At 70.7% G+C, this 113682-nt stretch carries 104 protein-coding genes and 1 rRNA gene (1 of these 105 only partly in view); 50 read left to right on the top strand and 55 right to left on the bottom strand.

Features of this window, described 5'->3' with window-relative positions:
* Nucleotides 1–5 precede the first annotated feature (5 nt).
* Nucleotides 6–122, top strand: a 5S ribosomal RNA gene (rrf, locus tag BM085_RS17770).
* Nucleotides 123–253: 131 nt separating this feature from the next.
* Here the strand turns inward: rrf and BM085_RS17775 are convergent.
* On the bottom strand, nucleotides 254–721 hold the full coding sequence (locus BM085_RS17775; RefSeq protein WP_093888090.1) for an Lrp/AsnC family transcriptional regulator: 468 nt from the start codon (nucleotides 719–721) through the stop codon (nucleotides 254–256).
* Nucleotides 722–841: 120 nt separating this feature from the next.
* Here BM085_RS17775 and BM085_RS17780 point away from each other — a divergent pair, with 120 nt between their 5' ends.
* A complete protein-coding gene (locus BM085_RS17780; protein WP_093888091.1) occupies nucleotides 842–1735 on the top strand; it encodes a phenylalanine 4-monooxygenase in 894 nt (297 codons plus the stop codon).
* 106 nt (nucleotides 1736–1841) lie between these two features.
* On the opposite strand, the gene BM085_RS45960 is transcribed toward BM085_RS17780, so the two are convergent.
* The gene (locus BM085_RS45960; RefSeq protein WP_245789376.1) at nucleotides 1842–2183 is read right to left on the bottom strand and encodes a hypothetical protein; all 342 of its coding nucleotides are present in this window, start codon (nucleotides 2181–2183) and stop codon (nucleotides 1842–1844) included.
* 52 nt (nucleotides 2184–2235) lie between these two features.
* Here BM085_RS45960 and BM085_RS17785 point away from each other — a divergent pair, with 52 nt between their 5' ends.
* Nucleotides 2236–2961: a serine hydrolase gene (locus BM085_RS17785; RefSeq protein WP_245789377.1), complete on the top strand. Its 726-nt coding sequence runs from the start codon at nucleotides 2236–2238 to the stop codon at nucleotides 2959–2961.
* Here the strand turns inward: BM085_RS17785 and BM085_RS17790 are convergent.
* The 6 genes from BM085_RS17790 to hisN all read right to left on the bottom strand — a co-directional run bounded on the left by BM085_RS17790 (nucleotide 2934) and on the right by hisN (nucleotide 8880).
* The gene (locus tag BM085_RS17790; protein WP_093888092.1) at nucleotides 2934–3653 is read right to left on the bottom strand and encodes a response regulator transcription factor; all 720 of its coding nucleotides are present in this window, start codon (nucleotides 3651–3653) and stop codon (nucleotides 2934–2936) included. The genes BM085_RS17785 and BM085_RS17790 overlap by 28 nt on opposite strands.
* A 23-nt stretch (nucleotides 3654–3676) precedes the next feature.
* Nucleotides 3677–4453, bottom strand: a complete 777-nt coding sequence (gene pstB, locus BM085_RS17795) for a phosphate ABC transporter ATP-binding protein PstB (RefSeq protein WP_086567776.1) — start codon at nucleotides 4451–4453, stop codon at nucleotides 3677–3679.
* A 13-nt stretch (nucleotides 4454–4466) separates the two neighbouring features.
* A complete protein-coding gene (gene pstA / locus BM085_RS17800) occupies nucleotides 4467–5342 on the bottom strand; it encodes a phosphate ABC transporter permease PstA (protein WP_093888093.1) in 876 nt (291 codons plus the stop codon).
* Entirely contained in the window at nucleotides 5339–6316 is a 978-nt protein-coding gene (pstC, locus tag BM085_RS17805; RefSeq protein ID WP_093888094.1) for a phosphate ABC transporter permease subunit PstC, read from the bottom strand. The genes pstA and pstC overlap by 4 nt, the downstream gene beginning before the upstream one ends.
* Nucleotides 6317–6319: 3 nt before the next feature.
* A complete protein-coding gene (gene pstS / locus BM085_RS17810) occupies nucleotides 6320–7435 on the bottom strand; it encodes a phosphate ABC transporter substrate-binding protein PstS (protein ID WP_093888095.1) in 1116 nt (371 codons plus the stop codon).
* Nucleotides 7436–8076: 641 nt separating this feature from the next.
* A complete protein-coding gene (gene hisN, locus BM085_RS17815; RefSeq protein WP_093888096.1) occupies nucleotides 8077–8880 on the bottom strand; it encodes a histidinol-phosphatase in 804 nt (267 codons plus the stop codon).
* A 133-nt stretch (nucleotides 8881–9013) separates the two neighbouring features.
* Between hisN and BM085_RS17820 the strand changes: the two genes are divergently transcribed.
* Nucleotides 9014–9466 (top strand): DUF4442 domain-containing protein, encoded by a 453-nt coding sequence (locus tag BM085_RS17820; RefSeq protein WP_031160781.1) that lies wholly within the window; start codon nucleotides 9014–9016, stop codon nucleotides 9464–9466.
* Between the two features lie 149 nt (nucleotides 9467–9615).
* On the opposite strand, the gene rsgA is transcribed toward BM085_RS17820, so the two are convergent.
* Entirely contained in the window at nucleotides 9616–10668 is a 1053-nt protein-coding gene (rsgA, locus tag BM085_RS17825) for a ribosome small subunit-dependent GTPase A (protein WP_093888097.1), read from the bottom strand.
* A gap of 85 nt (nucleotides 10669–10753) precedes the next feature.
* Nucleotides 10754–12031, bottom strand: a complete 1278-nt coding sequence (gene aroA, locus BM085_RS17830; protein WP_177245150.1) for a 3-phosphoshikimate 1-carboxyvinyltransferase — start codon at nucleotides 12029–12031, stop codon at nucleotides 10754–10756.
* A 59-nt stretch (nucleotides 12032–12090) separates the two neighbouring features.
* Here aroA and BM085_RS17835 point away from each other — a divergent pair, with 59 nt between their 5' ends.
* Both BM085_RS17835 and BM085_RS17840 read left to right on the top strand, forming a co-directional pair.
* Nucleotides 12091–12852, top strand: a complete 762-nt coding sequence (locus tag BM085_RS17835; protein ID WP_093888099.1) for an SOS response-associated peptidase — start codon at nucleotides 12091–12093, stop codon at nucleotides 12850–12852.
* A gap of 181 nt (nucleotides 12853–13033) precedes the next feature.
* Nucleotides 13034–13366, top strand: a complete 333-nt coding sequence (locus tag BM085_RS17840; protein ID WP_093888100.1) for a TraR/DksA family transcriptional regulator — start codon at nucleotides 13034–13036, stop codon at nucleotides 13364–13366.
* Between the two features lie 63 nt (nucleotides 13367–13429).
* Here BM085_RS17840 and BM085_RS17845 read toward each other — a convergent pair whose 3' ends face one another.
* Nucleotides 13430–14170: a class I SAM-dependent methyltransferase gene (locus BM085_RS17845; RefSeq protein ID WP_093888101.1), complete on the bottom strand. Its 741-nt coding sequence runs from the start codon at nucleotides 14168–14170 to the stop codon at nucleotides 13430–13432.
* 352 nt (nucleotides 14171–14522) lie between these two features.
* Between BM085_RS17845 and BM085_RS17850 the strand changes: the two genes are divergently transcribed.
* The 7 genes from BM085_RS17850 to BM085_RS17880 all read left to right on the top strand — a co-directional run bounded on the left by BM085_RS17850 (nucleotide 14523) and on the right by BM085_RS17880 (nucleotide 21204).
* Nucleotides 14523–15059, top strand: a complete 537-nt coding sequence (locus BM085_RS17850; protein ID WP_231509598.1) for a sigma-70 family RNA polymerase sigma factor — start codon at nucleotides 14523–14525, stop codon at nucleotides 15057–15059.
* A 67-nt stretch (nucleotides 15060–15126) separates the two neighbouring features.
* On the top strand, nucleotides 15127–15393 hold the full coding sequence (gene rsrA / locus BM085_RS17855) for a mycothiol system anti-sigma-R factor (RefSeq protein WP_012894700.1): 267 nt from the start codon (nucleotides 15127–15129) through the stop codon (nucleotides 15391–15393).
* Nucleotides 15394–15442: 49 nt separating this feature from the next.
* Nucleotides 15443–16387, top strand: coding sequence for an NAD-dependent epimerase/dehydratase family protein (locus BM085_RS17860; protein WP_093888102.1), 945 nt, complete (start codon nucleotides 15443–15445; stop codon nucleotides 16385–16387).
* A gap of 199 nt (nucleotides 16388–16586) precedes the next feature.
* Nucleotides 16587–17942, top strand: coding sequence for an HD-GYP domain-containing protein (locus tag BM085_RS17865; RefSeq protein ID WP_093888103.1), 1356 nt, complete (start codon nucleotides 16587–16589; stop codon nucleotides 17940–17942).
* Between the two features lie 211 nt (nucleotides 17943–18153).
* On the top strand, nucleotides 18154–19437 hold the full coding sequence (locus BM085_RS17870) for an HD-GYP domain-containing protein (RefSeq protein WP_093888104.1): 1284 nt from the start codon (nucleotides 18154–18156) through the stop codon (nucleotides 19435–19437).
* A gap of 157 nt (nucleotides 19438–19594) precedes the next feature.
* Entirely contained in the window at nucleotides 19595–20926 is a 1332-nt protein-coding gene (locus BM085_RS17875; RefSeq protein ID WP_093888105.1) for an acetyl-CoA carboxylase biotin carboxylase subunit, read from the top strand.
* Between the two features lie 65 nt (nucleotides 20927–20991).
* On the top strand, nucleotides 20992–21204 hold the full coding sequence (locus BM085_RS17880) for a biotin/lipoyl-binding carrier protein (RefSeq protein WP_218158743.1): 213 nt from the start codon (nucleotides 20992–20994) through the stop codon (nucleotides 21202–21204).
* Nucleotides 21205–21256: 52 nt separating this feature from the next.
* Here the strand turns inward: BM085_RS17880 and BM085_RS17885 are convergent, their stop codons facing one another.
* Nucleotides 21257–21637 carry a thioesterase family protein gene (locus tag BM085_RS17885; protein ID WP_245789378.1) on the bottom strand — a complete coding sequence of 127 codons (381 nt, stop codon included), beginning with the start codon at nucleotides 21635–21637 and terminating at the stop codon, nucleotides 21257–21259.
* Between the two features lie 23 nt (nucleotides 21638–21660).
* Between BM085_RS17885 and bsaP the strand changes: the two genes are divergently transcribed.
* Both bsaP and BM085_RS17895 read left to right on the top strand, forming a co-directional pair.
* Nucleotides 21661–21852: a biotin synthase auxiliary protein BsaP gene (gene bsaP / locus BM085_RS47690; RefSeq protein WP_093888108.1), complete on the top strand. Its 192-nt coding sequence runs from the start codon at nucleotides 21661–21663 to the stop codon at nucleotides 21850–21852.
* Nucleotides 21853–22208: 356 nt separating this feature from the next.
* Entirely contained in the window at nucleotides 22209–23882 is a 1674-nt protein-coding gene (locus BM085_RS17895; RefSeq protein ID WP_093888109.1) for a serine/threonine-protein kinase, read from the top strand.
* Here the strand turns inward: BM085_RS17895 and BM085_RS17900 are convergent.
* The 5 genes from BM085_RS17900 to BM085_RS17920 form a co-directional block, all read right to left on the bottom strand.
* Nucleotides 23879–25531 carry an acetolactate synthase gene (locus BM085_RS17900; RefSeq protein ID WP_093888110.1) on the bottom strand — a complete coding sequence of 551 codons (1653 nt, stop codon included), beginning with the start codon at nucleotides 25529–25531 and terminating at the stop codon, nucleotides 23879–23881. The genes BM085_RS17895 and BM085_RS17900 overlap by 4 nt on opposite strands.
* A 232-nt stretch (nucleotides 25532–25763) precedes the next feature.
* Nucleotides 25764–26732, bottom strand: a complete 969-nt coding sequence (locus tag BM085_RS17905; protein ID WP_093888111.1) for a thermonuclease family protein — start codon at nucleotides 26730–26732, stop codon at nucleotides 25764–25766.
* Nucleotides 26733–26820: 88 nt separating this feature from the next.
* The gene (bioD, locus tag BM085_RS17910) at nucleotides 26821–27543 is read right to left on the bottom strand and encodes a dethiobiotin synthase (protein ID WP_093888112.1); all 723 of its coding nucleotides are present in this window, start codon (nucleotides 27541–27543) and stop codon (nucleotides 26821–26823) included.
* 65 nt (nucleotides 27544–27608) lie between these two features.
* Complete coding sequence (locus BM085_RS17915; RefSeq protein WP_012894686.1) at nucleotides 27609–28328, bottom strand: GntR family transcriptional regulator; 720 nt, start codon at nucleotides 28326–28328, stop codon at nucleotides 27609–27611.
* A gap of 76 nt (nucleotides 28329–28404) precedes the next feature.
* On the bottom strand, nucleotides 28405–28971 hold the full coding sequence (locus BM085_RS17920; protein ID WP_342742888.1) for an aminotransferase class I/II-fold pyridoxal phosphate-dependent enzyme: 567 nt from the start codon (nucleotides 28969–28971) through the stop codon (nucleotides 28405–28407).
* A gap of 59 nt (nucleotides 28972–29030) precedes the next feature.
* Between BM085_RS17920 and BM085_RS17925 the strand changes: the two genes are divergently transcribed.
* Nucleotides 29031–30494, top strand: coding sequence for a sensor histidine kinase (locus tag BM085_RS17925; protein WP_093888113.1), 1464 nt, complete (start codon nucleotides 29031–29033; stop codon nucleotides 30492–30494).
* Between the two features lie 58 nt (nucleotides 30495–30552).
* Here BM085_RS17925 and BM085_RS17930 read toward each other — a convergent pair whose 3' ends face one another.
* Together BM085_RS17930 and BM085_RS17935 are read right to left on the bottom strand one after the other, a co-directional pair.
* Complete coding sequence (locus BM085_RS17930; protein ID WP_012894683.1) at nucleotides 30553–30807, bottom strand: WhiB family transcriptional regulator; 255 nt, start codon at nucleotides 30805–30807, stop codon at nucleotides 30553–30555.
* Between the two features lie 282 nt (nucleotides 30808–31089).
* The gene (locus tag BM085_RS17935) at nucleotides 31090–32049 is read right to left on the bottom strand and encodes a diacylglycerol/lipid kinase family protein (RefSeq protein ID WP_093888114.1); all 960 of its coding nucleotides are present in this window, start codon (nucleotides 32047–32049) and stop codon (nucleotides 31090–31092) included.
* Nucleotides 32050–32141: 92 nt separating this feature from the next.
* Here BM085_RS17935 and BM085_RS17940 point away from each other — a divergent pair, with 92 nt between their 5' ends.
* The gene (locus BM085_RS17940) at nucleotides 32142–32510 is read left to right on the top strand and encodes a hypothetical protein (RefSeq protein ID WP_093888115.1); all 369 of its coding nucleotides are present in this window, start codon (nucleotides 32142–32144) and stop codon (nucleotides 32508–32510) included.
* Here BM085_RS17940 and BM085_RS17945 read toward each other — a convergent pair.
* From BM085_RS17945 to sodN, 3 genes are all read right to left on the bottom strand, one after another.
* A complete protein-coding gene (locus BM085_RS17945) occupies nucleotides 32507–33286 on the bottom strand; it encodes an RNA polymerase sigma factor SigF (RefSeq protein ID WP_197048491.1) in 780 nt (259 codons plus the stop codon). The genes BM085_RS17940 and BM085_RS17945 overlap by 4 nt on opposite strands.
* A 17-nt stretch (nucleotides 33287–33303) precedes the next feature.
* Nucleotides 33304–33729, bottom strand: coding sequence for an ATP-binding protein (locus tag BM085_RS17950; protein ID WP_012894679.1), 426 nt, complete (start codon nucleotides 33727–33729; stop codon nucleotides 33304–33306).
* A 295-nt stretch (nucleotides 33730–34024) separates the two neighbouring features.
* On the bottom strand, nucleotides 34025–34426 hold the full coding sequence (sodN, locus tag BM085_RS17955; protein WP_012894678.1) for a superoxide dismutase, Ni: 402 nt from the start codon (nucleotides 34424–34426) through the stop codon (nucleotides 34025–34027).
* A 31-nt stretch (nucleotides 34427–34457) separates the two neighbouring features.
* Between sodN and BM085_RS17960 the strand changes: the two genes are divergently transcribed.
* A complete protein-coding gene (locus tag BM085_RS17960; RefSeq protein ID WP_281249852.1) occupies nucleotides 34458–34823 on the top strand; it encodes a S24 family peptidase in 366 nt (121 codons plus the stop codon).
* Here the strand turns inward: BM085_RS17960 and BM085_RS17965 are convergent.
* The gene (locus BM085_RS17965) at nucleotides 34790–35323 is read right to left on the bottom strand and encodes a CGNR zinc finger domain-containing protein (RefSeq protein ID WP_093888117.1); all 534 of its coding nucleotides are present in this window, start codon (nucleotides 35321–35323) and stop codon (nucleotides 34790–34792) included. The two genes, BM085_RS17960 and BM085_RS17965, sit on opposite strands and share 34 nt — an antisense overlap.
* A 267-nt stretch (nucleotides 35324–35590) precedes the next feature.
* Between BM085_RS17965 and BM085_RS17970 the strand changes: the two genes are divergently transcribed.
* Nucleotides 35591–36793 carry an NAD(P)-dependent malic enzyme gene (locus BM085_RS17970; protein ID WP_093888118.1) on the top strand — a complete coding sequence of 401 codons (1203 nt, stop codon included), beginning with the start codon at nucleotides 35591–35593 and terminating at the stop codon, nucleotides 36791–36793.
* A 289-nt stretch (nucleotides 36794–37082) separates the two neighbouring features.
* Entirely contained in the window at nucleotides 37083–38441 is a 1359-nt protein-coding gene (locus BM085_RS17975) for an NsdA family TPR-like regulatory protein (RefSeq protein ID WP_093888119.1), read from the top strand.
* A gap of 227 nt (nucleotides 38442–38668) precedes the next feature.
* Here BM085_RS17975 and BM085_RS17980 read toward each other — a convergent pair whose 3' ends face one another.
* The 4 genes from BM085_RS17980 to BM085_RS17995 all read right to left on the bottom strand — a co-directional run bounded on the left by BM085_RS17980 (nucleotide 38669) and on the right by BM085_RS17995 (nucleotide 45232).
* A complete protein-coding gene (locus tag BM085_RS17980) occupies nucleotides 38669–40276 on the bottom strand; it encodes a trypsin-like serine peptidase (protein WP_093888120.1) in 1608 nt (535 codons plus the stop codon).
* Nucleotides 40277–41025: 749 nt separating this feature from the next.
* Nucleotides 41026–42090: a trypsin-like serine peptidase gene (locus BM085_RS17985; RefSeq protein ID WP_093888121.1), complete on the bottom strand. Its 1065-nt coding sequence runs from the start codon at nucleotides 42088–42090 to the stop codon at nucleotides 41026–41028.
* A 147-nt stretch (nucleotides 42091–42237) separates the two neighbouring features.
* Nucleotides 42238–43434 (bottom strand): trypsin-like serine peptidase, encoded by a 1197-nt coding sequence (locus BM085_RS17990; protein WP_093888122.1) that lies wholly within the window; start codon nucleotides 43432–43434, stop codon nucleotides 42238–42240.
* Between the two features lie 214 nt (nucleotides 43435–43648).
* Nucleotides 43649–45232, bottom strand: a complete 1584-nt coding sequence (locus BM085_RS17995; RefSeq protein WP_245789379.1) for a trypsin-like serine peptidase — start codon at nucleotides 45230–45232, stop codon at nucleotides 43649–43651.
* 314 nt (nucleotides 45233–45546) lie between these two features.
* On the opposite strand from BM085_RS17995, the gene BM085_RS18000 reads away from it, so the two are divergent.
* Nucleotides 45547–46071, top strand: a complete 525-nt coding sequence (locus BM085_RS18000) for an SSI family serine proteinase inhibitor (protein WP_093888124.1) — start codon at nucleotides 45547–45549, stop codon at nucleotides 46069–46071.
* A gap of 188 nt (nucleotides 46072–46259) precedes the next feature.
* Here BM085_RS18000 and BM085_RS18005 read toward each other — a convergent pair whose 3' ends face one another.
* Nucleotides 46260–47375, bottom strand: a complete 1116-nt coding sequence (locus BM085_RS18005; RefSeq protein ID WP_093888125.1) for a trypsin-like serine peptidase — start codon at nucleotides 47373–47375, stop codon at nucleotides 46260–46262.
* Nucleotides 47376–47692: 317 nt separating this feature from the next.
* On the opposite strand from BM085_RS18005, the gene BM085_RS18010 reads away from it, so the two are divergent.
* The 3 genes from BM085_RS18010 (at nucleotide 47693) to BM085_RS18020 (ending at nucleotide 51382) form a co-directional block, all read left to right on the top strand.
* Nucleotides 47693–49153 (top strand): acetyl-CoA synthetase, encoded by a 1461-nt coding sequence (locus BM085_RS18010; protein ID WP_093888126.1) that lies wholly within the window; start codon nucleotides 47693–47695, stop codon nucleotides 49151–49153.
* A gap of 203 nt (nucleotides 49154–49356) precedes the next feature.
* On the top strand, nucleotides 49357–50319 hold the full coding sequence (locus BM085_RS18015; protein ID WP_093888127.1) for a zinc-binding dehydrogenase: 963 nt from the start codon (nucleotides 49357–49359) through the stop codon (nucleotides 50317–50319).
* Nucleotides 50320–50503: 184 nt separating this feature from the next.
* The gene (locus tag BM085_RS18020; RefSeq protein WP_093888128.1) at nucleotides 50504–51382 is read left to right on the top strand and encodes an oxygenase MpaB family protein; all 879 of its coding nucleotides are present in this window, start codon (nucleotides 50504–50506) and stop codon (nucleotides 51380–51382) included.
* A gap of 80 nt (nucleotides 51383–51462) precedes the next feature.
* Here BM085_RS18020 and BM085_RS18025 read toward each other — a convergent pair whose 3' ends face one another.
* The 6 genes from BM085_RS18025 to BM085_RS18050 all read right to left on the bottom strand — a co-directional run bounded on the left by BM085_RS18025 (nucleotide 51463) and on the right by BM085_RS18050 (nucleotide 58823).
* Nucleotides 51463–52194: a PadR family transcriptional regulator gene (locus tag BM085_RS18025; RefSeq protein WP_093888129.1), complete on the bottom strand. Its 732-nt coding sequence runs from the start codon at nucleotides 52192–52194 to the stop codon at nucleotides 51463–51465.
* Nucleotides 52191–52988: a DUF4097 family beta strand repeat-containing protein gene (locus BM085_RS18030; RefSeq protein ID WP_093888130.1), complete on the bottom strand. Its 798-nt coding sequence runs from the start codon at nucleotides 52986–52988 to the stop codon at nucleotides 52191–52193. Before BM085_RS18030 ends, BM085_RS18025 begins: the two co-directional genes overlap by 4 nt.
* A gap of 71 nt (nucleotides 52989–53059) precedes the next feature.
* Nucleotides 53060–53236, bottom strand: a complete 177-nt coding sequence (locus tag BM085_RS44485) for a DUF6104 family protein (protein ID WP_086567678.1) — start codon at nucleotides 53234–53236, stop codon at nucleotides 53060–53062.
* 67 nt (nucleotides 53237–53303) lie between these two features.
* Complete coding sequence (locus tag BM085_RS18040; RefSeq protein WP_093888275.1) at nucleotides 53304–56975, bottom strand: multifunctional oxoglutarate decarboxylase/oxoglutarate dehydrogenase thiamine pyrophosphate-binding subunit/dihydrolipoyllysine-residue succinyltransferase subunit; 3672 nt, start codon at nucleotides 56973–56975, stop codon at nucleotides 53304–53306.
* A 170-nt stretch (nucleotides 56976–57145) separates the two neighbouring features.
* Complete coding sequence (locus BM085_RS18045; protein ID WP_093888131.1) at nucleotides 57146–57811, bottom strand: B3/B4 domain-containing protein; 666 nt, start codon at nucleotides 57809–57811, stop codon at nucleotides 57146–57148.
* A gap of 118 nt (nucleotides 57812–57929) precedes the next feature.
* Entirely contained in the window at nucleotides 57930–58823 is an 894-nt protein-coding gene (locus BM085_RS18050) for a glutathione S-transferase family protein (RefSeq protein ID WP_093888132.1), read from the bottom strand.
* A gap of 80 nt (nucleotides 58824–58903) precedes the next feature.
* Here BM085_RS18050 and BM085_RS18055 point away from each other — a divergent pair, with 80 nt between their 5' ends.
* From BM085_RS18055 to BM085_RS18085, 7 genes are all read left to right on the top strand, one after another.
* Complete coding sequence (locus tag BM085_RS18055; RefSeq protein WP_093888133.1) at nucleotides 58904–59950, top strand: MBL fold metallo-hydrolase; 1047 nt, start codon at nucleotides 58904–58906, stop codon at nucleotides 59948–59950.
* A gap of 212 nt (nucleotides 59951–60162) precedes the next feature.
* Nucleotides 60163–61173 carry an ABC transporter substrate-binding protein gene (locus tag BM085_RS18060; protein WP_093888134.1) on the top strand — a complete coding sequence of 337 codons (1011 nt, stop codon included), beginning with the start codon at nucleotides 60163–60165 and terminating at the stop codon, nucleotides 61171–61173.
* Entirely contained in the window at nucleotides 61170–61964 is a 795-nt protein-coding gene (locus BM085_RS18065; protein WP_093888135.1) for an ABC transporter ATP-binding protein, read from the top strand. Before BM085_RS18060 ends, BM085_RS18065 begins: the two co-directional genes overlap by 4 nt.
* Complete coding sequence (locus BM085_RS18070; protein WP_093888136.1) at nucleotides 61957–62775, top strand: ABC transporter permease; 819 nt, start codon at nucleotides 61957–61959, stop codon at nucleotides 62773–62775. The genes BM085_RS18065 and BM085_RS18070 overlap by 8 nt, the downstream gene beginning before the upstream one ends.
* Nucleotides 62775–64103: an LLM class flavin-dependent oxidoreductase gene (locus BM085_RS18075; RefSeq protein ID WP_093888276.1), complete on the top strand. Its 1329-nt coding sequence runs from the start codon at nucleotides 62775–62777 to the stop codon at nucleotides 64101–64103. The genes BM085_RS18070 and BM085_RS18075 overlap by 1 nt, the downstream gene beginning before the upstream one ends.
* Nucleotides 64100–64621, top strand: coding sequence for an NADPH-dependent FMN reductase (locus BM085_RS18080; RefSeq protein WP_093888137.1), 522 nt, complete (start codon nucleotides 64100–64102; stop codon nucleotides 64619–64621). Before BM085_RS18075 ends, BM085_RS18080 begins: the two co-directional genes overlap by 4 nt.
* Nucleotides 64622–64801: 180 nt before the next feature.
* Nucleotides 64802–65308, top strand: a complete 507-nt coding sequence (locus BM085_RS18085) for a flavin reductase family protein (RefSeq protein WP_093888138.1) — start codon at nucleotides 64802–64804, stop codon at nucleotides 65306–65308.
* Between the two features lie 148 nt (nucleotides 65309–65456).
* Here the strand turns inward: BM085_RS18085 and BM085_RS18090 are convergent, their stop codons facing one another.
* Nucleotides 65457–66515: an NAD(P)H-dependent amine dehydrogenase family protein gene (locus tag BM085_RS18090; protein WP_093888139.1), complete on the bottom strand. Its 1059-nt coding sequence runs from the start codon at nucleotides 66513–66515 to the stop codon at nucleotides 65457–65459.
* A gap of 217 nt (nucleotides 66516–66732) precedes the next feature.
* On the opposite strand from BM085_RS18090, the gene BM085_RS18095 reads away from it, so the two are divergent.
* Nucleotides 66733–67629, top strand: coding sequence for an SDR family oxidoreductase (locus tag BM085_RS18095; protein ID WP_093888140.1), 897 nt, complete (start codon nucleotides 66733–66735; stop codon nucleotides 67627–67629).
* A 96-nt stretch (nucleotides 67630–67725) separates the two neighbouring features.
* Here the strand turns inward: BM085_RS18095 and BM085_RS46830 are convergent, their stop codons facing one another.
* Nucleotides 67726–67860 (bottom strand): hypothetical protein, encoded by a 135-nt coding sequence (locus tag BM085_RS46830; RefSeq protein WP_281249853.1) that lies wholly within the window; start codon nucleotides 67858–67860, stop codon nucleotides 67726–67728.
* A gap of 282 nt (nucleotides 67861–68142) precedes the next feature.
* Between BM085_RS46830 and BM085_RS18100 the strand changes: the two genes are divergently transcribed.
* Nucleotides 68143–68505 carry a nuclear transport factor 2 family protein gene (locus BM085_RS18100; RefSeq protein ID WP_245789380.1) on the top strand — a complete coding sequence of 121 codons (363 nt, stop codon included), beginning with the start codon at nucleotides 68143–68145 and terminating at the stop codon, nucleotides 68503–68505.
* A 474-nt stretch (nucleotides 68506–68979) separates the two neighbouring features.
* On the opposite strand, the gene BM085_RS18110 is transcribed toward BM085_RS18100, so the two are convergent.
* From BM085_RS18110 to BM085_RS45260, 4 genes are all read right to left on the bottom strand, one after another.
* A complete protein-coding gene (locus tag BM085_RS18110; RefSeq protein ID WP_093888141.1) occupies nucleotides 68980–69975 on the bottom strand; it encodes a CU044_5270 family protein in 996 nt (331 codons plus the stop codon).
* Nucleotides 69972–70538, bottom strand: a complete 567-nt coding sequence (locus BM085_RS18115) for an RNA polymerase sigma factor (protein WP_093888278.1) — start codon at nucleotides 70536–70538, stop codon at nucleotides 69972–69974. The genes BM085_RS18110 and BM085_RS18115 overlap by 4 nt, the downstream gene beginning before the upstream one ends.
* Before the next feature lie 542 nt (nucleotides 70539–71080).
* Nucleotides 71081–71812: a class I SAM-dependent methyltransferase gene (locus BM085_RS18120; protein ID WP_093888142.1), complete on the bottom strand. Its 732-nt coding sequence runs from the start codon at nucleotides 71810–71812 to the stop codon at nucleotides 71081–71083.
* A gap of 300 nt (nucleotides 71813–72112) precedes the next feature.
* Nucleotides 72113–73174, bottom strand: a complete 1062-nt coding sequence (locus tag BM085_RS45260) for a tyrosine-type recombinase/integrase (protein WP_245789381.1) — start codon at nucleotides 73172–73174, stop codon at nucleotides 72113–72115.
* A gap of 8 nt (nucleotides 73175–73182) precedes the next feature.
* Between BM085_RS45260 and BM085_RS18130 the strand changes: the two genes are divergently transcribed.
* The gene (locus tag BM085_RS18130) at nucleotides 73183–73485 is read left to right on the top strand and encodes a hypothetical protein (RefSeq protein WP_218158744.1); all 303 of its coding nucleotides are present in this window, start codon (nucleotides 73183–73185) and stop codon (nucleotides 73483–73485) included.
* A 386-nt stretch (nucleotides 73486–73871) separates the two neighbouring features.
* On the opposite strand, the gene BM085_RS18135 is transcribed toward BM085_RS18130, so the two are convergent.
* Both BM085_RS18135 and BM085_RS43125 read right to left on the bottom strand, forming a co-directional pair.
* The gene (locus BM085_RS18135; protein WP_245789382.1) at nucleotides 73872–74975 is read right to left on the bottom strand and encodes an aminoglycoside phosphotransferase family protein; all 1104 of its coding nucleotides are present in this window, start codon (nucleotides 74973–74975) and stop codon (nucleotides 73872–73874) included.
* A gap of 456 nt (nucleotides 74976–75431) precedes the next feature.
* On the bottom strand, nucleotides 75432–75719 hold the full coding sequence (locus BM085_RS43125) for a hypothetical protein (RefSeq protein ID WP_012887531.1): 288 nt from the start codon (nucleotides 75717–75719) through the stop codon (nucleotides 75432–75434).
* Between the two features lie 370 nt (nucleotides 75720–76089).
* Between BM085_RS43125 and BM085_RS18140 the strand changes: the two genes are divergently transcribed.
* From BM085_RS18140 to BM085_RS18170, 7 genes are all read left to right on the top strand, one after another.
* The gene (locus tag BM085_RS18140) at nucleotides 76090–76302 is read left to right on the top strand and encodes a hypothetical protein (RefSeq protein WP_093888144.1); all 213 of its coding nucleotides are present in this window, start codon (nucleotides 76090–76092) and stop codon (nucleotides 76300–76302) included.
* 539 nt (nucleotides 76303–76841) lie between these two features.
* Entirely contained in the window at nucleotides 76842–78023 is a 1182-nt protein-coding gene (locus tag BM085_RS18145) for an ROK family protein (protein ID WP_093888145.1), read from the top strand.
* Complete coding sequence (locus BM085_RS18150) at nucleotides 78020–79549, top strand: sugar ABC transporter ATP-binding protein (RefSeq protein ID WP_218158745.1); 1530 nt, start codon at nucleotides 78020–78022, stop codon at nucleotides 79547–79549. The genes BM085_RS18145 and BM085_RS18150 overlap by 4 nt, the downstream gene beginning before the upstream one ends.
* A gap of 53 nt (nucleotides 79550–79602) precedes the next feature.
* Nucleotides 79603–80691, top strand: coding sequence for an ABC transporter permease (locus tag BM085_RS18155; RefSeq protein WP_245789383.1), 1089 nt, complete (start codon nucleotides 79603–79605; stop codon nucleotides 80689–80691).
* Nucleotides 80692–80915: 224 nt separating this feature from the next.
* Entirely contained in the window at nucleotides 80916–81971 is a 1056-nt protein-coding gene (locus BM085_RS18160) for a substrate-binding domain-containing protein (RefSeq protein ID WP_093888148.1), read from the top strand.
* On the top strand, nucleotides 81971–83236 hold the full coding sequence (locus BM085_RS18165) for a Gfo/Idh/MocA family protein (protein ID WP_093888149.1): 1266 nt from the start codon (nucleotides 81971–81973) through the stop codon (nucleotides 83234–83236). The genes BM085_RS18160 and BM085_RS18165 overlap by 1 nt, the downstream gene beginning before the upstream one ends.
* Nucleotides 83233–84240 carry a sugar phosphate isomerase/epimerase family protein gene (locus BM085_RS18170; protein WP_093888150.1) on the top strand — a complete coding sequence of 336 codons (1008 nt, stop codon included), beginning with the start codon at nucleotides 83233–83235 and terminating at the stop codon, nucleotides 84238–84240. Before BM085_RS18165 ends, BM085_RS18170 begins: the two co-directional genes overlap by 4 nt.
* Nucleotides 84241–84311: 71 nt before the next feature.
* Here BM085_RS18170 and BM085_RS18175 read toward each other — a convergent pair whose 3' ends face one another.
* Genes BM085_RS18175 through BM085_RS18185 form a run of 3 tightly spaced genes read right to left on the bottom strand, consistent with a single transcriptional unit; the run spans nucleotide 84312 to nucleotide 86077 of the window.
* Nucleotides 84312–85397: an alcohol dehydrogenase catalytic domain-containing protein gene (locus tag BM085_RS18175; RefSeq protein WP_093888151.1), complete on the bottom strand. Its 1086-nt coding sequence runs from the start codon at nucleotides 85395–85397 to the stop codon at nucleotides 84312–84314.
* An 11-nt stretch (nucleotides 85398–85408) separates the two neighbouring features.
* The gene (locus BM085_RS18180) at nucleotides 85409–85603 is read right to left on the bottom strand and encodes a ferredoxin (RefSeq protein ID WP_012894631.1); all 195 of its coding nucleotides are present in this window, start codon (nucleotides 85601–85603) and stop codon (nucleotides 85409–85411) included.
* 9 nt (nucleotides 85604–85612) lie between these two features.
* A complete protein-coding gene (locus BM085_RS18185; RefSeq protein ID WP_093888152.1) occupies nucleotides 85613–86077 on the bottom strand; it encodes a pyridoxamine 5'-phosphate oxidase family protein in 465 nt (154 codons plus the stop codon).
* A gap of 77 nt (nucleotides 86078–86154) precedes the next feature.
* On the opposite strand from BM085_RS18185, the gene BM085_RS18190 reads away from it, so the two are divergent.
* Entirely contained in the window at nucleotides 86155–86802 is a 648-nt protein-coding gene (locus tag BM085_RS18190) for a class I SAM-dependent methyltransferase (RefSeq protein ID WP_245789385.1), read from the top strand.
* A gap of 2 nt (nucleotides 86803–86804) precedes the next feature.
* Here BM085_RS18190 and BM085_RS18195 read toward each other — a convergent pair whose 3' ends face one another.
* Genes BM085_RS18195 through BM085_RS18210 form a run of 4 tightly spaced genes read right to left on the bottom strand, consistent with a single transcriptional unit; the run spans nucleotide 86805 to nucleotide 95730 of the window.
* Complete coding sequence (locus BM085_RS18195; protein ID WP_093888153.1) at nucleotides 86805–91253, bottom strand: SDR family NAD(P)-dependent oxidoreductase; 4449 nt, start codon at nucleotides 91251–91253, stop codon at nucleotides 86805–86807.
* Nucleotides 91254–91282: 29 nt separating this feature from the next.
* Entirely contained in the window at nucleotides 91283–92233 is a 951-nt protein-coding gene (locus BM085_RS18200; RefSeq protein WP_177245153.1) for an enediyne biosynthesis protein UnbU, read from the bottom strand.
* A gap of 2 nt (nucleotides 92234–92235) precedes the next feature.
* Nucleotides 92236–94380 carry an FG-GAP repeat domain-containing protein gene (locus BM085_RS18205; protein WP_093888154.1) on the bottom strand — a complete coding sequence of 715 codons (2145 nt, stop codon included), beginning with the start codon at nucleotides 94378–94380 and terminating at the stop codon, nucleotides 92236–92238.
* Between the two features lie 18 nt (nucleotides 94381–94398).
* Nucleotides 94399–95730 (bottom strand): DUF1702 family protein, encoded by a 1332-nt coding sequence (locus BM085_RS18210; protein WP_177245154.1) that lies wholly within the window; start codon nucleotides 95728–95730, stop codon nucleotides 94399–94401.
* A gap of 323 nt (nucleotides 95731–96053) precedes the next feature.
* Here BM085_RS18210 and BM085_RS18215 point away from each other — a divergent pair, with 323 nt between their 5' ends.
* Genes BM085_RS18215 through BM085_RS18225 form a run of 3 tightly spaced genes read left to right on the top strand, consistent with a single transcriptional unit; the run spans nucleotide 96054 to nucleotide 98355 of the window.
* A complete protein-coding gene (locus BM085_RS18215) occupies nucleotides 96054–96635 on the top strand; it encodes a DUF998 domain-containing protein (RefSeq protein ID WP_093888156.1) in 582 nt (193 codons plus the stop codon).
* The gene (locus tag BM085_RS18220; RefSeq protein ID WP_093888157.1) at nucleotides 96632–97705 is read left to right on the top strand and encodes a sensor histidine kinase; all 1074 of its coding nucleotides are present in this window, start codon (nucleotides 96632–96634) and stop codon (nucleotides 97703–97705) included. Before BM085_RS18215 ends, BM085_RS18220 begins: the two co-directional genes overlap by 4 nt.
* Nucleotides 97702–98355: a response regulator transcription factor gene (locus BM085_RS18225; protein WP_093888158.1), complete on the top strand. Its 654-nt coding sequence runs from the start codon at nucleotides 97702–97704 to the stop codon at nucleotides 98353–98355. Before BM085_RS18220 ends, BM085_RS18225 begins: the two co-directional genes overlap by 4 nt.
* A gap of 170 nt (nucleotides 98356–98525) precedes the next feature.
* Here the strand turns inward: BM085_RS18225 and BM085_RS18230 are convergent, their stop codons facing one another.
* The 6 genes from BM085_RS18230 to BM085_RS18255 form a co-directional block, all read right to left on the bottom strand.
* Nucleotides 98526–98900 (bottom strand): VOC family protein, encoded by a 375-nt coding sequence (locus tag BM085_RS18230; protein ID WP_093888282.1) that lies wholly within the window; start codon nucleotides 98898–98900, stop codon nucleotides 98526–98528.
* A 179-nt stretch (nucleotides 98901–99079) separates the two neighbouring features.
* Complete coding sequence (locus BM085_RS18235; RefSeq protein ID WP_093888159.1) at nucleotides 99080–100486, bottom strand: FGGY-family carbohydrate kinase; 1407 nt, start codon at nucleotides 100484–100486, stop codon at nucleotides 99080–99082.
* A 118-nt stretch (nucleotides 100487–100604) separates the two neighbouring features.
* Nucleotides 100605–101645, bottom strand: a complete 1041-nt coding sequence (locus BM085_RS18240; RefSeq protein WP_093888160.1) for a 2-hydroxyacid dehydrogenase — start codon at nucleotides 101643–101645, stop codon at nucleotides 100605–100607.
* A 236-nt stretch (nucleotides 101646–101881) separates the two neighbouring features.
* Nucleotides 101882–102700, bottom strand: a complete 819-nt coding sequence (locus BM085_RS18245; protein WP_281249854.1) for a DeoR/GlpR family DNA-binding transcription regulator — start codon at nucleotides 102698–102700, stop codon at nucleotides 101882–101884.
* 7 nt (nucleotides 102701–102707) lie between these two features.
* The gene (locus tag BM085_RS18250; protein WP_093888162.1) at nucleotides 102708–103292 is read right to left on the bottom strand and encodes a histidine phosphatase family protein; all 585 of its coding nucleotides are present in this window, start codon (nucleotides 103290–103292) and stop codon (nucleotides 102708–102710) included.
* On the bottom strand, nucleotides 103289–104767 hold the full coding sequence (locus BM085_RS18255) for an FGGY-family carbohydrate kinase (protein WP_093888163.1): 1479 nt from the start codon (nucleotides 104765–104767) through the stop codon (nucleotides 103289–103291). Before BM085_RS18255 ends, BM085_RS18250 begins: the two co-directional genes overlap by 4 nt.
* A gap of 145 nt (nucleotides 104768–104912) precedes the next feature.
* Here BM085_RS18255 and BM085_RS18260 point away from each other — a divergent pair, with 145 nt between their 5' ends.
* The 5 genes from BM085_RS18260 to BM085_RS18280 all read left to right on the top strand — a co-directional run.
* Nucleotides 104913–107531: an alpha-L-rhamnosidase gene (locus BM085_RS18260; protein ID WP_093888164.1), complete on the top strand. Its 2619-nt coding sequence runs from the start codon at nucleotides 104913–104915 to the stop codon at nucleotides 107529–107531.
* The gene (locus tag BM085_RS18265) at nucleotides 107528–108832 is read left to right on the top strand and encodes an extracellular solute-binding protein (RefSeq protein WP_093888165.1); all 1305 of its coding nucleotides are present in this window, start codon (nucleotides 107528–107530) and stop codon (nucleotides 108830–108832) included. The genes BM085_RS18260 and BM085_RS18265 overlap by 4 nt, the downstream gene beginning before the upstream one ends.
* A gap of 70 nt (nucleotides 108833–108902) precedes the next feature.
* Entirely contained in the window at nucleotides 108903–109823 is a 921-nt protein-coding gene (locus BM085_RS18270) for a carbohydrate ABC transporter permease (protein WP_093888166.1), read from the top strand.
* The gene (locus BM085_RS18275) at nucleotides 109820–110635 is read left to right on the top strand and encodes a carbohydrate ABC transporter permease (RefSeq protein ID WP_218158746.1); all 816 of its coding nucleotides are present in this window, start codon (nucleotides 109820–109822) and stop codon (nucleotides 110633–110635) included. Before BM085_RS18270 ends, BM085_RS18275 begins: the two co-directional genes overlap by 4 nt.
* Before the next feature lie 45 nt (nucleotides 110636–110680).
* Nucleotides 110681–113682, top strand: partial view of a hypothetical protein gene (locus tag BM085_RS18280; RefSeq protein WP_093888167.1) — the 5' portion only. The gene runs 754 nt beyond the window's last position; 3002 of the gene's 3756 nt are visible here — the first part of the coding sequence; the start codon lies at nucleotides 110681–110683; its stop codon lies beyond the right edge, outside the window.

A 113682-nucleotide genomic window follows, 5' to 3' on the forward strand; every position in this document is an offset into this window, starting at 1 on the left:
AGTGTTACGGCGGTTATGGCGAAGGGGAAACACCCGGTTACATTCCGAACCCGGAAGTTAAGCTCTTCAGCGCCGATGGTACTGCACCGGGGACGGTGTGGGAGAGTAGGTCGCCGCCGGACAATCTTTTTAGGAAAGGCCACCCTTCGGGGTGGCCTTTTCTGCTTTCCGGACCCTTTTGGGAAGAACCGGCTTTCATGGGATCCAGCTTTCGTCTGTTCTGGCTGCCCGTCCGCGTCGGGGGAACTCCCGGTCAGGCGTCCGGAGCGGCGTGGAGCAGGGGCTCGATCCGGTAGGGGACCTGGACTGACAGGGCGATCGTGGTGTCGGTGCGCTGGACCGCGGGCGAGGTCAGGATGCGGGCGATGATCTCCTGAAGGTCCGGCGTGCTCCGGGCGACCACGCGGCAGAGCAGATCCGCCTGGCCGCTGGTGCCGTACACCTCAAGGATCTCGGGCAGGGACTGCAGCGCCTGCACGGCCTCGGCCAGCCGGCCCTGAGCGATCTGCAGGGATACGAAGGCGAGGATCGGGTAGCCGATGCCCTCCGGCGTGACGGTCGGGCCGAAGTCGGCGATGACGCCGCGGGCGGTGAGCTTCTCGACGCGGGCCTGTACGGTGCCCCGGGCCACGCCGAGCAGCCGGGCGAGCTCGGTGAGACCGATGCGGGGATGAGCGCGCATGGTCACCAGGAGGCGGCTGTCCAGGTCGTCGATGGTCACCGCCTCAGATTAGGCGATACGACCAGTCAGAGACAGCTATGACGGTACGAAAATGCATGGATCGCACAGTAAAACTGCTCACTCTTGTCAACGATTCGAAGAATTGCTGTCATTTCATACATGTTCGAAGAAGCACAGTACTTCGCGCCGGTGGCGACCCGTGACGACGGTACGGTCGAGGTCGAGCTCGCCGCGAGTCACCCCGGCTTCGCCGACCCGGTCTACCGGCTCCGGCGCAACGCCATCGCCGCGCTCGCAGGGGGACACGTGCCCGGCACGCCGATCCTCGTGGCCGAGTACACCGGCCAGGAGCATGAGGTCTGGGCCCTGGTCAGCCGTGAGCTGGCGATCAAGCACCGCAAATACGCGACTGTGGAATACCTGGATGCGGCCGAGCGGCTGAGGTTGCCCGACGAGCGGATCCCGCAGCTCCAGGAGGTCAGCGAGCTGCTGGAGCCGCTGACCGGGTTCCGCTACCTCCCGGCCGCGGGGCTGGTGCCTCTGCGGGACTTCTACGGCGTGCTGGCCGACGGCTTCTTCCATTCGACCCAGTACATCCGCCACCACTCCACTCCGCTCTACACGCCGGAACCGGACGTGATCCACGAGGTGATCGGGCACGCCAACGCGCTCGCCTCCGATCGGTACTCGCGGCTCTACCGGCTGGCCGGCGGCGCGGCGCGGCGGGTCGAGAGCGAGCGGGCGCTGGAGTTCATCTCGAAGATCTTCTGGTTCACGCTGGAGTTCGGCGTGATGACCGACCAGGACGAGCTGCGGGCGTACGGCGCGGGCATCCTGTCCTCCTACGGGGAGATCGAGGAGTTCCGGAACATGGACATCCGGCCCCTGGACCTCGTCGCCATGGGTACGACCCACTACGACATCACCAAATACCAGGATGTGCTGTTCCGGGCGGAGTCGCTGGAGCATCTCGAAGACGTGGTCGGGGAGTTCTGGGCCACCTGTGACGACGAGAGCATCGCCCGGCTAATCGTCGATGGGCGTCAAGGTTAGGTAGCCCGCCGCCCGGATCTCCAAGAATTCAGCCCCCATCCGGGCGAGGTTCCGTCGCGCACTCTTCCGGACACGCCTCCGGGGATAAATCCCGATCATGGTGTGATCAGAGAGAGTGTTCGGGGCTGATGGTGAAGTCGGCGCATTGGGCGGTTGTGGCGGCGGCCGTACTGATTGCCGCGTTCGCAGGCGGGTGCGCGGCCGAAGGGGTGATGACGGCGGGCGCCCCCTCGCCGTCCGCCCCGCCGGTGGTGACGCCGAGCGCCGTCTCGCTGTCCATTCCGGGAGCGACGGCGGCGGGTGCCCTCTCGCCGTCGGCCCCGCCGGTGGTGACGCCGAGCGCGGTCCCCTTCGGCGGGCTCCGGCCACCTGCCCCAAGGCCGTCGGCACCACCGAGGGCCTCCGCTCCGAGGGCCCGCGCTCCGAGGGTCTCCACTCCGAGGCTCACCGGCACCCTCGACCGGTTCCTCGCGCGTTACGGCGGCCGGACCACCGTCGCGGTGCGGGACCTGGCCACCACTCGGACATACCACTACCACCGCGACCTGCAGTTACCCACGGCCAGCGCCTCGAAGATCAATATTCTGATGGCGCTGCTGCTCACGTCACCGTGGCACCGGCTGGCCCGGCGGACCAGGGACGACGCGGAACGGATGATCCGCTTCAGCGACAACGCGGCGGCCGACCGGCTGTACGAGCGCATCGGCCTGGAGGCCGGCCTGGCCAGGGCGGTCCACGAGTTCGGCCTCAGACGCACCTATGCGCCGGCGGGGCGGTGTGTGGACCTGTACTGCTGGGGCATCACGCAGACCACCGCGAGTGACCAGGTCCGGCTGATCGGCGCGCTGGCCGGGAAGAGGAGTCCGCTGCCGGAGCAGGACCGGGAGCGGGTGCTGCGGCTGATGGCGAACGTGACCCCGGAACAGCGGTGGGGGATCAGCGCGGCGGCGTGCGTGGGCGGCCGGGGGCCGTCGGAGAGCCAGGTGTCGCTGAAGAACGGCTGGCTGCGGCATGTGGCCAACGGACGCTGGGTGGTCGTCAGCGTCGGGCTGATCAGGGAGCCCGGGCACGACTACGCCGTGGCGGTCCTCACCGAGGACAGTCCGAGCATGGGCGCGGGTGTCGCCAGGGTCGAGGGCGTGGTCAAGCGCATCCTGGCCGCCTTCCGGGGCAGGCGAGGATGCGCGACGGCAGGCGGTCAGGCCGTCCTGTCGACCAGCCGGTAACCCACTCCGCGCACGGTCTGGATCAGCTGGTCGTCGGTGTCGCCGAGGCGGGCACGCAGACGCTTGACGTGGACCGCGATCGTGTTGGTCGAGGTGGCGTCGGTGGAGTTCCAGACATGCCGCATGATCTGCTCACGGGTGACCGTGCGGTGAGCGTTGCGCATCAGGTAGTGCAGCAGCTCGAACTCGCGCAGCGGCAGGTGGACGGTGTGGCCGTCGACCCTCACCTGGTAGGCGTTCACGTCGAGCTCGACCCTGCCGACCACGAGGGGCCGGCGGCTCGCCGACTCGCCGGAGAAGGCCGCCTGCACCAGGGGCAGCAGCTCGGGCACCCGGTACGGCCGGGCCACACACGCGGTGGCCCCGGCCGCGAGCGCCTGGACGGCCTGCTCCGCATGGCCCTCACCGACGCCCAGCAGCACGGGAATCGGTCGCGACAGCCGTACGGCGCGGATGAACTCGACTGCCCCGATGACCGGTAGCGAGGCGCTGACGAGCACGACGTCGGGCCGGAGGGCGCCGGCCTGCAACAGGGCCTGTGCGCCGTCGGTGACGCCCGTGACCACGACGCCCTCGCGTTCGAGGGCGTCGGCCAGACCGTGGGCCAAGGTCGATTCCGGATCGGCCACCAGCAGCAGGGGCGCCGTCCGGGTGTCCTCGTTCACCTCGGGTGCCGTCTGCGGCTGGATCACCCGGGTCCTCCAATGTGGTCGATTTATCCGAAGCGACCGGTGATGTAGTCCTCGGTCGCCTGCTGGGCGGGGTTGGTGAAGATGCGTGAGGTGTCGTCCATCTCGATGACGCGGCCCGGCTGGCCCTGTCCCGCCAGGTTGAAGAAGGCGGTGCGGTCGCTCACCCGCGCGGCCTGCTGCATGTTGTGCGTCACGATGATGATCGTGAACCGGCTCTTCAGCTCGGCCATCAGGTCTTCGATGGCCAGCGTGGAGATCGGGTCCAGGGCGGAGCACGGCTCGTCCATCAGGAGGACCTCGGGCTTGACCGCGATGGCCCTGGCGATGCACAGGCGCTGCTGCTGGCCGCCGGAGAGGCCCGCGCCCGGCCTGTTGAGGCGGTCCTTGACCTCGTTCCAGAGGTTGGCGCCCTTCAGTGACTCCTCGACGATGCCGTCGACCGTCGACTTGGGGTGCCTGCCGTTCAGCCGGAGGCCGGCCGCCACGTTCTCGTAGATCGACATGGTGGGGAACGGGTTGGGACGCTGGAAGACCATGCCGATCATCCGGCGGACCGACACCGGCTCCACGTCGGCGGCGTAGAGGTCCTCCCCGTCGAGCATGACCTTGCCCTCCACGCGTGCGCCGGGGATGACCTCGTGCATACGGTTGAGGGTCCGCAGGAAGGTCGACTTGCCGCATCCCGAGGGGCCGATGAAGGCGGTGATCGACTGCGGCTCGATCGTCATCGAGATGTCCTCGATGGCCTTGTGCTTTCCGTAGTACGCGTCGAGGCCGGAGACCTGGATCTGCTGGCTCATTTCGACATCCCTCCTATCGGCCTCTGGCCGGCGAGCGCCACCAGCCGATGAGGCGTGCCACCAGGTTGAGCAGCATGACGATGAGAATCAGCGTGAGCGCTCCGGCCCACGCGCGGTCGATGGCGGTGTCGGTGGGACGGGCCGCCTGGTCGAAGACGTAGAGAGGCAACCCCATCTGCGGCCCGTTGAAGGGGTCGCTGTTGATGGAGTCGGTGAAGAAGACCGTGAGCAGGAGCGGAGCCGTCTCCCCGGCGACGCGCGCGATGGCGAGCATGACGCCGGTCACGATGCCGGTGAAGGAGGTGGGCAGGACGATTCTGGTGATCGTCCGCCATTTCGGCACGCCCAGCGCGTAGGAGGCCTCGCGCAGGTCGTTGGGGACCAGCCGGAGCATCTCCTCGGCGGAGCGGACCACCGTCGGCATCATCAGGATCGACAGGGCCAGCGCGCCGGCGAGACCGGAGAACGGCAGCCCCAGCGCCAGGATCCAGAACGCCAGGATGAACAGGCCGGAGACCACCGACGGGATGCCGGTCATGACGTCCACGAAGAAGCTGATCGCCCGGCTCAGCCGGGTGCCCTCGCCGTACTCCACGAGGTAGATCGCGGTGAGCAGGCCGATGGGGATCGAGATGAGCGAGGCCAGCAGGACCTGCTCCAAGGTGCCGAGGATGGCGTGGTAGGCGCCGCCTCCGGCGTCCTTGGCGCCGATGTTGCGCATGGAGTGGGTCAGGAACTCCATGTCGAAGCGGGCGAGGCCGTTCTTGATCACCATCCACAGGACCGCGACCAGCGGCACCACGGCGATGGCGAACGACAGGTAGACCAGTGACTGGACGAACCGGTCCTTGAACCGCCTGCCGGCTGAGATTCGCTGGATCGCGGTCATGCGGCGGCTCCGGAGTACTCCTTGCGGCGGGCGATGATCATGCGGGCGCCCATGTTCACGAGCAGCGTGATGACGAACAGCACGAGGCCCGACGCGATCAGCGCGCCGCGCCCGACCGGTGTGGCCTCGCCGAACCCATTGGCGATGTTGGCGGCGATGCTGTTGCCCTGGGGGGTGAGGATCTCCAGGCTGATGCCGAACGTCGCCGGGAAGATGAGCGCGACGGCGATGGTCTCCCCCATGGCCCGGCCGAGGCCCAGCATGGACGCGCTGATGACGCCGGGACGGCCGAACGGCAGCACCGCGGTCTTGATCACTTCCCAGCGGGTCGCGCCGAGGGCCAGTGCCGCCTCCTCGTGCATCCGGGGCACCTGGAGGAACACCTCCCGGGAGATCGCCGCGATGATCGGCAGGATCATGACCGCGAGCACGATCGACGCCGTCAGCATTGAGCGGCCCGCGACGACGTCGCCGCCGAACAGCGGGATGAACCCCAGGTACTCGTTGAGGAACTCGGAGGGCCCCTGCATGAACGGGACGAGGAAGATGACGCCCCACAGACCGTAGACGACGCTGGGCACGGCGGCCAGCAGATCGATGACGTACCCCAGGATCCCGGCCATGCGCCGGGGCGCGTAGTGGGAGATGAACAGTGCCACGCCGACGGCGACCGGCACCGCCATGATCAGTGCGAGGGTGGCGCTGATCAGCGTGCCGAACGCCAGGGCCGCGATGCCGAAGGACTGGCTGCTGTTCGGCTCCCACGTGAGGGTGGTGAAGAAGTTCCCCTCGTTGGCCTGCAGGGCGGGGATCGCTTCGACGACGAGGAAGACGGCGATGGCCGCCATGATCGCCAGCAGGAGGATCCCGGCGCCCGTGGAGGCGTAGCGGAAGGGGACTTCACCTCGGCTGCGCCGCGAGGCGGACCGGCTCAGGGCCGATCCGCCGTCACGGGTACGGACTGGAGTCGCCATCGGCTAGGAGATCGCCTCGACGGCGGTCCGGACCTTGGCGAGCACCGTCGCCGGCAGCGGGGCGTAGCCCAGGCCGGTCAGCGCCTGCTGGCCCTCGTCGCTGGCGGTGTAGCCGAGGAAGGACTTCACCAGCTTGGCCTCCTCGGGAGTCAGGCCCTTCTCGCAGGTGATCTCGTAGGTCACCAGGACGATGGGGTAGGCGCCGGCGGCCTTGGTGGCGTAGTCGATGCTCAGCTTGAGGTCGTTGCCCTGGCCGGTGACCTCGGCGGCCTCGACCGTCTTGGCCGCGCTCTCCGGGGTCAGCTCGACGAACTCGCCGGAGCCGTTGGCGACCTTGGCCTTGGCCAGGCTGGAGTTCTCGGCGTAGGAGAGCTCGACGTAGCTGATCGCGCCGGCGGTGCTCTTGACGGACTGCGCGATGTTGTCGGAGCCCTTGGCGCCCTGGCCCTTGGCCTCGGCGGGCCACGCCTTGGCGGGCTCGTACGGCCAGTCGGCGGTCTTGGCCAGGAACTTGGTGAAGTTGTCGCTGGTGCCCGACTCGTCCGAGCGGTGGAACGCCTGGATCGGGGTCGAGGGGAGCTTGGCGTCCGGGTTGTCCGCCTTGATCGCCGCGTCGTCCCACTTGGTGATCTTGCTGTTGAAGATGCCGCCGATGGTCTTGGGGGAGAGCTGCAGCCCCTCGACGCCGGGGAGGTTGTAGACGACGGCCACCGGGCCGGTCACCATCGGGATGTTGATGGCCTTGCCGGTCTTGCAACGGGCGTCCGCCTGGGCGGGCTCGCCCTTGTCGTCCTTCAGCGCCGAGTCGGAGCCCGCGAAGGCGACCGTGCCCTGGATGAAGGCCTGGACACCCGCACCGGAGCCGCTGGGCTGGTAGTTGACGCTCACACCCGAGTTGGCCTGCTGGAAGTTCTTCTTCCACTCGTCAATGGCGTTCGCCTGCGCAGAGGAGCCCGCAGCGTTGATGGTGCCGCTGAGGCCCGCATCCGAACCGGCCGAGGAGGCCGAGGCGGGGGCCTTGGCGGTGTCGGTGCCGGCGGTGTTGTTATCGGTGCCGCACGCAGCGAGCGAAAGCGCGCCGACGAGGGTGACCGCGGCGAGCCGGCCTGCATACTTCACGGTTGGGTTCCTCCCACTAAGTCCTTCAACGTGCAAAACAGTAGGGAGGCGAGATGACGCAAAACCGGAAGGAAGGTGAACGCAAAATGAATGCCTTCGGTCGGAGTCGTGGCGACCGCTTGGGCGATCCTTGACCTTCCGGCCAGGTCCGGAGCTCTTCCGGGGGACTGGGCAGGCCCGGACGAGAGCCGTGGACGGGGTTGGGCAGAGCTTCCGTTCAGGTCGGAGGAGCGGGCCGGAAGGGTTCCGGACGGGGCCGCGGCCCCGCGGTCCTGCGGACCGGGGGTGCGGGAAGCTCCGGAGGGTGCTGGGCGGCCCCGAGATGCGTGGACGGAGCCGGGCGGCTCGGGGCCGGAAGCTCAGGGGCCAGGTGAGACGCCCTACATGGGAGCTTCAGGGGGTTTTCGGCTGGTCCGGGCAGAAGGGGACCCGGCCGACGTGGTGCGCTCTGTGCGGGAGTCTGAGGGGCTCCGGAGGGCCCGCATCACCGCGGGGCGAGCCACGTGATGCGGGCGCTGTACGGGAGCGGGACGGGCGCTCTGCGGCCCGTGCCGTGTGGGACGGGCGTTCTACGGGAGTGGGACGGGCGCTCTGCGGCCCGTGCCGTGTGGGACGGGCGCTCTACGGGATGGGACGGGGCGCTATACGGGAAGGGTGAGCGGGCCGCCGCCGAGGCGCTTGAGGACCTCGCTGTGCAGCGAGCCGTTGGTGCACACCAGGCTGCCCCCGTCGAGGCCGGGGACCCCGGACAGGTCGGTCCAGATCCCGCCCGCCTCCTCGACGATCACGGTCAGCGCCGCGATGTCCCACGGGGAGAGCTCGGGCTCGGCCGACAGGTCGACCGCGCCTTCGGCGACCAGCATGTGCGACCAGAAGTCGCCGTAGGCGCGGCTGCGCCAGACCGACCTGTTCAGGTCGAGGAACTCGTCGAGCTTGCCGGCCTCCTCCCAGCCGCCGAAGCTGGAGTAGGAGAACGAGGCGTCCTCCAGCCGGGTGACGGAGGAGACCTGGCAGCGGGTGGCCTTGGTGAGGCTCTTGCCGGTCCACGCGCCGCTGTCGCGGGCGGCCCACCAGCGGCGGCCGAGCGCCGGGGCGGAGACCAGGCCCACGACGACCCGGCCCTGGTCCATCAGCGCGATGAGCGTGGCCCAGACGGGGACGCCCCGCACGTAGTTCTTGGTGCCGTCGATCGGGTCGATCACCCACGAGCGCGCGCCGTACCCGGTCTTGCCGAACTCCTCGCCGATCACCGCGTCACGGGGCCGGGCCCGGCTGAGCGTGCCCCGGATCGTCTCCTCGACCGCCCGGTCGGCGTCGCTCACCGGGGTGAGGTCCGGTTTGGTGTCGATCCGGAGGTCTGCGGCCTTGAATCGGCGCATGGTCAGATCGTCGGCGGCGTCGGCCATGACGTGCGCGAGGCGCAGGTCGTCGTTGTAACCCGTCACGGGAGGTAACGCTATCGCCTCAGTGGTGGGTTATAGGAGAGCGGGGAACAAGCCGGGGAATTGTGTCGCGTCACGTCAGTCAACCGGATACTGGGTAAATCCTCCATTGGCGCTGGTGTTACCGGCGAGTAGCATGCGGGCCATGACCTTTGACGTGGGTGCCTTCATGCTGCAGAGCGTCCCCTTCGCGCGGACACTGGACATCTCCTTCGACAAGGTGGAGCCGGGGTTCGCGGTGGCCCGCATGCCCGACCGCGCCGACCTCCACAACCACGTGGGCGGCCCGCACGCCGGAGCCCTGTTCAGCCTCGCCGAGTCCGCCTCCGGCGCCGCGATGCTCTCCGCCTTCGGCGACCAGCTGGCGCGGGCGACCCCGCTGGCCGCGAACGCGGCGATCCGCTACGTGAAGCTCGCGATGGGCGAGGTCGTCGCCGAGGCGCGCCTGCGGGCTTCCCGGGAGGAGGTCGTGGCCAAGCTGGACGCCGGGGAACGTCCCGAGTTCGAGGTCGCCGTCGAGATCAGGACCACCGACGGCACGCTGGTCTCCGAGATGACCGTCGCCTGGACCCTGCGTCCCAACCGTTAGCCACCCCGGCCGTCAGCCGTCCCAACCGTTAGCCACCCGGCCGTCAGCCGTCCCAACCGTTAGCCATCCGGCCGTCAGCCGTCCCAACCGTTATTGGCCACCCCGGCCGTCAGCCGTCCCGCGTCCCGGCCGCCCCGGGATCCACGCCGCTAATCCTCGTCGGGTGCGCCCTCGCGGCTGGCGAGCAGGCGGCGCAGGGAGACGAGTCTGGTCGGGTCCGCGTGGCCGGCGGCCACCCAGGCGTCCAGGGCGCACTCCTCGCTGAGATGGGTGCAGCCCTTGGGGCAGGCGATCGTGCCCTCCACGAGGTCGGGGAAGCCGGCGAGGACGGTCTCCACCGAGACGTGGGCCAGGCCGAAGCTGCGCACGCCCGGGGTGTCGATGATCCAGCCGCCCTCGGGGAGCTCCAGAGCCACGGCCGAGGTGGAGGTGTGGCGACCCCGGCCGGTCACCGCGTTGACATGGGAGACAGCCCGGTTGGCGTCCGGGACCAGGGCGTTGACCAGGGTGGACTTGCCCACGCCCGAGTGGCCGACCAGCACGCTGATCCGGCCGCTCAGGCACTCCCGGACCTCGTCGAGGGTGCCGCCCTTCTGGAGCACCACGTACGGCACGCCGAGGGGGGAGTAGAGGGAGACCAGCTCGTCGGGCGAGGCGAGGTCGGACTTGGTGAGACAGAGCATCGGCTCGATGTCGGCGTCGAAGGCCGCCACCAGCATCCGATCGATCATGCGCGGGCGGGGCGGCGGGTCGGCCAGGGCCGTCACGATCACGAGCTGGTCGGCGTTGGCGACCACGGGACGCTCGATGCCGTCGGTGTTGTCGGTGTCGTCCGCGGACCGGCGGAGCATCGAGGTGCGGGGCTCCACGCGGACGACACGGGCCAGCGTGTCGGAGGCGCCGGAGACGTCGCCGACCAGAGCCACCCGGTCGCCCACCACGATCCCCTTGCGGCCGAGCTCGCGGGCCTTCATGGCCACCACGATCCGGCCGCTCATCGCGGCGCCCTCCGGCCGGTCCTTCTTACGGCGGCGGCCCTTCTCGCCCACCGACTCCACCAGGCACGTGTAGCGCCCCCGGTCGACGGCCACCACGAAACCCTGGACCGCGTCGTCGTGCGCGGGACGGATCCGGGTCCGGGGCCGGGAACCCTTTCCCGGCCTGACCCTGACGTCGTCCTCGTCGTATTCGCGCTTTCTCAGTTTCGCCGCCTCGATCCGACCTCGTGCGAACGGTCGTCCGCCGCCGCCGGGCGTCGCCTCCGGGGCGTGCCGCCCGGGTTACCCGTCACCGCGCGCCCGCCAGCATGTCCGCCCACATGGAGGCGAACTCCGGAAGAGTCTTACCCGTGGTGGCGATGTTCTCCACCCGCACTCCGGGCACGGCCAGGCCGATCACCGCGCCGGCGGTCGCCATCCGGTGGTCGTCGTAGGTGTGGAACACCCCGCCGGTGAGGGGACGCGGCCGGATCTCCAGGCCGTCGGCGGTCTCGCTCACGTCGCCGCCGAGGCCGTTGATCTCGGCGGCCAGCGCGGCCAGCCGGTCGGTCTCGTGCCCGCGGATGTGGGCGACGCCGCTGATCCGGCTGGGGGAGTCGGCCAGGGCTGCGAGGGCGGCGATCGTCGGGGTCAGCTCGGCCACGTCGCGCAGGTCGGCCTCGATGCCGCCGACGCGCCCGGTGCCGGTGACCCTCAGCCCGCCGGGCACGTGCGCGACGGAGGCGCCCATGTCCGCCAGCAGCCGCCGGAGCTGGTCACCCGGCTGGGTCGTCTCCGAGGGCCAGCCGGGGACGGTGACCGTGCCGCCGGTGACCATCGCGGCGCAGAGGAACGGCGCCGCGTTGGACAGGTCGGGCTCCACGGTGAAGTCCCTGGCGCGGATCGGGCCGGGCTCGACCCGCCAGACGTCGGGCTCGGAGTCGTCGACCAGGACGCCGAACTCGCGCAGCATCTGAACGGTCATCCGGATGTGCGGCTGGGACGGGATCGGCGGGCCGGAGTGCCGTACCGTCAGGCCCTTCTCGAACCGGGCCGCGGTCAGCAGCAGGCCGGAGAGGAACTGGGAGGACCCCGACGCGTCGAGCGTCACCTCCCCGCCGGTCAGCGGGCCCCGGACGGTGAACGGCAGGGCGTCGTTGTCCACTTCGGCGCCGAGGGCGCGCAGCGCGGCCAGGATCGTGCCCATCGGCCGCTTGCGCGCGTGCGGGTCGCCGTCGAAGAAAACCTCGCCGTCGCTCAGCGCCGCCATCGGCGGTACGAACCGCATCACGGTGCCCGCGAGCCCCACGTCGATCCGCGCCCCGCCGGTGACCGGGCCGGGCGTGATCGCCCAGTCGACGCTGGAGGCGCCCTCGTTGGAGGGGGTCATCGTGGCGCCGAGGGCCCGGAGCGCGTCCGCCATCAGGTCGGCGTCCCGGCTGCGCAGTGCCAGCCGTACCGTGCCCGGTCCGTCGGCCAGCGCGGCGAGCAGCAGCGCGCGGTTGGTCACGGACTTGGAGCCGGGCAGGGGAACGGACGCACGGACGGGTTCGGTCGCGGTCGGTGCGGGCCACAGCGGAGCGGACATGGTCAAAAGCCTACCGGGGTGGTGACGCTGCGCCCTCGGACCCGTGGCAAGGTGGTGATATGTGCGGGAGATACGCGTCTGCGCGCGACAAGCAGGAGTTGCTTGAGGAGTTCCAGGTCGAGGTCGACGGGGCAGCCGAGGAGGAGCTCCGGCCCGACTACAACGTCGCGCCGACCAAACCGGTCTACGCGGTGATGAGCCGGGTGCCGAAGGCCAACCCGGAGGGTCGGGCGGTCCGGCAGCTGCAGGTGCTCCGCTGGGGCCTGGTCCCGGCCTGGGCGAAGGATCCGTCCATCGGCTCAAGGATGATCAACGCGCGGGTGGAGACGGTCACCGAGAAGCCGTCGTTCCGCAGGGCGTTCGCCCAGCGCCGGTGCCTGCTCCCCGCCGACGGCTACTTCGAGTGGGCCGTGCCGGACGGGGACGGGACGGCCAAGAAGCCGAAGAAGCAGCCCTACTTCATCCAGCCGGCCGACGGCGGGATCATGGCCATGGCGGGGCTGTACGAGTTCTGGCGGGACCGGGGCAGGCCCGACGACGACCCGCTCGCGTGGCTGGCGACCTGCGCGATCATCACCACCTCCGCCCTGGACGAGGCCGGTCGGGTCCACGACCGGATGCCGATGCTGATCGAGCGGGACCGCTGGTCGGAGTGGCTCGACCCCGGGGTGCCCGACGCGCAGGGGTTCCTGGTCCCCGCCGGCTCCACCGGGCTGAAGGTGTATCCGGTCTCCACCGCGGTGAACTCGGTGCGCAACAACGGCCCGGAGCTGATCGAGCCGCTGCGGGACGAGGAAGGTGACGGTCAAGCACTCTTCTGAGCGCGCTCCGTATCCGAAAACGCTCCGTGACCGGTGTAAAACCCGCGGCGAGTGGGCATCCGCTGATGAAGGCGATAGCTCCTGAGGGGGTGATCGCCGCATAAATTCATCCCCTTCGCGCCTGACGGGAGAATCGGGGATCCCTTCACAGGCCGTCCCCACCCTGCGGAGGTGCGGATACGTGAACGACGCGACCGCGCGTATGCGTCTGGAGAGCATGCTCGCCGAGCTCGACCGGTCCATCGGGGTCCTGCGGGGAGATCCTCTGGCCGTGTGGGACCGGTCCCCGGCGGACGGCGGGTCGGTCCTGACCGACGCGGACCGCAACCGGGCCATGCTGGAGGCGGCCACCCGGCAGCGCCGGTCGGTGCTTGAGGCGCTCAAACGGCTGGACGAGGGGCTCTACGGCCTCTGCGCCGACTGCGGCGGCCCCGTGCCGGAGGGCAGGCTCGAAGCGCGACCCGAGGCCACCCGCTGCGTGCAGTGCCAGTCCAGGCGCGAGCGCAGGCGCTGACCCGCCGCCGCCCGGCTCCGCGGGGCTGAGCGGCCCCGCGGAGCCCTGGCCGGGCGCGGCCCCCTACCTGCGGCGGGCGCTCGCGACCAGGTGGATGCCCACCGTGTCGTCGTCGTCCGTGTGGGCCTCCAGTTCGGTGTTCACCAGCCAGGTGAGCGCGCGGGAGTCGGAGGCCAGCACGTGGTCGACCGTCGAGGGGGACAGCACGGTGCGGGGCCGTACCCACTCGACCTCCAGGCCCGCCTCGGTGAGCAGGTCGCGGAGCTGGCCGCTGCTGAAGCACCGGGTGATGCTCCCGTCCGGCCATGGCACGAGCATGACCTCGCCGGTCTGGCGCAGATGGGCCCAGTAGTTCTGCTCGGCGAGGATCGCCATGCCCAGCACCAGGGAGTCGACGCAGATCAGCGCCCGCCCGCCCGGACGCAGCACCCGGGCGACGTCGCCGATCGCGGACTCGGCCATGAGTTCCACCGACATCGCCCGCTCCTCGGCGAGCACGGCGTCCACGCTGCAGTCGGGGAGGAAACGGAGATCGTCGGCGCGGACCTGGCGGACCTTGGAGGCGTCGTGCAGCAGTGGCTGGCCCTCCACGGTGCGGCGGAAGTCGACCACCTCCAGCACCCGGTGCCCGGCCCTGGCGGCCTGGGCGGACCAGCGGCCCCTGCCGCCGGACATGTCGAGGACGGTGGAAGGGCTCTCCGGCAGCCATCGGCTCAGCTGCTCGGCGGCGACCGCGCGATAAAAGGTCCAGTACGGCCCGAGCGTTCCTGAGCCGTTCAGCTCTTCGGCCGGGATGGGCAGCACAAGCGGCTCCTGGCGTCGGGTATCCGGTGGTCTACAGCTACCTGCCGGTACGTATGTTTTTCCCCGTACCGGGTCCTTCGTCACCTTCTATCTTGTGGGAACAGATGACCGGACGGGCGTGTTGCAAGCGGACAACGCACGATCCTTTCGGGAGGTTGGCAAGCCGATGCTCGCGTTGATCGAACCCATCACCCGCCCCGGTGATCGGTCCCTCCCTGATGAGCGGGTATTCTCCGCTCAGTACGGAGTCCCGCGTCAGCAGGGCTCCGGCGATCTTAAGGGGGTGGGTCCGGTCCCTGCGACAGACGAGGAGACTCTGGAGCAGCGGAGCACACGGTTCGAGCGGGATGTGATGCCCTATCTCGACCAGCTCTACTCCGCCGCGCTTCGGATGACCCGGAACCCAGCGGATGCCGAAGACCTCCTTCAGGAGACCTTCGCCAAGGCCTTCGCCTCCTTCCACCAGTTCCAGGAAGGCACGAACCTCAAGGCCTGGCTGTACCGCATCCTGACCAACACCTTCATCAACAGCTACCGCAAGAAGCAGCGGGAGCCCAAGCAGTCGGGCGCCGAGGAGATCGAGGACTGGCAGCTCGCCAGGGCCGAGTCGCACACCTCGGCCGGGCTGAAGTCCGCGGAGATCGAGGCGCTCGAGCATCTCCCCGACAGCGACGTGAAGCAGGCACTGGCCGCGCTCCCCGAGGAGTTCCGGATCGCGGTCTACCTCGCCGACGTCGAGGGTTTCCCCTACAAGGAGATCGCCGACATCATGGGCACCCCCATCGGGACCGTGATGTCGAGGCTCCACCGTGGCCGCCGTCAGTTGCGGACGCAGCTTGAGGACTACGCCCGCGAGCGTGGCCTGGTTCCCGCGGAGGGTGCGAAGTGAGCGAGCGATCCGACGGCGACCACGGGCTCGGGCGCACCGGCCCGGCGACCTCGGGCGAGGTGATCGCATGAGCTGCGGGAAGCCGCACGCCACCGACTGCCGGGAAGTCCTGGACAAGGTCTACACCTACCTCGACGGTGAGCTCGACGAGAACAACTGCGTCGACATCCGTGAGCACCTGGACGAGTGCGGGCCCTGCCTGGAGGAGTACGGCCTGGAGCAGGTCGTCAAGCAGCTCATCGCCAAGCACTGTGGGTGTGACCGGGTTTCGGAGGATCTGCGGGCCAAGGTGCTCACCAGGATCGAGCAGGTCCGCTCCGAACTGACCGGCTGACCTCCTAGGATCTCTCGTACGGCCATGGCCATACGAGCTGGGGGGCAGCATGCGGATACTCGTCACCGGTGGAGCGGGATTCATCGGATCCAATCTGGTGGACCGGCTGCTGGCGGACGGCCACGAGGTCATGGCCGTGGACGACCTGTCCAGCGGGGATCGCGACAACCTCGTCGCCGCCGCGCAGAGCCCGCTCTTCATGCTGCACCAGATGGATGTCCGCGACCCGGCGCTGATCGGCCTGGTCGCCGAGTGGAAGCCCGAGGTCGTCTGTCACCTCGCCGCGCAGATCAGCGTGCGCAAGAGCGTGGCCGACCCCGTCCACGACGCCCGGCTCAACGTCGAGGGCACCGCCTCCGTCCTCACCGCCGCCCACCACGGCGGCACCCGCAAGGTCGTCTTCGCCTCCTCGGTCGCCGTGTACGGCAGGCCCGCGGTCATCCCGGTCCCCGCAGACGCGGCGGTCGACCCGCGCTCGCCGTACGCGGCCTCCAAGCTCAGCGCGGAGACCTACCTGGCCGCTTTCAAGGCCCTGCACGGCATCGACTACACCACGCTGGTGCTCGCCAACGTCTACGGCCCGCGCCAGTCGCCCGAGGGTGAGGCCGGGGTGGTCGCCATCTTCACCGACGCCCTGCTCAACGGCACGCCCACGGTGCTGTACGGCGACGGCACCCAGACCCGCGACTACGTCTTCGTCGACGACGTGGTGGACGGCTTCGCCCGTGCCTGCGGAAACGCCGGCAACGGCCGCCGGTTCAACCTGGGCACCGGGGTGGAGACCACCGACCGCGCGCTGCACACCCTGGTGGCCGAGGCCGCGGGCGCCGCCGACGGGCCGGGCCGCGCCGAGGCGCGCCTGGGCGACCTGCCGGCGATGGCCGTCGATCCGGCGCCCGCGATCGAGGGGCTGGGCTGGCGCCCCCAGACGGACCTGGCCACCGGGCTGAAGGCCACGGTCGACTGGGCGAGGGCTCGTCTGGAGGTCCGTTAGTCCCGGCACCCCGCGATGGCGTGCGGTGATGGCATGGTTACGCTTTGCTTGCGATTCTCGATCAGTCCCTCCCGTTCGGGCTTGCTTCTGTAGCCTGAGTTGCGAAAACGACATGGAGGCAGCGCATGTTGAAGGAAACGGTCAACCCCGCACGTCCGGGGATCTCCTGGACTTGAGCACGCGCTCATAGGACCCAAGGGTGGCCGCTTTGCGTGGACTGCCATGGTTTGCCAAGGTCTACCTGGTTGCTGTGATCGGAGCGGCATTCGCGCTGCTCGGATACAGCGTGGCGGTGAGCGGTCGTCTCGAGCAGCTTGACTGGTCGAACCTGCTGGTGCTGGCCTTGCTGTTCCTGGTGTGCGAGTCGGTGCCGACTCTGCTCAACGTCAAGCAGGCCGCGGTGTCGGTCAGCTTCTCGGCCGCGCTCGCCGCGGTGGTGCTCGTCGGCCCCGAGGGGGCGGCGCTGGTCGGCATGACGGCCGTCTTCAGCGTGCGGCCCGGCCTGCCGCTGGTGAAGCGGCTGTTCAACGGCGCCCAGTTCGCCGTCTGCGGCTACGTCGCGGGAAAGATCTACGAGTGGCTGGGGGGCGGGGTCGGCCTGCCGACCATCGCCGGGTTCGACGACCTGATCGTGCCGTTCGCCGGCGCGGCGGCGGTCTTCGTCCCGCTCAACTTCATCCTGATCGCGCTCGTGCTCGTGCTCACCGGGCAGGCGGACCAGGTGCCGCTGCGGGGGGTGGCCCAGTTCATGGTCTCCTACCTGGGTTACGCCACCTTCGGGCTGCTGATCGCCGGGCTCTGGGCGACGGTCAGCTCGATCTCCGCGGTCCTCGTGCTGCTCCCGCTGTTCGTCGCCCGCTGGGCCTTCGGCCAGTACAACGCCCAGCAGCGCTCCTACGACGCCACGATCGCCGCGCTCTGCCAGGCCGTGGAGACCAAGGACTACTACACCCGTGGCCACTGCACCCGCGTCTCGCTGGCCTCCGGCATGATCGCCCATGAGATCGGCATGGGGTCCGAGCGGCTCCGGGCGATCCGCTACGCGGGGATGCTGCACGACGTGGGCAAGCTGGGCGTGCCGACCAAGGTGCTGCAGAAGGACGGCCCGCTCACCGAGGAGGAGTTCGCCGCCATCCAGCTCCACCCGATGCGGGGGCTGGAGATCGTGCGCGGCATCGACTTCCTGGACGAGGCGTTCGCCGGGATCATGCACCACCATGAGCGGCAGGACGGCAAGGGGTACCCCATGGGGCTGGCCGGGGACGAGATCCCGGAGTTCGCCCGGATCATCGCGGTGGCCGACGCCTTCGACTCGATGACCTCCGACCGCTCCTACCGGGGCGCCCGTCCCGTGGAGGTGGCCATGGCCGAGCTCCGCAAGGGGGCCGGCACCCAGTTCGACCCGGTGATGGTCGTCGCGTTCATCAAGGCCGTCGACCGCGACGGCTGGGAGCCTCCGCGCAAGGTCATCACGCCTCCGGCCGGTGCGGCGGAGACCACCACCAAGGACCACGACGACCCGACCATGCCCATCCAGGTGGTGTCGGAGCGGTGAGCCGCCGGGCTGGTGGGGCGGGTGCGAGCTTGGGTGTCGGAGCGGTGAGCCGCCGGACGGGCGGGGCGAGTGGGAAGGCGGGCGCGAGCTTGGGTGTCGGAGCGGTGAGCCGCCGGGCTGGTGGGGCGGGTGCGAGCTTGGGTGTCGGAGCGGTGAGCCGCCGGACGGGCGGGGCGAGTGGGAAGACGGGCGCGACCATGGGCGCAGAACGATGACCGGCACCGGTGTCGCCACGCGGGCGTTCCAGCGGCTCGACTCGGGCCAGCTCCTGCTGATCTGCGCGGCCGGTCTGCTGGCGGTGGCGGGGGTGGCGCACACCGCCGCCACCGGGCTGCTCGACCCTGAGGTCGCCATCGGCTTCGGCACGCTGATCGCGGCGGGGGAGCTGGCCAGGCTCACGATGCCGGGCAACCGGGAGGTGGCGCCGATCGGCGCGGCCGCCGCGCTCGGCTACACGTTGCTGCTGGACATGGGCGACGTCCCGGCACGGCACTCGGCGCTCCAGGTCGTCGCGGTGCTGGCGGTCGGCATGGCCGCCGGAGCGCTGCCGCACCTGGCCGTGGGCCGACCGCCCCGGCCGGACGCGATGGCACGCAGGCTGCTGACCGGCGCGCTGCTGGCCCTGGCCTACCGGCCGCTGGCGGGACCGCTGTTCGGCCTGACGAAAGGCCCGGAGGGCGGCTGGTGGCCCGCGCTCGGGGTGATGGCCCTGCTCATCCTGGTGATGGCGATGGTCGACGTGTTGCTGGCCGCCGTGCTCCGGGCCGAGCAGGTGCGTGCGGCCTTCGGCGTGGCCCTCCACGACGAGGCGCGGATGGCCGCGCCGCTGTGGGCCGCCGTCGCGGCCTCCGGCATCCTGCTCGCGCTCGCCTCGCACAGCATGGACATGGCGGCGCTGCTGGTCTTCGCCGCGCCGCTGCTGGTCACCCAGGTCGCCTTCCGGAAATACGCCGGGATCCGGGCCACCTATCTCCAGACGGTCCGGGCGCTGTCCCGGGTCACCGAGGTCGGGGGCTACGTCGAGCCGGGGCACTCGCGCCGGGTGAGCCGCCTGGCGGTCGCGGTCGGGCGGGAGCTCGGCCTGGCCGAGCCCGAGCTGCTGGAGCTGGAATACGCCGCGCTCATGCACGACATCGGCCAGCTCTCACTGCGCGACCCGATCCCCGGCGGCGCCACGGTGCTCACCGAGCCCGAGCAGGCCCGGCGCATAGCCGAGCTCGGCGCCGAGGTGATCCGGCAGACCGGGGTGCTGGACCGGGTGGCCGAGATCGTCCGGCGCCAGTGCGACTCCTGCGCCGAGACACCGCCGCAGGCCAGCCGCATCATCAAGGTGGCCAACGCCTATGACGACCTGGTGGGCGGCTCCACCGACCGGGACCGGGCCGGTGCCGCCCTCGAACGGCTCCGCCTGGGCGCCGGTGGGGAGTATGACCCGCCGGTCGTCGAAGCCATGGCCCGCGTCATCGACAGGCTGACTCCGGTATACCGGCTCTGAGGGATCCGCCTGCTCCGGGCAGCGTCCTCCGGGTGGCTCCGGCCGTGTGCGGTTGTGGGTTTCCTACAGATCGTGTCGCCGCGATCGGTGGTTTCGGGCGAACAGTTGCGCCGAGACCCCGGTCATAGGGTGGAGCGGTCGAAAGGGGCCCACCAACGTGTTCGAGTCTGTTCTGGTAGCCAACCGTGGAGAAATCGCACGGCGAATCATCTACACGGTCCGGCGCATGGGACTGCGAGCCATCGCGGTGTATTCCGAGGCCGATGCGGATCTGCCGTTCGTGCGGGAGGCCGACGAGGCGATCCTGCTGGGGCCGGCCAACCCGGCGCAGAGCTATCTCGACGCCGCCAAGGTGCTCGAGGCCGCCCGCGTGTCGGGCGCCCAGGCCGTCCACCCGGGCTACGGGTTCCTCTCGGAGAACGCCGGGTTCGCCCGGGCCGTCATCGACGCGGGCCTGACCTGGATCGGCCCCTCGCCCGAGGCGATCGAGCAGATGGGCGACAAGATCAACGCGCGGAACCTGATGGAGGCCGCGGGCGTGCCCGTCGCCGCCGGGACCCGCGAGCCGGTCGCCGACCTGGAGGAGGCCGTGGCGGCCGCCGCCGGGATCGGCTACCCGGTCATGGTCAAGACGGCGGGCGGGGGCGGCGGCATCGGCATGGGCGTCGCCCACGACGAAGCAGGGCTGGCCAAGGCGTTCGAACAGGCCGCCAGGGCCGCTTCGCGCTTCGGCGGGACGTCCGCGATCCTGCTTGAGCGCTACATCGAGCGTGCCCGCCACGTCGAGGTGCAGATCCTCGGCCTCGCGGACGGCACGGTCGTCGCGCTGGGGGAGCGTGACTGCTCGGTGCAGCGCCGCCACCAGAAGGTCGTGGAGGAGACACCGTCCCCCGGCATCACCCAGGAGCTGCGCGAGCGCATGCTGGCGGCGGCCGTACGGGCGGGCGAGGCCGTCGGGTATCTCGGCGCAGGCACCGTGGAGTGCCTGGTCGACGCCGACAAGCAGGACTTCGTGTTCCTGGAGATGAACACCCGCCTCCAGGTGGAGCATCCGGTGACCGAGCTCGTGACCGGGGTGGACCTGGTCGAGCAGCAGCTGCTGATCGCCGCGGGCGAGAAGACCGTGCCGTCGGTGGCCGCGCGGGGGCACGCGATCGAGTTCCGCGTCTACGCCGAGGACCCCAAGCGGTTCTTCCCGGGACCCGGCAAGATCGACGTGTGGGCGGAGCCGTCGGGCGAGGGTGTCCGGGTGGACTCCGGTTACGCCGAGGGGAACACGGTCACCCCGTTCTACGACCCGCTCATGGCCAAGCTGTGCGTGTTCGGGCAGACGCGGGCCGAGGCCCTGGAGCGCGCCCGGGCGGCCGTGGCGGACTTCAAGGTCGTGGGGCCCAAGAACAACCTGCCGTTCTGCGCGGAGCTGCTGGAGCACCCCGAGTTCGTCGGTGGTGACTACGACACCGGACTGGTGGCCCGCATGCGGGCCTGAGCGGGTGAGGGCCCGAGCGGGCCGGTCTGGCACAGTTGAACCACAGTGATTGATGGGAGTGTCTGGTGGCTGAAGTACGCGCCGAGATGGTGGCGAATGTCTGGAAAGTCCTCGTTGCCCAGGGAGACACCGTCGAGGACGGCGACACCTTGGTCATCCTTGAGTCGATGAAGATGGAGATCCCGGTCATCTCCGAGGGCGACGGTGTGATCACCGAGCTCAAGGTCGCCGAGGGCGACGTCATCCAGGAGGGCGACCTCATCGCCGTCATCGACTAGCCCGGCCGTGCGCCCCGCCGCCGTCCCGGCTCCCGCGAGAGAGCCTGAACGGTCAGCGAGAGAGCCTGGAGAGGAAGCGTTCGCGGTCGACCACCACGCGCTCGACCGTGCCCGTCGCGACGGCGGTGTGCCGGTCGTGGGCGGTGAAGGCGAAGACCAGACGGCGGCCGTCGACCTTGGTGAGCTCGGCGGCGATCTCGACGTGGGTGCCCACCGGGCTGGCCACCAGGTGCTCCAGGGCGACCTTGGTGCCCACGGAGGTCTGGCCGGGCTCCAGGGCGCCCGCGACCGCCTGGACGGTGGCCTGTTCGGCGAGGGCCAGCACGCGGGGGGTGGCCAGGACGGGGACGTCTCCGCTGCCGATCTCCGGCGCGGTGTCCTCCTTCTCGACCATGATGAGAAGCCGTGCGCGCAGGCCGGGAGTCAGCGTCATGGGCGTCAGCATAAGGCGACCGCGTGACCTCCTCTTGCGATCACTGCGATCACTGCGGCCGGGCGGCCGAAGCGGGCGATCACGCGGGCTGCCTGGCCGCATGTGCGATGGAGCCGTCGCGTCACCGCGCCCGCCGCCGGCGCCGGATGGCGGTCCAGGTGCCCCCCGACGGCTGGTCCGCGCGCTGCGCGGAGCACGGCCTGCCGGGCGGCTGAGCCCGGTCCGGGGAAGATCGAATTCCGCCGTGGATCGAGCACTGCTCTCCGGCGGCTAGGTTGATGTTCGTTTTGCGTACTCTTGTGGAGGATTTCGAGGGCCGGAGTTCTGCCGCGGCACGTGGCAGCCGTCGACCTTCATGGTCGGTGACTTCCCGGCAGTCCTTGCTCTAAAGGCACGCAAGCTGTACGAGTACGCTCAAAAGCTCTGAGATTTGTGCGATGCTACGGCACGCGTCTTGTTTGTGAGGCATACGGCTTGCAGGGTTTCGTTACGTCGCCGTGACGTTGGCGCGATACAAATCCGCTTTGTTGGAGAACCCTGGGGTGGGAGCGGAGAGGGTTACGGGGGAGTCATGGTGGCCCAAGGCACGACGCTGGCGGGGCGGTACCGTCTGGATACCCGCATCGGCGCCGGCGGTATGGGCGAGGTGTGGCGTGGTGAAGACATCGTCTTGGCCCGCACCGTCGCCGTCAAGGTGCTGCTCCCGGGCCGTACCGACGACCCGGGCTTCCTGGTGCGTTTCCAGGGTGAGGCCCGGGCGATGGCGACGGTCAATCATCCCGGGGTCGTAGACGTCTACGACTACGGAGTTCACGAGGTGCCCGGCGCGGGGGCGACGGCATACCTGGTGATGAAGTTCGTGGACGGCGAGCCGCTGGACCGGCTGCTCGGACGGCTGGGGAGCATCGCCCCCGGGGCCGCGATGGAGCTCATCGCCCAGGCGGCCTCGGCCCTGCAGGCCGTACACGATCAGGGCATCGTCCACCGGGACGTCAAGCCCGGCAACCTGCTGGTGCGCTCCGACGGCACGCTCGTGCTCACCGACTTCGGCATCGCCAGGTCCGACGCGGCCAGCAGGCTGACCGACGCGGGCATGGTGCTCGGCACCGCCGCCTACTGCGCGCCCGAGCAGGCCGAGGGGGCGCCGGTCACCCCGGCGGTGGACATCTACGCGCTGGGCGTGGTGGCCTACGAGTGCCTGGCCGGGCAGCGGCCCTTCGACGGCGACACCCCGGTCACGATCGCGCTCAAGCACATCCGCGAGACGCCGCCGCCGCTGCCGCCGCACGTCCCGCCCGCGATCCGCGCCCTGGTGGAGCGGGCCCTGTCCAAGGACCCGGCCCGGCGTTTCCCCAGCGCCACCGCGATGAGCACCGCCGCGAGGCAGGCGGCGCACCTCGGGCCGGAGACCGGTGCGACGGCGATGCCGCCGGTCTCCTACGCCCCGTCGGCCGACCCCGCGCGGGAGAGCGGCTGGGAGGGCCCCTCGTCGCCGCAGACGGGCCGGCACGGAGCCGCGCTGCCGGAGACCGGCTGGCACGCTCCGCCGTCCCAAACGGGCATGCAGGGGGCCGTGCCGCCCGCGACGGCGCCCTCCCCCGGCCAGGCCACCGAGGCGGTCCCGCAGGGGCGTGGCCGCCGTGCCGCGAAGAGGCCGCGCCGCAAGGGCGGGATGCTGGCCGTGTCCGCGGCGGCGGGCGTGATCTGCGTCGGTCTCGTCGCGGTGGCGATCAACGGGATGGCGGCCTCCTCCTCGGTGGGGACCGATCCCCACAGGAGGGCCGACCCGGCGCCCAGCGTGAGCGAGTCGCCGGAGCCGACGAAGACCAGACCACCCGGCCGGAAAACGTCGAGGCCGACCCCGACCCTCCCTCAACCGGGCGATCGTCCCACGCAGGCCACCCGGACCCCGACCCCCACCCCGACGCCCACGCCCACGGTCACCCCGACCCCCACGCCGACGCCGACCCCCACACCGACACCGCTGCCGAAGCGGCGGGTGCCGAGCGTCACGAACATGACGCCGGAGGCGGCCAAGGAGGTGCTGAGGAAGGCCGGCCTCAAGGTGGCGGTCAGCGAGAGCGCCGACCTCGACACCTCGCAGTGCGTGGAGGTGGTCGAGCAGCGCCCCGGCGCGGGGACCATGTGGGACCCCCGGAAGGCGGTGGAGATCGTCGTGGCCAACAACGGCTGCCCGCCGACGCCGACGCCGACCCCCACGCCGACCGCGACCCCGGGGCCCTAGATCCCGGTGGTGTTGCGGGGGTAGGCGACGGACGGGTCGGTGGCGATGTTGACCATGTACGGCACGCCGGAGTCGAACGCGCGCAGCAGCGCCGGGCCGATCTGCGACGGGTCGGTGACCAGCTCGCCGCCGCCGCCGAGCGCGGTCACCACCTGGTCGTAGCGGCATTGCGGCTGGAGCTCGGCGGCCACGTCGTAGCCGTAGAGCATCTGCATGGGGTGCTTCTCCAGCCCCCACATGCCGTTGTTGCCGCAGATCATCACGACCGGCAGGCGGTGCCGGACCAGCGTGTCCACGTCCATCAGCGAGAAACCGGCCGCGCCGTCGCCGAGCAGCAGCACCACCTGCGAGGAGGGGCGGGCCAGCCGGGCGGCGATGGCGTAGCCCAGGCCGGTGCCCAGGCAGCCGTAGGGGCCCGGGTCGAGCCAGTTGCCGGGCTGCTTGGGCTCGACGTACTTGCCCGCGTAGGAGACGAAGTCGCCGCCGTCGCCGATCACCACGGCGTCGTCGGCGAGGAGCTTGGCCAGCTCGCCGTAGATCCGCATCGGGTGGATCGGGTCGGAGTCGGAGGCCAGCAGGCCGGCGTCCGCGGCGGCGGCGGCCGCCGCGGCCTCCGACAGCCTCGACAGCCACGGCGCGTAGGACTTGGGAGACACGCCGGCCTGGTTGCAGGCCGTACCGAGACCCCAGAAGACCAGCGACAGGTCGCCGGCGGCGACGCCGGAGGGCTCCATGTGCGTGGTGAGCTGCGACGGCGCGTCGGCCAGGTGCACGACCCTGGCGAGCGGGGCGCCGTCCTTGCCGCCGAACCAGCCGTAGCCGAGACGGAAGTCCATCGGGGCGCCCGCCACGATCACCAGGTCGGCCTGGGTGAGCGCCAGCCCCCGCGCCCGGGTGACCAGCAGCTCGTGCCCGGCGGGCAGGATGCCGCGGCCCTGGCCGTTGGGGATGACCGGCAGGCGGAACTCCTCGGCGAAGCTCCGGGCGACCTCCTCGGCGCGGTCCATCCACACGTCCGAGCCCAGCACCAGCACCGGGCGCTCGGCCTCGGCGAGCAGCCGGGCGATCCCGGCGAGGGCGTCGGGGTCGGGCTCCAGGGGCGAGGGGGGCAGCGTCTCGGTGACGTGGTCCGTCGGGGGCGCGGCGGCGAACAGGTGGTCCATGTGGAAGTCGAGGAAGACGGGGCCGCGGTGCGGGGCGAGGGCCGTGCGGAAGGCCATCTCCACGTCCTCGGCGACGGAGTCGGGGCCGGAGCCGGTGAAGGCCAGCTTGGTGATCGGCGCGAACAGCGGCGGATGGTCGATCTCCTGCAGCGCGCCCGATCCCCAGCGCGACTGCGGCGCCCGGCCTCCCATGACCACGACCGGCGAGCCGTTGAAGTGCGCGGTGGCCACGCCGCTGACGCCGTTGGTGACCCCGGGACCGGCGGTGAGCACGGCCAGGCCGGGTCTGCGGGTCAGCCGGGCGGTGGCCTCGGCGGCGAAGACGGCGCTCTGCTCGTGCCGCACGTCCAAGATGGGCATGCCCTCGTGGACCGCCCCGTCATACAGCGGGAAGACATGCCCGCCGGACAGGGTGAACATGGTCTCGATGCCATAGGCCTTGGAGACGGCGACCGCGATGTCGCCTGCGTGCTTTGGGGACTCCATACCGCGCAACCTACCAGTCAGTCACTTAGCCGGACAGGGATTCCTCACCCTGCCCAGATTCCTCCCGCCTAACGCCGCCGGCGCGTATTCGCGGTCGCCGAGCCGCAGGCGGGCCCGGCCGCGGCCGCCACGCGGATGCCGGAACCGGCGGGCACGAGGGCTGTCTCGTCATGGTCGCGCACGACGACCGCCGCTTCCGGATCGAGGCCGCCGCCGGCCTGTGGCGGTACGCCTACAGCGGCGGGACCGACCAGCCCCGCTCCGCCCACAGGGGCGCGTGCTCGGAGTTGACGAACAACCGGTCCTCCGGATCCGGGACGCGGTGGTAGCTCTGCGGGTGGAGCAGCTCCGAGGAACTGTCGGACAGGTCGAGGACATACCGGTCGGGTGCCCGGCGGCCGGCCAGGTAGCGCAGCTCGAAGGCGTGCAGCTTCAGCGGGTCCGCCGGGTTCCACAGCCCCAGGCCCGCCTGGCGTGCCTGCCGTACCGACTCGCGGGCCCGGCCCAGCGCGCCCGTCTCGGCCACCGTGCGGGCCGATCCGGGAGCGGGCACGGCCTGCGCCACCCGGTTCTCCTGCCGGACGAAGGGGTCGACGTTGGGCCAGATGAAGTAGGGCATGACGTGCCCGCCGGCGAGCAGCCGCTCGTTGTACGGCGCCGGCCTGGGCTTGAGCTTCTGGTCCCGGTTGACGTAGCAGAGCAGCCTGCCGTACCGGTCGAGGATCTCGTGCGCGAAGGCCAGCCGGAGCTTGAAGGTCTCGCCGGTCAGACCCTGCTCGGCGATGTCAGAGCTGATCATGTCCTTGAGGGCCTGGGTGGGCGGCCCGCCGAGCTCGGCGTGGTTGCGCGCGGTGGTCGCGTCGAGCCTGCCCAGCAGGTGGTCGTGGAGCGCGGCGCGCAGCGGCAGCGGCTCGAAGCCCGGCGCGAACGGGTCGGCCAGGAAGTCGGTCCAGGCCGGGTGCGAGATCTTGACGAACCCCTTGGGCAGGTCGGGGACGATGGAACTGCGGGGCAGTTCGAAGCTGACCTCGGGGGCGTCCACGCCGAGCAGGCGCACGCCGAAGTTGCCGTCGGCGGCGATGTTGATGGTGTCGCCGTCGTGCACGAGCTTGTCGACGGGCTGCGGGACTCCTGCGGATCGCGCGAGAAGCGCGTGTCCGACGGTGATGCCGGGAACGGGCTGTTCGATCGCCTTGGCCATGTCTCACATATTGACATCCTCCCCAGGGCCTCAGCCATGGGGAGGATGTCACGGTGCTCCGCTCTTCCGCCCGCGCGCCGGCCGTCGCCTACGGCGAGAGCCTGAAGCTCCGCCGGAACGCCGAGGGGTCGAATCCGCCGCCCAGTGCGGGCCCCAGGCCGGCGCGGGCCGTACGGGCGAAAGCCTCCCGGCCGAGGGTCCCCGCGCCCTCCGGGAGCACGCCCGCCAGCGGACGGGCGGCCAGCATCTCCAGGTCCGCCACGTTGCACCGCTCGGCCAGGCCGGGTTCGGCCGGCCAGGACCCGATCACCACCCCCACCGGCTCCAGCCCGCGATGGGCCATCGCCTCCAACGTCAGCGCGGTGTGGTTGAGCGTGCCCGGCGCCGCCCGGGTCACCAGGAGCACCGGCGCGGAGAGCGTCCGGGCCAGGTCGGCCAGGGTCGCCCCCTCCTCGTCGAAGCGGACGAGCAGCCCGCCCGCCCCTTCGACGATCACCAGCCGGTGCGACTCGGCCAGCTCCCCGATCCGGGCCGCCGCCCGGGGAAGGGAGAGCGGCGGCAGGCCCGCCTCACGGGCCGCCGCCGCCGGGGACAGCGGGTCGGGGAACCTGGCGAACTCGAACGTCGAGGTGGCTCCGGAGAGCCGGATGACCTCGTCGAGGTCGCCGGGTTCCGTGCCGGCCACCCCGGTCTGGGCGGGTTTCACCACCGCGACCGAGGCGCCCCGCTCCCTGGCGAGCGAGGCCACCGCGGCGGCGACGACCGTCTTGCCCACACCGGTGTCGGTCCCGGTGACCACGAGAATGCTCACGCACCTCACCCTAGGCGGCGCTCACCTGTCACGATCCGGGCCGCCGGCCGGTCCGGCCCGGGACGTCAGGGCCGGCGCAGGCGGGTGACGAACTTGTACCTGTCGCCGCGGTAGAGGGACTGGGCCCACTCCACCGGGTTGCCGTCGGCGTCGAAGGCGTGCCGGGTGAGCAGCAGCATCGGCAGGCCGACGTCGACGCTCAGCACCTGCGCGTCGTACGGCGTGGCCAGCACGGTCTCGATGATCTCCTCGGCGTCGGTCAGCCGCACGTTGTAGGCGTTGTGCAGCGTCTCGTACAGCGAGGAGTGCACCTCCAGCTCGCGCCGGAGCCGGGGGAAGCGCCGGGCCGACAGGTGGGTGGTGTCGATCGACATCGGCTCGCCGTTGGCCAGGCGCAGCCGGTGGATGCGCAGCACCCGGCCGCCGGGGTTGATCGCCAGCCGGCGGGCCAGGGGCTCGTCGGCGGTGATGTAGCTGATGTCGAGGATCTTGGTGTCGGGTTCGAGGCCGACGGTCCGCAGATCGCCGGTGTAGGACGTCAGCTGGAGGACCTGGGCGACCTTGGGGTGCGCGACGAACGTTCCCTTGCCCTGGATGCGGACCAGGCGGCCCTCGACCACCAGCTCCGACAGCGCCTGCCGCACGGTGGTGCGCGACGTCTCGAAGCGCACCGCCAGGGTCCGCTCGGGAGGCAGCGCACTGCCCGCCGACAGGGACTTGGTCAGCGCGAGCAGACTACGTTTGACGTCGTAGTACTTAGGAATCCTGGGGGAGTCGTCCGTCACGCCGGCACCTCGCCTGACGGCTCGGAAACGGCGTGGCCGGAGGTACCGTGCCTACCGGCTCGCCCGCTTCGCTCACTCACATGGTCACCTTCATCTCGGCCACGGCGGTGAGTGCACCCCGGATCACCGCTAGATCATCGGAACTCAGATTGGCCCGCGCGGTCAACCGCAGGCAAGAGCGGCCGGCCGGCACTGAGGGCGGCCGGAAACATCCGGCGCGCACTCCGCGTTCCGCACGGATGAGGGCGGCCCGCAGTGCGGTCTCGGATGGGCCGAGCACGATCGGGACGACCGCACCCGCCGGATCGTCGGTCTCCAGGCCGAGTCGACGGGCCATTGAGGCCAGCTCTTTCGCTCTGGTTCGCACGCATCCGGGCAGTTCGGGCTGATTGTGAAGGATATCCACAGCGGCGAGTGCCGCCGCCACGCTGCCCGGGGCCAGGCCGGTGTCGAAGATGAACGACCGGCCCGTGTCCATCAGAGTTTCGATCACCTCCGGGGTCCCGAGCACGGCCCCGCCCCGCGATCCCGGGGACGTGGAGAGTGTGATCGTTCTCACAACACCCGGCTCGGCCGCCTCCCGCATGCCCGCGGCCGCGCGCGACCGTGCCGGCGGGTCTGGGGTCTGCTCCATAGCGGGCATCTTGCCAGCCAGACCCGCCCGATTCGCGTTTGGGCCCGCAAAGAACGCATGATGCACGGGTGCCGACTCTAAGCGACCTGGTGGTTCGTCATACCGCGCTCGACGATGCCGACCTCGAATGGATGCACTCGCTGGTCTCCGACTGGCAGCTCCTGGCCGACCTGTCGTTCGCCGATCTCATCCTGTGGATCCCGCTCAGGGAGGCTCCGGGGTGGATCGCCATCGCGCAGATGCGGCCCACCACGGGCCCCACCGTCTATCACGACGACATCGTGGGGACGACTGTGGCCAAGGGGGAGCGGGTGCTCATCGACACCGCCTGGGACGAGCGGCGGATCTGCCGGGAGGGCGACCCCGACTGGTCCAGCGGGGTCCCGGTGCGCGAGGAGACCATCCCGGTACGGCGGGCCGACCATTTCCTGGGCGTGATCCAGCGCTCGACGAACCTGTCGTCCGCGCGCACCCCCTCGCGGCTCGAACTCACCTATCTGCAGAGCGCCTCGGACCTGGCCCAGATGGTGGCCGAGGGGCGGTTCCCGTTCTCCGGCGCCGAGCCGATCCTGGTCCGCTCGCCGCGCGTGGGCGACGGCCTGCTCCGGCTGGACCGCGCGGGCCGGGTCACCTACGCCTCGCCGAACGCGCTGTCGGCCTACCGGAGGCTGGGCCTCAACGCCGACCTGGTCGGCGCCGAGCTGGGCCGTACCACCGCCGCCCTCTGCTACTCCGACGAGCCCATCAACGAGAACCTGATGATCGTGGCGAGCGGCCGGGAACCCCGGGAGACCGAGGTCGAGTCGGGCGGCACGGTGGTGCAGCTGCGGGCGATCCCGCTGGTCGTCGGCGGCGGGCGGATCGGCGCGCTGGTGCTCATCCGCGACGTGACCGAGCTGCGGCGGCGCGAGCGGGAGCTGATGACCAAGGACGCCACCATCAGGGAGATCCACCACCGGGTGAAGAACAACCTGCAGACGGTGGCCGCGCTGCTGCGGCTGCAGGCCCGGCGGCTGCAACTGCCGGAGGGACGCGAGGCGCTGGAGGAGGCGGTGCGCAGGGTCGGGTCGATCGCGATCGTGCACGAGACGCTGTCCCACACGCCCGACGAGCAGGTGGACTTCGACGACATCGCCGACCGGGTGATCGCCATGACGGGCGAGGTGGCGGCGCCGGAGGCACAGGTCGTGCCGCGCCGTGTCGGGTCGTTCGGGGTGCTGCGTTCGGAGATCGCCACGCCGCTGGCGATGGTCCTCACCGAGCTGCTGCAGAACGCGGTCCAGCACGGGCTGGCCCACCGGCCGGGCCGGCTTCAGGTGATCGTTTCGCGGGGGGCCGACCGGCTGGACGTGATCGTCTCCGATGACGGGACCGGTCTGCCCGAGGGCTTCGACCTGGAGTCGTCCACCAGTCTCGGCCTGCAGATCGTGCGGACGCTGGTCGTCGGGGAGCTGTCCGGGCGGCTGGCCATCGAGCCCCGGCAGGGCGGCGGCACGGAGGTCACCCTCGGCATTCCCCTCCCCGCGGTCTGAGCCGGGCCGGGGAGGGGGACGCGCTCTCGGGGGCGGGCGTCCGTGCTGTGCTGCGGGATCAGGCGTTCGCGCGGGTGCGGGCGCGGGCCGTGCGGCGCTTGAATGCGCGGCGCTCGTCCTCGCTCAGGCCGCCCCAGACGCCGGCGTCCTGCCCGGATTCCAGTGCCCACTTCAGGCATGCTTCACTTACGGTGCACGTACGGCAGACCTGCTTGGCCTCTTCGATCTGCATCAGGGCGGGGCCGGTGTTGCCGATCGGGAAGAACAGCTCGGGGTCCACGTCACGGCAGGCAGCGCGGTGGCGCCAGTCCATGCGTCCACTCCTTCGTAAGAGGAGCCCTTGCTGCGGCTCCGTCGGCTCACTTTGTGAAGACTTTCACTAACCAGCGCGAACGATTACCCGAGCCTGGGTCGGTCCCGGGGGCAGGTCCACTTGATCGTCGGTGGCCTGGGAGCGAGGTGGCCGCTCAAAGGTCCTACGTTCCGACGTCAATGTTGAGATTGTCAGCCACGCTCAGTACACGCAAGAGGTTTGGGAGAACGTTTTGCCTGATATGCATGTCGGATGCGTCACACAATGACCGCTTGTAACGAGCTAGACCAAGACTTGTAACGCGTTCGGGATAGACCGGAACGTTACGCTCTCGACTTCTCCCAGGTAGTCCCCGTCGAGCTGGAACGCCACGGGACGCTCGGCGGTCAGGGTGAACTCCCTCTCGTCGTGGAGCTGCACCAGATGGCGGCCGGCGGGCAGGGTGTCGCGGCCCCCCATGATCTGGGGGAGGAGCCGGAGCATCGACGGCAGCCCCAGGCGCTGGAGTCCCAGCAGGTCGAGGCCCGTCTCGAAACTCGCCCACGGGGTCGGGCAGACCGGCCGGGAGCCCACGTAGGTCCAGGGCGAGGTGTTGGAGATGACCGCCATGAAGATGTTTCCGGCCGCGGGCACGTCCGGGCCCGCGACGGTCATGGCGGCGTGGCGTTTGTCGGTCGAGAGGTAGTGGTTCAGCGCGGTGTTCACATAGCGCGTGGGGGTGGCCTTGCGGCCGGTGCCGCGCATGCCCTCGACCGCCCGGATCACCTCGGCGTCGTACCCCAAGCCACTGCAGAAGGTGAAATATCGGCTTTCGTCGCCCCAGAGGGCCTGTCCCAGCCCGACGATCCGCCGCCGGCCGTCACGGATCGCCTCAAGCACCGCGCCGGCCGCCTCCACCGGGCTGTTCGGCAGCCCGAGCGCGCGTGCGAAGACGTTCGCGCTGCCGCCGGGGATCACCAGCAGCGCCGGCCGGTCCGCCGCGCTCCCGTCGCTCCCGCGCTTGCCGTCCTCCGCGTCGAGCAGGCCGTTCGCGGCCTCGTTGATCGTGCCGTCGCCGCCGAGCACGGCCACCACGTCGTATCCCGAGGCGTGGGCCTTGCGGGACAGCAGGGTCGCGTGTCCCCGGTACGCGGTCTCCTCGACCTTGATGTTCATCGTGGCGCTCAGCGCCCCGATGAGCACATCCCGCGTCCGCTGATTGGTCGACGTCGCTTTGGGGTTCACCAGGAGCATCGCGCGCATAATGCCAGCGTATCCGCCGAAAACGGCATCGTGGCTGCGGAAAACGGATCGAGGTGTCCCGGCGATAGGGTTGGGATGTGTCGAATCGCCCGATGACCCTCACCGTCGCCGCCGCCGTCCTGGGGCTGGAAGGCCTCACCACCCTGCTGCTCGGCGGCTACGTCGGGGTCGAGACGGTGATCGGCCGGCCGTCCGATGTGCTGAGCTCGCTCTTCGTCGCCGGATTCGGGATCCTCGTCGGCGCGGTCCTGCTCTGGGTGGGGTGGGGCATGCTGCGGACCGAGCGGTGGACGCGGAGCCTGGGCGTGCTGGCGCAGATCTTCGCCACCGTGATCGGTATCACGCTGATCCAGTCCGACCAGCAGACCATCGGCGTTCCGCTGATAGCCGTGGCAGTGATCGGACTGGTCGCGCTGCTGTCCCCGCCGACGACGCACGCCCTCTACGGGGACCAGGACTAGTCTTCCGCGGTCAGGCCCTCACGGAGCTGGGCGAGGGTCCTGGCCAGCAGCCGGGACACGTGCATCTGCGAGATGCCGAGCTCGGTGGCGATCTGGGACTGGGTCATGTTGCCGAAGAAGCGCAGCAGCAGGATCCGCTTCTCGCGCGGAGGCAGCCGTTCGAGCAGGGGCTTGAGCGACTCGCGGTATTCGACGCCCTCCAGGGAGTCGTCCACGATGCCGAGGGAGTCGGCCACCGCGGGCGCGTCGTCGTCACCGGAGTCGGGCGCGTCGAGGGAGACCGTGGAGTAGGCGTTGGCCGACTCAAGCCCCTCGAGCACCTCCTCCTCGCTCATCTTCAGGAACGCGGCCAGCTCGCCGACAGTGGGCGCACGGCCCTCGCGCTGCGAGAGCTCGCTGATCGCCTTGGTGAGCGAGAGCTTGAGCTCCTGCAGGCGGCGGGGCACGCGGACCGCCCAGCCCTTGTCGCGGAAGTGCCGTTTGATCTCGCCCACGATCGTCGGGGTGGCGTAGGTGGAGAACTCCACCCCCCGGCCGAGGTCGAAGCGGTCGATCGACTTGATCAGGCCGATGGTGGCGACCTGGGTGAGGTCGTCCAGCCACTCACCCCGGTTGCGGAAGCGGCGGGCGAGATACTCCACCAGGGGAAGGTGGAGCTCGACGAGCTCGTCACGGATACGCTGGCGCCGCGAGTCGTCGGGGGTCAACTCCGCCAGTTCCGCGAAGAGCAGGCGCGCGCGCACCCGGTCGGGCACCGCGTGGTCGCTGGCGGCCATGGCACGAGTCCTTTCCGTCACGCCGGCCTCGCTGCGCCTCGGCGCTTGCGTAGCACGATCGCCATGCGGTCGGGGGAGTCGGTTACGGCATCCACGTCGTCGGCCAGGGCGGTGAGCACCATCCACGCGAAGTCGTCGCGCTTGGGCGCGGAGCTGCCGACCGTGCTGACCTCGACCCGGACCTGCATGAGCTGCCCGGTGAGCTCGAACTCGGCGATCAGATCGGTGCCGGGGACGGCCTGGGTCAACAACATCGCGCACGCCTCGTCGACCGCGATCCGCAGATCCTCGATCTCGTCGAGCGTGAAGTCCAGCCGTGCGGCCAGTCCGGCGGTCGCCGTACGTAGCACGGACAGATAGGCACTCGCAGCCGGTAGCCGGACGCTCACCACGTCACGGATCCCACCCATACCGACCGCGGGCGTCTCGGTGTGTTCGGTCACGTTCCTCCTCGCAGAGTCGCTGACTGCAACCTACAGCCCCGAGAGGGTGGTTGGCCCAATTGGACTCGCGATCGGGGCGATTTGAACACCTCAAGAACACCCTAAGGCGCTTGAATGGGACGTCTCAACAGGTCAGGCCCCGTGTGGTCGCACTCCCCACGGGGCCTGTCGTACTGGTCGCGACGCCGCGCGTCACGGCTCGGACGGCGGCAGTCGGCGCCCCGCCTCGTCACCCGTCCGCCGGGCCGCCCCGCTCCTCGGCCGAGCGCACCGGCACGCCTGTTCGGTGATCCGCTCAGGCCGCCTTGGTCGCCCAGAAGATCTTGGAGATCTCGTCGATCTTGCCCAGGAGCTCGTCGGCCTTCGCGACGTCGACGGTGCCCTTGCCGCCCGCGGCGCCGGCCAGCTTCGTCGCGTCCCAGAAGAGCTGGTGGAGCTGCGGGTAGGTCTCCAGGTGCGGAGGCTTGAAGTAGTCGGTCCACAGCACCCACAGGTGGTGCTTGACCAGCTCCGACCGCTCCTCCTTGATGGTGAGCGCGCGGGAACGGAAGACCGGGTCCTCGTTCGCCGCGTACTTCTCCATGATGGCCTTCACGGACTCGGCCTCGATGCGAGCCTGGGCGGGGTCGTACACGCCACACGGCAGGTCGCAGTGCGCGGACGCGACGTGCTTGGGTCGCAGAAGTCGTGCGAGCATCGGAAAATCCTTCCTTGATGCTGAGATCAGCATGGTCCGATACCGACCTTACTCGTCTCCGGAAAACCCGTGTGTGAGGGGGTTGTGCTCGATGAGAGTCCGTGTCGAGGGAGACTCGATGCTGCCCGCGCTGCGGTCGGGGGACTGGCTCTGGGTACGGCGCGGCGCTCCGATCCGCCCCGGCGACCTGGTCGTCGCCCGGCTCCCGTCCGACCCGTCGCGGCTGATCGTCAAACGGGTAGCGTGGGAGGCGGACGGGGGATGGTGGCTGGAGAGCGACAATCAGCGGGCCTCCGGCCGCCGCGACAGCTGGGACTTCGGCGCCCTGCCGCCGTCGGCGCTGGTCGGCCGGGTGGTGCTGCGCTACTGGCCGTTGACCTTCTGGCGGGCCCGGTAGGCGGCCACGTTCGCCCGGCTGGCACACCGCTCCGAGCAGTAGCGCCGGGACCGGTTGGAGGAGGTGTCGAGGTAGGCCCTGCGGCAGGGCGGCGCCTGGCAGAGGCCGAGCCGGTCCACCCCGAGGTCGGTGACCATGGTGGCCAGGCCCATCACGGCGCCCACGGCGTACTGGTCGGCCATCCGGCCGCCCTCGGTCAGGTGCAGGTGCCAGCGCTCGTTGTCGTGGCCGGAGATCTGCGGCTGGACCGGATGCTGGATCAGCAGCGAGTTGAGCCGGTCGACCACGTCCTGCTCGCCGCCGCCGGCCGCGGCCTCGAACACGGTCACGAGCTCCTCGCGCAGGTCACGCAGGGCGTCGAGGTCACCCCGGGTGATGCGGCAGCCGGGGCGGTAGCGGCCGCCCTCCTCCAGGAGGGCGCGGAGCCCCTCCAGGCCGGTCAGTCGTTCGGGGCTGTTGATGAGCAGCACAGCCAGCTCGGCATAAGAGGTCAGGTCCACCGGATGATCCATCGATGTAAGTGATGAACGGGGCTCTGAGTATTACACGTGCGGCGAGGCCCGCACCATGACAACGAAAGTAAGCGGCCTCTGTCACCTGCGGCAGTCTCAACATGTGGCACAATCGAGCAACGGGTGACCCCCGTACCCCCTCCAGACGACCGTTCCCAGCGAGCAGGCCCCGAGCGGCTACCGAAGCCGGGCCACGCCCGCGACGGCGTCTCCGAAGGAACCATCCGTCTGTCTGACTGAACTACAGGGGTCGCTGTGGCTGTTACGCCGTCCTCCATCTCCCCCGAAGCCCTCGAAGCCTTCGATCTCGATCCGGCCTTCGCCCTGCACCGCGGCGGCAAGCTGGAGACCCGCTCCACCGTCCCGGTCGACGACGCCGACGACCTGGCGCTCGCCTACACCCCCGGGGTGGCCAGGGTCTGCACCGCGATCGCCGAGCGGCCCGAGCTCGTCAACGACTACACCTGGGTGTCCAACGTGGTCGCCGTCGTCTCCGACGGCACCGCCGTGCTCGGCCTCGGCGACATCGGGCCCGCCGCCGCCATGCCGGTCATGGAGGGCAAGGCACTGCTGTTCAAGCAGTTCGCCGGCGTCGACGCGGTGCCGATCTGCCTCGACTGCACCGACGTGGACGCGCTGGTCGAGACGGTGGTACGGCTCGCGCCCTCCTTCGGCGGCATCAACCTGGAGGACATCGGCGCGCCCCGCTGCTTCGAGGTCGAGGACCGCCTGCGCGAGCTCCTGGACATCCCCGTCTTCCACGACGACCAGCACGGCACCGCGATCGTCGTGCTGGCGGCGCTGCGCAACGCGGCCCGGCTGACCGGCCGCTCGCTGGGCGACCTGCGGGCCGTGGTGGCCGGCGCCGGCGCCTCCGGCGTCGCGGTCAGCCGCATCCTGCTCAACGCCGGCATCGGCGACATCGCGGTCTCCGACTCCAAGGGCCTGATCCACCAGGGCCGCGACGGGCTCAACCCGGTGAAGGAGGCGCTGGCCCGCGACACCAACAGGGCCGGTCTCCGCGGTTCCACGGAGCAGGCGCTGGCCGGCGCCGACGTGTTCGTCGGCCTGTCGGGGTCGACGGTCTCGGAGGGGGCCATCGCGTCGATGGCGCCCGGCGCGATCGTCTTCGCGCTGTCCAACCCGACCCCCGAGGTCCACCCGGAGGTCGCCAGGAGGCACGCCCTGGTGGTGGCGACCGGCCGCTCGGACTTCCCCAACCAGATCAACAACGTGCTCGCCTTCCCGGGTGTCTTCCGGGGGGCGCTCGACGTCCGTGCCACCACCGTCACCGAGAACATGAAGGTGGCCGCGGCCGAGGCGCTGGCCGCCGTCGTCGGTGACGACGACCTGTCGGCCGACTACGTGATCCCGAGCCCGTTCGACGAGCGCGTCGCCCCCGCGGTCACCGCCGCGGTCGCCGCGCAGGCCCGCGCCGACGGAGTCGCCCGCCGCTGAGCCGATCGCGCCGGCTCCGAGCCGATCGCGTGCCTCTTCCGAGGCCCCGCGAAGACCTCCGGACGCATCCGCGAAGACCTCCAGGCCCGTCTGAGAAGACGCCCCTCGCCCGATCGGGCGAGGGGCGTCTTCTTGGTTTTGGGAAACTCAAAAAACAGTCACGGATCGTGCTATAAAAAAAGCGCTCCGTCACCTATCTGGGCAAGAGTGTGCACGAGGGACGGATACGGGCGCAGGGGGCGCGAGCTGGTTTCCAGCGCCCCCGCGGCTTCTCACGGTGAGGAGAGCGATGGAACGCGAGCCCAACCGACTGCTTCAGCGACTCATCGCTGAAGCGGGTTTCACGCACAAGGGGCTGTCCCGCAGGCTCAACGATCTCGGTGTGGCCCGGGGCCTGCCGGGTCTGAAGTATGACCACAGTTCCGTTCTGCGCTGGATCGGCGGCCAGCGGCCGAGAAATCCGGTGCCGGGACTGCTCGCAGAGATTTTCGCATTCCGGCTCGGCAGGACGGTCAGCTCGGAAGACCTCGGTCTGCCGGTCGCCGCGACACCTCTCGACCTCGGACAGGAGTTCACACACACGTGGCAGGAGGGGATCGCGACCGTGACGGCACTGTGGCGGGGAGATGTTGAGAGACGCAGGTTCCTGCTCGACTCGACCTTCGCGATCGGGGCCGGGTCCGCCGGCGCCCTACGCTGGCTGACCCTTCCCCTGGAGGGCCGTCCCGTCGCGGGCGGCGCCCGGCGGGTGGGCATGGCCGACATCGCCGCGATCCGGGAGGTCACCCGGTCCTTCGGCGAGCTGGACAACAGGTTCGGCGGCGGCAGGGTCCGCTCGGCGGTCGTGAAATATCTGGACACGGCGGTCGCGCCGCTGCTCAGCGAGGGCTCCTACGGCGAGGGCACCGGCAGGGCGCTGGCGTCCGCCGCGGCCGAGCTGACCCGGCTGGCCGGGTGGATGGCCTACGACCTGGAGCAGCACGGCCTGGCCCAGCGCTACCTGATCCAGGCGCTGCGCCTGGCCCGGGGGGCGGGGGACCACGGGCTCGGCGGGGAGATCCTCGCCGGGATGAGCCATCAGGCCCTGTATATAGGACAGCCGGCCCACGCTCTCGACCTGGCGCGGGCCGCCCAGCTGTCGGCCCGCCGCGCGGGTGTCTACGCCCTGCTGGCCGAGTCGCACGTGCTGGAGGCCCACGGCCACGCCCTGATGGACGACCGGGGGGCGTGCGGCAACTCCCTGCACGCGGCCGAGCTGGCCTTCGACCAGCGCGGGGCCGGTGAGGAGCCCGACTGGATCGCCTACTTCGACGAGGCGTACCTGTCGGCCAAGTTCGCCCACTGCTTCCGCGACCTGGGCGACGGGCCGGGCACCGTACGGCACGCGACGCGGTCGCTGGACATGGACGGGCGCTACGTCCGCGGCCGCATGTTCAACCTCTCGCTGCTGTCGGCCGGGCTGCTCGGGTGCGGCGAGCTGGAGCAGGCCTGCGTGGCGGCCGGCCAGGCGCTGGAGCTGGCCGGGGGGCTGCAGTCGGCCCGGACCCAGTCCTACGCGTCCGACCTGCGGCGGCGGCTGGACCCCTTCGCGGGCGAGCCCGCGGTGCGGGAGCTGAACGAGCGGACCAGGGAGCTGAGCCCCGCCTGAGGCGATACGGCGTCCGCGGGGATCGGCGGAGGGACGATGCTCCGCGGGGGGCGGCTCCGGCGGGACGGGGATTCCGGCGGAGAACGCTCGTGAGAGAACGCTCGGGGGAGAACCCGTCCCCGGCGAACACCGGACAAAAGGCCGAGGGGCCCGGCAGATGCCGGGCCCCTCGGGTGAAGCAGGGTGAGTACGAGGTTTGGACCCCCGGACTCAGGTGATCGTCAGAACTACTTCTTGACGATCGAGCCGGACCACACAGCCGCAGCCTTGTTGTAGATCGCGGCGGTCTCACCGTCGAAGTACGGCGAGGTGATGAGGTCGTAGCGGTTGTTCTTGTCCTGGTCGCCGAAGAGGCTGGTCACGCCGTTGACGTAGCCGAGACGCTTGGCGTTGCTGTACTTGACGAGCCACGGGCCACCGTCGGCGCCGGGGGTGAAGGAGGACTTGAGGCCAACGTGCTCCTCAACCTTGTCCGCGGCGGAGACGTACACCTTGCCCGAGGTCTTGCCGTAGGTCCACTTCGGCGTAACGCCGGTGTAGGCCTTGTTGCCGTCGGGGTGAGCGTCGGCCGGGTAGCCGAACGCGAACACCGTCTGGCCGGTCTTCTGGTTCCAGGTGAAGCCCTGGCCACCGACGTTGTCGCCCAGGGCGCCGGTGTCCTTGATGAAGCCGTCGACGATGTAGTAGACCTCGACCCAGTACTTCATGGGGGTCGTGGTCTTGACCCACTTCTTCAGGTAGAAGGACTGCTTGGTCCAGCCGGTGACCGTGTTGCCGTCCTTGACCTCGAGCAGCTCACCGAAGAACTTGCCGTTGGACTTGTCAACCAGGAGCTGCTTGTACTCCTCCTGGCTGATCGGGATGACCTTGCTCTCACGCGTGAACTGCGCGCCGTTGGCAAGGTCGTCCTTGACGGACGCGGCAGCGAGGTACTCCGACTTGGTGACCTCGACGCCGACCAGCTTGATGCCGTCCTTGCCGTCCTTGATGTACTGCTCGATGTTGGCCTTGGCGTCGTCGGGCTTGGCGACAGTCTCGACCTTGGAGTCAAGGGCGGCCTTCTTGTACGGGCCGTCCTCGCCGAACTTCTTGACGCCCTCGTCGTAGGCGGCCTTGTCGATGTCCTTCTCGGTGACGATCTTGGTGCCGGTGCCGGTGTACTCGGAGAACTCCTTGCGGGTCACCTCGCGACCGTTGCCACCACCGATCTGCACGCCGTTGTAGACAGTGACGAAGGCGTAGTCCTTGTCCTTGTCCTCGAAGACGCTGAAGTCGTAGTGGGTGTAGGCGGTCTTACCGACGAAGATGCCGTAAGGCGTCTTGCCCTGGTAGTAGGCCGGGACGAAGACCCAGTTGTCGGCGACGCTGGCGTTCTTGCCCTCGTCGTAGACGCAGTGACCGGCGGTGGAGACCAGGTTGCGGTACTTCGACTGGATCGAGGTACCCGAGCACCACTTCAGGTTCTTGTCGGCGTCGACGAAGAACACCTTGCCGATGGTCTTCGGCAGGTTGATGTTCTTGATCTTCGCCGCGGTCTTCTTCTCCTCGCCGATGGGGGCGACGGTGCCGGGCTTCCCGTCAGGGGTGTACCCGCCGCCGACGCTCATGGTCGGAGTCGCCTTGGTCTCCCAGGTGTAAGGCGTGGCCTGGGCGAGGCGGTTGGTCTTGTCGTTCACTTCGAGCCAGAAGTTCGCGACGTCCACGGCGGCCGGAGCGTCCTTGGCCATCGTGTCGAAGGCCCAGTCCGGGTTGGCGTTGGCGGTACCGGCCAGACCAGCGGCCAGCATGCCGGTGGCGAGGATGGCGCCGCCGGCGGGGAGGAGGATGCGCTTCAAGGGGTAACTCCTTGGTCTGATGTGGAACGCTTCTTGCGTCCCATGCGTCAGTAAAGGGATAGCCAGAACATACAGGGCTGATCTTGAGGATCGGAAGCCGCTTTGAGGGGTAAGAGCCCCATGCGCCGGGCCGAGATCATTCTGTGATGTTTGAACGGCTGCAAGGCGGTTGTTGCGGCCGAGGGCGATGTGCTGCGTTTCCGCAGATAGGCATGATCCTGTTGCGAATGTGACCGATGTGGCGTGAGTGCCCCGATACGTTCAGTCACGATGCTGATGTGACGCAGATCACATGAGTTCGATGGCACCGATTTGCCGATAGTCACGTCTAACGCGAACGATCCGGGGCCTCCGGAGCCCTCGGAAGGCTGAAAATCAGGCCCGGAAGCCCCTGAAAATCCCCGAATCGGGGGCCGGCAAGCCCTCGGAGACCGGAATCGGGGCGCGCGAGGGCCTGGGAACCCGGATTCGGGGACGTGCGAGGGCCCCGGAACCTTGAATCGGGGGCTGGCAAGCACTCAGGGAACCGGATTCAGGGACGTGCGAGGCCCCCGGAGTCTTGAACCGGGGTGGCGAGAGCCCCGGGAGTCCGCCGGGCGAGGCCGTACCGGACGTGAAGGCCCGGGAGATGCCGTACGGGCCTGGAGAAGCCGTACAGGCCGGGAAACGGGTGCGGGACCCGGCGCATGATGCACCGGGTCCCGCGGGTGGAGCTGAGCGTCCTGAACCCTTGTGAGGGTCCGGAGGGCTTACTTGCGGACGATCGAGCCGGACCACACGTTGGCGGCCTTCTTGTAGATGTCCGCGGTCTCACCGTCGAAGTACGGCGAGGTGATGAGGTCGTAGCGGTTGTTCTGGTCCTGGTCGCCGAAGAGGCTGGTCACGCCGTTGACGTAGCCCAGGCGCCTGCTGCTGCTGTACTGCGTCAGCCACGGGCCGCCGTCGGCGCCCGGGGTGAACGCGCCCTTGAGCCCGACGTGCTCCTCGACCTTCTCGGCCGCGGAGACGTAGACCTTGCCGGACGGCTTGCCGTACAGGTACTTGGGCGTCACGCCGCTGTAGGGCTTGTTGCCGTCGGGGTGCGGGGCCTGCGGGTAGCCGAAGGCGTAGACCGGCTTGCCGGTCGACTGGTTCCAGGTGAAGCCCTGGCCGCCGACGTTGTCGCCGAGCCGGCCGACGTCCTTGAGGCCGCGGTCGAAACCGATGCCGTTGTAGACCGTGACGAAGGCGTAGTCCTTGTCGTAGTCCTCGTAGACGTCGAAGTCGTAGTGCGTCCACGCCTGCTTGCCGACGTAGATGCCCCACGGCGTCTTGCCCTGGTAGTAACCCGGGACGAAGACCCACTTGTCGAGGGTCTGGCCGTTGCTGGCGGTGTCATAGACGCAGTGGGCGGCCGTGGCGACCAGGTTGCGGTACCTCGACTGGATCGAGGTGGCCGAGCACCACTTGAACCGGCCGTTGGCGACGAAGAACACCTTGCCGATGGTCTTGGGCAGGTTGACGTTCTTGGCCAGGGACGGGGTGGGCCGCTCCGAGCCGGTGGGGGCGATGGTGCCGGGGCGCCCGTCGGGGGAGTAGCCGCCGCCGGAGCTCAGCCGGGGGGCCGCCGCTTCGGGCGCGTAGGCGGTGGCCTTCTTCAGGGCCACGTAGTTGGAGGCGGCCCAGAACCTGGCCACGGACAGCGCCGACGCGTTGCTGTCGGCCAGCTTGTCGGTTGCCCAGTCCGGGTTGGCCTGGGCGGTGCCGCTCAGGCCGGCGGCCAGCAGGCTGGTGGCGAGTGCGGCGCCACCGAGGGAAAGAAGAGAGTGCTTCAAAGACTTGCTCCTTGCGCTGCAACGTCTCCAGAAACCCTGGAAACTGCGGGACGACAAACAAATAACCTACGTATCGGCCCATCGGGTAAATGCCGATCTAAGGCTCCCTTAAGGTGCATTTAAGGTGCCCATAAGGTGTGGGTAAGGTCAGCTCGCGTGCTGGCTGTCCGCCCACCGGTAGACGTTGTAGGTCGAGGTGATGAAGTACGGCGAGGAGATGAGGTCGTACTTGCGGTCGGTGTCGACGTCCCAGGCGAAGCTGTTGACGCCGTTGAGGTAGCCGAGACCGGTGGCGCTGTTGTAGTCGACCAGCCAGGGGCCGCCGCTCGCTCCGCCGGTGAATCCGCACTTGAGCGCGATGCCCAGCTCCATCAGGTAAGTGGGCGCGGGCCTCCTGGTGGTGCGGCCGCTGCACCACCTCAGCTTCTGGCCGTCGTACGGCCTGCTGCCGTCGATCTGGGGGGCGGCGGGGTAGCCGAAGGCGAGGGCGGCCTGGCCGATGCCGCGCTTGACCACCAGTCCCTGCCCGCCGACGTTGTCCTCCAGCTTTCCCACGGGTTCCATCTCGTAGGTGTTCGGGCTCTTGCCCGGCTTCCAGATGAACCCGTCGTGCACGTTGACGAAGGCGTAGTCGTAGTCGTAGTCACCGAGGCCGACGAAACTCTCGTGCAGGTTGAGAGAGTGGCCGACGTAGACCCCGTAGGGGGTCTCGCCCTTGTCGTAGCCCGGGATGAAGATCCAGTAGTCGGCGTGCCTGCCCTGCTTGGCGTCGTAGGCGCAGTGCCCGGCCGTGGCGACCAGGCTGCGGCTCTTGGAGGCCACCGACGAGGCGGAGCACCAGAAATCCCTGTCCCCGATCCGGAAGAACACCTTGCCCACGGTCACGGGGGACTTTGCGGCGACCGAGGAGGGCTTCTTCGGGAGGGTGGGCCTGACGACCGGCGCGGTCGAGCCACTGCTACTACTGCTGCTGTAGTAGGACGTCGCGTTCGCTGTCTTGGACTCACCGCTCGCCGCGGCGGTGGTCGCCGTGGCGGTGGCCGCGGTGCCGGTCCCGCCGGAAGGAGCGGGCGTCGCGGTGGTGGCGCTGCCGCTGGGCTTGATCTCGGGCGTCGCCGGCGTGCCGTCCTGCGCCTGCTTGATCCTGGCCGGACTCCAGTACTCCGCGATCCGCTTCATGTCCGCGCTCGTCTTGGTGAGCGTGATGGAGGTGATGCTGCCCGGGACCGTCGTGTTGTAGGTGTTGTCGGCGCTGGCGCCCCCGGCGAACGCGGACATGGCGAGCACACCACTGGCGACGAGGGCGCCGAGTGTGGTCGCGAACCGCCGTGCGCGGGGGGACATGAAGGCCGTTTCCTTCGGGGGTCAGGGGATCAGCGGCTGAATGAGGACTGCAAGGAGTGATTTTTCCAGATCAACTTGGTTTTAGGCAGTCGGGGGGCTTGATCTGCTTTAACACCGTTACCTGGTGAAGTTTGTCCTGGGGGGCATAAGCACCCCGTCAAAGCGTGGAAGAGCCCTGTGGTAGCGGCCCTTCCACGCTCACGACGTCCGCGCCTTAGCCGGGGAGCTTCCCGGTCCAGAGGTTGGCGGCGTGCTTGTAGATGCCGTAGGTCTCACCGTTGAAGTACGGGGTGGTGACCCGGTCGTAGCGGTTGTTCTTGTCGCTGTCGATCGTCAGGCTCACGACACCGTTGAGGTAGCCGGTCCGCTTGCTGCTCTTGTACTGCAGCAGGAACGGGCCGCCGCTGGCGCCCGGGGTGAAGGCGCACTTGATCGCCTGCTGCTCCTCGGCCTTGTAGGCCGGGACCACGGGGGCGGCGGCGGTGGTGCCGTAGCACCACTTCATGGTGTGCCCGGAGTAGGGCTTGTTGCCGTCGGGGTGGGCGGCGGTCGGGTAGCCGAAGGTGAAGACCTTCTTGCCCAGCTTCTGGTTCCAGGTGAAGCCCTGGCCGCCGACGTTGTCGCCGAGCCGGCCGGAGTCCGCCATGAGCACCACGAAGTACTTCGTGTGGAAGTAGAGCTCCTTGACGGTGGTCTTCACCCACTTCTTGATGAAGTACTGGGTCTTGAACCAGGCGATCTCGGTGCCGTTGGCGTCCTTGGTGACCTCGAGCTTGCCGAGGAAGTCGCCGTTGCCCTTCTCCTTGACCAGGCGGGCGTACTCCTCCTGGCTGATCGGGGTCTTGACGGTCTTCCGCTCGAACTTGTTGCCGTTCTCGAAGCCGGAGGGAGCGTTCTTGTAGACGCTCTCGACGACCTCGGCGGCGGTCAGCTTGACGCCGTTCTTGCCGGTGGCGATGTACTCGTCGACGTTCTTGGAGGTGACGTCGGCGGGCTTGGCGACGGTCTCGACGGTCGGGTCGGCCGCCTTCTTCCAGTACGGGCCGAGCTCGCCGTACTTCTCGTAGCCCGCCTCGAACTCGGACTTGGAGATCTCCTTGTCCTCGGTGTACTTGAAGCCCTTGGCGGCTTCGTACTCGGACCGCTTGACCTCCTTGACACCCGTCTGCTTGAAGCCGTTGTAGACGTTGACGAAGGCGTAGTCGTAGTCGTAGTCCTCGAAGACGGTGAAGTCGTCGTGGGTGTTGACCTTGGCGCCGACGTAGATGCCCCAGGGAGCCTTGCCCTGGTAGTAGCCGGGGATGAACACGAAGTTGCTGAACGGCTTGTTCGTGTCGGTGTCGTACACGCAGTGGCCCGCCGTGGCGACCAGGTTGCGGTACTTCGACTGCACCGAGGTGCCGGAGCACCAGCGCTCCTGGCCCTTGCCGTCGACGAAGAAGACCTTGCCCACGGTGATCGGCAGGTTCAGGTTCTTCGACTTGCCCGCGGACTTGCCGCCCTCACCGGTGGGGGCGATGGTGCCGGGCTTGCCGTCGGCGGCGGCCTTGGCGGCGCCGGTCTTCGTCAGCTTGGCGGAGACGGTGGAGTCGGAGATGTAGCTCTTCGCCGACTTGAGCTTGGAGGAGGTCCAGTAGCCCGCGATGGCCTTCGCGTTGCCGGACGAGGTGAGCGACGACGACTTGACGTCGGGCGCGGGCGCGGCCTGGGCAGCGCTTGCGAGGGGGGCGCCGATCATGGTGGTGGCCACGAGGGCACCGCCGAGGGGGAGGACCAGGCGCTTGGCTCGGGTGTTCAATCTAGCTCCTTCTTTGTCATGGGCCACTCGGGACGGCCCACGCATGCGTAAAGAGACAAGAGGAGACCGTACTAGGCAAAGAACGGTTAAAGCGCTACAAATCGGGCAACAGGCCGGACCGATATGAGTTCGTTACCAAAACCGTGGAACCGAACTTTCAAGATCCGCGTCTGATCTACCCTCGCTTGACCGGCCGTGCGGGCGGGTGCCGCACAAGACCATGACCTGCGAAAACACGGGAGTCGGTCGTTGCCGGGGCGGGGCGGGTGCGCAAGGCTGAGCGGGCACTCGGCGTCACGCGAATCGGGGGTTCCATGCGACGTCTTCTCTGCCTGGTGGCTTCGGGGCTCTTCCTGCTCTCCGGTACGGCCGCCGCCGCGCCGCCGCCACCGCTGCCGCTGGGCGGGTCGGGCCCGTCCGTCGCGGAGCCGGGTCCGCCGTGGTCCTACCGGGACTGGCTCTCCCCGGACGAGTCCGCCCCGGGCCGGCCGGTTCCGGTCAGGCCGATCGCGCGCAGGCCGGCCGTCGGGGCGAAAGCGTTCACGCTGAGCATCGCGCGAGGGGAGAGGCCGTCGCCGGTGGCGGGCCGCGCCCTGCTCGTGTGCGATCCACCGCAGGGCACCCACCCCGTGGCGGGCGAGGCGTGCGAGGCGTTGAACAGGGTGGGAGGTGACCCCGCCGGGCTCAGGCCGCCGCCGGACCTGATGTGCACGATGCAGTACGACCCGGTCACCGTGACCGCGACCGGCACCTGGAACAACCGCTACATCCGGTACGAGCGGACCTTCGGCAACCCCTGCTCGCTGCGCGGCACGACCGGCCCGCTCTTCTCCTTCTAGAGCCTTCCGCCGGTTCCCCGGGTCTTGCGAAGCTTCCGGAAGGCACGGGGAACCCGGTGGAACATCCGGGATCCCGTATCGGGGGAAGGGACCCCGTATCGGGGAAGCTGGAGGGGCCCGGTCCGAGGACCGGGCCCCTCGTCGCGCGGGGCCGGCCGAATGGCCTCACGGCCGGCCGTGAGGTGCGGCTACTTGGTCCAGCGGTTGGCCGCGACCTTGTAGACCTGGTAGGTGTCCCCGTTGAAGTACGGCGAGGAGATCCTGTCGTAGCGGTCGTTCTTGTCGGTGTCCCAGGCGACGCTGTTGACGCCGTTCAGGTAGCCGGTCCGCGTGGAGTTCTTGTACTTCAGCAGCCACGGGCCGCCACTGGCGCCCGCGGTGAAGGCGCACTTGAAGCCGACGTGCTCCTGGAGGTTGTACTTCGGCGCGGCGGGCATGGCGCCGGTCGTGCCGAAGCACCACTTCATCGTGCGGCCGGTGAAGGGCCTGTCCCCGTCGGGGTGCAGGCCGGCCGGATAGCCGAAGGAGAAGACCTTGTTCTTGACCTTCTGGTTCCAGGCGAAGCCCTGGCCGCCGACGTTGTCGCCGAGCCGGCCGACGTCCTTGACGATCGGCTTCCACGTGCCGTCGGCGCCCTTCTCCCAGTTCACCTTGAACCCGGAGTGGACGTTGACGAAGGCGTAGTCGAAGTCGTAGTCCTCCTTCACCACGAAGTCGTCGTGGGCGTTGAACCACTTGGCCGCGTAGATGCCGTAGGGGTTCTTGCCGTCCCACGCCTGGTTGCCGTCCCAGTAGGACGGGATGAAGATCCAGTTGTCGTAGAACCGGTTGGTCTTCACGTCGTAGACGCAGTGGGCCGAGGTGGCGACCAGGTTGCGGTACTTGCTCTGGATGGAGGTGCCGGAGCAGTACTTCCAGCTCCCCGGGTCCAGCGGGTTGGCGCCGGGCAGGGTGAAGAAGACGCGGCCGACGGTGTTGGGCAGGTTGACCTGCTTGCTCTTGATCGACCGGGTGCCCTCCTGGCCGATCGGCGGGACCGATCCCGCCCGCCCGTCGGGGCCGGCGGCGCTGGAGGCCTTGCCGCCCTTGACGCTGAGGTCGAGGTCGTCGGAGGCGTCGGTGGCCTTGCGCATCCGCTCCGGCGACCAGAAGGCGGTGGCCTCGCCGGCCGTCTCCGAGGCGGCCGAACTGACCACGTCGCTGGGGGCCGTACCGGCGTGGGCACCGGTGGTGGCGCCGATCACTCCGGCGATCATGAGAACGCCGGTGAGGGGGATCGTGAGGCGCCGTGCTCGGGAATTCAATGGAGCTCCTTCCGTTCTCGGCGGGGGACGGGACATCCCCTGCCAGGAAAACGATCGGAACGTTACTGAATGGATCAAGAGGTCGGCGAGGAATTGACGGGAAAAAGTCTGAAATGGTTCCCTTCGATGCGATGCTGTTATTTAAATAGCTATTAGTTATAATTTAACTAGCGGGTATTTTCGCAGGTGGGAGGGGTTGTGAGCCCACGTGTCTGGCACCCCGGACATCATCGACAACAATGCTCGCCGCCGGTTTCTCCGGTAACTCGGAGACCTCCGGACTATTAAACCGAACATCGTTCTGGTTGGATGTCCGCATGAGCGTAGATCCCCGAACTCCCTGCCTCATCGGCGTCGCCCAGCACACGGTCCGCGCGCAGCCGGGCCCGGAGCCGCTGGATCTGTGGGAGCTGGTCGCCCGTGAAGCCGCCGCCGACGCGGGGGCGCCCGGTGTGCTGGAGCGCCTCGACTCGATCCAGGTCGTCTACACCGACTCCTGGCAGTACGACGACCCGGCGGCCAGGCTCGCCGAGCGCCTGGCCGCCGAACCCCGGCACCGGGCCTACTCCAGGGTGAGCGGCACGGCCCCGCAGATGCTGCTCGGTGCGGCGGCCCGCCGGATCGCCGCAGGGGAGATGGACGCCGCGCTGGTCGCCGGGGCGGAGGCGCTGGCCACGCGCAGGGCCCTGCGCAAGGCGGGGGAGCGGGTGGCGTGGAGCCACCCGGCCGTTCCCAAGCCGCCCTACGGATGGGAGCGCCCCCCGCATCCGGCCGAGCTGGCCCACGAGCTGTTCCTGCCGGTCCACACCTACGCGATCATGGAAACCGCCCGGCGGGCGGCGAACCACGAGTCCCTTGAGGAGGAGCGGGCCCATCGGGGCCGGATGATGGCCCCGATGACGCGGGTCGCCGCGGCCAACCCCCATGCCTGGCACCGGGAGGTCCGGACGGCTCGGGAACTGGTCGTCCCGTCGGAGGACAACCGCCTCGTCGGCTGGCCGTACACCAGGCGCACCGTCGCGGTGCTGGAGGTGGACCAGGCCGCCGCCGCGATCCTGGTCGCCACCGGGTTCGCCGACCGGCTCGGCGTCCCCCTGGACAGGCGCGTCTACCTGCGGGGCTGGGCGTACGCCGAGGACACCTGGGAGGTCGCGGCCCGGCCGGAGCCGGGCTCCTCCCCGGCCATGGCGGCCGCGGCCCGGCGGGCCTTCGCGCGGGCGGGTGTCGGCCTCGACGACCTCGGCGCGCTGGACGTCTACAGCTGCTTCGCGGTCGCGCTGCGCTCGGCCTGCGCCGCGATGGGACTCGACCCGCTCGACGGCCGGGGGCTGACGGTCACCGGCGGCCTGCCGTACGCCGGAGGGCCGGCCAGCGACTACGTCCTGCACTCCACCGCGGCGATGGCCGGCCGCCTGCGCGCGGAGCCGGGCCACGGCCTGGTCACCGGGGTCGGCATGCATCTGACCAAGCACACCTACGCGATCTGGTCCACCGAGCCGGGGGGCGTGCTCGGCGACGGCGAGCCGGTGTACACCGCCGAGCCGGTGCCGATCGTGGCCGGATACGAGGGGCCCGCCACCGTCGCCGGATACACCGTCGCGCACGGCAGGGACGGCGCGGCCGAGCGCGGCGTCGTCGTCGCCGATCTGCCGGGCGGAGGCCGGGCGCACGCCCATCTCCGCGACCCCGGCCTGATCGCCGAGGCCGAGTCACGGGAGCTCGTCGGCAGGAAGATCCGCCTGCGCGCCGACGGGCCGGTGAACGTCGCGACCTGGTGACAGCGGTGCCCCCGGTCCGCGACACGGCCGGCGTGGGCGCTGAGGCCGGCGGACTCGAAGACGGGTGACGGCCGCGCCTTCCCGCGGAGGGCCTGTCCGGGACGCGGCCGGTTCCCACGTGGAGGGCCTGCTCGGGACATGGCCAGCGGGTGGTACGGCCGAGGCGACGCCGGGCGGGAGGCGTGGAGGCGTAGGGTGCGGCCATGTTCGCCGTAACCGCCACCAAGATCGATCCCGACAACCCGCTCGCCGGGCTCACGCTCGGAGAGCACCCCGAACCCGAAGTCCCCGACGGCTGGACCACCGTCGCGGTGCGGGCCGCCTCGCTCAACCACCACGACCTGTGGACCCTCAAGGGTGTGGGCATCCGCCAGGACCGGCTGCCGATCGTGCTCGGCGGCGACGCCGCCGGAGTCGACGAGGACGGCAACGAGGTCATCGTGCACTCGGTGATCGGCAGCGGAGCCGACGAGACGCTCGATCCGAAGCGGTCCCTGCTGTCGGAGAAGTACGACGGCACCTTCGCCGAGCGGGTGGCCGTGCCCCGGCGCAACCTGGTGCCCAAGCCCGCCGCGCTCAGTTTCGAGGAGGCGGCCTGCCTGCCCACCGCGTGGTTGACCGCCTACCGGATGCTGTTCGACAAGGCGGACCTGGAGCCGGGCTCGACCGTGCTGGTCCAGGGCGCCGGGGGTGGTGTGGCCACCGCGCTGATCACGCTGGGCCGGGCGGGCGGCTACCGGGTCTGGGCCACCAGCCGGTCGGAGGAGAAGCGGGCACGGGCGCTCGGCCTCGGCGCCGACCAGGTCTTCGAGAGCGGCGCCCGGCTGCCCGAGCGGGTCGACGCGGTGATGGAGACCGTCGGCCAGGCGACCTGGGACCACTCGCTGAAGGCGCTGCGCCCCGGCGGCCGGATCGTGGTCTCCGGGGCGACCAGCGGAGCCGTCCCCCCGGCGGACCTGAACCGGGTCTTCTTCCTGCAGCTCTCGGTGGTCGGCTCGACCATGGGCACCCGCGACCAGCTGGCCCGGCTCGCCCGGTTCCTGGAGCAGACCGGCGCCCGGCCGGCGATCGACCGGACGCTCCCGCTGTCCGGGGCCCGCGAGGGGTTCGCGGCCATGCACGAGGGCGACGTGTTCGGGAAGATCGTCTTCACCGGCGCGGGCTGAGCCGGGCGCGTGCGTGACCGGTGTCCGGACGGGCGTGATCGGTGCTCGGACGGCCGTGATCGGTGGCCGGACGGGCGTGACCGCGTGCCGATGTGATCTGGGTCACGTATGTAAGTGATGAGTTACTTCGCTGCCTTCCGGGGGATGAACACCTGTGAGCGACACATCCTCCGGGAGGCCCGCCATGACCGACGCGACCGCGCGCCCCGACCCCGAACCCTTCGGCCCCGGCAGTCTGCTCTGGGAGGGCATGGGGGACCAGCGGCTGATGCTCCTGCTCGGCGGCGCTCTCGTCATGCAGGTCATGCACCCGGCCATCGGCGCCGCGATCGGTGATCACTCGGTCTACCGGACCGACCCCTGGGGGCGGCTGACCCGCTCGCTCACCTCGCTGCAGACCTGGGTGTACGGCGGGCCGGAGGCGATCCGGGAGGGCAGGCGCCTGCGGGAGATGCACAAGGACATCCAGGGGGTCGACGCCCAGGGGCGGAGCTATCACGCGCTGAGCGCCGAGCCGTACGCCTGGGTGCATCTGACCGCCTTCGAGCGGGCCGTCACCATGGCGAAGTACTTCGGGCAGCCCTACTCCCCGGGGGAGGAGCGGCGCCTGTATGAGGAGATCATCCATCTCGGCCGGATCCTGCGGGTCCCCGAGCGGATGTTCCCCGCCACCGTCGACGACTACTGGCGCTACTTCCACGACATGGTCGACACCACCCTGGAGAGCCATCCGACGGCCCACGACGTGCTGCGCACCGCGCTCACCGTGGGACCCCCGCCGATCATGCCCGTGCCGCTGCGCCGGCTGTGGGGTCCGCTCGGACTCACCTCAGGCCGGGTCAACCACTTCGTCACGGTCGGCACGCTGCCGCCCGCCGTGCGCCGGAAGCTGGGGCTGCCGTGGACCGCACGCGACGAGGTGCGGCTGCGCCGGCTCGGCCGGGCGGTCGCGGCGACCGTGCCGCACCTGCCCGAGCGGGCCAGATACATGCCGATCGCCTACCGCGCCAGGCAGGTCGCACGGGCCCGGGAGCGTCTCGTCCGCGCCATGCGCGTCGCCTGACCGCCGGGGTACGGCCGACCCGGGCGCACGGGGCGGGAGCCCCGAAAGCAGGAGGGGCGGGCGCGGGCCGTACAGCAGGATCACCGGAGCGCGTCTCGGATGCGCCGGGCGGCGTCGTAGAGCGCGTCCTGCGCGGTGGCGAGGGTCTCCTCGGTCACCTGGGCGCCGGCCGCGTCCCCGCGGAGCTCCTCGACGAATTCGGCCAGCATCTGGCCGAGCCGGGCGTCCCTGTCACGCGACCCGTGGCCGGTGAAGCTGTCGGCCCAGACGCGCTTCCAGTCGTGTTTCCACTCGTGGCTCTGGCGCTGCCATTCCTGCTTCTGCCGCTGCCATTCCTGCTTCTGGCGTTGCCACTCGGCCTTCTGCTCCCGCCAGGCCTCGCGCTGCTCGTTCCTGGACCGGCTCTGCTCCTGCCCGGAGCCCTGGCGCACGTCCCGCGCCATCTGGGTGAGCTCCTCGCGCAGCGACTTGACCGTGTCGCGCACGTCCTCCTTGACCTCGCGGGCGATGTCGCGGACGGAGTCGGAGATCTCCTGCTCCAGGTCGGCGAGCTCGTCGAGCCGGGTGTTCAGCTCGTCGCGGCCCCGGTCGGTGATGGTGAAGACCTTCTTGCCCTCCAGGACCTCGTGGGTGACCAGGCCCTCCTCCTCCAGCCGGGCCAGGCGCGGATAGATCGTGCCGGGGGAGGGCGAGTAGACGCCGAGGAAGCGGTCCTGGAGCAGCCGGATCACCTCGTAACCGTGGCGCGGGCTCTCCTCCAGCAGTTTGAGGAGATAGAGCCGGAGCCGTCCGTGACCGAAGACCGGACTCATGCCTGCTCTCCCTTCAGAAGAGTGACGGCCGCCGAGACGGTGGTCGCCGACAGGGACGCCATGCCGCCGCCGATCCGGCCGGTCAGCGTCCTGGCGCCGGGCTGGTTGGAGCGGCGGAGCTCGGCGAAGGCGGTGTCGAGCCTGCCGGAGGTGGAGCGGATCGTGACATCGGTCTCGACTCCGCGCGGCAGCCGGAGCATGATCTCGCCCGAGACGCTGTTCAACGTCACGTGACCGGTCGGCGGGAGCTCCAGGTCGGCGGTGATCCGGCCGGAGACGGTGGTGGCGCGGAGCCGGCGGGGCGTGCCCTGGGCCACGGTCAGCTCGCCCGAGACGCTCTTGAAGGACAGGTCGCCGACCAGGCCGCGGCTCTCCACGTCGCCGGAGACGGTGTCGGCGTGGATCTCGCCGCTCACCCCGTCGAGCACGATCTCACCGGAGACACTCTTGACCGAGGTGCGGCTCTCGAAACCGGCCACGACGGCCGAGGCGGAGACCACTCCCGCGTTGACCGGGCAGTCCTTCGGCACGGTCAGCGTCAGCGTGGTCTCGCGGCGTCCGGGGCGCAGCCAGCCGAGCAGGCCGTCCCAGGTCAGGTCCTTGTAGGCGACGGTGAGTGTGCCGTCGTCCTCGTGGGTGACGATCAGTGGCGGGTTGCCGATGTCGGCGACCTCAAGGGTGGGCGGGCCGTCGCTGGCCAGCACCGCCAGCCTGCCCGCCACGATCCGGACGTTGAGCTTTCTCACGGTGTCGAAGGTGAGCTGCTCGGGTTTCTCGATGGTCCACTGCCGCATGTTCGTGACCTCCTTCTACAAGACACGATATGTCGCGTCGTAAGCGGAGGTCAAGATATATCGCGACTGCTTCAGTCGTCCTCGTCGTCCAGCCGGGCCAGCCAGGTGGCCAGCCGTTCCACCGGGGTCTCGAACTCCGGGTTCAGGTCGACGAACTCGCGCAGCCGCTCGGCCAGCCACACGATGTTGACCTCCTCCTCGCCGCGGCGCTCGACAAGCTCCTCGATGCCCCGATCGGTGAAGTACATCGTTCTCCTCGCAGTAACGGGGAAGTCCCCCACAGGGGCTCCTGTGGGGGACTTCCGAAGGTGGTGCCTAGCTGAAGATCTCTCCCAGCATCTGCTGCAACTCCGCCTCGTGCGCGGAGTGCGAGCCCGTCGCGGGGGAGGAGTTCGCCTTGCGGGAGACCCGCTTGATCGGACGCCCGCCGAAGGTGTCGGGGTTCTCCGCCAGCTTCAGCGTCAGGAACGGCCACGGGCCCATGTTGACGGGCTCGTCCTGCGCCCACACCAGCTCGACGCCGTCGGCGTATCGTCCCAGCTCGGCCGCGAGCGGGTTCATCGGGAACGGGTAGAGCCGCTCCAGACGGACGATCGCCACGTCGGTCCGGCCCTGCCTGTCACGGGCCGCCGCCAGATCGTAGTAGATCTTGCCGGAGCAGAGCACGACCTTGCGCACCTCGGCCGGGTTCACCGTGGTGTCGCCGAGCACCGGCCGGAACGAGCCCGAGGTGAACTCGCTGACCGGCGAGACCGCCGCCTTGTGCCGCAGCAGCGACTTGGGCGTGAACACCACCAGCGGGCGGTGCCGGTTCGACTTCGTCTGCCAGCGCAGCAGGTGGAAGTAGTTCGCCGGCAGCGTCGGCTGGGCCACGGTCATGTTGTCGTAGGCGCACATCTGCAGGAAGCGCTCGATGCGGGCCGAGGAGTGGTCCGGGCCCTGACCCTCGTAGCCGTGCGGCAGCAGCAGGGTGACGCCGGAGCGCTGGCCCCACTTCTGCTCGCCCGCGGTGATGTACTCGTCGATCACGGACTGGGCGCCGTTGACGAAGTCACCGAACTGGGCCTCCCAGGCGACCAGGGCCTCCGGGCGCTCCACGCTGTAGCCGTACTCGAAGCCGAGCGCGGCGTACTCGCTGAGCAGCGAGTCGTAGACGTAGAACTTGGTGGTGCCCTCGTTGAACGTCTTGAGCGGGGTGTGCTCCTCGCCCGTGACGCGGTCCACCAGCACGGCGTGCCGCTGGACGAAGGTGCCACGCCGGGAGTCCTGGCCGACCAGGCGGACCGGGTGGCCGTCGATCAGCAGCGACCCGAAGGCGAGGGTCTCGCCCATGCCCCAGTCGATGCGGTCCTCGGCGACCATCTGCCCGCGGCGCTGGATGACCGGCAGCAGGCGCGGATGGATCGTGAAGCCCTCCGGCAGGTTGAGCTGGGTGTCGACGATCCGCTTGACGGTCTCCTCGGAGATCCCCGTCGGGGTGTCCTCGTGCGACCAGGGGATGATGGAGTCCACGTCGACCGGGCGGGCGAACTCGCCGGTCGACTCCTTGGACGCCGCGCGGGTCTCGGCGAAGGCGTTCTCCAGCTTGGCCTGGTAGTCGCGGAGCGCGCCCTCGGCCTCCTCCACCGTGATGTCGCCCCGGCCGATCAGCGCCTCGGTGTAGAGCTTGCGGGTGGAGCGCTTGGCGTCGATCAGGTCGTACATCAGCGGCTGGGTGAAGCTCGGGTTGTCGGACTCGTTGTGGCCGCGGCGCCGGTAGCAGATCAGGTCGATGACGACGTCCTTGCGGAACGCCTGGCGGTATTCGAACGCCAGCTTCCCGACCCGGACCACGGCCTCGGGGTCGTCCCCGTTGACGTGCAGGATCGGGGCCTGGATCATCCGGGCCACGTCGGTGGCGTACACGCTGGAGCGCGAGGACGCCGGCGAGGTGGTGAAGCCGACCTGGTTGTTGACCACGATGTGGACCGTGCCGCCGGTGCGGTAGCCCCGAAGCTGCGACAGGTTCAGCGTCTCGGCCACCACGCCCTGGCCGGCGAAGGCCGCGTCGCCGTGGACGAGCACGGGCAGGACCGTGAAGCCCTCCTCGCCCCGCTCCAGCAGGTCCTGCTTGGCGCGGACCACGCCCTCCAGGACCGGGTCCACCGTCTCCAGGTGCGAGGGGTTGGCCACGACCGAGGTCTTGAGCTTGCTGCCGTCGGGTGAGACGAAGTCACCGGTGGCGCCCAGGTGGTACTTGACGTCGCCGGAGCCGTGCGCCGTCCGCGGGTCGATGTTGCCCTCGAACTCGCCGAAGATCTGGCCGTAGGACTTGCCCACGATGTTGGCCAGCACGTTGAGGCGGCCGCGGTGGGCCATGCCGATGACGGACTCGTCGAGGTTCTCCTCCGCGGCGGCGGAGAGCACCGAGTCGAGCAGCGGGATCAGCGACTCGCTGCCTTCGAGCGAGAAGCGCTTCTGGCCGACGAACTTGGTCTGCAGGAACGTCTCGAACGCCTCGGCGGTGTTGAGCCGCTCCAGGATGCGCAGCTGCTCCTCGCGGTCGGGCTTGGCGTGGGGACGCTCCACCCGGGCCTGGATCCAGGCGCGCTCCTCGGGGTTCTGCATGTGCATGTACTCCACGCCGATGGTGCGGCAGTAGGAGTCACGCAGCACGCCGAGGATCTCGCGCAGCCTCATCAGAGGACGGCCGCCGAAGCCGCCGGTGGCGAACTCGCGCTCCAGGTCCCACAGGGTCAGCCCGTGGGACTTGATGTCGAGGTCGGGGTGCTTGCGCTGCTTGTACTCCAGCGGGTCGGTGTCGGCCATCAGGTGGCCGCGGACCCGGAAGGCGTGGATCAGCTCGATGACCCGGGCCGACTTCGCCACGTCGTCGTCGTGCGTGGTCGAGATGTCCTGGACCCAGCGGACCGGCTCGTAGGGGATCCGGAGGGCTTCGAAGATCTCGTCGTAGAAGCCGTCCTCGCCCAGCAGGAGCCGGTGGACCTGGCGCAGGAAGTCACCCGACTGGGCGCCCTGGATGATCCGGTGGTCGTAGGTGCTGGTGAGCGTCATGACCTTGCTCACCGCGAGCCGGGAGAGCGTCTCGGGAGAGGCGCCCTGGTACTCCGCGGGGTACTCCATCGCGCCGACACCGATGATCGTGCCCTGCCCCGGCATCAGACGCGGCACCGAGTGGACGGTGCCGATCGTCCCGGGGTTGGTCAGCGAGATCGTGGTGCCGGAGAAGTCGTCGACGCCGAGCTTGCCGGCCCTGGCCTTGCGCACGACCTCCTCGTACGCCACCCAGAACTGGCGGAAGTCCATGCCCTCGGTCGCCTTGATCGACGGCACCAGGAGCTGCCGGGTGCCGTCGCTCTTGGCGACGTCGATGGCCAGGCCGAGGTTGACGTGCTCCGGCTTGACCAGCACGGGCTTGCCGTCGGCCTCGGCGTAGGAGTGGTTCATCTCCGGCAGGGCCTTGAGGGCCTTGATGACCGCGTAACCGATCAGGTGCGTGAACGAGACCTTGCCGCCGCGACCGCGGGACAGGTGGTTGTTGATCACGATGCGGTTGTCGATGAGCAGCTTCGCCGGGACCGCGCGCACGCTGGTGGCCGTCGGGACCTCGAGGCTGGCCTCCATGTTGGCAGCCGTTCTGGCGGCGGCGCCGCGCAGTCGGACTTCCTCGGCACCGGCGGGCAACTGCGTCTCCTGCTTGGGCTTGTCCGCCGGGGTGGCCTTGGCCTTCGGCGCGGTGGTCACCGGTGCGGCGGCAGGGGTCGCCGGAGTCGCAGCCGGGGTTGGAGTGGCGGGCGCGGCTTTGGCCGCCCCCGGGGGCGCGGCTCTGCCGGACCCGGAATCAGGGGTGTAATCAGCGAAGAAGTTCCACCAGGCACGGTCCACAGACTCGGGATCCTGGAGGTACTTCTGGTACAGCTCGTCGACAAGCCATTCGTTTTGACCAAAGGCTGCCAGCGGGTTTGTCCGCGACGACTCAGACGACACGGCGGAAATCGCCCTCTTCCGCAGATCGGCGTTGATGATAGAGAACCTGTCCAAGGCTACTCGCCTGGACCCGGAGCTGCGCCGATCTGACCGCAGCTCGCTGCTCGATCCTCCCAGTATCGTCCAAAACAGCCACCCCCGGGGGGTCTATATGGGGGGTGCGGGCCTGGTCACCCATGCGCTATGAGCCGTGACTCGACCCGGATGCCCGGAGTGACGATCTTGAGCGACTCGACCAGTTCGTCCCCCGCCGCGCGCAGCTCCTCCAGCGACATCGGCGCCAGCCGCTCCAGCAGGAACAGCGCGTCGACGGTCTCCTCGGTGATCCGGGTGCGCACGCACTGCCGCCAGTTCCAGCGCCGGCAGGTGGCGCCCCTGTCGTCGCGCCAGACCACCTCGCCGATCTCCGGATGGTCGACGCCGGGCTCGCCCTTCTCGACGACCTCGAACGGCTCCTCGCCTGTGGCGCGGATCAGCCGGGCCGTCCCCTCGTAGTGGGCCAGGTCCTCCCCGCCGATCGGCAGCCCGTGCCTGACGCTGATCGCGTTGTAGGCGTCGACCACCTGGTTGATCTCCGGCAGCGGCATCCGCCTGACCAGCGCGTCCACCGACGGTCTGGTCCGCTGCGGCTTCGCCCCGAAGGCCCGGTAGGCCTCCCGCCACGCCTCGACCTTCGGGTCCTCGGCGCTCACCGCGCTGTCGGCCGCCCCGGCCAGCCAGGCCCGGGACCTGTCGTCGGTCGGTCCGTTGCGCAGGCCGTACACGCCCATGGCCAGGACCGCGAAGTCCGGTCTGAGCGCTGTTACGGCGGGGTCCACCCAGATGTCCTCGATCACACCCCTCAGCTTAGGCCTTGCCCGCCCTTCGGTCAGGGAGGAGCCGTGCGCATCGAGGCGGCGGACGAGCCTTCGATCACCGGTCACCTCTCGCCCGCAGGCGGATCCGCCGGGGCCGTCACCCGGCCGTCCAGTCGAGCTCCGGGCCGCGCGGCACGATCCGGCTCGGGTTGATGTTGGTCTGCGTCATGAAGTAGTGCCGCTTGATGTGGTCGAAGTCGGTCGTGTCGCGGAACGCCGGGATCGCGTACAGGCGCCGGGCGTAGGCCCACAGCACCGGATAGTCGGTCAGCCGCCGGACCGCGCACTTGAAGTGGGAGTGGTAGACCGCGTCGAACCTGGCGAGCGTCGGGTAGAGCCGCACGTCGCTCTCGGTGAGCGCGTCGCCGTGCAGGTGGCGGCGGGTGGCGAGCCGCTCCTCCAGCAGGTCGAGGGTGTCGAAGACCTTGGTGACCGCCTCGTCGTAGGCCTCCTGGGAGGTGGCGAACCCGGCCCGGTAGACGCCGTTGTTGAGCCCGTCGAAGATCACCTCGTTCAGCGCGTCGATCTCCCCGCGCAGCGCGGCCGGGTAGAGGTCGGGCGCGCCCTCGGCGTGCCACGGCGCGAAGGCGGTCTCCAGCGTGAGGGTGATCTGGGGGTAGTCGTTGGTGACCAGCCGGCCGGCGGTGGCGTCCCAGACGCAGGGCACGGTGTAGCGGCCCTGGTAGCCGGGATCGGAGGCCAGGTAGAGCTCGGAGAGGTACTCCACGCCGGTGACCGGGTCGCCGCCGGGGATCCGCCAGCCCTTCTCGTCCCTGATCGGGTCCACGATCGTCACGCCGACGGCCTCCTGGAGGCCGAGCAGCTCGCGCACGATGAGCGAGCGGTGCGCCCAGGGGCAGGCGTAGGAGGCGTAGAGCCGGTAGCGGCCGGGCTCGGGCGGGTGCTCGCCGCCCTCCTCGATCCGCTCCGTGAACCGGTTCGGCTGCCGCACGAAGCGTCCGCCCTCGGAGATCTCGCGTCCCAGCTTCATGGATCGACCGTACGCCACCCCGAGTAGAACATGATTCGGTTCAGGGGGCAGAATGCGGGGCGACGAAGGGAGCCGGGGACATGGTGACGGCGGCGAACGAGGCGCAGCGCGCGGCATGGCGAGGCGGAGGGTTTCCCGAGGTGGAACGGGTGCGGCCGGGGCTCTGGTCGATCCCGGTGCCGATCCCGATCAACCCTCTCCGCTACGTGCTGGTCTACGCCCTCGAACTCCCCGACGGGGTGGCGATCGTGGACGCGGGGTGGGACACCGACGAGGCGTACGGCGCGCTGGCCGCCGGGCTCGGGACCGCCGGATACGAGGTGACCGACGTCAAGGCCGTCCTGGTCACCCACATCCACCCCGACCACTACGGGCTGGCCGGCCGGATCCGCGAGGTGTCGGGCGCCTGGATCGGGCTGCACCCGGCGGACTCCCGGCTGCTGCGCGACCGCTACGACGAGGCCGGAATCGACGACCTGGTGGCGCGGGAGCGCCTGCTGCTGGTGCGGTCCGGGGTGCCGTCGCCCCTGCTGGACGAGCTGGCCGGGGCCTCGATGGCGCTCCGGCACTACGTGACCATGGCCAGGCCCGACCGGCTGGTCGAGGACGGCGACCTCCTCGGCCTGCCCGGCTGGGACCTGCGGGCGGTCTGGACCCCCGGTCACTCGCCGGGGCACGTGTGCTTCGTCGAGCAGGAGCGGCGGCTGCTGTTCTCCGGCGACCACGTGCTCCCCCGGATCACGCCCATCGTGGCGGTCCATCCGCAGTCCGCGCCCAACCCGCTCGCCGACTACCTCGAGGCGCTGGCGGCGGTGCGCAAGTTCGACGTGGACGAGGTGCTGCCCGCGCACGAGTACCGGTTCCTGGAGCTGGCCGACCGGGTCGACCACGTGATCGCCCACCACGAGGAGCGGCTGGCCGAGATCGAGGCGGTGGTCGGCGCCGGGGACGGGGTCACCTGCTGGGGCGCGGCGACCGGGCTGAGGTGGGCGCGCCCGTGGGAGACCATCCCGCCGTTCATGCGCCGGGGGGCGAACAACGAGACGCTGGCCCACCTGGTCTGGCTGGAGGCCAGGGGCCGGCTGCGCCGGGTCGCCGGTGAGCCCGACCTGTGGTTTCCCGCGTAATCCCTGGTGGGGTCGGGTGTCGATTCCCTCCAAAGCATTTCATGCAAAACAAGTAGGAAATATTGACTTAGTGCCGAGTCGTGCGTAGCTTCTCCGGTATGGGCCTCTATCTGACCCGGTGTGCACATGTCGACTTCTGTCGAGTGTCCAGCGCCCAGTGTCCGTGATCACGAACCGACTCCACCGTCCCCTCATTTCTCAGGACGTCAATCGTGATCAAGCTCAGACAAGTCCCTCTCTCCGTGCTGCTGGTGGGGCTCCTCACCGCCTGCGGCGCGCGGGCCGCCGCCGAACCCGGCGGCCCCGAGACCCTGGAGCTCCGCTACCAGGGCAGCGTCGGCGCCGTCACCTTCCCCGAGTTCGCCGAGGAGCTCGGCTACCTCGGCCCCATCAAGCTCACGTGGATCGGCAACACGATCTCCGGTCCGCAGGACATCCAGGCCGCGGCCACCGGTCAGACCGACTTCGGCGGCGCCTTCAACGGCGCCATCGTCAAGCTGGTCGCGGCCAGGGCCCCCATCAAGGCCGTGATCGGCTACTACGGCAGCGACAAGGACAGCTACATCGGCTACTTCGTGGCCGACGGCTCACCGATCAGGGGCCCGCGCGACCTGATCGGCAAGAAGATCGGGGTCAACACCCTGGGCGCCCATCTGGAGGCGGCGCTCAAGGAGTACCTCAAGCGCGGCGGGCTGACCCCCGGCGAGATCAAGCAGGTCGAACTGGTCGTCGTGCCACCGGTCAACACCGAGCAGGCGCTCCGCCAGGGCCGGATCGACGTGGCCGCGCTGAGCGGCATCCTCCGCGACAAGGCGCTGCTGCGCGGCGGGATCCGCCCGCTCTTCAAGGACGTCGACCTGTTCGGCCCCTTCACCGCCGGGAGCGTCGTGCTCACCGAGCGGTTCATCGAGCGGAACCCGAACACCACGAAGAAGTTCGTCGAGGCCTTCGCCAAGGCCGTCGAGTGGACCCGGACCCACTCCCGCGAAGAGGTCGTCGCCAAGGCGAAAGAGATCATCGCCAAGCGGAAGCGGAACGAGGACACCACCGCCATCGAGTTCTGGAAGAGCAGCGGGGTGGCCAACAAGGGCGGCGTGATCGACGCCAGGGAGTTCCAGACCTGGGTCGACTGGCTGGAGCGCGAGGGCGAGATCAAGAAGGGTCAGGTCAGGGCCGAGGACCTCTTCACCAATGCCTACAACCCGTTCGGAGGCACCCGATGAAGATCCAGATCCAGGGAGTCGGCAAGGAGTTCCGCGTGCGCGGCGCCGGCCGGCCGTTCACCGCGCTCGACGACGTCACCCTCGACGTGCGGGCCGGGGAGTTGCTCACCCTCGTCGGGCCGAGCGGTTGCGGCAAGTCCACCCTCCTCGACCTGCTCGCCGGGCTGACCGAGCCGACCAGCGGCCGGATCCTGCTGGACGGCGCCCCCGTCGACGGCCCCGGCCTGGACCGGGGGATCGTCTTCCAGCAGTACGCGCTGTTCCCCTGGCGCACCGCGCTGTCCAACGTCGAGTTCGGGTTGGCGGCGAAAGCCGTACCGAGGAAGGAGCGCGCCGAGCGGGCCAGGTCCTATCTGGACCTGGTCGGGCTGCGCGGGTTCGAGGAGCGCTATCCGCACGAGCTGTCCGGAGGCATGCGCCAGCGCGTGGCCATCGCCCGGAGCCTCGCCTTCGACCCGGACGTGCTGCTGATGGACGAGCCGTTCGCCGCGCTGGACGCGCAGACCCGCGAGTCCCTCCAGGAGGAGCTGCTGCGGATCTGGGAGAAGACCGGCAAGACGATCGTGTTCATCACCCACGGCATCGACGAGGCCGTCTATCTCGGCCGGCGGGTCGCGGTCATGACCTCCCGGCCCGGCCGGATCAAGCGGGTCGTCGACGTCGAGTTCGACTCCCGCGACGGAGACCTGCGGGCCGACGCGCGCTTCGGCGAGTACCGGCACCAGGTGTGGACGCTGCTCCGTGACGAGGTCGCGGCCGCCAGAACGGAGGAGGTGGTCCACGTTGGCTAGCCTCTCGACCGGCGTCACCGCCGCCGGTCTCCCGGCCGGCGTCTCCGCCGGCCTGGGACGCCTGGCCGCGACGGCGGGCCGGCGCGTCGCCGCCCTGGGCGTGCTCGCCGCGCTCTGGGAGAGCCTGCCCCGCCTGCGGGTGGTGGATCCCACCTTCCTGACGCCGCTGTCGGAGGTCCTGGTGGCCTGGTGGGACCTGCTCCTGTCCGGGGAGCTGCTCGAACACACCCAGGCCAGCCTGATCAGGTCCCTGGCCGGATTCGCCCTGGCGATCGTCGTGGCCATCCCCCTCGGCCTGCTGATCGGCTGGTACAAGCCGGTGGCCGAGCTGCTCGACCCGGTGCTCGAACTGTTCCGCAACACCGCGGCGCTCGCCCTGCTCCCGGTGTTCGTGCTCATCCTCGGGCTCGGCGAGACCTCCAAGATCTCGATCATCCTGTACGCCTGCGCCTGGCCGATCCTGCTCAACACGGTCGCCGGGGTGAAGAGCGTGGACCCCCTGCTGATCAAGTCGGCGCGGTCCATGGGGCTCCGCCCGGTCCGGCTGTTCCAGAAGGTGATCCTCCCGGCCGCGGTGCCCACGATCTTCACCGGCATCCGGCTCGCCGGGGCCTACTCGATCCTCGTGCTGGTCGCCGCCGAGATGGTCGGCGCCAAGGCCGGCCTGGGCTACCTGATCACCTACGCCCAGTTCAACTTCCGGGTGCCCGACATGTACGCCGGAATCCTCACGATCTCCGTGCTCGGACTGCTCTTCAACCAGCTCCTCGTCCGTCTGGAGCGCCGCTTCTCGACGTGGAGGACCACCTGATGGCCACCCGGAAACTGCATCTGAACGCCTTCCTGATGGGCGTCGGCCACCACGAGGCCGCCTGGCGGCACCCGCGCACCGAACCCGCCAGGATCGCCGACGTCCGGCACTACCAGGAGCTCGCCCGGATCGCCGAGCGCGGCAGGCTCGACTCGGTCTTCCTCGCCGACGGCCTGGCCCTGTGGGGCGACGTCAGGCACAACGCGCTCGGCGGGCTGGAGCCCCTCACGCTGCTGGCGGCGCTGGCCACCGCGACCGAGCACATCGGCCTGGTCGCGACGGTCTCCACCACCTACAACGAGCCGTTCCACGTGGCCCGCAAGTTCGCCTCGCTGGACCACATCAGCGGCGGCCGGGCCGGCTGGAACATCGTCACCTCGGCGAGCGAGGCCGAGGCGCACAACTTCGGCGTCGAACGCCCCGCCCACAAGGACCGCTACGACCGCGCCGCCGAGTTCCTGGAGGTCGTCACCAAGCTCTGGGACAGCTGGGAGGACGGGGCGATCCTGGGCGACCGCCGCAGCGGGGACTACGCCGACACCACCAGGATCCACGCCCTCGACCACGCCGGCCACCACTTCCGGGTCCGGGGCCCGCTGAACACCTCCCGCCCCCCGCAGGGCCACCCCCTGCTGGTCCAGGCCGGCTCCTCCGAGGACGGCAAGGAGTTCGCCGCCCGCTTCGCCGAGGCCGTGTTCACCGCGCAGCAGACCCTCCAGGAGGGCCGGGAGTTCTACGCCGACCTCAAGTCCCGTCTCGGCCGGTACGGCAGGCGCGGAGACGAGCTGCTGATCCTCCCCGGCATCTCGCCGATCATCGGCTCCACCGAGCGGGAGGCGCTCCTGCTGGAGAAGGAGCTCGAAGAGCTGATCATCCCCGAGTACGGCGTGCGGCAGCTCTCGGGGATCCTCGGCGTGGACCTGTCGGGCCATCCGCTCGACAGCCCCCTGCCCGAGGTGTCCCCACCGGCCGACGGCCAGCAGAGCCGGTTCAAGCTCGTCACCGATCTCGCCCGGCGCGAGCGGCTGACCCTGCGGGAGCTGATCAACCGCCTGGCCGGAGGCCGGGGGCACCGCGTGGTCACCGGCACTCCCGAGCAGGTCGCCGACCAGATCCAGAAGTGGTTCACCAGCGGCGCCGCCGACGGCTTCAACATCATGCCGCCGGTCCTGCCGAGCGGCCTGGAGGACTTCGTCGACCACGTCGTACCCGAGTTGCAGGTCCGTGGCCTGTTCCGCACCGAGTACGAAGGCCGCACGCTGCGCCAGAACTACGGCCTGGCGCGTCCGGCATCCCGTTTCGAGCAGAAGGCGCCGGTGGCTTCATGAGCATCGTGACCGTGGTGGGCAACCCGCGAGCCGGGTCGCGCACGTATGACGTGGCCGTCCAGGCCACCCGGACCATCGCCCGGCGGATCGGCCGCGAGGGGCCGTCCGAGATCGTCGACCTGTCCGCCCTCGCCCCCCTGCTGTTCGCGCCGGAGGCGTCGTCCGCCGTGGAGGCCGCGCTGGAGATCCTCACCCAGGCGAGCGTCCTGGTGGTGGCGAGCCCGACCTACAAGGGCACCTACACCGGCCTGCTCAAGACCTTCCTCGACCGGCTGCCGGGGGGCGCGCTGGCCGCCACCGTCGCGCTGCCGCTGCTGGTGATGGGGGACGCGCGGCATGCCCTGGCGGTGGAGGTCCATTTCCGGCCGCTCCTGGTCGAGCTGGGAGCCACGGTCCCCACCCCGGGTCTGGCGCTGCTGGAGTCCGAGATCCCCGACCTCGACGCCGTTCTCGGCCGCTGGGCCGGACGGGTCGTTCCTCAGGTCGCCGCGGCGCTCAGGGAAGGAGCTCCGGCATGACATCGGGAAGAGATGGGGTTATGAATGGGTTGCCGACCATAAGCGTGTTTCATGCCGCCGAGGAGGAAACGTGATCGGGCGGAGCGAGGTAGCCGGAAGGCGGAGCACCTTGATGATGTTCGATGAGCCGCCGAGGTCCCACGAGCCCACGCGTCCCCCCGGCTTCCCGAACGAGGACTCATGACCGAGACCCTGCCCGGCCGGGCGGTCGACGGCGAGCGGTTCCGGCAGGCGCTGGCGGTCCACGCCGCCGGGGTGGTCGTGGTCACCGCGCAGTCCGAGGGGATCCCGGCCGGCCTGACGGCCACCTCGTTCTCCTCGGTCAGTCTCGCGCCCCCACTGGTCTCCTTCTACGTCGACCAGTCCTCGACCACCTGGCCCTGGCTCCGCCAGGCCGACCACTTCGCGGTGAACGTGCTGGCCAGCGACCAGGCCGAGCTGGCCTCCCGGTTCGCGCGCAAGGGCGTCGACCGCTTCGCCGCCCCGACCTCCTGGCGGCCCGGCCCGCTGGGCGTCCCCCTTCTGAACGGCGCGTCCGCCCAGCTGATCTGCTCCCCGCACTCCACCGTCGACATAGGGGACCACGTCCTCGTGGTCGGCCTCGTCACCGAGACCAACCTCGACCCCGGCGGCCGCCCGCTCCTCTACCACCAGGGACGCTTCGGCCGCTTCATCCCGCACCCCTGACCCCGCGGGGGAACGCCTCTCGTCCGGGGCGTTCCCCCATGGACGGCGGGTCGGCGGCGGCCGTCGAAGCTCGGCCCGTCGCGGACGCCCGCGCATCGGGGGCAGCCGATCCCGCGGCCGGTGGCGACGCCGTCCCGGGCGGGCGCGGTCAGGTGAGACGGACGGTGCCCCGGCCGGTGGCGAGGGGCAGGTCCAGGAGGGTGCGGATGCCGGGCGGGGCGGCGCAGAGGGCGGGCACCGTGTTGACCGCGTGGGCGGCGGCGCCGGCCAGGCCGTGGGACATCTCCTCGACGGCGAGCGTCATCTGGGGGACGCCCTCGATGTGGACGGTGAAGCCGGGCTCGGGCCAGCGGCGCACCTTGGTGGCGTCGGCCTTGTAGACGCACTCCACGGTCATGAAGGGGCGGCCGCGGACGAGGCCGGTGAACGTCCAGCGGGAGGCGCACACGGTGCCGACCCTGACCATGCCCGCGGCGATCTCGAACTCCTCGGCGGCGAGCTCGAACTCGTCGCTCTCCTCGACCTCGTCGAGGGTCACGTCGAGGTTGCCCGCCACGAACTGCACACTCTCGGCGAACAGCGAGCGCTGGAAGGCGCGGAACGGGCGGACGGCGGCGGCGTAGTCCTTGGCCGAGCGGGTGAAGCCGAACAGGTCGACCACGATCTGGCGGGACGGGTGGCCCCGGAAGTCGGAGGACTCGCGGACGTAGATGTGGTCGATCCGGTTGGACAGCCCGGTCAGGGCGAGGGGGAGCAGGTCGCTCATGAAGCCGGGATTGATGCCGGTGCCGTGCAGGGAGGCGTTCCCGGCGCGGCAGGCGGCCTCCAGGCGTTCCACCACGCCGGGGCCGTAGCACTGGGGGTAGACGAACCCGGTCGTGGTGACGACGTTCTTGCCCGAGGCGAGCAGGGCGCAGATCGTCTCCACGTCGCTCGGGTGGTCGCCGCCGAAGTAGGAGGCGGGCAGCGGCATGTGCAGCACGCAGTCGGCCTCGGTGGCGAGGATCTCGTCGACGTCGTCGGTGCAGGTGACTCCGGTCGCGGGCAGTCCGACGAGCGTGCCGGCGTCCTGACCCAGCTTGTCGGGGTCGTAGACGAGGACCCCGACGAGATCGAACTCCGGACGGGTGATCAGGGCGCGCAGTGAGTAGCGTCCAACGGCGCCGGTGGCCCATTGGATCACTCGGAGGGGCGGAGATGAGGGCATGCGTTGCCTCCAGCCCGGGTCTCTGGGCGGGGCCGTGCTGGGAGGAGTGTCGTCGTTGACCCTCGCCCTGTTCGGGGCAGAAACTTTAACAGAAATTCACGCGCCCGATCACTATCCGCGACGATTCGGCAGCCTGTCGTCTCTCGTCATGGTCCTGCGGGGACCGGCAGGCTATGGTTCAAGGAAAACAGAACTATGTTCTCGTGGGAGAGTGCGGATGTCAGAGCTGCGGTTTGACGGCAAGGTCGCGGTCATCACCGGCGCCGGGCACGGTCTCGGTCGCTCACACGCGCTGTCGCTGGCCGAGCGCGGCGCCAAGGTCGTCGTCAACGACCTCGGCGGCGCGCTGGACGGCACGGGTGCCTCCACCGGCCCGGCCGCCGACGTGGTCGAGCTGATCAACAAGAACGGCGGCGAGGCGGTCGCCAGCACCGACGACGTCGCGACCCCGGAGGGCGCCCAGGCGATCGTGCGGGCCGCGATCGACGCCTTCGGGCGGCTGGACGTCGTCGTCAACAACGCCGGCATCCTGCGCGACAAGTCCTTCGGCAAGATGAGCGTCGAGGAGTTCGACCAGGTCCTCGCCGTCCACGTGCGCGGCTCGTTCCTGGTGAGCCGCGCGGCCTTCCCGTACCTCAAGGAGCAGGGCTACGGCCGGATCGTCAACACCTCCTCGCCCGCCGGACTGTTCGGCAACTTCGGCCAGGCCAACTACTCCACGGCGAAGATGGGCCTGGTCGGCCTGACCAAGACGCTCGGCATCGAGGGCGCCAGGGCGGGGATCAAGGCCAACGCGATCGCGCCGGTCGCCTGGACCCGGATGACCGAGGCGCTGCTGCCGGCCGAGTTCGAGGCCAAGTTCACCGCGGAGCGGGTCAGCGCGCTGGTGACGTTCCTGGCGCACGAGTCCTGCGAGACCAGCGGGGAGGTCTTCAGCGTCGGCGGCGGCCGGATCGCCCGGGTCTTCGTGGCCGAGGGGCCCGGCTGGCGGCAGGACGACCACACGGTCGAGGACATCCGGGACAACTGGGAGGCCATCATGGCCGAGCAGCCGTACCTGACCCCCATCGCCCTCGGCCAGCAGGCGTCCGCCTCCATGAAGGCCATGCTCTGACCGGATGACCGCGAAAAAGGGCGTCCGCGCAGGTGCGGGCGCCCTTTCCGCGGTCCGGGCTCCGCGGTCCGGGCTCACCCGGATCCGGTGGCCCCGCTACGTCACGGCTGACCGGATGCCCAGGGCGAGCAGGACGACCGCGGTGATCCCGGTGACGACGGTCTTGAATGTGTAGGGTCTCAGTCTTCGTGACATCTTGACCTGCGGGTTTCCGCACTGTCTCACGATCATGGCGGTTTCCTCACCTGTGGGGACTGATGGTCAGGATCGGTCGATCGACGGGGTGCTCGTCGAGGATGTAGCGGATGTGCCCGCTCGTGGTTCCGCAGGCTGTGGCGAACTCGCGACGGTCTGATTTTCCGGGCCGCCGCGCACCACTTCAACGCCTGTCGGGAAGCCTGCTGAACCCGGCACCCACTCACCGACGATCGGAGTCCCTGGATCGGACTGCAAAGATCAGCCGAGCGTGAACGTCCTGGCGCGGGTACGGTGCCGGCTGGGAGGGTGGACCTCATGATGGAGAACTTGCGGGACGCCGAGCGCCGGCTCCAGGCCGCGCAGCTCGCTGGAGATGTCGAGGCGCTGGATCGGCTGCTGGATGATCGGCTGATCTTTACCTTCGGTGCGAACGTTGCGACCAAGGCGGACGACCTGGAGCTGCACCGCACTCGGACGCAGGTGCTGACGAAGGTGGCCGAGGAGGAGTTGACCGTGCTCGCCGATGGGCACACCGGGGTGACGTGGTTTCTCGGCACCGTCGAAGGGACCGTCTCCGGTGCGCCGTTCGCGGCCAGGATGCGCTACACCCGTACTTGGCTGTACGACGAGACGCACGGCTGGCGAATCATCGCCGTGCACGCCGGCACGACCGATTGACATAGCCGACACGTTGTCCGACGACCGGCCGGCCGGATGGTCGCCGGCGAGGTTCGACCGGCGGTGGCCCTCGTGGGTGACCTGGCGGGTCAGCAGGGCCAGGCTGGCGCCGGGGGTGGCGATCAGTGGGAAGACCGCGACCAGGAACGCGGCGAGGTCTTCGGGCCGCTGGAGCATCCCGGAGTCGGGCAGCGGGTGGTGGAGCTCGACCGGTGGCCTACGTTGGCCAGTGCCCCTAGGGGCTAGAGCCCTGCTCAGATGCTGGGGGGCGCCGTGTTCGACGAGGCGACCTTCACCGGGGACACCTGGTTCGTTCGAGACCAACTTATGAGACTGGCCGACCTGCAGGGATGTCGCTGCCGGGGTGCGCCCGGGGCGCGTCTCGAAAGCGTGGATTCGAGACGCGCCCCATTGGCGCCGGCCGAGGCGTTGGTCGAAGATCTCAACTCTCGCCTGAGCACGGCATGCAAAGGGTCATGGCCGCTCCCCGGCCTGGTCCACGACGCCTATCGCGACGCGGGTCGAGATCGACCAGGTCGTTCCCTTCTCGATGCTCCATGCCAGGTAACGGGGAACGGGAACCCCTTTGTCGTCCACCGGGATGGGCATCCGGCTGCGGTTGTTCGGCTTGGGATTAAGCTCCTCGTGGTCGGCGATCGCCGTCTCCCGTCGCGCCCGGTAGGCGTAGGTCACGGGGTCCAGGAGAATTTCGACCTTGAGATAGTCTTCGGCGACCTGGGAGATCGACAGCGCCGACCGTCCCTCGGTGTCGGTCGCCGTCTCGTCCACCGTCACCCCGGGCAGCTTGGCCATCGCCCGGAAGATCGCGGCCTCATGCTCCGGGGTGACGAGGTTCTGGCTCAGGGTCACGGCGAACCGCAGGAAGATCCACTCGTCGTGGGCAGGGCCGCTCGCTTCCCGGTAGAGCTCGCGGTATTTGGCCAGGAGCGCGTCGGGGTCGGTCGGCAGCGAGGCCAGCAGCGCATAGGTGTTCTCCGGCGTCCTCTCGCCGGGATTGGAGGTCTGCAGCTTGCCGTTCACCAGGTAGCCGACCCGTTTGCCGTCGGCCCGGGTCCAGAACGGTTCGACCGTCTCCGGCAGCGGTGTCTGCGGGGTGATCCGTTCGCCTTGGCCGATATCCTTGCCCCAGGCCGCGTCACGGCTCTCGGTATAGATCCACTGGTCGTCGCGGGGCGGCGTGAACTCCTTCTCCTGTACGGCCGCCGCGATCCTGGTCAGCACCACCTGAGCGTTGGCGGCGGGCAGCGTGCGCTCTCCCTGGAACACGCTCACCCCGGTAGCGATGACCACGGCGGCGGCGGCCACCGCCAGCGCCCGGGTCGCCCATCCGCGCCCGCGACGCGGATGGTGGGCTCGGGCCATGAGAGCCGCTCGGGCGGCGGCTTGGGCGTCGGGGGCCGGCGGCGCCGGACGCGCCCAGTCCTCGCGCAGTCTCTCGAGGTCGTTCATGATCCGTCCCTTTCCAGTGCGGCTTGGAGACTCCTGCGGGCCCGGTGCAGTCGTGAGCGGGCCGTTCCGGCCGGGATGCCGAGCGCGCTGCCCGCTTCCTCGGAGGTCAGCTCCGCCCAGGCGACCAGGAGCAGCACGTCCCGATCGCGATCGGCGATCTCGGCGAGTGCCTCGGCGAGCCGGGACGTGCGGGCTCCCGCGTCGACGGCCCCGGCGACCTGGTCGGCGTGGTCTTCCACGGGGCTGTCGGCGCCCGCCTTGGCCAGGGCTTGGTACTGGCGCAGTTCGGCGCGGTGATGGCGGGCGATGAGGTTGGAGGCGATGCCGTACAACCAGGGCCGCGCGTTGGCGCGGGAGACGTCGTAGCCTGCCCGTTTGTCGAAGGCGATGAGGAACGTCTCCGCAGCGACATCGTCGGCCAGGCCCTGGCCTAACCTGCGCGCGGCGTAGCCGTGGATCTCGGGGTAGTAGCGGTCAAATATGGCGGCGAAGCGTTCGGGCTCCCGCCGGGACTGTTCGATGATCACGGCGTCCGCTGCTTGGGCCGGCAGCGCGCGTGACATCGAGGTCACCTCTCGATCCTTGGGTTCACACCCGGTTCTTCACCGATCAGGAGACAAGTGTTCACGACGTCCACTCACCACGCCTTGGCGGGAGCCGGAAACTCATCGGTGGGGGCCGAGCCACCCCTATGGGACGGCGTCGGAACGCGAATCGGGATCACGCCCCACGGGACCGCCTGATGGAGACCGGCCGGATGCCATTCGGTGCAGATGGCGAAGGCGCTACCTAGCGGGCGGCGAGGGGTCGGGGCTGAAGACATCGGAGTCACCCAAATAACCCCAGATAACGATGGCACTACGGATGACATGCGGCCAAATAATGTTGCGGATTCCCGGTCAAGCTGCGTTGCAGGTCACAGGCTCCGGTCCGACACCTTTACCCGCGCACGCGTAGGGGTGTCTCATATGTCACGAAACCCTCGGGCGGGGGAGTGCCCGGGGAGCTGTAGCCAGACCCTCATCCCGTTGATGTTCGCGTGCTTGACTGGTGAAGTGCACTTATTCGAAGTGTGCAGTATTCCCATCTGGTGTCGGGTGCTGGTTCAAATGCGGCGGGCGATCGTGATGATCTCGCGGCTGGTTTCGGTGATGGGACCCCGGTGCCAGTCGCCGTACTGATCCTCGATGGTGAACCCGGCCTCGGTCAGGAACGTGGCCAGTGCCGGGACGTCGAGGAAGCGCAGGCTTGTCCGGTCGACGCGGAGGACTGTGTCGTCGCGCTCGGCGGTGGTCTCGGTGAACGTGACGACATCGCCAACGACAGACTCAACTTCATGCCACATGCGTAGCTTGCGTCCGGTGGCATCTTCGATGTCGAAGGCGTTCGAGGGGTTCCAGCTTTCCCAGGCGCGAGCCTGCGGGTGGCGGGTGCCGAAGACGAATTGGCCACCGTCACGGAGCGAGGTACGGATCGCGATCAGGGAAGCCCACAGTTCGTCGTCGGTGACCAGGCACTGGAAGGCGTTGCTGGTCATCGTGGCCAGGTCGAACTCCCTGTCCCAGGCGGCGTCGGCGGCGACGCCGGAGACCCATTCGATGTCGGCGCGGCGCCTGGCCCGATCCAGCATGCCCTGGTCGGGGTCGAGACCGACGAGACGTCCGGTGTGACCAAGGTCGCGGGCGTAGTGCAGCATGCTCCCGGTGCCGCAGCCGAGATCCAGTACGACGCCGGCCGCCATCACGAGTTCGGTGCAGAAGACGACCTCGGGGTATCGGGCGGGGGCCCACGGGTTCATCACGTCGTAGAGAGCTGCGGCCTCAGCATCAGAGAACATTCCGGCAGTATCCACACACGGCCGACGACAGCCAACCGAATTATGCCGGATCAAGATGGATCACTCCCCTACCAACTCCAGATGCGCGGCACCAGGCAAATCGGTCGCTTGCACCACAAGTCACCTCCGTTGCATCTAATGCAACATGGTTGAGGTCAATCATGGATGCCGTCACCTCCTTGGCCAACGCGGTCTGAGTCAACGACAAAGCAACTACCTATACGCGTATGACTAGGCATGATGAGTTGTAGCCGATCATGCCGAGTGTTGTATCTGCTGCAACTTTGCACGGTATCGGGGTCACAGGCCGATTCCCCGCATGGGGTTGTCGCGCCACTTGTCGGCGGAGCGGATGTAGCCGTGCACCACGGGGGACTTCTCCGACCAGCGGCCGTGCCGGGCGATCGCCGAGACGGGCGCCCCGTTCTTGGCGGCGGTGGTGGCCCCGCCGGAGCGCAGCGAGTGGGCGGTGTAGGCCTCGGCGTTCGGAAGGCCGGCCCGCGTCGCGGCGCGGCGCACGATGAGGTTCAGGCCGTGCCCGCTCATCCGCGCCGCTGCCTTGCCCGAGGCGCCGGAGTGGCCGGTGGTGATGCGGCCGTGCCGGTCGATGCCGCGCAGCAGCGGCCCGGCGGTGATGCCGTGCTCGGCCAGGGCGGCACTCCAGGCCTGCACAACGCGCACCGGGCAGGTGCCGGGGTGCGAACCGTAGGGCAGCGGCACCACCTCGCCGCGGGCGTCCTGGTCGGTCTTGGACTGGCGGATGGTGACCTCCAGGCCGTCGGCGGTCAGCGCCAGGTCGCCGAAGTCGAGGGCGGCCAGCTCCGAGCGGCGGCCCATCAGGGCGAAGCCGAGCACCAGGGTGGCGCGGTCGCGCAGGCCGGCCAGGGTGGCGGGGTCGCATCCGTCGATCATCCGGCGCAGCAGGTCGAGCTCGGCCGGCGGCGCCTTGCGGGTGCGTGTCCCGGCTTTGGCCCGCTCCTTGCGGTAGGCGCGCAGGGCCAGGCGGCCGCCCTCGGCGTTCACGGTCAGCCCGGCCTTCTTGTGCCGGGACTGCACGCATGCCAGGGCCCGCTCGATCGTCGACGGCGCCGGGGGCGTGCCGCGCCGGGTCGGGGTGGCGGCCAGATGGGTGACGTACTCGGCGAGCGTCTCGGCCGAGGCGGGCAGCGGCGTGCGATGGTGCTTGGCGCACCAGGCGGTGAAAGTCTCCCAGTCGCGGGCGTAGGCACGGCTGGTGTTGTCGGCCAGTCCGCCGGCGACCCGGGCGCGGGCCGCCTCGCTCAGCTCCCGATCGGCGGTGTGCGCCGCGGCGATGGTCGCCGAGGTCGTGGTGCCAGGTGCCAGCCGTACCAACTCGGTCACTTGAAGGTATGCCTAAGAGCGAACCCCGCCTGATGCCGACAGGTACGTGCTGGTGTGGATGTGGGACCGAAGTTGGTCTCGGCTCCTTCTTCTCCCAGGGACACGACAAGATCGCAGAAGCCGCCCTCCTGGCGGCCCGGTACGACAACTCCGTCGCCCGACTCATCGCCCACCACGGCTTCGGCCCCGAAAACGGCGTCCGCGAGGCCGCGGTGGAGAAGGGCTACTGGGAGGCCTGCCCCGAAGCGAGCTGCAACTACCTCGGTGCCCCCGCCAGCATTCGCGTGCACCGCAAGAAGATGCAGCACTGAACCGTCTCTCCCACTCCGCGTCGCCGAGCATCGCCGCTCAGCGGTCGGTCTCCTGCAGGGATCGACCGGAAGCAGGCCCCACGGTCGTTTCCTTGGTCACAGGGGCCCAGGAGGGAGATATCTCTCATGGCTGCGCACCGGCGACGCCGCAAGAAGCTGGTCTTCGGGGAAGGGGCGGCACTCGCTGTTCGAGCGTTCCTGATCGCCATTGACTGGTGGACCAACGGACATGGGCCCAGGTAGGCAATTCCGCCTCCCAGGCCCGTCGTTTCCGCATCGAAACTCCGGTTCTCCCTGGTCGGGCGGACCGGGGCCTCACGCAACCCGCATTGTGTGAGATCGAAACCGCTACCCGGACCGTCCCCGCCCGATCCGGAGAGATGGCATCAGCCGCGCTCCTCCAACCACGCGATGACGGACCGGACGAGACCGTCGACGCGTGACAAGGGTTTGCCGGCAAACACCGGGTGGAGGTGCCCGACCCCGACCGCGTCGTTCCAGGCCCAGGCGCGTCGGTAGGTCTCCTCGTCGGTAGCGGCCCGGAGGACGTCCCAGCCATGCCAGGCCGCGACGAGTGCCGCGTCGATCGCTGGGTCCGACAGAATCGCCATGTCCCAGTCGAGGACGCCGGTCAGCTTGCCGTCCTCGCCGAAGTGGAAGTTGCTGCCGCCGAGGTCGCCGTGGACAAGCCTGGCCGGGACCTCCTCAAGCGCCAGCAGCGTGTCCAGCCGCTGCCGAACTCCGTCACGCCACTTCGCCGGCAGGCGCGGAACGATCTCGTCGTTCAGGATGTCGGCCCATCCCAAGCCATCGGCATACCGGCGCGGCCTGTGGAGAACGGCCTCGAGCTCCGGCGAGATCTCAACCTTGCCCACTGCCTCCAAGAGCAGGCCGAACGCCGCCGGGTCCCCGTTGCCTTCCGGCAGCCCCTCGCCGTCAATCCACGAAATCGCGACGGCCGCACGTTCCCCGAACGTGGCCACCGCAGTCAGCGGCTCCGGCACGGCGAAAGGCAGGCCGGCCGCCGCAACGGCCCGAAGAATTTCGACCCGGCGCGGCAGCTCGGCGGCGGCACTGGGGCGCTTGCTGATACGCACGGCGGCGATGCCGGGGAACAGCACGACGTGGTGCATGTTCCCGTGCTCGGCAAGGCGTGCGGAGGCAAGAGCAGCGTCAGGAACCAGTGCTTCAGCGATTTCCAGGAGGTCGGCGGGGACTGGTTGGGGCATCCCGCTATTTTGGCGGACGATCACCCTCGGTGAGCCCTCTGTGGCTCCCGAAACCATCGGACGCCAGGAGCTTCGCCGCCCGTTACGACACTGTCGCCAGTGCTCATCAGGCCGTAGGGGAACGACGTTGGCCGTGGGCATTTCCAGGAGTTCGCGCAGCTCGGCGTTCTCGGCGGTGAGCAGGCTGACGGCACGGACCAGCGCGGGGATGTCTTCCTTGATCTGAGCGAGTTCCTCAATCCCGGGATGGTGTTCTGACATGCACTGCCGGGGGCTGGCGTGAAAAAGCCCCCGCCGACGTGTAGTCGGCAGGGGCTTCTGCCGTCCTGTGTGTTCGGATAGTCAGTCCGAGGGCAGCAGTCCGTCCCAACCAGGCGCGGCAACGTCCGGCCGGTCCAGCCGGTGCCGGCCCAAGACTCCCGAAGCTGCGGCGAGCCGCAAAGTAGGCAGGTTGATCCAGCTCAGCGCGGGTTTCCGTACCGCTCGCCAGAGCCGGATTTCGGCGGCCTGTCCCGGGTCGGCATCAGGGACCGGATTGGCGGAGCGATCGGAGTCAGGGCCGTGACCTGGAACAATGCGGTTCCGGTGACCAGACAGAATTGAAATTCTGTCTGGTCAGATCTCATGCTGAGCTACTTTGCGTCTGGTGACACCGATCCGAGCGCCGGGCCTTTTAGCCGGATGTGAGAGCCCGGTAACGGCCTGCTGACACGTTGCTCATGCTGTCCAGAGCCACAGGGTCCAGAAAAAGCCTTCATTCTCATAATACTTGCTCAGGCACTGGTAGGCGCGGGCAGAGCGCTGGCCATCTAGGTGGCATCTTTCATAACCATTGGCGTAGGACGCGTATCTCCCCGCGAATTCGTAGTGGCCTAGTGCCGCCTCTGCGGTGGCCGTGGTGGTGGCCGTCGCAGCGGTGGCCGGTGCAGATGTGAGTAGGGCGGGGCCGGCTGTGAGAGTGAGGGCCACCGCCGCGAAGGCGAGGCCGCGCTTGATCCTGGACACGCGCTCTCCATTCATTCGAGTTCTGCCAGTTGGGCCTTCTCAAACGAGGGTGGCACTCCGTGATCAGCCTGTCTTTAGCTCAGAACGCACCTTTAGTTACCGCTGAGCGTAGTTACCGCTGAGCGGTGGAAGCAGGCAACCGGTGATCCGCACTCCTTACCGGGCCAAAGGCGCCGCCCAGCTCGGGGTCACGTTGCCCGGACAGGCCGGTCCGTTCGGTTTCCGTCCCGAACCGACGCCGGAGCCTGCCACACCGGGGGAAGACACCGGGCTCCCGCTACTGGAAGACCAGCACTGAGATCAGCTCTCAACCACCGGAACGGCTATTAGCCCTTTCCGGCTTACTTGGTCTGCCCCCCACCTGAGCGGCATGCGCGGCCGTGAGGGTGTCGAGCTGGCGGGCAGCATCGGCGCGAACCTGTGCAACCTCGGCGCGCTGGCGCTCCACCTCAGCCTCGGCCTGGGTGGCTCGCCGGTCAGCCTCGGCCACCTGCGCGGCGGCCGGAGCGGTTACGGCTGCGGACAATCGGGCGGGGGCAGTGGCCGAATCATGGCGTTCGGGCGTCCTAGGACGCTGACCTGAGCGGATGTGATTCGGGAGACCCGACAGAGCTAAGGTTCTGTCCGGTGCGCCGATTGCTGTTTGGGGCTGGTGGCGCGTTTTTTACCGGCACCCCTACTTCACCGGTTCCTCCGGCGTCCCGGGGGCGGGCAGGCGGGTGCCCGGATGCATCTCCGGCGTCCCGGGGCGAGCAGGCCGGCGCCCGGATACATCTCCTGCGACGACCGGGTCTTCTCGCCGATGAGCGCGCAGGGGGATCACCTCGGTGGCCTGCCGGGTGCTCTTGCCCTCCGGGGACGGCTCCCTCGGGGGACGGCTTCCTTCGGGGCGGCTTCCTCCGGGGGCGGCTTCCTTTGGGGACGGCGCCATCGAGCCGTGCGCCGACTCGCCGACCGGCCGGCGGCTGTCCACCACGCCCGTACGAGGCGCCGGGAGCAACCGGCAGGTCCGCCGACTTTTGTGGAAATCTGCAAAAGTCGGCGGACTTTTCGCTAAAAGCCTTCACAACACGAGCAGAAGAGGGTTAGCTTCTGCACACCAACTCCCAATGCGGAGGTGTTGTGAAGCGCGTTACCGCTCGGCCGGAGAACCCCCACCAGGCCACGCTGCTCCGGCTGCTACGGGAACGGGCACGGTCACGTGCCGAGCTCGGCGATGTGGCCGAGCTCTCCCGCTCCCGGCTCAACCTCGAACTCGACCGGCTGGTCGAGCTGCGGCTGGTCGAGCAGGCGGGCCTGGCGGCCTCGCGCGGCGGGCGCAGGTCGGGCATGGTGCGGCTGGCCGCGACCATGCGGTTCGCCGGCGTCGACGTCGGCGCCACCTCGGTCGACGTGGCCGTCACCGACGGCGGCCTGGAGGTCCTCGGCCGCGCGAGCGAGCCCTGCGACGTGCGCGACGGGCCGGTGGCCGTGCTGGACCGGGCCACCGAGATGCTCGCCAAGCTGCGCGGTCAGGGACTGTTCACCCAGCTCCACGGTGCGGGGATCGGCGTCCCCGGACCGGTCAGCTTCCGGGAGGGAATGCCGGTCGCGCCGCCGATCATGCCCGGCTGGGACCGGTACCCCGTCAGGGAGACGCTCGGGCAGGAGCTCGGCTGTCCCGTAGTGGTCGACAACGACGTCAACATCATGGCTCTCGGCGAGCTCCACGCGGGGCTGGCCAAGCAGGTCGACGACTTCCTCTTCGTCAAGATCGGCACCGGGATCGGCTGCGGGATCGTGGTGGACGGCAAGATCTACCGAGGTGTCTCCGGCAGCGCCGGCGACATCGGCCACATCCGCGTCGACGACACCGGCCCCATCTGCGCCTGCGGCAACGCCGGCTGCCTTGAGGCCTACTTCGGCGGTGCCGCCCTCGCCAGGGAGGCCACGGCCGTCGCCGAGCGCTCGCCGTACCTCGGCGAGCGGCTCCGGCGGACGGGCGCGCTCACCGGCGAGGACGTCGCCGCGGCGGCCGAGCTGGGCGACGCCGAGGCGGTGCGGCTGATCCGTGACGGCGGGCACCGGGTCGGCCTGGTGCTGGCCGGGCTCGTCAGCTTCTTCAACCCCGGCCTTGTGATCGTCGCCGGAGGCGTGGCCCGGCTGGGCCACCTGCTGCTGGCGGAGATCAGAAGCGTCGTCTACCGCCGGTCGCTGCCCCTGGCGACGGGCAACCTGCCCATCGTGCTGTCGGAGCTCGGCGACAGCGCCGGAGTGATCGGCGCGGCCCGGCTCTGCAGCGACCACGTCTTCTCGGCCCCATGAACAACCAGCGAGGCCTCATGTCCGAAAACAGCCCCTTGTTGCTGATGAAGGGGATCGTCAAGCAGTTTCCCGGTGTCCGCGCGCTCGACGGCGTCGACCTGGAGGTGCTGCCCGGTGAGGTGCACTGCCTGCTCGGCCAGAACGGCGCGGGCAAGTCCACCCTGATCAAGACCCTCGCGGGCGCGCACCAGCCGGATGAGGGCACCATCACCCTGGGCGGTGAGCCGGTACGGCTGAGCAGCCCGATCGCGGCGATCCGGCTGGGCATCTCCACCATCTACCAGGAGCTGGACCTGGTGGAGGGGCTGAGCGTGGCCGAGAACGTCTTCCTCGGCCATGAGCCGGCCCGGCTGGGGTTCGTCGGCCAGGGGGAGGCCAACCGGGCGACCCGGGCGCTGCTGGCACGGCTGGGGCACGGGGAGATCCGGCCGACGACGCAGGTGGGGCGGCTGTCGCCGGCGGCCAGGCAGGTGGTCAGCATGGCGCGGGCGCTGTCGCACGACACCCGGTTGATCATCATGGACGAGCCCTCGGCGGCACTGGCCCATGACGAGGTGGACAACCTGTTCCGGATCATCCGGGAGCTGACCGCCCAGGGGGTGGCGGTGGTCTACATCTCCCATCGGCTGGAGGAGATCCGCCAGATCGGCGACCGGGTGACGGTGCTCAAGGACGGCCGCACGGTCGCGGTGGGCCTGCCGGCCAAAGACACCCCGACCCGGCAGATCGTCTCCCTGATGACCGGCCGCAATGTGGAGCACGTCTTCCCGCCGCGTCGTGACGGGCCCGCGACGGGGGAGGAAGTGCTGCGGGTGGAGGGGCTCACCGTCCCGGGCGTGTTCGCCGACGTCTCCTTCGCGGTCCGGGCGGGGGAGATCGTCGGGCTGGCCGGGCTGGTCGGCTCGGGCCGTTCGGAGATCATCGAGGCGGTCTACGGGGCGCGCCGCTTCTCGGGGCGGGTGGTCGTGGAGGGCAGGCCGGTCCGCCGGGGCGGCACCACGGGCGCGGTCCGGCTGGGCATGGGCCTGGCGCCGGAGGAGCGCAAGGCCCAGGCGCTGCTGCTGGACCAGAGCGTGACGCGCAACATCTCGCTGGCCAGCCTCGGCCGGTACTCCCGGTTCGGCTGGCTGGATCGGCGTCGCGAGGCCGAGGACGCGCGCGCTCTGGTCGAGACGCTGGACATCCGTCCACCCGATCCGGACCGGCCGGTCAAGACGCTGTCGGGCGGCAACCAGCAAAAGGCGGTGCTGGCGCGCTGGCTGCTCAACGGCCGCAAGCTGCTGCTGCTGGACGAGCCCACCCGGGGGGTGGACGTCGGCGCGCGGGCGGAGCTGTACGCGGTGATCCGGGAGCTGGCCGAGAAGGGGGTGGGGGTGCTGCTGGTCTCCAGTGAGGTACCCGAGGTGCTCGGCCTGGCCGACCGGGTCCTGGTGATCCGGGAGGGCACGATCATCCACCAGGCCGACGCCGGTGACCTGGACGAACATCGAGTACTGGACATGATCATGGAAGGCAGTGCGCTGTGACCGACCCGCGAGGCCAGGCCGCCGCGAGCCCGGCGGAGGCTGCTGAGAGTCCGATGGAGAGTGCGAAGGGCCCGGTGGAGGCTGCTGAGAGTCCGGCGGCGAACGCGAAGGGCCCGGTGGAGGTGGTGAAGCCGTCCGCCGATGAGCGTGGCCGGGGCGAGGCGTCCGGGCACAGGTCTGCCGGGCGCCCCGGTTGGCCGGCCCGGCTGGGGGAGGTGCCGCATCTGGGACTGGTGGCGGCGCTGGCGCTGCTGGCGGTGGTCGGACTGGTGACGGTGCCGGACAGCTTCGCCACCGGCTCCAACCTGGTGAGCATCCTGGCGCTGGCGGCGACCATCGGCGTGATCACTGTCGGCGCGACCTTCGTGATCATCGGTGGCGGGATCGATCTGTCGGTCGGGGCGGTGATGGCGCTGGCGTCGGTGTGGGCGACCACGCTGGCCACCCAGTCCTACGGGCCGTTGGTGATGATCGTCTGTGCGGTGCTGGTCGGGGCCGGGGCGGGGCTGGTCAACGGGTGGTTGATCGCCTATGGGCGGCTGGTGCCGTTCATCGCGACGCTGGCGATGCTGGTGGCCGCCCGCGGGCTGGCCCAGCGGATGTCGGATCGCAAGACCCAGCTCGTGCAGCAGGGCAACGAGATGATCGTGGAGTTGTCGACCACCCGGCTGCTGGGGTTGCCGCTGCTGGTCTACGTCTTCGCGCTGGTGGTGGTGGCCGGCTGGGTGGTGCTGAACCGCACCACGTTCGGCCGGCGCACCTACGCGGTGGGCGGCAATCCCGAGGCGGCGCGGCTGGCGGGCATCGACGTGCGGCGGCACACGGTGTGGCTGTACGCGCTGTCGGGGTTGTGCTGCGGCATCGCAGCGGTGCTGATCATGGCCAGGACCACCACCGGTTCCTCCACGCACGGGGATCTGTACGAGCTGGACGCGATCGCCGCGGTGATCATCGGGGGGACGTTGCTGACCGGGGGCCGGGGGTCGATCGTGGGGTCGATCCTGGGGCTGCTGATCTTCACGGTGATCACGAATCTGTTCATCCTCAACGGGCTCAACACCAGTGATCAGTTGATCGCCAAGGGCCTGATCATCGTGGTGGCCGTGCTGCTGCAGCGGCGCAGCCTCCGCTCCTCGACCTGACGACCCCGCCCGCCGCGGACCGGTCAGGGCCCGCGGCGGGCGGGGGCGCCCGCTCACCACCGGATCCGCCACCGTCCGGCCCCGGCCCTCGGGCCCCTGCCGGAGGCGGATCCGTCCCCTTCCGAAAAAGCCGTTCCGAAGCGGTCCTCCCTTCCGAAAAAGCCTTCCCGAAGCAGTCCTCCCCTCCGAAAAACCGGTCTTCCCCTCCGCGAAGGAGCATGGTCATGACAGAAAGAGTCGCCCGTCGGGGTTTCCTGGTCGGCGGAGCCGTCATCGGCGCCGGTGCGCTGGTGACCGCCTGCACCGGCAACACCCCGGACGCCCCGGCCGCAGCCAGTGCGCCGGCGCCGGCGGCCACCGGCGGCAACGACGCCCCCGGTGACAAGGTCGTCATCGGGTTCTCGGCGCCGGCGGCCGATCACGGCTGGATCGCCGCGATCGCCAAGAACGCCGAGGCCGCGGCCAAGCAGTACACCGATGTGGAGTTCAAGCCGGTCGAGCCGACCAACGACATCAACGCGCAGATCTCGGCGGTGGAGTCGCTGATCGCGGCGAAGGTCGCCGCGCTGGTGATCCTGCCCAACGACGGCCAGCAGCTCAACCAGATCGCCCGGCAGGCCTCCGACGCGGGCATCCCGGTGATCAATTTGGACCGGGTCTTCCCCGACAAGCTGTCGTACCGGACCTGGATCGGCGGCGACAACTACGGCATGGGGGTCGCGGCCGGGCATTACATCGGCAAGACGCTCAAGGACAAGGGGGTGGCCGACCCGGTGATCCTGGAGATCCAGGGCATCGCGACGCTGCCGCTGACCCAGGATCGCAGCAAGGGCTTCGAGGACGCGTTGAAGACTTACGGGTTCACGGTGACGGCCAAGCAGGACGCGCAGTTCACGGTGGAGTCGGGCACGAAGGTGACCAGCAACCTGCTGCAGGCGCACAAGAAGATCGACGCGATCTGGAACCACGACGACGACCAGGGCATCGGCGTGCTGGCGGCGGTCAAGGAGGCCGGGCGCAGCGAGTTCTTCATGGTGGGCGGGGCCGGGTCGGCCAACGCGATGCGGGAGATCCAGGCCGACAGCGGGGTGTTGAAGGCCACCGTGACCTACAGCCCGACGATGGCCGCCTCGGCGGTGAAGCTGGCCCGGCTGATCGCGCAGGGCAAGGGGATGAGCGATCTGCTGGAGAACCAGGTGCCGCAGTCGATCACGCTGGCCTCCGAGACCATCACCAAGGACAACGTGGCGAAGTACCTGCCGCTCGGATTCGAGTCCTGATGATCGCTGACGACAGGCCGACGCTGGGGATCGGCATGGTCGGCTACGCGTTCATGGGGCGGGTGCACTCACAGGCCTGGCGCAGCGTCGGCGCGTTCTTCGACCTGCCGGTCCGGCCGGTGATGGCGGCGCTGGGCGGCCGCTCGAAGGAGGCCACCACCGCCGCGGCCCGCGACCTGGGCTGGGCGGCGGCCGAGACCGACTGGCGTGATCTGATCGCCCGCGACGACGTGCAGGTGGTCGACATCTGCACCCCCGGCGACAGCCACGCCGAGATCGCGATCGCCGCGCTGGCGGCGGGCAAGCACGTCATCTGCGAGAAGCCGCTGGCCAACAGCGTGGCCGAGGCCGAGGCGATGGCCGCCGCCGCCCGCGCCGCGGCCGGGCGGGGCGTGCACGCCATGGTCGCCTTCAACTACCGGCGGGTGCCGGCGGTCGCGCTGGCCCGCCGGTGGGTCGCCGAGGGCCGGCTGGGCCGCCTGCACCACGTGCGCGCCCAGTACCTGCAGGACTGGATCGCCGATCCGGCCTTCCCGCTGGTGTGGCGGCTGCAGCGGGAGCGGGCCGGTTCCGGCGCGCTGGGCGACATCGGCGCGCACGTCATCGACACCGCCCAGTTCATCACCGGCGAGCTGCTGGAGGGGGTGTCGGCGCTGACCGAGACCTTCGTCAAGGAGCGTCCGCTGGCCGGGGCCTCGGCCGGGCTGAGCGCCACCGGCGCCACCGCCCCGGCCGACGGTACGGCGGACGGCGCGGCGGGCGGTACGGCGGGCGGCGCGGCGGGCGGTACGGTGGACGGCGCGGTGGCCACCGGGGCGGTGGACGTCGATGACGCCGCGCTGTTCATCGGCCGTTTCAGCGGTGGCGCGCTGGGCTCGTTCGAGGCGACCCGGTTCGCCACCGGCCGTAAGAACGCGCTGCGGATCGAGGTCAACGGCTCAAAGGGGAGCCTGGCCTTCGATTTCGAGGCGATGAACGAGCTGTGGTTTCATGACCACACCCTGCCCGCGGCCGAGGCCGGCTTCCGCAGGGTCATCGTCACCGAGGCCGAGCACCCTTACGCGGCGGCGTGGTGGCCGCCCGGACACGGGCTCGGCTACGAGCACACCTTCACCCATGAGATCAAGGACTTCGTCGAGGCGGTCGCCGCCGGCGTCGCTCCGGCGCCGTCCTTCGCCGACGGGCTGCGGGTGCAGCGGGTGCTGGCCGCGGTCGAGGCGAGCGCGGCCGACGGAAGCCGTTTCACCCCTGTGGAGGAATCGTGACCCGACCTATCACGCTGTTCACCGGCCAGTGGGCCGACCTGCCGTTCGAGGAGGTCTGCCGGCTGGCCGCCGAGTGGGGCTACGACGGCCTGGAGATCGCCTGCTGGGGCGACCACTTCGAGGTCGACAAAGCTCTGGCCGACGACTCCTACGTCGAGCGCAAGCTGGAGGTGCTGGCCAAGCACAACCTCAAGGTGTGGACCGTCTCCAACCACCTGGTCGGCCAGGCCGTCTGCGACCACCCCATCGACGCCCGGCACAAGGCCATCCTGCCCGCCCGCATCTGGGGGGACGGCGAGCCCGAAGGCGTGCGCCGCCGCGCAGCCGAGGAGATCAAGGACACCGCCCGGGCCGCGGCCCGGCTGGGCGTGGACACGGTGGTCGGGTTCACCGGCTCGGCCATCTGGCACACCGTGGCGATGTTCCCGCCGGTGCCCGCCTCCATGATCGAGGACGGCTACGCCGACTTCGCCGACAGGTGGAACCCGATCCTGGACGTCTTCGACGAGGTGGGGGTGCGTTTCGCGCACGAGGTGCATCCCAGCGAGATCGCCTACGACTACCACACCACGGTGCGCACCCTGGAGGCGATCGGGCACCGGCCGGCGTTCGGGCTGAACTGGGACCCCTCGCACATGGTGTGGCAGGAGATCGACCCGGTGGGGTTCATCCTGGACTTCGCCGAGCGGATCTACCACGTCGACTGCAAGGACGCCAAGGTCCGCACCGGGGACGGCCGGCGCGGCCGGCTGGCCTCGCACCTGCCCTGGGCCGACCTGCGGCGGGGCTGGGACTTCGTCTCCACCGGGCGCGGCGATGTGCCGTGGGAGGACTGTTTCCGGGCGTTGAACGCCATCGGGTATGCCGGGCCGATCTCGATCGAGTGGGAGGACGCGGGCATGGACCGGCTGGCGGGGGCGCCGGAGGCGCTGGGCGTGATCCGCGAGCTCAACGCGATCACCCCGCCGGCCGCCGCCTTCGACTCCGCCTTCTCCTCGGAGTGAGGCTGCCGCCGGGCTGAGGTACGGCCCGCGCCCGCCGGTCGCGCCGGCGAGGCGGGCCGTACCGGAACGGGTCAGTCCATGACGACGATCTGGCGCAGAACCTCGCCGCCCTTCAGCGCGGCCACGGCGTCGTTGAGGTCGGAGAGCTTGATGCGGGCGCTGATCATGCTCTCCAGGTCGAGCTTGCCGGCCTTGTACAGCTCGGCGAAGAACGGGAAGTCCCGGCGGACGTCCGACCCGCCGTACAGCGAGCTGAGGATGTTCTTCCCTTCGAACAGCAGGTTGAAGGCGCTCAGCGGGACGATGTCGTCCATCGCGCCCGCACCCACCACGATCACGTCGCCGCCCCGGCGGGTGGCCTGCCAGGCGGTCATGATGGCGGCGGACTTGCCGACGGCCTCGAAGCCGTAGTCGAATCCCCTGCCGCCGGTCAGCGAGCCGACCGCGTCCATGAGCTGGTCGGGGGTGACGGCGTGGGTGGCGCCGACCTTCTTGGCCAGCTCGTGCTTGGACTCCAGCGGGTCGATCGCCAGGATCGTGGTCGCACCGGAGATCCGGGCGCCCTGGATCACCGACAGGCCGATGCCGCCGCTGCCGACCACGGCCACGGTCGAGCCGGCCTTCACCCGGGCGGTGTTGAGCGCCGCGCCGACCCCGGTGGTGATGCCGCAGCCGATCAGTGCCGCGGCCTCGTAGGGCACCTCGGGATCGACCTTGATCGCACCCTGCCAGGGCACGACGATCTCCTCGGACCAGGTGCCGCACCCGGCCATGCCGAACGCCGGGGTGTCGCCCCCGTAGCGGAAACGGGCGTTGACGAAGCTGTCCATGACGTAGGTCATGCACAGGAACGGCTGGTTCACCAGGCAGTTCGCGCAGGAGCCGCAGGCCGGGGTCCAGTTGACGATGACATGGTCGCCGGGCTGGACCGTGGTCACGTGGTCGCCGACCTCGACGACCTCGCCCGCCCCCTCGTGACCGGGGATGACCGGGAGCGGCATGGGCAGCAGCCCACTGATCACCGACAGGTCGGAATGGCAGACGCCGGTCGCCTTGATCTTGACGCGGACGTCCGCCGGGCCCATCGGGGCGAGGGTGAAGTCGTCGCGGATGTCGAGCTTGTCGTCGCCGACGGCATGCAGAAGCGCACCACGCATGGGGGGTCCTCCTAGTTCTCCTCAAGGGAGAGGGCGGCTTTGGGGCAGGACCGCACGGCGTGCCGGACGCGGTCCATCATCTCCGGCGGCGGCTCAGGCAGCAGCAGGTGCAGCTGGTCGTCGTCGTCGAGCTCGAAGACCTCCGGGGCGAGTCCCGTGCAGACCGCGTTGGCCTCGCATACCAGATAGTCGACTTTGATCTTCATGTCAGCCTCCTAGACCGGGGTGGCGAGCTTACGGTGATCCCATGAGATCACTCGAGTGGGCTCCACCACGAAGGCGACCCTCTTGCGGCCGGTGTAGGCGACATACTCCGTGAGAAGCTCCTCGGCGTCAGGCATTCCCGCCATCCGCCGGGCGACGTTCATGCCGATCTCAAGGATGCCCCCGGAGTCGTCGATCCGCCGGGCGATGCCGTACATCAGGACGCCGCGCAGGTCGGAGTACTCCTCCCCGGCCTCGATCAGGCAGCTCACCCGGGCGTCCCGCTGGATGTTGAGTGTCTTCTGGGCCTTCCCGTAGGTCCAGAAGGAGATCCTGCCCTCGGTCAGCCCGTAGAACATGGTCACCATGTGCGGTGTCCCGTCGGGATTGATCGTGCCGAGCTGAAGTTTCCGGGATTCACCGATGAAGGCGGTGATCTCATCCTCGGTCATCACGATGCGGGCGCGCTGGTTCACGGTGCAAAGTAGAACACGTTCCATAAGGCCCGGCAAGAGACCTTCGGAATGTTGTTCGGTCTGGATACCCTGCTCGGATGAGCAACGCGACCATGCCTGCCGACCTGCTGTACGCGGCCCAGCGCGCCAAGGGCTTCATGCCCCACGCCGAAGGTCTCGCCCTGTTCGAGACCGCCGTCGAGTACGGCCCGCGCGGGCCGATCTGCGAGATCGGCACCTACTGCGGCAAGTCCGCCGTCTACCTCGGCGCGGCGGCCAGGCAGGCCGGTTCCGTCGTCTTCACCGTGGACCACCACCGGGGCTCGGAGGAGATCCAGCCGGGCTGGGCGCACCACGACCCCACGCTGGTGGACCCCCGTTTCGGCAAGATGGACTCGCTGCCCACCTTCCGCGCCACCATCGCCTCCGCCGGGCTTGAGGACGAGGTCATCGCGGTCGTCGGCCGGTCGGAGCGGGTCGCCGGTCTGTGGAGAACCCCGCTGGCGATGCTCTTCATCGACGGAGGCCACTCCGAGGAGCCGGTGACCAAGGACTACGAGGGATGGGCCCCGCACGTCGTCCAGGGCGGCGCGCTGGTCTTCCACGACATCTACCCCGACCCCGCCGCCGGCGGGCAGGCGCCCTACCGCGTCTACCGGCGGGTCCTCGCCTCCGGCGCGTTCAAGGAGGTCAGGCAGGAGGGCTCGCTGCGGGTGCTGGAGCGGATCGGTCCCGGCATCGGCTGACCTCACCGCCGTTCCCCGGTCATGATCGAGACCGCGACCGGCTCCTCCACGCCCCTGACCCGGACCACCGTCGAGGCGATCAGGTCGGTGCCGGCCCGCAGCAGCAGCCAGCCGCCCTCGTGGCCGTCCACGACGGTGAGCGGCGTCGTCGGCGGGCGGCCCGCTCCGGACAGGCATTGCAGAGCCGTCCAGATCCGGGTGGTCACGGTCTCCTCGGGCTCGTCGCAGCACGGCCGCAGCTCCTCGATCAGCGAGACGGAGGCCGGTCCCAGCGTTCCCCGCGCCCGGCCCACCCGTTCCCAGGAGCAGTGGGCCGGGCCGTCCACGCCGAGCACGAGGTCGCCCAGCCGGCTGTGGGACGTCCCGCCGTCCATGGTCACGTGCAGTGCCGGATCGAGGCCGAGGGCGACCGCGGCCCGTTGCAGGTAGACGGCCAGCAGGTTCGGCGGCCACGGGTCACGCCGGGGGAGCGGGCCGACGTCCTTCAGCCGCAGCCCGGTCCACGCCGCCACCAGCCGCCCGCGCACGTCGGTGGCGGTGACGTCCCAGACGTACTCGCCTCCGTCGTGGTGACGCTCGGTGGCGTGCAGCCTCACGTCCCCCTGGGACGGGCGGACCACCAGCCGCTCGCCGCCGACCGGCAGCAGCCGCCGGTGCGGCACGCACGCCTGCAGCGCGTGGATCGTGGCGTCGCTCAGCCCCGGACTGCCCAGCACCGGCCTGTCGGCGAACCAGCCGTCGGGGTCGTCGCCGTGCAACTCGCCCCGGCATCCCCGCGCCTCGACGAGGGTCAGCTCCCTGACCCGCTGGAACCGGCCGGTGTGGAAGCACAGCGCGCCGTACAGCTCCCCGGCGTCCAGCGGCTCGGCGCCGTCCCGGTTCAGCTGCGGCACGGCCAGCGTCTCATCGGCCGGGTCCACCGGGAACACGGCCCTGAAATGGTCGACGCGGAATCCCGTCTCCTCGCTGCGGACCACCACCTCGACCGTCTGCTCGTGCCGGAGCGCGCACACCCGGATCGTGGTGCCGCCCTCGTCGGGCACGGCCACCGGCCGGTCGAACGTCATCTGCCCGGCCTCGTCCAGCGGTCGTCCCGCCAGCACTCCGGCGGCCTGCGCCATCGCCTCCAGCGCCACCACCGCGGGCAGTACCGCCAGCCCGTCGATCCGGTGGTCGTCCAGGTAGGAGTCGCTGCCGAGCGACAGGCGGCTGTCGGCGACCAACTCCACCCCGGGGACGTGCACGCGGACCTCGTCGAGGAACCGCCCTCCCGCCGGGCAGGGGGCCGGGGGGTCGCCCAGCCTGCCGTGGACGGCCACGCTGGGCGGCAGGTCGCCGGTCCTGAGCAGCGTGAGGAACAGCTCCACTCCCTCCTGCGGCGCGATGGCCGTCACCTCCGCTCCGGCGGCGCCCGGCCGCCGCTCCGGGCCGGTCCCGGTCCCGGTCCCGGTCCACACGGGCCAGTCGATGTGCAGCCCGCCGATCCTTCTGACCCGCTCCCGCAGCAGCCCCTCGGCCAGCGCGCGGTGGCTGCCGCCCGCCAGGCCGTACCGGCCGGCTACCGATCCGAAGGTCACCACCCGCCGGGGCGTGGCCGCGGCCAGCAGGTTGTCCAGGCCGGTCAGCCTGGGCGCGATGTGCCTTTCGACGTCCTCGGCCGTGAGGCCGGCGGACCGTACCGGCCGGTCGGCGTCCGCCGAGTGGATCACCATGGTGACCGGTCCCAGCGTGCTCTCCAGCTCCCGTACGGCGTGCGCCGCCTCCCCGGCGTCACCGACGTCCACCGTCGCGTAGCCGTGCCGGACGCCCCTGCGGGCCAGCTCCTCCAGGACTTCCGCCAGGGGCGCGTCGTGGCCCGGCCGGCCCCGCCCGAGCAGGGCCAGCGCGCACCCGCTCGTCTCGGCCAGCGCCATGGCGCAGGCGGCCCCGATCCCCTCGCCGACCCCGCTGACCAGCACCACGTCCGCCGGGCCCACCGGGAGCGGCCCCTGCCCGTCGAGGTCGAGCGGGACCTTTCCGCATGGACGCCCGGCGTCGAGGCCGAGATCGGGGTACTCCTGCCCCAACGACGCCAGGAACCCGGACAGGGCGTCGCCCTCGCAGAGCACGGCCAGCCCCTCGCCGCTCGCGATCGCCTCGCGGACCGCCGTGACCAGCGTCTCGACCGCCCCCGGCCGCAGCGGATCGTCGATCTCGACCCGCCTGACCGGTTTCTCGCCGTCATCCGCCCCCGGCCGGACGCCGGGGCGGCCCTTCCCGTTCGCGGCGGGAGGGGCCTGGCCGCCGGGACGGACCTCCCCGGTCCCCGCGGGGACGGGCCGCTCGACGGCCGCCGGGTCGTCGGCGAAACACCTCACCCAGCGCGCCACACCGGCCACCGGCCCGGTGTCCGCCCGCTCCCGGCACGCCCTCTCGGCCGGCTCGTCCGGGGCCTCCCCGTTCCCGGCGGCCTCGGAGCCCTCGTACGGCACGGGCGGGAAGGGGATGGAGATGAAGACGCGGTCGCGCCAGATGTCGAAGGGACGGGCCGGATGATCACCGTAGAGGGCGGTGAGATCCGGGATGGCCATGGCGGCCCAGAGGGCGGCGGCGGCCTCGGCCGAGGGGATCCCGCCGGAGGGGGACGCCGGCTCCATCCCGTCCTTCGCGATCCCGTCCTTCGCGATCCCGTCCTTCGTGTCCGGTCCGAGATACACCCCCGGCAGGGTGGCCGGCAGGCCGGGCTGGGCGCCGTCCAGCCAGTCCAGGGCGAGACCGGCCCGCTCGGCGAGCTGTTCCGCCGACCCCGCCACGATCGCGATCCGCGACGGCCCGGCGGGGGCGGTCCCCAGCGCGTGCGCGAGATCGCACAGCTCCGCCTCCGACCACCGCGCCGCCTGGTCCGCGACCCGCTCCAGCACCGGCCGTACGGCTCCCAGGTCCTCACCCGAGAACGCGAACACCACCGGCTCCTCCCGCGACGGCCCGTCGATCACCCGCCGTCGCGGCCCGGCCCCCGGCGCGGTGGGGCGGCCGTCCTCGCCGGTCGGCGCCGGGACGGTCAGGACGAGGTGGGCGTTGACGCCGCCGGACCCCATGGCGCTCACCCCCGCCAGGCGGGGCCCGGCGGGCCACGGTTCGGGGACGGCCAGGACCCGCAGGGGAGCGTCGGGGGCGGTCGGCAGGGGGTGCGGGGATCGGCAGCCGGTGGTCGGGGGGAGGACGCCGGAGGCGAGGCCCAGGGTGGCCTTGATCAGCCCCGCTACTCCGGCGGCCGCCCCGGTGTGCCCGATGTTGGCGCTGACGGAACCGATCGCCGCCCCCCGTACGGCACCGGGGCGGGTGGCCGCCCGCCCCGGTGCGCCGGATCCGGTCACCGCCCGCCGCGCGGCGTCCGACAGGCGCGCGGCGTCCGACAGCAGGCGGGTGAGGGCGGTGAGCTCGACGGTGTCGTCGCCGGCGCCGGCGCCCTCGAACAGGGCGACCCCGGCGGGGGAGACACGCGCGTGCGCGTAGGCGCGGCGCAGGGCCAGGAGCCGGCCGTCGGCCTCGGGGCGGGTGGCGTCGTCCCTGCCGTCGCAGGACACGCCCCAGCCGGCGATCTCCGCGTGGATCCGGAGCCCGGCGGCGCGGGCGTCGGCCGTACGGGCCAGGGCGACGATCCCGCAGCCCTCACCCGGCCGGGAGCCGTCCGACCGGATGTCGTAGACCCGCATGCGCTCGCCGGCTGGCGCGCCCGCCTTGGCGAGGCCGGCCGGCTCGAACGGGTCGAGGCCGAGGTCCACGCCTCCGGCCAGCGCGAAGTCCACGCTTCCGTCCAGCAGCGAACGGCAGGCGGTGATCACCGCCAGCAGGGACGAGGCGCATCCGCCGTTCACCGTGTATCCCCCGCCGCGCAGGTCGAAGTGGGTGCAGATGCGCGCGGCGATCGTGCCGGCCAGGTTCCCGGCCGGGCTCTCCCCGGAGGTCTCCGGCAACGGCCGCAGATACTCCGCCTCCGCCTGGGCCAGCAGCCGGGCGGTCGTCCCCTCGGGGAGCTCGGCCAGGGCCGAGGCCAGCACGCGCCGCACGTACGGCCAGCGCAGCCGGAGCGTGGCGGCTCGGGCGACCTCGCCGGTCAGGGTGTCGCCGACGATCACCGCGACCCGGTCCCGGTCGAGCCCCTCCCCGCCGGGCGAGCCCGCGTCCGCCAGGGCGCGGGACGCGGTGTCCAGGGCCAGCCAGTGGGCCGGGTCGGTGACGCGGTGGACCGGGTCGGGGACGCCGAAGGCGGCCCGGTCGAACTCCCAGCCCTCGATCAGGGCGGCACGGGTGCTGTGGGTCCGGTCGGGGGAGTGGTGGCCGGCCAGGTCCAGCCGTTCGACCGGCAGACGCCGGAACGCCCGCCGCTGCGACACCACCGCCTCCCACAGCGCCCCCGGGTCGGGCGCGTCCGGATAGGTGCAGGCCAATCCCACGATCGCGACGGACATTCGGCGTACCCCTCAGGTGTTCGCATGGGTCATGGCTGGGCGCCCGCCGGCACCTCGGACAGGCCGCGGGCGTCGGCGGGAACGGGGAGGGTCGGCGGGCGGACGCGGGCGAGCAGGGCCAGGCCCGCCCCCCGGCCGGCGCAGACGATCACGAGGGCGGGCAACAGTCCGGGGACGAGGTGGAACTGGACCAGCAGGCCGTGGACCGCCGCCGTGGCCAGGCCGAACGCGACCTGGCCACGGGGCCGGACGGGAGTCGTGCCCAGGTCGGTGAGCATGTAGCCGGTGAAGAGGACGAACGCCACGCCGGTCATCGGCAGCAGGGCGCCGATCGTCGAGACGCCGGTCGGCCCGTCCTGGAGCGCCCCTTGCAGGACGGACCCGCTCACCCAGGCCAGGACCAGCGGCAGCCGCCCGATCAGCTTGGCGTTCACCGCCGAGCCCAGCACCAGCACGGCCAGCGGCACGAGCGCGCCGGGCGGCCCCGGCACCCATTCGGCGAACCGGTACGGCGGTGCGACGCCGACCCACGGGAACAGCAGCACCACGGCGAGGGCGCCGGAGCACGACGGGTTCAGGTAGTGCCTGCCGGGCACGCCGCCGGTGCGAGGACCCGCCACGCCCGGCGCCCTGACCCGCAGGACGTACGTGCTGCCCACGCCGATCAGGACGGCCAGCACGACCGGCATCGGGTCGGCGCCGCCGTACAGCAGCATCGCGCAGGCCAGCCCGGTGATGTAGGAGGGCAGGAAGAAGTCGGCCGCCTGGCCGGGCGTCCCCCGGTAGCGGGCCGGGCGCCGCCACGCCCACGCCTCCGCGGTCTCCAGCACGAACTCGGCGACCATCCCGGTGACCGCGCCGGCGATCGGCGTCAGGTAGGCCTGCTCGAAGCCGAGCACGGTGTGCCCGAGCACGGTCATCACGGTGATCGACCCGGCGAAGCGGCGGAGCGCCCGGCCGCGCTTCCAGGCGGCGTCCATGGTCAGTCCATCTCCGAGGCGCGGCCGTCGGCCAGCAGGATCCGGTGCCAGCCGGGCCGCACGGACACCGACGCGGTACGGAGGACGCCGCAGGCGTCGCGCCAGGACAGCTCGACCGGCAACGGGCCGCCCGGCGCGTCGCCGCCCAGGCCGAACAGCAGCTCCGGCGCGGAGACGCCGTTGTGCCCGTTGGCCGGGTAGAGCTGCCGGCTGAGCGTGCTCCCGCCGGGCAGGCGCACCGTGGCGGTGGCTCCGATCGCGGGACGCGTCCAGGCCGGACCGGGCGCGGGGGGACGGATCAGGGGCGGGCGGGACGGAGGAGGGCCGGAGCCGGACGGGGCGGGGCCGACCAGGGCGGAGAGCGTCAGCCTGGACCGGACCAGCGGGGGACGGGCCGGCAGGGGGCTGATGAGCGCGGAGAGCGGGGAGAGGAGGTGGTGCGCGGAAGGGCCGACGAGCGGCGGGGCGGGGCGGTGCCCGAGGGGGGCGGTCAGCACGGAGAGCGGCGGGGCGGGGCGGTGGGCGAAAGGGGCGTTCGGTGCGGAGGGTGTCGCTGCGGAGGGTGTCGGGGCGGGGCGGTGGGCGGAGGGGGCGTTCGGTGCGGAGGGCGTGCCGCAGGATCCGGCGGGAAGGCGGAGCCGCAGGCCCACGAACGGCGCGGTGACGCCGTTGTTGCGGTAGAGCACCGACGCGGCCCACTGGTTGGCGACCGCGAAGTCCAGCTGCCCGTCGTCGTCCACGTCGCCGACGGCGAAGGACCGGCTGACCGTGTCACCGCCGACCCCGGCCCGCCGGGCCACGTCCACGTAACGGCCGCCGGGGCCCCGGACGAAGAAGCTGTTGGTGCCGCCGCCCGACAGGCCGTTCGCTCCCCGGACGGACCCGGTCGCGTGCATGATCTCGTCGGTGCCGTCGTTGTCGAAGTCGGCGGCCTTGACGTCCCAGGACCATCCGGTACGGCTCAGCCCCAGGTCCTCGCCGCGGTCGTCGTAGGGCGCGTGGCCCTCGTGGAGCCCGCCCGGCCGGGAGACGAAGGCGAAGTCGCTCTCGTACGCCCCGGGGTCCTCGGTGAGGTTGCTGACCAGGATGTCCGGCGTGCCGTCGGAGTTGAGGTCGGTGAAGCCGACCCCCATGCTCTTGAAGGAGTCCTGGCCGACGACGTTGGACCGGGGCGTGGTCAGGTGCCTGGTGCCCCGTGCCTCCCGGAACCTGATCCTCCCGGGTACGGACTCGTTGACCAGCAGCTCGTCCGGCCCGAAGTCGTTGGCCACATACAGGTCGGGCCGCCCGTCGCCGTCCAGGTCCTGGGTGCCCAGCGCGAGCGTCCACCCCCTGCCCCCGGTCCCGGCCCCGTCGAACACCCCCTCCGCCTCGGTGAACCGCGCGGGCCCCGTCGCCCGGTAGAGACGGTTGACGCCCCCGCCCCCGCCCCCGCCCCCGGCGTCGACGTCGGACGGCGAGCCGGGCATCGCGACGGCGGCGTGGTCCGCGGTGTCGTCCAGCACCCTGGCGCCGTCCGGGAAGTAGTTGCCGAAGACCAGGTCGAGGCGGCCGTCGCCGTCGAAGTCACCGGCCGTGGCGGCGCCGGTGTTCCAGACCTCCGGCCCCGGGGTCAGGTCGCGGTGGCGGAAGGCCGCGCCGGACGGCGGGGCGCCGGGGACCCGTATGAACAGCGAGGGGGAGCGGCCCCAGTAGTAGACGACCAGGTCCTGCCAGCCGTCCTGGTCGAGGTCAGCGGGCAGGCACCCCGTCGGGGCCTCGTACGGCCTGCGCGCCGGCGCGGCCAGTGTGAACGGCCGGTAGTGCCGGGGCGTGCCCGGCGCGGGGCTCACGGTCACCGTGTCATGGCGCGGGTCGACCAGGCACACGTCGTCGGAGACGACCGCGTTGTCGGCGTCGAACAGCGCGATGCCCGCGCCCGTCGAGGACACCCAGGCCCGGATGTCCCGGTAGGCCGGCGCGACCGGCCGGAGGTTCCGGTCGCCCGGCCGGTCGGCCGGGCCGAGGGGGCCGGCGGTGAAGGAGAAGCTCGCGGCGGCCTCCGCCGCGGAGGTGTCGGGCAGCCCGGTCAGCCTCCAACCGGTGGTGCAGGCCGTCAGTGCCAGAGCCCCCGCCGCGTACTTGCGAATCCTCGATGTCGCTTTCACGGCTCCCCCGAGCTGTGGTCAAGAGTCGCGGTTGCGCCGCGCCCAGGCCTTCCTGATCCCCGCCCGCCAGATCTGGTAGTGGTCGCCGCTGTGGGCGTTGTGCCCCAGGGCGATGAGCGCGGTGTCGGTCCAGCCCCCCGCCTCGTCGACCTCCACCCCGCACAGCGCGGGCGTGGCGGCGACCGTGTGCTCGGGCACGATTCCGGAGATCAGCCGGGAGGCGCACGCGAAGGCGCTGCCCTGCACGAGGTGGGCGCGGAAGCCGTCCTCGGCCGCGGCCACGCTCAGCCGTTCCAGTTCGGCGGCGCTCGCCCCGCCGGTGTAGGTGGCGGCCAGGCCCACGCCGCTCCACAGGTCGGCGCGGCGGCCCGGGGGGAACTCGGCGATGCGGAGGATGACGTCGTCCACGCCCGCGCACTCGTGGAACCAGAGCATCCGGCCCAGTCCCTGATCGAAGATCGCCCGCCGGGTCCGGTCCATCAGGCCCGCCGAGCGCTGTCGCCCGACCGTCCGGTCGGTGGCGAAGAAGCCCTGGTGGAAGCCGAAGCCGTCGAACGCCAGCCAGCGCAGCAGCGGGTGGACCGAGCGGATGCCCCACATCGGCCGCATGTGCAGCCGGGCGTACGCCCAGCCGGCACCCATGTGGATCATGTGCGGATAGCGCATGCCCTGCCCGCTGAGCAGGTCCCTGAGCCGCCGGCCGCCGGTGATCGTCAGCACGTCGAGGGTCGTGCAGGCCATGCCGGCGCCCTCGTAGGCGAACCCGCGCAGCTCCTCGTGGATGTCGTCGATCCGCCCGGTCTCACCCGCGATCACCGCGTTGAAGCCCGTCAGGAACGACTGGCTCACGGTCTCCAGCCGCTCACGGGCCGGGCCCAGCCGGAACCGGCGCGGCCCGAAGTCGACCTGCGCGAGATCCTTCCAGAACAGGCCGGGCAGCCCCCGGGGCCTGGTCAGCTCCAGCTCGGCCGGGTCCACCGGTGTCGTGGTGACCACCGGGTCCACCGGTGCCGTCGCGACCACCCGCGCCGCCGGCGCCGTCGCGACCACCGCGTCCATCGGGGCCGTCTGGGCCGTCAGGTCCGTCGGGACCGCAGGGTCCGCCGGGTCCGCAGGGTCCGCCGAGGCAGGGGCGGCCGGCTCCGGTGTGCCACCGGGGGCCTTCTCCGCCTCCGTGACCTGCCCGGCCTCCGCCTTCTCCGCGCCGGGGGCTGTCCGGGCTCCGCTGTCGCCCGCGTCGGGGATCTGCTCCGCGCCGGGGGGCCGCTCCGCGTCGGGGATCTGCTCCGCGTCGGCCCTGCCGGCTCCGTCGCTCTGAGCCACTACTCGGGTGCCCTCCGCATTGCTCACAGGGCTGAACGTAGTAAGTCGCATTCTGGCCTTCAAGCACTGCGTTTCGGATTCCTGGCAAAGAAAGCGCTATTGACCCGGCAGGCAAGCTTGGTGTGCCGACATCTTGCCCTCCCGAGGGGAGGGAAGTCCCGCGGTCGCCCGTGCGGGTTCCCGCTTCACCGCCGGCCGCCCGCCAGGCGGGAGTCTCCTCCGAGCCCCGAACGCTGTTGATCCTGGTCGGCCGGGGCCTCTCCGGAGCACGCGTACACCGATCGGTGTACGCGCGGGTGTCTGCGAATGGACGACGCCGGGGCAGCGGGCCGTCCCTAACGTCATGAACCATGAAGAAGACAGTTCTCGCCGGTATCGGTGTCGGCGTCGCGGCTTTCACGATCTCGGACGTGGTCAACAGGGAGATGAGCCCCGTCGGCGAGACCGTCAGCAGGTTCGTCAACACGGGTGCCGGCTGGCTGGTCCCGCTCGGGCTGGTCGCCGTCGCGCTCGCCGCGGCGGCCCTGACGGTGGCGGTGGCCCGGACCGGCGCCAGCCGTGCGGGGACCTGGCTGCTCGGCGTCTGGTCGCTGGGGCTCCTGCTGGCCGCGATCTTCCCCGCCGACCCGCCGGGGCAGTGGGACAACCCGTCGGTTTCGGAGAGCGTTCACGGTTTCTCCGCCTGGGCGGCCTTCGCGGCCTTCACGGCCGCCGCCGTGGTGCTCACCAGGGCTTGGCCGCGGAACGCCCTGCTCACCGGAGCGACTGCTGCCTTGGTGTCTGGAATGATCCTGTTTGTGGTCACCCTAGTCGATGTCATGATCTCCCGGTCCCTGCCCCCGGTGGTGGGGCTGACCGAGCGCATCGCCATCGCCGCCTGCCTCGGCTGGATGGCCCTGGCAGCCCTCCGCCTGCCCCGCACCAGTCGATGATCACCACTGTGCTGCCCGCCGTTCTCACGACCGTCGCCGTCCTGACCGGGATGACGGCGGTCGGCGCCCCGATCGGCTGGCCGGCGATCACGATGGGGATCCTGCTCGGCGGGCTGCTGGTGGCGCGGCGGCGATGGCCGGTCGGCGTCCTGCTGATGTCGGCGGTCGTGCTCATCGCCTTCCAGGGGGCGGGGCTGTTCGAGGGCGGCTGGGTGTGGCCGCTGACGGTGGCCGCCTACACCGTCGCCGCGGCGGGCCGGACCCGCTGGGCCATCGGTGTGGGACTGTTCCTGCTGGTCTACGCGCTGGCCTGGGACTGGGCCGTCACGAACGGCTCCCCGGCCCGCGCACTCGCGGCGGGTGGAGCCGAGACGCTCTGGCTGGCGCTCGTGCTCGCGATCGGCAACGCCCGGCACCTCCAGGCGCGCTGGCGGGCGCAACTGGAACAGGCGCGCGAGGCGGACGCCCGCCGACGGCTCGCCGAACAGCGGCTGGAGATCTCCCGCGAGGTCCACGACATCGTCGCCCACACCCTGGCCGTGGTCGGCGTCCACCTCAACGTGGCCGCCGACGCGCTGGAGGAGTCTCCCGAGGAGACGCGCGAGGCCCTGCGCACCGCGATGGACGTGCGCGGTAGGGCCATGGCGGACCTGCGCTCGCTCATCGGCGTCCTGCGGATCGACGGTGACACCGCCCCTCAGCCGGACCTGGGCGACATCGCCGCCCTCGTCGCCGCCGCCGGGGCGACCGGCCTGAGCGTCGACCTGCACGAGGAGGGTGACTCCGCGACGGTCACCGGCCCCCAGGCCGTCGCGGCCCACCGGCTCGTCCAGGAGTCGCTGACCAACACCATCAAGCACGCGAACGCCACCCACGTGTCGGTACGGCTGCGCTACACGAGCGCCGCGGTGACGGTCGAGGTGATCGACGACGGCCGCGGGGCGCCGGTTCCGGCAGAGGGGCACGGCCTGACCGGCATGCGCGAACGCGTCACCGCCCTGGGCGGCACACTGAGCATCGAAGGGAGCGGGGGCTTCGCCGTGCGGGCGAGCATCCCCCTGGGGACATGACGATCAAGGTACTGCTCGCCGACGACCAGGCCCTCGTCCGGGCGGGTTTCCGCAGCCTGATCAGCCGATCCAAGGACCTCACCGTGGTCGGGGAGGCCGCCACGGGCGACGAGGCGGTACGGCTGGCCCGCGCCACCGAACCCGACGTGATCCTCATGGACATCCGCATGCCCGGGATGGACGGCATCGAGGCCACCCGCCGGGTGCTCGCCGAACGTCCGGCGACCAAGGTCGTCATCCTCACCACGTTCGACACCGACGAACACGTCTTCGCCGCGCTGCGCGCCGGCGCCAGCGGCTTCCTCACCAAGGAGGTCGCGCCGGCCGAGCTCCGCCACGCGGTCGCCGTGGTCGCCGCGGGAGAGGCGCTGCTGTCGCCGAGCGTCACGCGGCGGGTCGTCCAGCAGTTCGCCCACCGGCCCGCACCGGTGAGCGGCGACGGGCTCGCCGTGCTCACCGTCCGCGAGCGCGAGGTCGTCCGCCTGGTGGCCGAGGGGCTGTCCAACGATCAGATCGCCGCCAGGCTCGTGATCAGCCCGTTGACCGCCAAAACACACGTGACCCGTGCCTTGATGAAGCTGAACGTCCGGGACCGGGCGCAACTGGTGATCCTCGCCTACGAGACCGGTCTGGTGCAGCCGGGCGCCTGAGCGGGGAGGGCCGCGGAGGCCCTCCTCCGGAACGTCGGGCCAGTGCCGCAGCAGGCAACGTTCGCCCTGCTGTGATGTGATGCGCCGCCCGGACTCTGTCGCGCGCGGCGCGCGGCCGTCATGCTGTGCGGGTGGCAGAGCTCATACGGGCCGAGGGTGGCATCGGTAGCTCACGCCTCAGCCCAGACGCCCAGTTCGTTCCCGCTCGGATCGGTGAAGTGGAACCGGCGTCCACCGGGGAACTCGTACGGCCCGTTCACCACCTGGCCGCCCGCGTTCTTCACAGCCTCCACAGACCGGTCCAGGTCGGTGGAGTAGAGCAGCAGAAGCGGGCCGCCTGCCCGCACCTCCTGGCCTGTGCGGAGACCGCCCACTTCGGGTGCGGCTTCCCCCTGCGGGCTCTGGATGCCGGCGTACCCTGGCCCATAGTCGTTGAATCGCCAGCCGAACGCTTCGGTGTAGAAGCGCTTGGCCTGCTCAAGGTCGGTGACCGTGAGCTCCACGTAGTCAATGGCATGGTGTCGGTGCGGAGATGGCTGAGTCATGTGCTGCATTATGTGCTTCGGCTACGACATCGTGCGCTGACAACGCCGGCTCGCGTCGCGGAGCGGCGAGCCGCCGAGCGTCGTCCGTTGTTCTCCCAGGGCGGCGGCGGGAGGAGATCTGCTGCAGCCCACACCTTTAGCAAGTGAAATGCGTTCTTAACAAGATCTGACTTTATATTTCACAGGAAACTTCTCAGACTCCGCACGTCGTCGAGGTAGCGGCGGTAGTGCCCCTCCAGGTCGTGGCGGGGCTCGTACCAGCGGGTGCCCGCCGTCCAGGCGGCCTCGTCCACGGCGACGCCGAACCGGCGGGCGGCGGCCAGCGCCGCGCCCCTCGCGCCCACCTCGGGCCCCCTGGCCAGCCGGAGCGGGCGCCCCAGCGCGTCGGCGAACAGTTGCAGCCAGGCCTCCGAGCCGGTGCCGCCGCCGCAGACGGCCACCTCCCCGGTGAGTCCCGCCGCCTCGAAGCAGTGCCGGGCCGCGAACGCCAGGCCCTCGCACCCGGCGCGGACGACGTCGGCCTTGGTCACGGCCAGCTCCAGGCCGTCGAGCCTGCCCCGCGCCGCCGGCTCGACGAACGGCGCGCGCTCGCCCGACGGCGACAGGTAGGGCAGGAAGCGCACGCCCCGCGCGCCCGGCGGACTCTGGGCGAGGAGGTCGCCGAGCTCGCCGTGCCCGGCGCCGACCAGGCGCAGCAGCCAGTCGAGCGCCGCGGTGCCGGTCATGGCGGGCATCGCGCGCAGCCAGCCGTCCGGCGTGCAGAGGGTCTGGCCCGCGGGCTCCCCGTCGAGGTCGAGACGGTCGGTGACCACCTCGCAGGCGAGCGTGGTCCCGATGATCAGCAGTCCGTCGCCCGGCCGGACGACACCCGCCCCGGCGGCGCAGGCCGGCAGGTCGTACGGCCCGCAGGAGAGCGGGACGCCCCGGAAGGCGCCCCGCAGGATCTCCCCGGCCGGCAGCTCCGCCGCGACGGGCGGCAGCAGTCCCCGCCGGTGCTCCAGGCCGCACAGGCGCAGGAGACCGGCGTCGCGTTCCCTCGTCCGCGGATCGGTGAAGAGGTTGGAGGCGTCGGACAGGTCCGTGGCGCGCACCCCGGTGAACCGCTGCATGATCATGTCCTTGCAGCGCGCGGCGGTGGCCGCCCGGTCGAGCGTCGCGGGGCTGGTGCGGTCGAGATGGGCGAGCAGGGGGGCGCCCGCGCCGGGGAAGGCGGCGTTGCCGGTGCGCCGGAAGAGCTCCTCGAACGTGCCGTCGCGCATCCACCCGTCGACCAGCGGGGTGGCGCGGCCGTCCAGCCAGGACAGGGCGGGCCCGGCGGGCCTGCCGTCCCCGTCGAGCAGCCAGAGCCCGTCCCCCTGGCCGGTGAGTCCGGCCGCCTGGACCTCGCCGGTCCGGACGCCGCCCGCCGCGAGCCGGCCCAGGACGTCCTCGACGGCCGCGACCACCGCCTCCGCGTCCTGCTCCACCTGGCCGGGGCCCGGATGGCCGAGCGCGAGCGGCCGCGACCCGACCGCCAGCACCTCGCCGTCCGGCGCGAAGGCCACCGCCTTGACCCCGGACGTCCCGGCGTCGACTCCGACGATCATCGGATCTCCTCGGGCGTGGAGACCCCGGGCTTCGGTCGTGGGGAGGAAGTCAACGCCAACTCCTGAGTGTCGGGGATTGCCGGGGCCCGGGATCGCCGGCCCGCAGAGAGGGAAACGCTCAGCCGGTGAGGGCCGGGGCGGCGACCGTGTAGGCGAGGGGCTCGCCGCGGCACCAGCGGGCGACCTCCTCGACGGCCATCCGGACCGCGCGGTCGGCGGTCTGCCGGGTGGCTCCCGCCAGGTGCGGGATGAGGAGGGTGTTGGGCGCCGACCTCAGCGGATGGGAGGCGGGCAGCGGCTCCGGCTCGTAGACGTCCAGGCCGGCCCCGCCCAGGTGCCCCGACTCCAGGGCGGCGGTGAGCGCGTCGGTGTCCACGAGGGCGCCCCGCGCGGTGTTGACCAGGACCGAGCCGCGGGGCATCAGAGCCAGCTCGGCGGCGCCGATCAGGCCGTGTGTCTCGGGGGTGAGCCGGGCGTGCAGGCTCACCACCCGGGAGCGCGCGAGCAGCTCGGGCAGCTCCACCGGGGTGACGCCCTCGGGCAGCGTGCCGGCGAACGGATCGGCCACGAGGACGTGCGCCCCGAGCGCCCGGAAGGCGGCGGCGACCCGGCGGCCGATGGCGCCGAACCCGACGACGCCCACCTCGGCGCCGTCGAGCTCGCCGCCGCAGAGGTCGTAGGAGTACAGGTCCGAGCGCCACTGCCCGTCGCGCATCGTGGCGTGCACCTCGCTGAGGCGGCGCAGCACGCCCAGGGTCAGCGCCACGGCCAGCTCGGCCGCGGCGGGGGCGTTGCGCCCCGGGGTGGAGCACACCGTCACCCCGCGCTCGGCGGCCTCGGCCAGGTTCACGTTGACGGGGCCGCCGCGGGTGACGACGAGCAGCTTCAGGGAGGGGGCGGCGGAGAGGACCCGCGCGGTGAACGGGGCCATCTGGGTGACGGCCACCTCGACGTCCCGCAGCGCGGCGATCAGCTCGTCCTCGTCTCCCGACGCCTCGTGCACCTCCGCGACCGGGCCGAACGGCCGCACCGGCCACGGCCCGGTCAGGGACGTCACCGCGACACGCTCGCCGAGCTCGGCGCGGAGCCCGTCGGCGACGGCGGAGGGCCGGACGAAATGATCTCCGGCTGCGAGCACGTTCACTACATCTCTCGGCATGTCGTGAAACGCTACATCAGCTCTGTGAAAATTAACATAGAAAATGTTAAATGCCCCGTCATGGATCACCCCGTGGCCCCGGACGGACACCATCCGGAGCGCCGCTCCCCGGAACCCGCCGCTCTCCAAGACCCGGTGCCCCCGGAACGCCCCCGGGAACGCGCCGCCCCCGGAACTCCGGAGGTCCCCGGAGTCCGGCGCTCCCGGAACGCGCCGTCCTCTGGAGCCTGGAGGTCCTAGAGCTCGGCGATCTCGACGTTGCGGTGCCTGTCGCGCAGGCGCTGGACGGCTTCGGCGGGGGCGCGCGAGTCGACCACGATGGTGTCGAAGTCGTCCAGCGGCGCCACCTTGTGCAGTGCCACCCGGGCGAGCTTGGAGTGGTCTATCGCCAGGACGCGGCGCGAGGCGGAGCGGAGCATCGCCCGTTTCACCAGCACGATCTCCTGCTCTTGGTGGAAGGCGTAGCGGTCGGAGACCGCGGAGGTGGAGACGACCACCATGTCCGTGCTCATCGCCTCGATGGCGTCCACGCAGGCGACGCCGAGGAAGGAGTCGTGCGTGGGGTGGTACTCCCCGCCGAGCGCCATCAGCCGGATGCCGGGCGCCGCCGCGAGCAGCTTGATGGCCTCCAGGAAGTTGGTGACCACGGTCAGCGGGGTGACCTCGCCGAGATGTCTGGCCACCGCGAGCGCGGTCGTGGAGTCGTCGAGCATGATCGAGCTGCCGGGCTCGATGAGCCGGGCGACGTGCCGCGCGATCGCCTCCTTCTCCTCCAGGTGCGCCGTGCGCCGGTAGACGATGTTGCTCTCGAAGACGTTGGACGCCTGCGCGGTCGCGCCGCCCCTGAACTTGCGGACCATCCCCTGACGTTCGAGCTCGTCCAGGTCGCGGTGGACCGTCATCACACTGACGCCGAAGGCCTCGGCGAGGTCGGTGACCGAGGCCGACCCCTGACGCATGACGTGTTCTGCCATCGCCTGGCGACGGGAGGCGCCGCCGGCCGTGTGCTGACGCGAATTCACCTGGCGAACTCCAAGTCGTTGTTGATCGCGCATCGTAGCGTCATCGGATGGGAGAGTTGAAGCGCCGCAGAGCCGGTCCCGCCGGGCCGAGCGCCAGCTCGGTCACCGAGCCGTGCTCGATGAGCGGCAGCCGCCTGCGGTAGTCGGCCAGCGGAATGCCCAGGAGCCCGCACAGGGCCAGGCGCAGGATCGTGTTGTGCGCGACCACGAGGATCCGTCCCGCCGGGTCCAGCTCCCGCAGGCACCCGGTGACCCGCGCCGCGGCGTCGACGGGGTCCTCCCCGCCGGGCAGGAAGTCCGCGACGGGGTCGGCCTGGAAGCGCCGCATGGCCTCGGGGTCCACCTCGGCGCGGCGGAGCCCCTCGGCGTCGCCGAAGTCCAGCTCGCGCAGGCGGGGGTCGGTGCGCAGCGTGAGCTCCGCCGCGCGGGCGGCGTCCGCGGCGGTGTCGCGGGCGCGCAGCAGCGGTGAGGAGACCACGCCGGTCAGCCCGGCCCCCCGCGCCCAGTCCGCGAGCAGCCGCGCCTGTCCCCGCCCCACTTCGTCCAGGGGGATGTCGCTGACGCCCGCGTAGCGCCCCTGGACGCTCCACTCGGTACGGCCGTGCCGGGAGAGGAAGATCGTCATGATGTGACCGCCTTCGCTGCGAGTTCGGTGGTGAGGTAGCCCCGCTCGGTGAGCGCGTCGACGAGCAGGCGGAAGCTCTGCTCGAACCGTGCCACGCGGTCCGGGCGGGGATCGAGCTGTTCGCCGTGGGAGACCATCTCCCCGGCGGTGTCGTCGAGCGAGCGCCCGGACGAGGCGGCGAGCACCGCCATGCCGACCGAGGCCTCGGGGTGGCGGGGGATCCGGACCGGCATGCCCAGGACGTCGGCGCGGAGCTGGCACCAGTAGCGGCTGCGCGTGGCCCCGCCGACCAGCGCGAGGTGCCCGGAGACGGGCGCGCCGAGCAGCGCGAGGGAGGCCAGGCCCAGCCGTTCCCCGTAGGCGACGCCCTGCAGCAGCGCCGCGTAGTGCTCGGCCTCCGTCGCGGTCTCGCCGACCACGACCTGCTCGGCGTCCGGCCGGTAGAAGGGGAAGCGCTCACCCCGGGTGGTGAGGGGGTAGACGACGGCCCCCGCGGGCTCGTACCGGGCGGCGGCCTCGTCGAGGGCGGCCAGGTCGCGGCCGGGGAACGCCGAGGCCAGCACGCCGGCGCCGACGTTGGACGCGCCGCCGGGCAGCCAGCCGCCGCCGGGGTGGCGGTGGCTGTAGACGGCGCCGGCGGGGTCGCGCAGGAGCTTCTCGCTCACCCCCTTGAGCACCAGCGTGGTGCCCAGCACGGACACGCCGCTGCCGGGTGTCAGCGCGCCGGCGGCGATCTGGCCCGCGCAGCCGTCGGTCATGCCCGCGACGATCCCGCACCCCTCGGGCAGCCCGGTGAGGGCGGCGGCCTCGGCCCCCACCTCGCCGATCGGGCTGCCCGGCCGCGTGACGGGGCCGAACAGGTCGGCGGGCAGGCCGAGCCTGGACATCACCTCCAGGGGCCAGCGCTCCCTGAGCGAGTCGTAGCCGGTCTTCAGCGCGTGGCTGGAGTCGGTCGCGGTCAGCTCGCCGGCCAGGCGCGCGGTCACCAGGTCGGCCGAGTGCAGCACGCGCGCGCCGGCCGGCAGCCCGCCGTTCTCGGCGAGCCAGAGCAGCTTGGGCAGTGCCCACGAGGCCTGGATCCGCACGGCCAGGTCGTCCCAGAGCTCCTGCCCGGCGGCGGTCACCCGTTCCACGTAGGGGCGGCCCCGGTCGTCGTCGTACATGAGCGCCGGCGAGACGGGCCTGGCCGCGGCGTCGGCGAGCACGATGGTGCCGGAGGTGCTGCACACCGCCAGCGCCCGGATCCGCCCGGGGGCGAGGCCCGCGGTGGCCTGCCGGCACGCGGTGACCGCGGCCCGCCACCAGTCTTCGGGGTCCTGCTCGTGCCCGCGTCCCTCGCCGCGCCGGCTGCGCAGCGGGGCGGACCCCGTCGCCAGCGGCGTGCCCCGGCCGTCGACGACGGTCACCCGCACTCCCTGTGTGCCGATGTCCATCCCGGCCCACGCGGGTTCACCTGTGAATCTCTCGGAAACCATGCGCCCTCTCACGCCCCGGCTTCGGCGGAATCCCGCATCGGCCACCCTTGACACTCGGATCTGGTGGCTCATAGTCTCCACCCATCAATCACAAAATCACATCATAAGTCGTTAGATTTAACAAAGAGATAGCAGGGAGGTGCGCATGATCGGCGATGCGGTCCACTGTGCCCCCGCCCAGACGCCGGCCTCCCGCTCCGCTCCGGCCCGGCCGCCGGTCCCGCCGAGGCTGACGCCGTACGGCCTGCGCTGCGAGCACCGGCGGACGCCGCTCGGCGTCGGCGAGCCCCGCCCGCTGCTGTCCTGGCGGCTCGCGTCGGCGCGGGCGGGCGACGACCCGGTGGCCTACGAGCTGGAGGTGGGCGACTGGTCGAGCGGCAGGGTCGAGGACCCCGCGGCGATCGGCGCCGTCTACGGCGGGCCGCCGCTCCTTCCCCGCACGAGGTACGGCTGGCGCGTCACGGTCTGGGCGCGGGACGGCGCCGCGGGCAGCGCGGAGTCGTGGTTCGAGACCGGCCAGGATGTCTGGCAGGCCTCCTGGATCGCGCACGACCCCGCCGCCGTCGCGCACATGGACCCGCCGACGGAGGGCGAGCAGGCGCTCAGCCACCACGGCCTGCTGCCCTGCCCCCAGCTGCGCACGAGCTTCGAGAGCACGGCCGGGGTGACCCGGGCCAGGCTCCTCATCAGCGCCAAGGGCCTGTACGAGGCCAGGGTCAACGGCCACCGGGTCGGCGACGCCGAGCTCGCCCCGGGCTGGACCGACTACCGCAGGCGGATCCAGTACCAGGTCCACGACGTCACCCCGTTCCTGCTCGACGGCGAGAACGTGCTGGCCGCGACGGTCGCCGACGGCTGGTGGAGCGGCTTCACGGGCTTCGACCCCCGCCGCCCCGGTTACCACTACGGCCGCTTCCCCGAGCTCATCGCCGAACTCCACCTGACGTTCGACGACGGCTCCACCCGGGTCGTGGCCACCGGAGAGGGCTGGCGTACGGGCCACGGCCGGGTCCGCTACGGCGACCTGCTCAAGGGCGAGTGCCACGACGCCCGCGCCGAGACCCCCGGCTGGGATCTGCCCGGGTTCGACGACTCCTCCTGGCGCCCCGCCGTGGTCACCGGGGACGACCACTCCCTCCTCGTCGCCTCCCGCGACGAGCCGGTGCGCGCCCTCGGCGAGCTGCTCCCGATCTCGACCGTCCTGGTCAGGCCGGGCGTGCACCTGGTGGACTTCGGGCAGAACATCGCGGGCCGGGTCCGGCTCGCCGTACGGGACCAGGAGCCGGGACGGCGGGTGACCGTACGGCACGGCGAGACGCTCGACGGCGAGGACCGCCTGCACACCGCCAACCTGCGCACCGCCGACGCGACCGACGTGCTGATCACCGCGGGCGGCGTGGAGGAGGTGTTCGAGCCGCGGTTCACCTACCACGGGTTCCGCTACGCCGAGGTGAGCGGGCTCGACCGGCTCGACGACATCCGGGCGGTCGTCCTGCACAGCGACACCCCGTGGACCGGCACGTTCGACTGCTCGGACCCGGAGGTCAACCGGCTCCACGACAACATCGGCTGGGGCCAGCGCGGCAACTTCGTCAGCGTCCCCACCGACTGCCCGCAGCGCGACGAACGGCTGGGCTGGCTCGCCGACGCGCAGGTGTTCCTGCCGACGGCCTGCTTCAACGCCGACGTCTCCGGATTTTTCAGTAAATGGATGCGGGATGTGGTGGACGCGCAGTCCCCGGAGGGCGGTTTCTCCAACGTCGCCCCGCTGCTCAGCGGGGTGGCCGACGAGGGCGCGCCGGGCTGGGCGGACGCGGGCGTGCTGGTGCCCTGGCACCTGTACCGGGTGTACGGCGACGACAGGTTCCTCGACGTGGACTCCATGGTCCGGTGGGTGGACTTCGTCGCGCGGCACAACCCCGACCTGATCTGGCGGCACCGGACCGGCCCGCACTTCGCCGACTGGCTGGCCCCCGGCCCCGCCACCCCGCGCGAGGTGCTGGCCACGGCGTTCTTCCACCGCAGCGCGGCGCTCACCGCCGAGGCCGCCCGGGTGCGCGGCCGGCACGGCGAGGCGGAGCGCCTGGGGGCACTGGCCGACCGCGTCCGTGCGGCGTTCGTCGAGGCGTTCGTCGGCGACGGCGGCCTGGTCGAGGGCGACACCCAGACCGGCTACCTCCTGGCGCTCGCGTTCGACCTGCTCACCCCCGAGCAGAGCCGGGGCGCCGCCGCCCGGCTGGCCGCGCTGGTCGAGGAGTCCGGCCCGCAGACCGGCTTCCTCGGCGTCAACCTGCTCTGCCCGGTGCTGTCCGCCCACGGCCGCGACGACCTCGCGCACGCCCTGCTCCGCCGTACCGACCCGCCGTCCTGGCTCTACCAGGTACGGCACGGCGCGACCACCGTCTGGGAGCGCTGGGACGGGGTCGGGGCGCCCTCGATGAACTCCTTCAACCACTACGCCTTCGGATCGATCGGCGAGTGGCTCTACAGCGGCGTCGCGGGGATCGACCAGGCGCCCGGCTCCGTCGCCTTCCGGGAAGTGGTGATCCGCCCCCTCCCCGGCGACCTGAGCCGGGCCTGCGCCCGCTACGAGTCGGCGCGCGGCCTCATCTCGGTGAGCTGGCACAACGACGCGGAGGGCTTCCGCCTTGAGACCCGCATCCCGCCCGGCGCCACGGCGACGGTGCACCTGCCCGGCGGCGACATCCGTCGGGTGACCTCGGGGGACCACATTTTCGAGCTAGTCCGAGGAGACAAAGCATGACCGACCTTCGCCACGCCAAGATGAGCCGCGCCCAGTTCTTCCGCATGATGGGCGGCCTGGCCGCGGCAGCCGCGGCGGCCGGGTGCTCCACCAAGCCGCAGACGGGCGCCACCACCGGCGCGAGCGGCGCCACGGCGCTCGACCTGAAGTTCGTGGGCGTCGCCGACCAGAAGACGCCGATGGACGAGTTGGTCGCCGCCTACCGGCAGGCCAGAGCCGGTGTGACGATCACGACCTCCTACGCCCCGACCGACCAGGTGCAGACCTCGCTGCGCACCCAGCTCGGCGCGGGCAACGCCCCCGACCTGCACGTGGTCTATCCGGGCAGCGGCAGCGCGATGTCGATGACCCAGATCGCCGGGGCCGGGCTGCTCGCCGACCTGTCGGCCCAGGCGTGGACGGACTCGATCCCCACCGGCTTCAAGCCGGCCTTCCAGGTCGACGGCAAGACCCTCATGTACTCGGCGGGCTCGTCGGTCATCGGCGCCATCTACAACAAGAAGGTCTTCCAGGAGGCGGGCATCGACGCCCCGCCCACCACGTGGACCGAATTCCTCGACGTCTGCGAGAAGCTGAAGAAGGCGGGCAAGGTCCCGATCGCGCTGGGCGCGCAGACCCCGTGGGTCACCCAGCTCATCACCTACGCGCTCGTGCCCTCGACGGTCTACGCCAAGGACCCCACCTTCGACGACAAGCAGGCCGCCGGGCAGGCGAGCTTCGCCCAGTCCGGCTGGCGCGACGCCATGGAGATGTACCTGGAGCTGCACAAGCGCGGCTACTTCAACGACAAGCCCAACGGCACCACCTTCGAGCAGCAGACCTCGATGGTCGCGACCGGCAAGGCCGCGATGGCCATTCAGGTGTCGGCGGTGCTGCCGTCCTTCCGGGACGCCGCCACCAGTCCCGACGACCTGTCGATGTTCCCGGTGCCCGGCGCCGACGACGCCGCCTCGGTGTGGATCCCCGCCGGAGTCGTCGTGGGGCTCGGCGCGAACGCCAAGGGCAGGAACGCCGAGGAGGCCAAGGCCTTCATCGACTTCCTCGGCAGGCAGGAGAACATCAACCGCTGGGCCAAGGCGATCGCCGCGATCCCGCTGACCCAGGACGCGAGCTCCGCCGTCGACCCGGCGGTGGAGTCGTTCCTGCCCTTCACCAAGGACCGGGCGGTGCCGTTCATGGACCAGCGCTGGCCCAACGCGGAGGTGCAGCCGACCCACTTCGCGGTCGTCCAGGACCTGCTGGCCGGGAAGAGCAAGATCGACGAAGCGCTGAAGAAGATGGACGAGGCGTACGCCAAGTGAACGGCCCGCACCCCATGACAGGCCCGTGCCGCGATGAAGGGCATGCCGCCCCGGACAGGCGGGAGACCTCGTGACCCTGACGACCCTGCCGGTCGAGACGCCACCCGCCGCACGGACGCGGCGGGCCAGGCCCCTGGCCGGTCTCTCCCCCTCCTGGCTGTTCGCCGTCCCGGCCCTGCTGGTCTACGCGGCGGTCGTGCTCTACCCGAGCGTCGTCGGCGTGGTCTACGCCTTCACCGACTGGAGCGGCGTCGGCGAGGACATGTCCTTCGTCGGGCTGTCGAACTTCCAGGCGATCCTCGGCGACGAGCAGGTCATGGGCTCCCTCGGGAACACGCTCCTGCTGACCATGGCGATCCTGGTCGTGCAGAACGGCGTGGGACTGCTGCTCGCGCTCGGCGTGCACGCCCGGCTGAAGAGCCGCGCGCTGCTGCGGGTGGTCTTCTTCGCGCCCGTCGTGGTCAGCCCGGTCATGGTCGCCTTCCTGTGGAAGTACGTCTACACCCCGGACTCCTCCACGGGGCTGAACGGCCTGCTCGGCCTGGAGGTCGACTGGCTGGGTGACCCGTCGGTCGCGCTGTGGTCGATCGCGGGCATGGTGGTGTGGCAGTACGCCGGCTACTCGATGGTCATCTTCCTGGCCGGGCTGGAGGGCGTCCCGAAGGAGCTGCACGAGGCCGCGATGATCGACGGAGCGGGAACGCTCCAGCGCTTCCGCTACGTCACCTGGCCGCTGCTCGCCCCGGCGCTGACGATCAACCTGATGCTGTCCACGATCGGCGGGCTGAAGCTGTTCGACCAGGTGTTCGCGGCGACCAACGGCGGTCCCGGCTACGCCACCGAGACCCTGTCGACCGTCCTGTACAAGCAGGCGTTCGTCTTCGGCAAGTTCGGCTACAGCACGGCGATCGCCCTCGTCCTGGCCCTGTTCGTGGCGGCGGTTTCGCTCATCCAGATCTCCTACCTGCGCTCAAGGGAGGTGGCCCAGTGAGGTCGAGGACCTTCCTGCTGGAGATCGTCATGATCGCGGTGGCGGTCGCGTTCCTCTTCCCGGTCTACGCGCTGGTCACCCTGTCGCTGAAGGATCCCGGGCAGATCTCGCAGGCCCCCCTCGCGCTGCCGAACCCGCCCACCACGGCCAACTTCGGCGAAGCGTGGTCGGCGGCGGCGCTCGGCCCGTCCCTGATGAACAGCACCGTGATCACGGTGGCCAGCCTGATCGCGCTGATCGGGCTCGGCTCGTTCGCCGCCTACTTCCTGGCGCGGACCGCGACCCGTCTCGGCTACGCGCTGTACGTCCTGTTCCTGCTCGGCATCGTGCTGCCGTTCCAGCTCGGCATGATCCCGCTGTACGGACTGGTCAACGACCTGGGCCTGATCGGTACGCACACCGGGATGATCGTGTTCTACACCGGCATCCAGCTGCCGTTCACGGTCTTCCTCTACACCGGCTTCATCCGGGCGCTGCCCCGCGAGTACGCGAGCGCCGCCCAGATCGACGGCGCCTCGCACCTGACGGCCTTCACCAAGGTCGTCTTCCCGCTGCTGCGGCCGATCACCGGCACCGTGCTGATCCTCAACGCGGTCTTCATCTGGAACGACTTCTTCACGCCGCTGCTCTATCTCGGCGGCTCCGGGTTCGAGACGGTCCCGGTGAGCGTCTTCGCCTTCGTCGGCCAGTACGTCTCCGACTACGGACTGGTCTTCGCCGGACTGGTGCTGGCCGCGCTGCCGATCGTGGCGGTCTTCCTGGTGCTGCAGAAGTACGTGATCAAGGGCTTCTCCAGCGGTCTCAAGGGCTGACGCCCGTCTCCGGCGGGAGGCCGGGGCTCCCACCGGAGGTATTCGATGAATGTGTTCGACGCGCTGCGGAACCCGCCCCGCAGCCATTCACCCGCGGCGATCTGGTGGTGGAGCGGCGAGCCGCTGCGCAGGGAACGGCTGCGCTGGCAGATGGAGCGCCTCGTCGCGGGCGGCGTGCACAACCTGGTCATCCTGAACCTGGCGCCGTCGGGACCGCTGTTCGGCGCCGACGCCGACGACCCTCCGTTCCTGTCGGAGGCGTGGTGGGAGCTGATGGACGGAGTCTGCGAGGACGCCCTGCGGGCCGGCGCCTACCTGTGGTTCTACGACCAGCTCGGTTTCTCCGGCGCGGACCTGCAGGCCCGCCTCGTGCAGGAGAACCCGGCCTTCGCCGGGCAGTGGCTGGCCGCCGACGGCTCGGTGTCGCTCCGCGGGTTCGACTACCTGTCCCGCACGGCCTGCGAGGTGCTGCTCGACCGGGTGCACGGCGAGTTCGCGCGGCGGCTGGGCCACCGGTTCGGCAACGTGATCGCCGGCTCGTTCCAGGACGAGCTGCCGTCGATGCCCACCTGGTCGGCGACGTTCGCCGAGGAGTTCCTCGCCAGGCGCGGCTACCCGTTCTCCCCCGGCGGCGGCCCCGCCGTCCGGCGCGACTACCAGCGGACCAGGGCCGAGCTCGCCGAGGAGGCGTTCTTCCGGCCGCTGGCCGAGTGGCACGCCGAGCACGGGCTGCTCAACGGCTGCGACCAGCAGGACCCGGCCCGCGCGGGGCACCCGGTGGAGGGTGTCGAGCTGTACGCCGACTACACGCGCACGCACCGCTGGTTCAGCGCGCCCGGCTCCGACCACCACGGAGACGCGCGGGTGCACTCCTCCCTCGCCCACCTGTACGGCCGGCCCCGCACGTGGATCGAGGCGTTCCACTCCAGCGGCTGGGGCGGCACGCTGGAGGAGACGTTCGACTGGCTGCTGCCCTGGCTGCGGGCGGGCGCCAACCTCTACAACCCGCACGCGGTCTACTACACGACGAGGGCCGGCTGGTGGGAGTGGGCGCCGCCGTCGACCGACTGGCGCCAGCCGTACTGGCGGCACCACCGGGTCTTCGCCGACGCGGTCACCCGCCTGTGCGCGGTGCTGTCCCTGGGCCGCCACCTCTGCGACATCGCTGTCCTGTTCCCCACGGCGACCGCCCAGGCGGGCACCGCACCCGCCGGGACGGCCCGCGACTGCGGCACGGGAGACGCGGTGGGGCCCGGAACCGGCGAGCGGGACGCGGCGGTGCGGGCGCAGCGGGTCTACCGGGAACTCGTGGGCGACATGGCCTGGTTCCAGACCGTGCCCGGAGCGCTCGACCGGCTCTGCCTCGACGCCGACGTGATCGACGAGGAGTCCGTCCGGCGCGCGGTGGTCACCGGCGGCCGGCTGGAGGTGTCCACCGAGTCGTACGGGGTGATCATCCTCCCGGCGGCCACCGTCCTCGACGAGGCGACCGCCGAGCGGCTGGACGGGTTCGTGGCGGCGGGTGGCCTGCTGGTCGCGGTCGGGGCGCTCCCGGACTCCCCGCGCCTCCGCCGCCACTTCGAGGAGGCCCCCGGCGGGGAGGTCCCCGGCGAGACGGCCCCCGAGGAGGCGATTCCCGAGGGGGAAGACCCTGCCGGAAAGCGTTCCGTGGCGGGGCCGGCCGGCGGTTCCGAGTGGAGTTCCGGAAGGGGCGCGGCCCGGTCCGTCGCCTCGGCCGCGGACCTCGGCCAGGCGCTGGCCGGGCACGTCCCCCGGGTCGAGGCACCCGTCCCGCCGCTGGTGCGCGAGGTGGACGGCACGACCGTGGTCTTCCTGACCGCGGCCTTCCCGAGGGCGAGCGAGATCGGCGTCGGCAGGCCGGAGGAGCGCGGCGTCGAGCTGGGCTGGCTGGACGCGACCTGCGACTTCGACTCCGGCCGCTACCGGCGGGAGATGCGGGTCCGGATCCGTGACGTCACGGGAACGCCCCTGCTGGCCAGTCCCTTCAGCGGCGCGGTCCGCCCCCTGCCGTACACGCTCGTCGACGGCGCCGTCGAGGTGACCGTCCCCTTCGAAGACGGTCCCGCCGCCCTGCTGCTGTTCACCGGCCAGGTGGCGGTCCCCGGGACGGGGGGAACGGAGGCGCCCCCGGGGTCACGCGCGCCGTACACGTGGGAGACGGCGGCGGCCCCGGAGGCACGCGCGCCGTACACGCGTGAGATCGACCTCGGCGACGAGTGGGACATGGAGCTGGTGCCGACGCTGGACGACACCTGGGGCGATTTCGGCACGTCCGCGACGGTCGAGCGGTGGACGCTGGAGACTCCGGACGGCGACCCCGTCCACGCGACGTTCGGCCCGCACGGGCTGTGGCGGACCGGCGACGGCGACTGGCGTCCCGCGGTCTGGTCGACCTCGCGCGGCCTGCACAAGGACCCGATCCACCGCGACACGCTCGGCCCGAAGGGACACGTCCCCGAGGAGTTCCTCGACTTCGGCCCCGTTCCCGCGGGCCGGCCCGTCTGGTTCCGCGCGAGCGTCACCGTGCCCGGCACGCCGGAGGCCAGGCTCGTCGTCGGGGCGGCGGCGGCGAAAGAGGTCCAGGTGGACGGCAGGGAGCTGCCGCTCGACGACTCCGGCTACCTCGCCGTCGGCCTGAACCCGGTCGAGCCCGGTGAGCACGTGCTGGAGCTCCGGCTGGTCCCTGACGAGGACCTCACGACGCTGCGGGCACACGTGTCCTTCACCGCCGATCCCGATGCCGCGCGCAGGCCCGAGTGGATCGCCGGTCCGGTGCTGGAGACGGTCGTGCGGGCCGGCGCGGGCGGAGAGGACGGCGAGCGCGTCCTCCAGATCGCCTCCACCGCCCCCTGCCTGGTGCTGGTGAACGGCGCCGAGGCCGGCCGGCAGGGCGGATTCGACCCGTACGCCGAGGCGGACATCCCGCGCGTGCGCCGCTACGACGTGTCGCACCTGCTCCGTCCCGGCCCCAACACCGTCCGCGTGGAGTCGGACGGGGCGGTGCTGGCCGACGGCCTGGCGGTCTC

It is taken from the genome of Streptosporangium canum, from assembly GCF_900113865.1.
Taxonomy (GTDB): Bacteria; Actinomycetota; Actinomycetes; order Streptosporangiales; family Streptosporangiaceae; genus Streptosporangium; species Streptosporangium canum.

Coding starts and splice junctions, on each gene's coding strand:
- BM085_RS17780 (WP_093888091.1), top strand. CDS start 842: ATGTTCGAAGAAGCACAGTACTTCGCGCCGGTGGCGACCCGTGACGAC.
- pstB (WP_086567776.1), bottom strand. CDS start 4,453: ATGAGCCAGCAGATCCAGGTCTCCGGCCTCGACGCGTACTACGGAAAG.
- pstA (WP_093888093.1), bottom strand. CDS start 5,342: ATGACCGCGATCCAGCGAATCTCAGCCGGCAGGCGGTTCAAGGACCGG.
- pstC (WP_093888094.1), bottom strand. CDS start 6,316: ATGGCGACTCCAGTCCGTACCCGTGACGGCGGATCGGCCCTGAGCCGG.
- BM085_RS17820 (WP_031160781.1), top strand. CDS start 9,014: ATGCGGGCCATGACCTTTGACGTGGGTGCCTTCATGCTGCAGAGCGTC.
- aroA (WP_177245150.1), bottom strand. CDS start 12,031: ATGTCCGCTCCGCTGTGGCCCGCACCGACCGCGACCGAACCCGTCCGT.
- BM085_RS17835 (WP_093888099.1), top strand. CDS start 12,091: ATGTGCGGGAGATACGCGTCTGCGCGCGACAAGCAGGAGTTGCTTGAG.
- BM085_RS17850 (WP_231509598.1), top strand. CDS start 14,523: ATGCCCTATCTCGACCAGCTCTACTCCGCCGCGCTTCGGATGACCCGG.
- rsrA (WP_012894700.1), top strand. CDS start 15,127: ATGAGCTGCGGGAAGCCGCACGCCACCGACTGCCGGGAAGTCCTGGAC.
- BM085_RS17860 (WP_093888102.1), top strand. CDS start 15,443: ATGCGGATACTCGTCACCGGTGGAGCGGGATTCATCGGATCCAATCTG.
- BM085_RS17870 (WP_093888104.1), top strand. CDS start 18,154: ATGACCGGCACCGGTGTCGCCACGCGGGCGTTCCAGCGGCTCGACTCG.
- BM085_RS17885 (WP_245789378.1), bottom strand. CDS start 21,637: ATGACGCTGACTCCCGGCCTGCGCGCACGGCTTCTCATCATGGTCGAG.
- BM085_RS17895 (WP_093888109.1), top strand. CDS start 22,209: ATGGTGGCCCAAGGCACGACGCTGGCGGGGCGGTACCGTCTGGATACC.
- BM085_RS17900 (WP_093888110.1), bottom strand. CDS start 25,531: ATGGAGTCCCCAAAGCACGCAGGCGACATCGCGGTCGCCGTCTCCAAG.
- BM085_RS17905 (WP_093888111.1), bottom strand. CDS start 26,732: ATGGCCAAGGCGATCGAACAGCCCGTTCCCGGCATCACCGTCGGACAC.
- BM085_RS17920 (WP_342742888.1), bottom strand. CDS start 28,971: ATGCCCGCTATGGAGCAGACCCCAGACCCGCCGGCACGGTCGCGCGCG.
- BM085_RS17930 (WP_012894683.1), bottom strand. CDS start 30,807: ATGGACTGGCGCCACCGCGCTGCCTGCCGTGACGTGGACCCCGAGCTG.
- BM085_RS17935 (WP_093888114.1), bottom strand. CDS start 32,049: ATGCGCGCGATGCTCCTGGTGAACCCCAAAGCGACGTCGACCAATCAG.
- BM085_RS17940 (WP_093888115.1), top strand. CDS start 32,142: ATGACCCTCACCGTCGCCGCCGCCGTCCTGGGGCTGGAAGGCCTCACC.
- BM085_RS17945 (WP_197048491.1), bottom strand. CDS start 33,286: ATGGCCGCCAGCGACCACGCGGTGCCCGACCGGGTGCGCGCGCGCCTG.
- sodN (WP_012894678.1), bottom strand. CDS start 34,426: ATGCTCGCACGACTTCTGCGACCCAAGCACGTCGCGTCCGCGCACTGC.
- BM085_RS17960 (WP_281249852.1), top strand. CDS start 34,458: ATGGTCCGATACCGACCTTACTCGTCTCCGGAAAACCCGTGTGTGAGG.
- BM085_RS17975 (WP_093888119.1), top strand. CDS start 37,083: ATGGAACGCGAGCCCAACCGACTGCTTCAGCGACTCATCGCTGAAGCG.
- BM085_RS17990 (WP_093888122.1), bottom strand. CDS start 43,434: ATGTCCCCCCGCGCACGGCGGTTCGCGACCACACTCGGCGCCCTCGTC.
- BM085_RS18000 (WP_093888124.1), top strand. CDS start 45,547: ATGCGACGTCTTCTCTGCCTGGTGGCTTCGGGGCTCTTCCTGCTCTCC.
- BM085_RS18010 (WP_093888126.1), top strand. CDS start 47,693: ATGAGCGTAGATCCCCGAACTCCCTGCCTCATCGGCGTCGCCCAGCAC.
- BM085_RS18015 (WP_093888127.1), top strand. CDS start 49,357: ATGTTCGCCGTAACCGCCACCAAGATCGATCCCGACAACCCGCTCGCC.
- BM085_RS18020 (WP_093888128.1), top strand. CDS start 50,504: ATGACCGACGCGACCGCGCGCCCCGACCCCGAACCCTTCGGCCCCGGC.
- BM085_RS18025 (WP_093888129.1), bottom strand. CDS start 52,194: ATGAGTCCGGTCTTCGGTCACGGACGGCTCCGGCTCTATCTCCTCAAA.
- BM085_RS18030 (WP_093888130.1), bottom strand. CDS start 52,988: ATGCGGCAGTGGACCATCGAGAAACCCGAGCAGCTCACCTTCGACACC.
- BM085_RS44485 (WP_086567678.1), bottom strand. CDS start 53,236: ATGTACTTCACCGATCGGGGCATCGAGGAGCTTGTCGAGCGCCGCGGC.
- BM085_RS18050 (WP_093888132.1), bottom strand. CDS start 58,823: ATGAAGCTGGGACGCGAGATCTCCGAGGGCGGACGCTTCGTGCGGCAG.
- BM085_RS18055 (WP_093888133.1), top strand. CDS start 58,904: ATGGTGACGGCGGCGAACGAGGCGCAGCGCGCGGCATGGCGAGGCGGA.
- BM085_RS18065 (WP_093888135.1), top strand. CDS start 61,170: ATGAAGATCCAGATCCAGGGAGTCGGCAAGGAGTTCCGCGTGCGCGGC.
- BM085_RS18075 (WP_093888276.1), top strand. CDS start 62,775: ATGGCCACCCGGAAACTGCATCTGAACGCCTTCCTGATGGGCGTCGGC.
- BM085_RS18080 (WP_093888137.1), top strand. CDS start 64,100: ATGAGCATCGTGACCGTGGTGGGCAACCCGCGAGCCGGGTCGCGCACG.
- BM085_RS18085 (WP_093888138.1), top strand. CDS start 64,802: ATGACCGAGACCCTGCCCGGCCGGGCGGTCGACGGCGAGCGGTTCCGG.
- BM085_RS18090 (WP_093888139.1), bottom strand. CDS start 66,515: ATGCCCTCATCTCCGCCCCTCCGAGTGATCCAATGGGCCACCGGCGCC.
- BM085_RS18095 (WP_093888140.1), top strand. CDS start 66,733: ATGTCAGAGCTGCGGTTTGACGGCAAGGTCGCGGTCATCACCGGCGCC.
- BM085_RS46830 (WP_281249853.1), bottom strand. CDS start 67,860: ATGATCGTGAGACAGTGCGGAAACCCGCAGGTCAAGATGTCACGAAGA.
- BM085_RS18100 (WP_245789380.1), top strand. CDS start 68,143: ATGATGGAGAACTTGCGGGACGCCGAGCGCCGGCTCCAGGCCGCGCAG.
- BM085_RS18110 (WP_093888141.1), bottom strand. CDS start 69,975: ATGAACGACCTCGAGAGACTGCGCGAGGACTGGGCGCGTCCGGCGCCG.
- BM085_RS18115 (WP_093888278.1), bottom strand. CDS start 70,538: ATGTCACGCGCGCTGCCGGCCCAAGCAGCGGACGCCGTGATCATCGAA.
- BM085_RS18120 (WP_093888142.1), bottom strand. CDS start 71,812: ATGTTCTCTGATGCTGAGGCCGCAGCTCTCTACGACGTGATGAACCCG.
- BM085_RS18130 (WP_218158744.1), top strand. CDS start 73,183: ATGCCTAAGAGCGAACCCCGCCTGATGCCGACAGGTACGTGCTGGTGT.
- BM085_RS18135 (WP_245789382.1), bottom strand. CDS start 74,975: ATGTCAGAACACCATCCCGGGATTGAGGAACTCGCTCAGATCAAGGAA.
- BM085_RS18140 (WP_093888144.1), top strand. CDS start 76,090: ATGCGCGGCCGTGAGGGTGTCGAGCTGGCGGGCAGCATCGGCGCGAAC.
- BM085_RS18150 (WP_218158745.1), top strand. CDS start 78,020: ATGAACAACCAGCGAGGCCTCATGTCCGAAAACAGCCCCTTGTTGCTG.
- BM085_RS18155 (WP_245789383.1), top strand. CDS start 79,603: ATGGAGAGTGCGAAGGGCCCGGTGGAGGCTGCTGAGAGTCCGGCGGCG.
- BM085_RS18160 (WP_093888148.1), top strand. CDS start 80,916: ATGACAGAAAGAGTCGCCCGTCGGGGTTTCCTGGTCGGCGGAGCCGTC.
- BM085_RS18165 (WP_093888149.1), top strand. CDS start 81,971: ATGATCGCTGACGACAGGCCGACGCTGGGGATCGGCATGGTCGGCTAC.
- BM085_RS18175 (WP_093888151.1), bottom strand. CDS start 85,397: ATGCGTGGTGCGCTTCTGCATGCCGTCGGCGACGACAAGCTCGACATC.
- BM085_RS18180 (WP_012894631.1), bottom strand. CDS start 85,603: ATGAAGATCAAAGTCGACTATCTGGTATGCGAGGCCAACGCGGTCTGC.
- BM085_RS18190 (WP_245789385.1), top strand. CDS start 86,155: ATGAGCAACGCGACCATGCCTGCCGACCTGCTGTACGCGGCCCAGCGC.
- BM085_RS18195 (WP_093888153.1), bottom strand. CDS start 91,253: ATGTCCGTCGCGATCGTGGGATTGGCCTGCACCTATCCGGACGCGCCC.
- BM085_RS18200 (WP_177245153.1), bottom strand. CDS start 92,233: ATGGACGCCGCCTGGAAGCGCGGCCGGGCGCTCCGCCGCTTCGCCGGG.
- BM085_RS18215 (WP_093888156.1), top strand. CDS start 96,054: ATGAAGAAGACAGTTCTCGCCGGTATCGGTGTCGGCGTCGCGGCTTTC.
- BM085_RS18220 (WP_093888157.1), top strand. CDS start 96,632: ATGATCACCACTGTGCTGCCCGCCGTTCTCACGACCGTCGCCGTCCTG.
- BM085_RS18225 (WP_093888158.1), top strand. CDS start 97,702: ATGACGATCAAGGTACTGCTCGCCGACGACCAGGCCCTCGTCCGGGCG.
- BM085_RS18230 (WP_093888282.1), bottom strand. CDS start 98,900: ATGACTCAGCCATCTCCGCACCGACACCATGCCATTGACTACGTGGAG.
- BM085_RS18235 (WP_093888159.1), bottom strand. CDS start 100,486: ATGATCGTCGGAGTCGACGCCGGGACGTCCGGGGTCAAGGCGGTGGCC.
- BM085_RS18240 (WP_093888160.1), bottom strand. CDS start 101,645: ATGCCGAGAGATGTAGTGAACGTGCTCGCAGCCGGAGATCATTTCGTC.
- BM085_RS18245 (WP_281249854.1), bottom strand. CDS start 102,700: ATGCGCGATCAACAACGACTTGGAGTTCGCCAGGTGAATTCGCGTCAG.
- BM085_RS18250 (WP_093888162.1), bottom strand. CDS start 103,292: ATGACGATCTTCCTCTCCCGGCACGGCCGTACCGAGTGGAGCGTCCAG.
- BM085_RS18255 (WP_093888163.1), bottom strand. CDS start 104,767: ATGGTTTCCGAGAGATTCACAGGTGAACCCGCGTGGGCCGGGATGGAC.
- BM085_RS18260 (WP_093888164.1), top strand. CDS start 104,913: ATGATCGGCGATGCGGTCCACTGTGCCCCCGCCCAGACGCCGGCCTCC.
- BM085_RS18265 (WP_093888165.1), top strand. CDS start 107,528: ATGACCGACCTTCGCCACGCCAAGATGAGCCGCGCCCAGTTCTTCCGC.